General features: G+C 45.5%; 82 protein-coding genes (2 of these 82 cut by a window edge). 38 read left to right on the forward strand and 44 right to left on the reverse strand.

The features are described 5' to 3' along the window. The 3 genes from FHS57_RS18585 to FHS57_RS18595 form a co-directional block, all read left to right on the forward strand. A protein-coding gene (locus FHS57_RS18585) for a tetratricopeptide repeat protein (RefSeq protein WP_183976317.1) crosses the window boundary here: on the forward strand, positions 1–2,043 show its 3' portion. 507 nt of this gene lie to the left of the window's left edge; 2,043 of the gene's 2,550 nt are visible here — the last part of the coding sequence; its start codon lies beyond the left edge, outside the window; the stop codon is at positions 2,041–2,043. Between the two features lie 68 nt (positions 2,044–2,111). Next, positions 2,112–3,203, forward strand: coding sequence for a serine hydrolase (locus FHS57_RS18590; RefSeq protein ID WP_183976318.1), 1,092 nt, complete (start codon positions 2,112–2,114; stop codon positions 3,201–3,203). After that, positions 3,200–3,922, forward strand: coding sequence for an ABC transporter ATP-binding protein (locus tag FHS57_RS18595; RefSeq protein WP_183976319.1), 723 nt, complete (start codon positions 3,200–3,202; stop codon positions 3,920–3,922). The genes FHS57_RS18590 and FHS57_RS18595 overlap by 4 nt, the downstream gene beginning before the upstream one ends. Before the next feature lie 199 nt (positions 3,923–4,121). On the opposite strand, the gene FHS57_RS18600 is transcribed toward FHS57_RS18595, so the two are convergent. Next, a complete protein-coding gene (locus FHS57_RS18600) occupies positions 4,122–5,522 on the reverse strand; it encodes a S41 family peptidase (protein WP_183976320.1) in 1,401 nt (466 codons plus the stop codon). Between the two features lie 81 nt (positions 5,523–5,603). Between FHS57_RS18600 and FHS57_RS18605 the strand changes: the two genes are divergently transcribed. Further along, positions 5,604–6,632: a WD40/YVTN/BNR-like repeat-containing protein gene (locus FHS57_RS18605; RefSeq protein ID WP_183976321.1), complete on the forward strand. Its 1,029-nt coding sequence runs from the start codon at positions 5,604–5,606 to the stop codon at positions 6,630–6,632. A gap of 7 nt (positions 6,633–6,639) precedes the next feature. Here the strand turns inward: FHS57_RS18605 and FHS57_RS18610 are convergent, their stop codons facing one another. The 3 genes from FHS57_RS18610 to FHS57_RS18620 all read right to left on the reverse strand — a co-directional run bounded on the left by FHS57_RS18610 (position 6,640) and on the right by FHS57_RS18620 (position 8,335). Beyond that, positions 6,640–7,605 (reverse strand): ComEA family DNA-binding protein, encoded by a 966-nt coding sequence (locus tag FHS57_RS18610; RefSeq protein WP_183976322.1) that lies wholly within the window; start codon positions 7,603–7,605, stop codon positions 6,640–6,642. A 135-nt stretch (positions 7,606–7,740) separates the two neighbouring features. Beyond that, positions 7,741–8,148: a type II toxin-antitoxin system VapC family toxin gene (gene vapC / locus FHS57_RS18615; RefSeq protein WP_183976324.1), complete on the reverse strand. Its 408-nt coding sequence runs from the start codon at positions 8,146–8,148 to the stop codon at positions 7,741–7,743. Then, positions 8,129–8,335, reverse strand: coding sequence for a type II toxin-antitoxin system VapB family antitoxin (locus FHS57_RS18620; protein WP_183976326.1), 207 nt, complete (start codon positions 8,333–8,335; stop codon positions 8,129–8,131). Before FHS57_RS18620 ends, vapC begins: the two co-directional genes overlap by 20 nt. A gap of 155 nt (positions 8,336–8,490) precedes the next feature. On the opposite strand from FHS57_RS18620, the gene FHS57_RS18625 reads away from it, so the two are divergent. Further along, complete coding sequence (locus FHS57_RS18625; RefSeq protein WP_183976328.1) at positions 8,491–9,975, forward strand: glycine--tRNA ligase; 1,485 nt, start codon at positions 8,491–8,493, stop codon at positions 9,973–9,975. Between the two features lie 302 nt (positions 9,976–10,277). Here the strand turns inward: FHS57_RS18625 and FHS57_RS18630 are convergent, their stop codons facing one another. Next, positions 10,278–11,084 (reverse strand): RpnC/YadD family protein, encoded by an 807-nt coding sequence (locus FHS57_RS18630; RefSeq protein ID WP_183976330.1) that lies wholly within the window; start codon positions 11,082–11,084, stop codon positions 10,278–10,280. A gap of 465 nt (positions 11,085–11,549) precedes the next feature. Here FHS57_RS18630 and FHS57_RS18635 point away from each other — a divergent pair, with 465 nt between their 5' ends. Then, complete coding sequence (locus FHS57_RS18635) at positions 11,550–12,362, forward strand: Rpn family recombination-promoting nuclease/putative transposase (protein ID WP_183976332.1); 813 nt, start codon at positions 11,550–11,552, stop codon at positions 12,360–12,362. 430 nt (positions 12,363–12,792) lie between these two features. Here the strand turns inward: FHS57_RS18635 and FHS57_RS18640 are convergent, their stop codons facing one another. From FHS57_RS18640 to FHS57_RS18650, 3 genes are all read right to left on the reverse strand, one after another. Next, positions 12,793–14,835 (reverse strand): hypothetical protein, encoded by a 2,043-nt coding sequence (locus FHS57_RS18640; RefSeq protein WP_183976334.1) that lies wholly within the window; start codon positions 14,833–14,835, stop codon positions 12,793–12,795. Between the two features lie 592 nt (positions 14,836–15,427). Beyond that, complete coding sequence (locus FHS57_RS18645; protein WP_183976336.1) at positions 15,428–16,162, reverse strand: hypothetical protein; 735 nt, start codon at positions 16,160–16,162, stop codon at positions 15,428–15,430. Next, the gene (locus FHS57_RS18650; protein ID WP_229601396.1) at positions 16,159–16,497 is read right to left on the reverse strand and encodes a PadR family transcriptional regulator; all 339 of its coding nucleotides are present in this window, start codon (positions 16,495–16,497) and stop codon (positions 16,159–16,161) included. The genes FHS57_RS18645 and FHS57_RS18650 overlap by 4 nt, the downstream gene beginning before the upstream one ends. Before the next feature lie 105 nt (positions 16,498–16,602). Between FHS57_RS18650 and FHS57_RS18655 the strand changes: the two genes are divergently transcribed. The 12 genes from FHS57_RS18655 to FHS57_RS18715 all read left to right on the forward strand — a co-directional run bounded on the left by FHS57_RS18655 (position 16,603) and on the right by FHS57_RS18715 (position 29,656). Beyond that, a complete protein-coding gene (locus FHS57_RS18655; RefSeq protein ID WP_183976340.1) occupies positions 16,603–17,235 on the forward strand; it encodes a Uma2 family endonuclease in 633 nt (210 codons plus the stop codon). A 142-nt stretch (positions 17,236–17,377) separates the two neighbouring features. Further along, the gene (locus tag FHS57_RS18660) at positions 17,378–18,535 is read left to right on the forward strand and encodes an MFS transporter (RefSeq protein ID WP_183976342.1); all 1,158 of its coding nucleotides are present in this window, start codon (positions 17,378–17,380) and stop codon (positions 18,533–18,535) included. Between the two features lie 62 nt (positions 18,536–18,597). Continuing rightward, on the forward strand, positions 18,598–19,260 hold the full coding sequence (locus tag FHS57_RS18665) for a heme exporter protein CcmB (RefSeq protein WP_028522624.1): 663 nt from the start codon (positions 18,598–18,600) through the stop codon (positions 19,258–19,260). Between the two features lie 19 nt (positions 19,261–19,279). Continuing rightward, positions 19,280–19,936: a cytochrome c biogenesis protein CcsA gene (gene ccsA / locus FHS57_RS18670; protein WP_122931171.1), complete on the forward strand. Its 657-nt coding sequence runs from the start codon at positions 19,280–19,282 to the stop codon at positions 19,934–19,936. A 9-nt stretch (positions 19,937–19,945) separates the two neighbouring features. Further along, positions 19,946–20,623: a hypothetical protein gene (locus tag FHS57_RS18675; protein ID WP_183976344.1), complete on the forward strand. Its 678-nt coding sequence runs from the start codon at positions 19,946–19,948 to the stop codon at positions 20,621–20,623. A gap of 19 nt (positions 20,624–20,642) precedes the next feature. Continuing rightward, entirely contained in the window at positions 20,643–20,879 is a 237-nt protein-coding gene (locus FHS57_RS18680; protein ID WP_183976346.1) for a CcmD family protein, read from the forward strand. Between the two features lie 289 nt (positions 20,880–21,168). Next, on the forward strand, positions 21,169–21,603 hold the full coding sequence (locus tag FHS57_RS18690) for a cytochrome c maturation protein CcmE domain-containing protein (protein WP_028522620.1): 435 nt from the start codon (positions 21,169–21,171) through the stop codon (positions 21,601–21,603). Positions 21,604–21,616: 13 nt separating this feature from the next. Beyond that, positions 21,617–24,181: a cytochrome c biogenesis protein CcsA gene (ccsA, locus tag FHS57_RS18695; RefSeq protein WP_183976351.1), complete on the forward strand. Its 2,565-nt coding sequence runs from the start codon at positions 21,617–21,619 to the stop codon at positions 24,179–24,181. 542 nt (positions 24,182–24,723) lie between these two features. Further along, a complete protein-coding gene (locus FHS57_RS18700; RefSeq protein ID WP_183976353.1) occupies positions 24,724–27,159 on the forward strand; it encodes a TonB-dependent receptor in 2,436 nt (811 codons plus the stop codon). A gap of 6 nt (positions 27,160–27,165) precedes the next feature. Continuing rightward, complete coding sequence (locus FHS57_RS18705) at positions 27,166–28,251, forward strand: DUF4249 domain-containing protein (protein WP_183976355.1); 1,086 nt, start codon at positions 27,166–27,168, stop codon at positions 28,249–28,251. 203 nt (positions 28,252–28,454) lie between these two features. Further along, on the forward strand, positions 28,455–28,976 hold the full coding sequence (locus FHS57_RS18710; RefSeq protein ID WP_221225672.1) for a hypothetical protein: 522 nt from the start codon (positions 28,455–28,457) through the stop codon (positions 28,974–28,976). 107 nt (positions 28,977–29,083) lie between these two features. Next, on the forward strand, positions 29,084–29,656 hold the full coding sequence (locus FHS57_RS18715) for a dihydrofolate reductase family protein (RefSeq protein WP_183976358.1): 573 nt from the start codon (positions 29,084–29,086) through the stop codon (positions 29,654–29,656). Positions 29,657–29,709: 53 nt separating this feature from the next. Here the strand turns inward: FHS57_RS18715 and FHS57_RS18720 are convergent, their stop codons facing one another. From FHS57_RS18720 to FHS57_RS18740, 5 genes are all read right to left on the reverse strand, one after another. Beyond that, on the reverse strand, positions 29,710–30,567 hold the full coding sequence (locus tag FHS57_RS18720; protein WP_183976360.1) for an FAD binding domain-containing protein: 858 nt from the start codon (positions 30,565–30,567) through the stop codon (positions 29,710–29,712). Positions 30,568–30,660: 93 nt separating this feature from the next. Further along, positions 30,661–33,027, reverse strand: coding sequence for a xanthine dehydrogenase family protein molybdopterin-binding subunit (locus tag FHS57_RS18725; RefSeq protein WP_183976362.1), 2,367 nt, complete (start codon positions 33,025–33,027; stop codon positions 30,661–30,663). 94 nt (positions 33,028–33,121) lie between these two features. Further along, complete coding sequence (locus FHS57_RS18730) at positions 33,122–33,595, reverse strand: (2Fe-2S)-binding protein (protein WP_183976364.1); 474 nt, start codon at positions 33,593–33,595, stop codon at positions 33,122–33,124. Between the two features lie 318 nt (positions 33,596–33,913). Further along, positions 33,914–34,360: an SRPBCC family protein gene (locus FHS57_RS18735; protein WP_183976366.1), complete on the reverse strand. Its 447-nt coding sequence runs from the start codon at positions 34,358–34,360 to the stop codon at positions 33,914–33,916. 125 nt (positions 34,361–34,485) lie between these two features. After that, complete coding sequence (locus FHS57_RS18740) at positions 34,486–35,403, reverse strand: AraC family transcriptional regulator (RefSeq protein WP_183976368.1); 918 nt, start codon at positions 35,401–35,403, stop codon at positions 34,486–34,488. 66 nt (positions 35,404–35,469) lie between these two features. On the opposite strand from FHS57_RS18740, the gene FHS57_RS18745 reads away from it, so the two are divergent. Together FHS57_RS18745 and FHS57_RS18750 are read left to right on the forward strand one after the other, a co-directional pair. Beyond that, on the forward strand, positions 35,470–37,557 hold the full coding sequence (locus FHS57_RS18745) for a TonB-dependent receptor family protein (protein WP_183976370.1): 2,088 nt from the start codon (positions 35,470–35,472) through the stop codon (positions 37,555–37,557). Between the two features lie 327 nt (positions 37,558–37,884). Continuing rightward, the gene (locus FHS57_RS18750; RefSeq protein ID WP_164489995.1) at positions 37,885–38,130 is read left to right on the forward strand and encodes a hypothetical protein; all 246 of its coding nucleotides are present in this window, start codon (positions 37,885–37,887) and stop codon (positions 38,128–38,130) included. A gap of 141 nt (positions 38,131–38,271) precedes the next feature. On the opposite strand, the gene FHS57_RS18755 is transcribed toward FHS57_RS18750, so the two are convergent. Beyond that, a complete protein-coding gene (locus tag FHS57_RS18755; protein ID WP_183976372.1) occupies positions 38,272–38,676 on the reverse strand; it encodes a hypothetical protein in 405 nt (134 codons plus the stop codon). Positions 38,677–38,729: 53 nt separating this feature from the next. Between FHS57_RS18755 and FHS57_RS18760 the strand changes: the two genes are divergently transcribed. Next, positions 38,730–39,377, forward strand: a complete 648-nt coding sequence (locus FHS57_RS18760) for an alpha/beta hydrolase (RefSeq protein WP_183976374.1) — start codon at positions 38,730–38,732, stop codon at positions 39,375–39,377. A 4-nt stretch (positions 39,378–39,381) separates the two neighbouring features. Here FHS57_RS18760 and FHS57_RS18765 read toward each other — a convergent pair whose 3' ends face one another. From FHS57_RS18765 to FHS57_RS18775, 3 genes are all read right to left on the reverse strand, one after another. Beyond that, positions 39,382–40,200, reverse strand: coding sequence for a DUF6973 domain-containing protein (locus FHS57_RS18765; RefSeq protein ID WP_183976376.1), 819 nt, complete (start codon positions 40,198–40,200; stop codon positions 39,382–39,384). Between the two features lie 220 nt (positions 40,201–40,420). Then, positions 40,421–41,260, reverse strand: coding sequence for an endonuclease/exonuclease/phosphatase family protein (locus FHS57_RS18770; protein ID WP_183976378.1), 840 nt, complete (start codon positions 41,258–41,260; stop codon positions 40,421–40,423). Next, complete coding sequence (locus FHS57_RS18775) at positions 41,261–44,338, reverse strand: PVC-type heme-binding CxxCH protein (protein WP_183976380.1); 3,078 nt, start codon at positions 44,336–44,338, stop codon at positions 41,261–41,263. It abuts the gene before it with no gap. A gap of 128 nt (positions 44,339–44,466) precedes the next feature. Between FHS57_RS18775 and FHS57_RS18780 the strand changes: the two genes are divergently transcribed. Together FHS57_RS18780 and FHS57_RS18785 are read left to right on the forward strand one after the other, a co-directional pair. Continuing rightward, positions 44,467–44,976, forward strand: coding sequence for a peptidylprolyl isomerase (locus tag FHS57_RS18780; RefSeq protein WP_183976382.1), 510 nt, complete (start codon positions 44,467–44,469; stop codon positions 44,974–44,976). A gap of 94 nt (positions 44,977–45,070) precedes the next feature. Then, positions 45,071–46,354 carry a TlpA family protein disulfide reductase gene (locus FHS57_RS18785; RefSeq protein ID WP_183976384.1) on the forward strand — a complete coding sequence of 428 codons (1,284 nt, stop codon included), beginning with the start codon at positions 45,071–45,073 and terminating at the stop codon, positions 46,352–46,354. 316 nt (positions 46,355–46,670) lie between these two features. Here FHS57_RS18785 and FHS57_RS18790 read toward each other — a convergent pair whose 3' ends face one another. Next, positions 46,671–47,123 carry a carboxymuconolactone decarboxylase family protein gene (locus FHS57_RS18790; protein ID WP_183976386.1) on the reverse strand — a complete coding sequence of 151 codons (453 nt, stop codon included), beginning with the start codon at positions 47,121–47,123 and terminating at the stop codon, positions 46,671–46,673. Positions 47,124–47,399: 276 nt separating this feature from the next. On the opposite strand from FHS57_RS18790, the gene FHS57_RS18795 reads away from it, so the two are divergent. Further along, positions 47,400–49,223: an ABC transporter ATP-binding protein gene (locus FHS57_RS18795; RefSeq protein WP_183976388.1), complete on the forward strand. Its 1,824-nt coding sequence runs from the start codon at positions 47,400–47,402 to the stop codon at positions 49,221–49,223. An 89-nt stretch (positions 49,224–49,312) separates the two neighbouring features. Here FHS57_RS18795 and FHS57_RS18800 read toward each other — a convergent pair whose 3' ends face one another. Both FHS57_RS18800 and FHS57_RS18805 read right to left on the reverse strand, forming a co-directional pair. After that, entirely contained in the window at positions 49,313–49,876 is a 564-nt protein-coding gene (locus tag FHS57_RS18800) for a helix-turn-helix domain-containing protein (RefSeq protein ID WP_183976390.1), read from the reverse strand. Between the two features lie 53 nt (positions 49,877–49,929). After that, positions 49,930–51,630, reverse strand: a complete 1,701-nt coding sequence (locus FHS57_RS18805) for a tetratricopeptide repeat protein (protein WP_183976392.1) — start codon at positions 51,628–51,630, stop codon at positions 49,930–49,932. A gap of 533 nt (positions 51,631–52,163) precedes the next feature. Between FHS57_RS18805 and FHS57_RS18810 the strand changes: the two genes are divergently transcribed. The 6 genes from FHS57_RS18810 (at position 52,164) to FHS57_RS18835 (ending at position 60,098) form a co-directional block, all read left to right on the forward strand. Beyond that, a complete protein-coding gene (locus FHS57_RS18810; RefSeq protein WP_183976394.1) occupies positions 52,164–53,723 on the forward strand; it encodes a 7TM diverse intracellular signaling domain-containing protein in 1,560 nt (519 codons plus the stop codon). 38 nt (positions 53,724–53,761) lie between these two features. Further along, on the forward strand, positions 53,762–55,339 hold the full coding sequence (locus FHS57_RS18815) for an NAD(P)/FAD-dependent oxidoreductase (protein WP_183976395.1): 1,578 nt from the start codon (positions 53,762–53,764) through the stop codon (positions 55,337–55,339). 68 nt (positions 55,340–55,407) lie between these two features. Continuing rightward, on the forward strand, positions 55,408–55,638 hold the full coding sequence (locus FHS57_RS18820) for a hypothetical protein (RefSeq protein WP_183976397.1): 231 nt from the start codon (positions 55,408–55,410) through the stop codon (positions 55,636–55,638). A gap of 127 nt (positions 55,639–55,765) precedes the next feature. Then, positions 55,766–55,975: a hypothetical protein gene (locus tag FHS57_RS18825; protein ID WP_183976399.1), complete on the forward strand. Its 210-nt coding sequence runs from the start codon at positions 55,766–55,768 to the stop codon at positions 55,973–55,975. Positions 55,976–56,364: 389 nt separating this feature from the next. Next, a complete protein-coding gene (locus FHS57_RS18830) occupies positions 56,365–56,982 on the forward strand; it encodes an NUDIX hydrolase (protein WP_183976662.1) in 618 nt (205 codons plus the stop codon). 164 nt (positions 56,983–57,146) lie between these two features. Beyond that, positions 57,147–60,098: a glycosyltransferase family 117 protein gene (locus FHS57_RS18835; protein WP_183976401.1), complete on the forward strand. Its 2,952-nt coding sequence runs from the start codon at positions 57,147–57,149 to the stop codon at positions 60,096–60,098. A 62-nt stretch (positions 60,099–60,160) separates the two neighbouring features. Here the strand turns inward: FHS57_RS18835 and FHS57_RS18840 are convergent, their stop codons facing one another. Further along, the gene (locus FHS57_RS18840; protein ID WP_183976403.1) at positions 60,161–60,544 is read right to left on the reverse strand and encodes a DUF423 domain-containing protein; all 384 of its coding nucleotides are present in this window, start codon (positions 60,542–60,544) and stop codon (positions 60,161–60,163) included. Between the two features lie 112 nt (positions 60,545–60,656). Between FHS57_RS18840 and FHS57_RS18845 the strand changes: the two genes are divergently transcribed. After that, complete coding sequence (locus FHS57_RS18845) at positions 60,657–61,712, forward strand: glycosyltransferase family 9 protein (RefSeq protein ID WP_183976405.1); 1,056 nt, start codon at positions 60,657–60,659, stop codon at positions 61,710–61,712. A gap of 326 nt (positions 61,713–62,038) precedes the next feature. Next, positions 62,039–63,655, forward strand: coding sequence for a replicative DNA helicase (gene dnaB, locus FHS57_RS18850; protein ID WP_183976407.1), 1,617 nt, complete (start codon positions 62,039–62,041; stop codon positions 63,653–63,655). On the opposite strand, the gene FHS57_RS18855 is transcribed toward dnaB, so the two are convergent. From FHS57_RS18855 to FHS57_RS18880, 6 genes are all read right to left on the reverse strand, one after another. Beyond that, on the reverse strand, positions 63,652–63,948 hold the full coding sequence (locus FHS57_RS18855; RefSeq protein ID WP_183976409.1) for a DUF6916 family protein: 297 nt from the start codon (positions 63,946–63,948) through the stop codon (positions 63,652–63,654). The genes dnaB and FHS57_RS18855 overlap by 4 nt on opposite strands. A 12-nt stretch (positions 63,949–63,960) precedes the next feature. Continuing rightward, entirely contained in the window at positions 63,961–64,461 is a 501-nt protein-coding gene (locus FHS57_RS18860; protein ID WP_221225673.1) for a GNAT family N-acetyltransferase, read from the reverse strand. 4 nt (positions 64,462–64,465) lie between these two features. After that, positions 64,466–64,978 carry a phage tail protein gene (locus FHS57_RS18865; protein WP_183976411.1) on the reverse strand — a complete coding sequence of 171 codons (513 nt, stop codon included), beginning with the start codon at positions 64,976–64,978 and terminating at the stop codon, positions 64,466–64,468. A 44-nt stretch (positions 64,979–65,022) separates the two neighbouring features. Continuing rightward, positions 65,023–65,532, reverse strand: coding sequence for a phage tail protein (locus FHS57_RS18870; protein ID WP_183976413.1), 510 nt, complete (start codon positions 65,530–65,532; stop codon positions 65,023–65,025). Positions 65,533–65,594: 62 nt separating this feature from the next. Further along, complete coding sequence (locus FHS57_RS18875) at positions 65,595–66,098, reverse strand: phage tail protein (RefSeq protein ID WP_183976415.1); 504 nt, start codon at positions 66,096–66,098, stop codon at positions 65,595–65,597. 33 nt (positions 66,099–66,131) lie between these two features. Next, positions 66,132–66,716 (reverse strand): hypothetical protein, encoded by a 585-nt coding sequence (locus tag FHS57_RS18880; protein ID WP_183976417.1) that lies wholly within the window; start codon positions 66,714–66,716, stop codon positions 66,132–66,134. 206 nt (positions 66,717–66,922) lie between these two features. On the opposite strand from FHS57_RS18880, the gene FHS57_RS18885 reads away from it, so the two are divergent. From FHS57_RS18885 to FHS57_RS18895, 3 genes are all read left to right on the forward strand, one after another. Beyond that, complete coding sequence (locus tag FHS57_RS18885; protein ID WP_183976419.1) at positions 66,923–78,022, forward strand: Calx-beta domain-containing protein; 11,100 nt, start codon at positions 66,923–66,925, stop codon at positions 78,020–78,022. A gap of 102 nt (positions 78,023–78,124) precedes the next feature. Continuing rightward, entirely contained in the window at positions 78,125–81,145 is a 3,021-nt protein-coding gene (locus FHS57_RS18890) for a two-component regulator propeller domain-containing protein (protein WP_183976421.1), read from the forward strand. A gap of 167 nt (positions 81,146–81,312) precedes the next feature. Next, positions 81,313–86,049, forward strand: a complete 4,737-nt coding sequence (locus tag FHS57_RS18895; protein ID WP_183976423.1) for a family 16 glycosylhydrolase — start codon at positions 81,313–81,315, stop codon at positions 86,047–86,049. A gap of 100 nt (positions 86,050–86,149) precedes the next feature. Here FHS57_RS18895 and glgP read toward each other — a convergent pair whose 3' ends face one another. Continuing rightward, positions 86,150–87,796 carry an alpha-glucan family phosphorylase gene (gene glgP, locus FHS57_RS18900; protein ID WP_183976425.1) on the reverse strand — a complete coding sequence of 549 codons (1,647 nt, stop codon included), beginning with the start codon at positions 87,794–87,796 and terminating at the stop codon, positions 86,150–86,152. A 222-nt stretch (positions 87,797–88,018) separates the two neighbouring features. Here glgP and FHS57_RS18905 point away from each other — a divergent pair, with 222 nt between their 5' ends. Next, a complete protein-coding gene (locus FHS57_RS18905; protein WP_183976427.1) occupies positions 88,019–90,280 on the forward strand; it encodes an alpha-L-rhamnosidase-related protein in 2,262 nt (753 codons plus the stop codon). A gap of 507 nt (positions 90,281–90,787) precedes the next feature. Here FHS57_RS18905 and FHS57_RS18910 read toward each other — a convergent pair. The 7 genes from FHS57_RS18910 to FHS57_RS18940 all read right to left on the reverse strand — a co-directional run bounded on the left by FHS57_RS18910 (position 90,788) and on the right by FHS57_RS18940 (position 100,403). Next, positions 90,788–94,123, reverse strand: coding sequence for a DEAD/DEAH box helicase family protein (locus FHS57_RS18910; RefSeq protein ID WP_183976428.1), 3,336 nt, complete (start codon positions 94,121–94,123; stop codon positions 90,788–90,790). Continuing rightward, on the reverse strand, positions 94,116–95,126 hold the full coding sequence (locus FHS57_RS18915) for a PDDEXK nuclease domain-containing protein (protein WP_183976429.1): 1,011 nt from the start codon (positions 95,124–95,126) through the stop codon (positions 94,116–94,118). The genes FHS57_RS18910 and FHS57_RS18915 overlap by 8 nt, the downstream gene beginning before the upstream one ends. 57 nt (positions 95,127–95,183) lie before the next feature. After that, positions 95,184–96,419, reverse strand: coding sequence for a restriction endonuclease subunit S (locus tag FHS57_RS18920; protein ID WP_183976430.1), 1,236 nt, complete (start codon positions 96,417–96,419; stop codon positions 95,184–95,186). Then, the gene (locus FHS57_RS18925) at positions 96,410–96,550 is read right to left on the reverse strand and encodes a hypothetical protein (protein WP_183976431.1); all 141 of its coding nucleotides are present in this window, start codon (positions 96,548–96,550) and stop codon (positions 96,410–96,412) included. The genes FHS57_RS18920 and FHS57_RS18925 overlap by 10 nt, the downstream gene beginning before the upstream one ends. Positions 96,551–96,842: 292 nt before the next feature. Beyond that, positions 96,843–98,306: a type I restriction-modification system subunit M gene (locus FHS57_RS18930; RefSeq protein WP_183976432.1), complete on the reverse strand. Its 1,464-nt coding sequence runs from the start codon at positions 98,304–98,306 to the stop codon at positions 96,843–96,845. Positions 98,307–98,352: 46 nt separating this feature from the next. Beyond that, positions 98,353–99,495, reverse strand: a complete 1,143-nt coding sequence (locus FHS57_RS18935; protein WP_183976434.1) for a DUF4249 domain-containing protein — start codon at positions 99,493–99,495, stop codon at positions 98,353–98,355. 41 nt (positions 99,496–99,536) lie between these two features. Then, a complete protein-coding gene (locus tag FHS57_RS18940; protein ID WP_183976436.1) occupies positions 99,537–100,403 on the reverse strand; it encodes a helix-turn-helix domain-containing protein in 867 nt (288 codons plus the stop codon). 143 nt (positions 100,404–100,546) lie between these two features. Here FHS57_RS18940 and FHS57_RS18945 point away from each other — a divergent pair, with 143 nt between their 5' ends. Beyond that, positions 100,547–101,365, forward strand: a complete 819-nt coding sequence (locus tag FHS57_RS18945) for a phytanoyl-CoA dioxygenase family protein (protein WP_183976438.1) — start codon at positions 100,547–100,549, stop codon at positions 101,363–101,365. 101 nt (positions 101,366–101,466) lie between these two features. After that, positions 101,467–102,165 carry a ComF family protein gene (locus FHS57_RS18950; RefSeq protein WP_183976440.1) on the forward strand — a complete coding sequence of 233 codons (699 nt, stop codon included), beginning with the start codon at positions 101,467–101,469 and terminating at the stop codon, positions 102,163–102,165. On the opposite strand, the gene FHS57_RS18955 is transcribed toward FHS57_RS18950, so the two are convergent. The 9 genes from FHS57_RS18955 to FHS57_RS18995 form a co-directional block, all read right to left on the reverse strand. Then, positions 102,162–102,785 (reverse strand): dihydrofolate reductase family protein, encoded by a 624-nt coding sequence (locus FHS57_RS18955; protein ID WP_183976442.1) that lies wholly within the window; start codon positions 102,783–102,785, stop codon positions 102,162–102,164. The two genes, FHS57_RS18950 and FHS57_RS18955, sit on opposite strands and share 4 nt — an antisense overlap. 211 nt (positions 102,786–102,996) lie before the next feature. Continuing rightward, positions 102,997–104,598: an SGNH/GDSL hydrolase family protein gene (locus tag FHS57_RS18960; RefSeq protein ID WP_183976444.1), complete on the reverse strand. Its 1,602-nt coding sequence runs from the start codon at positions 104,596–104,598 to the stop codon at positions 102,997–102,999. Positions 104,599–104,630: 32 nt separating this feature from the next. Continuing rightward, positions 104,631–105,551: a cyanophycinase gene (locus FHS57_RS18965; RefSeq protein WP_183976446.1), complete on the reverse strand. Its 921-nt coding sequence runs from the start codon at positions 105,549–105,551 to the stop codon at positions 104,631–104,633. After that, positions 105,548–106,987 carry a phytoene desaturase family protein gene (locus FHS57_RS18970; RefSeq protein ID WP_183976448.1) on the reverse strand — a complete coding sequence of 480 codons (1,440 nt, stop codon included), beginning with the start codon at positions 106,985–106,987 and terminating at the stop codon, positions 105,548–105,550. Before FHS57_RS18970 ends, FHS57_RS18965 begins: the two co-directional genes overlap by 4 nt. Before the next feature lie 13 nt (positions 106,988–107,000). Beyond that, positions 107,001–108,407: an APC family permease gene (locus FHS57_RS18975; protein ID WP_183976450.1), complete on the reverse strand. Its 1,407-nt coding sequence runs from the start codon at positions 108,405–108,407 to the stop codon at positions 107,001–107,003. Between the two features lie 4 nt (positions 108,408–108,411). Next, entirely contained in the window at positions 108,412–109,575 is a 1,164-nt protein-coding gene (locus FHS57_RS18980; RefSeq protein ID WP_183976452.1) for an LLM class flavin-dependent oxidoreductase, read from the reverse strand. Beyond that, the gene (locus tag FHS57_RS18985) at positions 109,575–111,281 is read right to left on the reverse strand and encodes an amidohydrolase (RefSeq protein WP_183976454.1); all 1,707 of its coding nucleotides are present in this window, start codon (positions 111,279–111,281) and stop codon (positions 109,575–109,577) included. The genes FHS57_RS18980 and FHS57_RS18985 overlap by 1 nt, the downstream gene beginning before the upstream one ends. Positions 111,282–111,312: 31 nt before the next feature. Next, complete coding sequence (locus tag FHS57_RS18990) at positions 111,313–112,782, reverse strand: RagB/SusD family nutrient uptake outer membrane protein (RefSeq protein WP_183976456.1); 1,470 nt, start codon at positions 112,780–112,782, stop codon at positions 111,313–111,315. Between the two features lie 77 nt (positions 112,783–112,859). Then, positions 112,860–115,343: the 3' portion of a SusC/RagA family TonB-linked outer membrane protein gene (locus FHS57_RS18995; protein ID WP_183976458.1), read on the reverse strand. Its footprint extends 702 nt past the window's final position; only the last 2,484 of its 3,186 coding nucleotides appear in the window; the start codon falls outside the window, past its right edge — the gene reads right to left on this strand; the stop codon is at positions 112,860–112,862.

A 115,343-nucleotide genomic window follows, 5' to 3' on the forward strand; every position in this document is an offset into this window, starting at 1 on the left:
GTGGTAGCGGCAGTGTTGGGTATTGTAAGTTACTATGTCCACGCTTTTCGAGAAGATATGCCGATGGTGCAGCGGATTTTTCTATTTGCGGGAGTGGTAGGCGTTTTAGTAGGCGTTTTTTATTTTGGAAGCAATGCTCCTCTGCAAGCACTGACGGCGACTACCTATAGTTTGCTTCCCATGTTGATGTTGAGCGTTGGGTTTATCGGGTGGCTGTCGATAGAAATTGTGGCGGGTTTTGTGTATGTCGTCACCAACCCACGAACAGGTTTTGGCAAGACGAGTTTGTTCAACTTTTTGTTTTTGTCGGTACTGTACATTTTTAGTACGTATCTGTTGTATCTCAAAGTAACCCGTCAGAGTGATGCGGCGTTTTGGTATATAAGCCCTGTCGTGATATATACTATAAGTCTTGCTTTAGGGATATGGAGTTTTGCCCGACGAACCGAAGCATTTTTACCTTTTCGTGAGATTGGGGCATGGTTATACGTCGGACTAGGATTGGTGACGACTTCTGTGATGTCCTTTGCGCTTTTTACCCATAACAATTCGTTTATTGAAGTTTTTGAAGATGCGGTGGTGTATAGCCAATTGTGCATCGGAACGCTGTTTGTGGTCTATGTTGGTCTTAATTTCTGGCCGTTGTTCAAACAGGGAAAAGCCGTTTATAAAGTGGTGTACAAACCCATGCGATTTTTACAGTCGCAGGCTTGGCTGATTGGTGGCATGGCTTGGATTGCCATTTTAGCTTTTAATCGTTTTTATACCATCGACCAAGCGCAGGCGGGTTATTACAATGGATTGGGCGATTTACATACCGTTACGCGGGAGTGGACAGTGGCGAGTGGTTATTACCAACAAGCATTGGATATTGATTATCAGAACCATAAGTCGGCTTTTGCCCTAGCATCCTTGGCTTTGCGGCAGGGAGATCAGGCTACGGCAGGGTCTTTTTTTCAACAAGCCTTGCAAAAAGACCCGACGCCACAAGCGTATGTGGGTTTGGGGCAGGCGCTGCTGAACGAAAACCTATTTTTTGATGCGGTTTTTAACCTACGAAAAGGATTAAAAACGTTTCCTGATAATGGTGAAATTCAAAACAATCTAGGGTATTTGTATTCTCGAACGGCCATTGCAGACTCTACGTATTATTATTTTGAGCTGGCACGTCAGAATGCTAAAAACCGCGACGTGGCGGAGAGTAATTTGCTGGCTTTCTGGGCAAAAGCACTTACTATCTCGTCGGGGAAAGGGTCGTTGGCGTCGTTGGGGCTTACCAAAAAGGACGTAGAAGAAACGCAATTGCTCGAAAACAAAGCCGCCAATCTTTCGCACGAAGCCAACCGATTGGCCGTTGTGCAGCTAACAAATACCCGCACCGAAGCCGTGAAGGTAGCCCCTGATTTTGCCAAAGATTCGGCATTGAGTGTCAATAACTTTGCGTATTTGTACAACTTGGGGCAATTTACGAAAGATACAAACCAAGCCATTTTGTTTAAAAAACTGATAAATACGGGCAACAACGGTAATTTTTACCATGAGCTGCAAGTAGCCCAAGCGTACGCGGAATATCCCCGAAACAAATTGACGGCCCTCGATATTTTGGCGTCGGAAACAGTAGCGGATACTTCCCAAAAGGTAGCGATGGCCCGTCAGATGCTGGATTTTTGGCTTATCAAAGAAGCCCGTCCAAGCTATGTAAACCTTGCTAAATTGAAAACAAAAGCCGACTATTGGACGGCGGTGAGACAGCATCCGTTTGACATGGGTGTATTGACGGCGGCGACCCACTATTTCAATGCTCAAAAAAATCCAAAAGCGGCCTACGATATTCTACTCAATGCCTTACGCTTTCGTCGGACAGCGCCTGAGTTGCAAAAATTGTATGTTCTTCAGTGTTTAAAATTATACCTAACTGACTTCGCAGAAGAAGGGCTACAGGACTTAGCTCAAATGACCACTGCTACCGATTATCAAGCATTTTTGAAAACCTATCAAGCCCAACGCGCACTCATCGAAAAAGAACGCGAAAGTTTCAGGTAAAAATGTACCTTTACACATTGTTTTTTCCCTGCTTTTGAACTTTCGTTAATTTTTAAAAACCACGTATTATGTGGAAAGTTGTTGCCACGGGTCTTGGCATACTTGCCTTGTTGTTTAGCTGTGTGTTTGGGTATTTTTATTTTAAGTATTTACGCTACGAAACCGATTTTGTAGCCGAATATCTTCAGAAAAATCCTCAAAAATGTGCTATCTATTATGCTAAAAACGGGAAGGTGGAGGTCGCCCACAGGGTGGACACCTTGATGCCGCTGGCAAGTACCGTAAAGGTTATCATTGCTGTGGAGTTTGCGCAGCAGGTAGCTTCTGGAAAAATAAAACCAGAGGAACCGATTGCGATAGGAGAACTAGCGCGGTTTTACATTCCAGAAACCGATGGAGGCGCTCATCCGCAATGGTTGGCCGAACAAAGAAAAACCAAAAAATTGCAAAATAACGCAGTGCCGTTGTTAGAAGTAGCCAAAGGAATGCTTCAATACAGTAGCAATGCCAACACGGAGTATTTGATGTGGAAATTGGGTTTGAACAACATCAATGCCAATTTACCCAAATTGGGGCTAACCAAACACCAGCCGTTGTACCCTTTTGTGTCGGCTTTGTATGTTTGTTCGGACGAGCATTCAGAGGCTGCGATGAAAAACTTGCCAATGTCAGTTTATTTGGAACGTGCCAATAAATATTTTGAATTACTGAAAATAGACACAACAACGAAGGCCAATTTTAAGCTAGCCAATATTCCGTTGCCAGTACAAAAGGTTTGGTCGAATCGTTTACCAGCTTCAACGGCGGCAGAATACGGTTCTTTGATGCAAAAAATAGATAGTCGTACCTATTTTGATACAGCCACCCAAACCGTACTCGATGACCTAATGGAGTGGCCAATGCGATTAAACCCTGAAAATAAACGGTATTTTACGCATTTCGGGGCAAAGGGTGGCTCTACCGCATTTGTGTTGAATTATGCCTTGTATGCCACTGATAAAAAAGGAAATAAAATTGAATTTGTCCTGTTTACCAACGAATTAAAGGTGTTTGACCAAACCCTTTTGCAGGCGGAGTTTCAGGAGTTTCTAAAGCGAATCATGAAAAATGACGCTGATAGCAAGGAAGTGTTAGACATTTTGAAAAAAATACAGTCATGAAAATTATCGAAACTTCGCACATCGCCAAACGCTACATCATGGGTACCGAAATCATCGACGCCCTCAAAGATGTGACCATCTCGGTTAGTAAAGGAGAATATGTGGCTTTTATGGGTCCTTCTGGATCAGGAAAGTCAACATTAATGAACATCATTGGATGTTTGGATTCGCCTACTTCGGGAAAGTATATCTTAAATAGCAAGGACGTAAGCGATATGACCGAAAATGAATTGGCTGAGGTGCGAAACAAAGAGATTGGGTTTGTGTTTCAAACTTTTAACCTGTTGCCTCGGATGACTTCGCTCGAAAATGTGGCACTTCCCTTGATTTATGCAGGATACACAAAAGCACAACGCACCGAACGTGCCATGGCTGCACTGAAAAGTGTGGGTTTGGAACAACGGGCTGGACACCGCCCCAATGAACTTTCGGGAGGGCAGCGTCAGCGGGTGGCTGTTGCCCGCGCATTGGTCAATGACCCAAGTATTTTGTTGGCCGACGAACCGACAGGTAACTTGGACACCCGCACTTCTTACGAAATCATGGATTTGTTTGACCAACTTCATTCTAAAGGAAACACGATTGTCGTCGTTACGCACGAAGATGACATTGCCAAATATGCCCACCGCATCATCCGTCTGCGCGACGGGCTAGTGGAAACTGACGTAGTAAACGCAAATCCAACGAAAGTAAAACTGACGCAGTTGAAAGCCGAATAAGCTAAATGGGCATTTTGTGTGGTGGGTTATTCATAATGTGTGGTGGGTTACTATAACCCACCTGAGAGGTTTCTCAAAACCGAACGAATCCGAGGTTTTGAGAAACCTCTTTTTGTTGGATGTGCGCATCCAACAGCACTTTTGACGAGGTTTTGAGAAACCTTTTTTGTTGGATGTGAGCATCCAACAGCACAATACATTACTGTTGGGGGCTATCTATAAACATTTCGGTTTCAGGGCCTTGTGGCTGTATTTGATACCTCTCGATAGGCTCAGCTTCGCTTATGCCTCTACGGGCGTTGCGCGTGCCCGTAATTTGGTAAAAAGCTTCAGAAAGTAGGGGGTCTCTCAAGTCGCCAAAAGCGTAAAATGGTTGCGTAATGCTTTCTTTTACAGTGACATTGGGTGTAAATCCAGCGGTGTAGTCAGACTGCCCTGCGGAGTTGTATGTTTTGAGAATAATCGGCATAATACCTTGCACAAAGCGCTTTTTAGTGTCTTTTATGACCGTCGAACCCACATTTTTACCTACCGTTACATCTCCAATCAAAAACACGTCCATAAAAGGTTTGAGGGAATTGATAACCATTTCGCTGGCCGATGCCGTGCGTGTACTGGTCAGAACATAGACCCGACTCAGGTTGCTGCCAATGTTTTCGGGGCGGTTTTCAAAAAAACGTTGTCCGTAATTGGCACCGTATTGCTTCTGTAAGTCAGGCGTTACGTTTTTGTTGTATTCGTCGCGGGTCATTAGTACTTTGTCATTTGCTCCTTTGGCAATAAAACTGCCCAGCGTCACCGCCGTAGAAATGTAGCCGCCACCGTTGTAGCGCAGGTCAAGTACAAAATCAGTGACACCAGCGGCTTTGAACTTCCCAAAAATCTGCGCCATTTTTTGGTCGTAAAGGGCTTGGTCGCTGTTGTTGGGTTTAGAATAAAAACGGTTATAGACCAAGTAGCCAATTTTCTTGTTGCCTTTGGTGTAAACGGTATCAAACGGCATGGGGTCTTCTTGGAGCGATTGTGCCACTACCGTTTTGGTTTGGCCCGTGCTTACAAAAGCCGCGTTTTCGTATCGACCTAGCGTAAAGACATAATTGGTGCCAACTGCGAGTAAATTGGCGTAGTTATCGACCGTAACTGCTTGTCCATCAACGGTCATTTTAGCAATAATATCACCTCGTTTGACACCACCTTGGGCAGCGGGTGAGCCAGGAATGACGTACAAAACGAGGGCCGAAATGGTATTATTGATGTTATACAAGCTAAGTCGTGCGCCTGTTGTTTTACTTTCTCCTGCGAGCGATGCCTCGGTGGTTTCGGCATTGTCCAAAAAACGAGAAAAACGGTCTCCGTCGGGGCGTGCTTGCTTGTCATACGTATAAAGCATGGCATTAAAATAGTCGGAAGAGGCAAGTTTGTTGTCAGCGCCGCTTGGAATTTTGTCGTTCCAATAATACCAATACTCCATGTTTACTTTAATAAATTCATTCACCAAGGCATCGCCAGAGGCTACCTCTTTGAACAAACTACACGACGAAAGTGTCACAAGCAGTACCAGGGCTGCGTAAGAGAGGGATTTAAAGGCCGTTTTGTGCATGGCATTAAGAAGGTTGATGAAGCAAAAACGTAAAATGTCAAGGATTGTTTTGACTATATTTACGACAAATATAAGACTACGATGAAATTTATTGCGTCCTTTTTTTTACTACAACTCTCGCTTTATGTAAGTTATGCTCAGTGGACCCCACAAAATAGCGGCACTGATGCTCATTTTCGTTCAATTTCGGCCGTGAATGAGAAAATTGTATGGGCAGGGGGGGCCAAAGGAACGGTGCTACATACCGTAAATGGAGGAACTACTTGGGAGGTTTTGCACGTACAAGATGCTGAAAAATTAGACTTTCGTGGGATTCATGGCCTAGATGCCCAAACGGCCGTGGCAGTAAGTGCGGGTTTGGCGGAAGAAGGACAAGCACGTATTTTTAGAACCAACGATGGCGGGAAAACGTGGAAAGAAGTATGGCAAACAACCGAAAAAGGAGTCTTTTTGGATGGTATATCGTTTTGGGATGCTAAAAACGGACTGATTTTTGGGGATCCCATTGGCACTAAAATTTATTTGCTTAAAACCGCTGATGGCGGCCAAACTTGGCAACGTATTTCACCGTCGCAATTGCCCGAAAATAAGGCGGGCGAAGCAGCTTTTGCGGCTAGTAATTCTACCATGGTGCTCCAAGGTAAGAAAAATGTGTGGATTGGTACGGGTGGGAGCGATCACGCCCGCGTGTTTTATTCGACCGACCGTGGCACAACTTGGCAAGTGACAGATACCCCGATGGCGGCCAATGCTTCTTCTGGGATTTTTGGCTTGAATTTTTGGGATGCAAAAAATGGGATAGCCGTTGGAGGAAATTACAAAGCTGACAAAGACGCATCGGATAACGTCATCGTGACCCACGACGGCGGACAAACGTGGCAAAAAGCAACGCCAACTCAGCCAGCGGGTTTAAAAGAAGCCGTTCGTAAATTGAAAAACGGTTATCTTGTAGCAGTTGGTCCAGCGGGCACAAGCCTATCCAAGGATAATGGTCAAACGTGGCAAGCCTTGACCAACGCACCCGTGGGTTTACATGCCATGACCTGTGTCGGGAATGCTTGCTGGGCGATTGGGGCTAAGGGCACGCTGGTTTACCTGCGTTTTCCTTAGAACGCTCTTAAAAAGCCAAATAAGGTGCTATTTTTGAAACCAGTTTTTCGTCTAAAATTTTGATATTCAGTAGCTCTTGGGCTGATTTGTAAGCGCCGTGCTGTTCTCTGTATCGTACGATGATTTCCGCTTGGCGCTTGGAAATGTACGGATGTCGGTCGATGTCTTCTGCCGAAGCCGTGTTGATGTTGATTTTTTGAACAGGCGTACGAACCGCTGCCCAATGATTCAACTCGCTCAGTGCTAAGGAGTCAAGACCGAAAATTTCATTGTATTGGGTCACTGAAATAAATCCACCCAAACCGTCCCTAAATTTCACAATTCTTGCGGCAAGTTTGCTGCCAATTCCTTTTAAACGAATGAGTTGGGTGGTGTCTGCCGTGTTGATGTCGAAGGGCGCGGGAGCAGCTTTTTTAGCAAAAGCAGGAGGGGCAGGGAGCGACGAAGTAGGGGCGGAGGCAGCCGTGGTTGCGTTCCTTTCGCTGGGTGCGGGCAGGCTAATGTACCGTTCGAGGCGTTGATAGAGCGTAGGTTGTAGTCCATAAATTCGTTGCAAATCTTCTTTTTTACGAAATTTCCCTCCTTTGGAACGGTACTTTTCGATGCGTTCGGCAATGAACGTCGGCATTCCTAAGGCTTGCAATTGCTGTATGGTGGCGGTATTGGGGTCAAAGGGAAATGGTTCGGGGAGAGGTCGGGGGCTTTCGGGCGTTTTAGAGGGGTAATTAGCGTAATTTTTTGGAGAATACGTTGGTTGCTCGGGCTGAATAGATTCCAGAACAGCCACCAAACTATCGGCGGTTTGGCGGTCGGCTTGACTTATTTCGGAGGAGGGAAGTGGAAGAAGCCGTCCCACTAAAAAAGGTCCAAACCAACACAAAACCATCAGGGCGGCAAGCACCATAAAACCCCGCGCTTGGCTGCGGGAAACCCCAAATTCGTCACGAATTGCAACTAAAAGGCGCTGAAACATAGGTTGTTTTTTAGCCTTTGACGCAATGAGCGCTTTGGAGTTACTAAATTCGGCCTAGATTTATTCTTTTAGCTATGGTTACTATGTGAAAATTCTACGGTGCTCTATGTGTTTAGGAATGAATGCCACATTAATTTACAAAGCTGGTTTCCAAATTTTTAAGTCAGTATGGGCGGCAATTTGATCAAAATCTACGTCGTTGTGGCAAAGTTCTAAGTTAAAATGAAGGGCATAAGCCGCAATTAAGCAGTCGTTGGGCTTGCGAATGGTAACACCTTTTTTGCGGAGTTGGCGGTAAAGTTGGGCGGCTGCAACAGCTACTTCGGTAGCCTCTAATTGTAGTATTTTTAAGGCTTTGAAATCTTCTTTTAACGCTTCAAAATCAGCATCCTCTCGGACTCCCTGCAATACTTCCTGAATAATGATGGGACAGATGCACACTAAATTATCTTGTAAGTCTTCATCTAACTGATTGGTTAGAGCAGAGGTCACATTCTTTCGGAAATCTATCCAAGCGGAGGTGTCATATAAGCGGTACTTCATAGGTCCTCATTTCATCTAAATCCCCATCCCAACCTTTGCCGCGCATTTGGCGTAAACGTTGTCGCCTCATGGTATTGATAAGTTCTTCCAAGGCAGTATCAATAATTTCTTTTTTTGTCTTCAGATTTGAATTCAGTTGTCGTATAGCAGCAATTTTGCTTTCGTCGATTTCTATATTCGTTCTCATCGTGCATGTTATTTACACACAAAAATAGAAAAATTATACACATCGACAAGTTTAGCCACAAATTGCGTAATTTTGCGCCCCAATACTAAAGATAACCGCATGTGCGGCTCCGCGAAGCGGCAAACCGCAATTAACCAATAACGCATAACGTCCTCATGAGCCAAGCTCCAGCAACTTCCTTACAAGACATCGTTTCTCACGCCAAAGAATACGGTTTTGTATTTCCTTCTTCTGAAATCTATGACGGTTTACAAGCAGTTTATGACTACGGTCAAAACGGGGTAGAGCTGAAAAACAACCTCAAAAACATGTGGTGGAAAGCCATGACGCAGCTCAACGACAACATCGTCGGGATTGACGCGGCTATTTTTATGCACCCGCTCACGTGGAAGGCGTCGGGTCACGTGGATGGTTTTAATGACCCCATGATTGATAACAAAGATTCAAAGAAGCGTTATCGTGCCGACCAACTTCTCGAAGGAAAAGCCGAGCAGTATGCGGCTGAGGGTCAAGCCGAAAAAGCACAGGAGTTGTTGAACGAAATGGGACGTTTGTTGGGTGACAATAACCTAGAGGCGGTGCGTGAATTAATCATTGCCGAAGGGATTAAATGTCCTATCTCGGGCACGTCCAACTGGACAGAAGTGCGTCAGTTTAACTTGATGTTCAGCACGCAAGTGGGTTCGGTGGCCGAAGATTCCAACTTGATTTATTTGCGCCCCGAAACGGCACAAGGAATTTTTGTGAACTTTTTGAACGTACAAAAATCGGGTCGGATGAAGATTCCGTTTGGAATTGCCCAAATCGGGAAAGCGTTCCGTAACGAGATTGTGGCGCGTCAGTTTACGTTCCGTATGCGGGAGTTTGAACAAATGGAAATGCAATTTTTTGTGCGTCCTGGCACCGAAATGGCGTGGTACGAACAATGGCGCGATACTCGTTTGAAGTTTCACCAAGCGGTGGGTCTTCCTACGGAAAAATTGAAATTCCACATTCACGAAAAATTGGCGCACTATGCCAATGCCGCCGTGGACATTGAGTATCAGTTCCCGTTTGGTTTCCGCGAAATTGAGGGGATTCACTCTCGTACGGATTTCGACTTGAAAAACCACCAAGAGCTTTCGAAGAAAAAGCAACAATATTTCGATAATGACCTCGACGAAAACGGTAAGCCGTTTGGAAACTACATTCCGTACGTGGTAGAAACGTCTGTGGGAGCAGACCGTTTGTTTTTGGCGGTATTCTGCAATGCCTTTACCAAAGAAATGGTAGGCGAAGGCGAAAACCAAAAAGAGCGTACGGTGTTGAAATTGCACCCTGCGTTGGCGCCTTTCAAAGCCGCGATTTTCCCATTGGTGAAAAAAGACGGTTTGCCAGAAAAAGCCCGCGAAATCGAAAAAGCCTTGAAAACCGAATTCCGCGTGTTTTACGAAGAGCGCGATGCAATCGGTAAGCGTTATACGCGCCAAGACCTTATCGGAACGCCGTTCTGTATTGCGGTTGATTACCAAACGTTGGAAGACAACACCGTGACGATTCGCCACCGCGATAGCATGGAGCAAGAGCGCGTACATATCAGCGAACTCAAAGCAAAGATTGGCTACGCCGTATCGGAACAGCGGATTTTGGAAGCGATTTAATGGCGTCAGAGACGCTAGACCATAACGTTTCCGAATTTCGGGAACAACTACGAGCCTTTGTCAAAGTTTAACCACTCTGGCAAAGGCTTTTTTATTAGGCTAAACGCCTAAAAACAAAAAAGCCTCAGAGAGGCGAAATCTTAGTAGAAAAAAGGAAAACAAAGACCCTATAGCGCGAGCATTCTGCTCGTGCTTACCATTCCAAGGCTTCGAGCCTAGTTAGGGTGCAAGAAAGGCTTGAAGACGGCTCATAAAGGGAAGGAGCGGGGATGCTCGTGCACACTAAGCAAAAGCCAATGAAATTATTTGTCGGCTGAAAGTTTTTGCTTTACTTTTTTTACAAAATCAACTGTTGCATTTGAAAGAGTTGCAATCTTTTCAAGTCCAAAGTCCGTTTGTGAAAGTAAATTAGCAATAAACGTTTCCTTACTTTTATCAAGTGCAACCAAATATGCTACATCTTTTTCTTCGTCAATATATTTTGCAATGCTATCCATAACTATGTCTTTCAATTTTTGTTCTAATTTACGCAGTTGAGCTAAGATTCGCAACTGTTTGAAATACCTTCTTAACGCTAAATCGCCATCAGTAGTTTCTTCAAGTCTTGCAACAATTTGTTTCAAAGCGTTTTCGGGACTTTCTTTCTCAAAATTAGCTAAAATAGCCAAAACAATTTCTTCGGGTTGGTTTGAATTTAGAAAAATTTTATAATCTACTGAGTTGATAGCAAGTAAGTTATATTTGAATTTCAAATCAATATTTTGTAGTTCAGCAACCATTTTAGCTTTGCCTTTACCCAAGAAAATGACGTATTGATAAGTAGGTAATTGATATTTTCTGATAAGCATTCCTTTGTAATCCAGCATACGATGAACCATATCACCGTCATTGGCTACTTGAAATTCGATTTGAAGAATAAAAATATTTCCTTGATTATCAATTACTTTTTTGAGTACATCGGGTTTGCGTTCTTTGGTGTGCTGCACATCATCGGGGAGTTCTTCCAGAGAAACAGCCGTTATATCAAGTAGGTTCTGCATGATACTTGGTATAACGGCTTCGATGTTTTCTTTAAAAATCTTGTCGTACTGGCTTGACTGTTTTTTCATTTTACAAAGTTAGCAAAATGCCGAGAGATAGATAATTCTGACAGCATTGAAACAGCTACGAGCCTTTGTCAAAGTTTAACCACTTTGGCAAAGGCTTTTTTATTGGGTTAAACGCCTAAAAACAAAAAAGCCTCAGAGAGGCGAAATCTTAGTAGAAAAAAGGAAAACAAAGACCCGATAGCGAGAGCATTCTGCTCGTGCTTACTATTCCAAGGCTTCGAGCCTAGTTAGGGTGCAAGAAAGGCTTGAAGACGGCTCATAAAGGGAAGGAGCGGAAAGTTGAGTTGTTAAGGTGTAGGAGACGCTAGACTATAACGTTCCCAAATTGTAGTTAGGGAGCAGCTATGAACGCTTTGGGGGGGCTTTCAATTGTCGTCATTCGACTTGAACCGAACGACTGCGGGGGAAGAACACACTGTGCTTGAGTGAATAAAAATCCGTAAATTGCACTAAAATTTCACACTTATGTCGAAATATATCAACCCATATACTGATTTTGGATTCAAGAAATTGTTTGGCGAAGAAGCTAACAAAGACTTGTTGGTTGATTTCCTGAATCAATTATTACCAGCCAAGCATCAAATAACAGAATTGAACTTTCGTAATGTAGAAGGAATCGCCGAGTTGTCACATGAACGAAAGGCTATTTTTGACATTCATTGCCAAACCCAAAGTGGCGAACGAATCATCGTAGAAATGCAGAAAGCGAAAGTGAATTTTTTCAAAGACCGTTCGTTATTTTATTCTACTTTTCCTATTCGAGAGCAGGCCAAGCGAGGCGAATGGGATTTTCGCTTGGCTCCGATTTACATGATTGCGATTTTGGATTTTCAATATGATGAACAAGAAGAAAAACAGAAGTTTTTGCGAAGTGTAAAATTAAAAGACCAAGATGGGGATGTGTTTTATGATAAGCTAACCTTTAAATTTATTCAGATGCCGTTGTTTACAAAAGGTGGGGATGAGCTTGAAACGCAATTTGAAAAATGGATATACTTTTTGAAGAAATTAGAGAGTTTTGATGAAATACCAATAATATTACAAGAACCGATATTTGAGAAGGCGTTTGGGGTGGCAGAGGTTGCCAATATGACAGCAGAACAATATGAGCAATATCAAGAAAGTTTATTGACTTACATTGAAGTAAAAGAAGTTGTGAAAACTGCTGAGTTAGACGGTGTAAAAAAAGTTGCAAAAAAAATGCGGGAAATGGGTTTATCTAAATCTCAAATTAAGGAAGCAACGGGGCTTACGGATGATGAGGTTAATGAATTGTAGTTTTGCTTTTTTCGTGCTAACCAAAAGAATTAAGATGGTTGGATTTAAAATTAATTTATTGATTTTCAGTTTCTTGCCTTTTCTTAATTCGGATGTTGGAACACCAAGAAAAGTAAAATTACAGTTCATTTTTGCCGTCCCCAAGACGGCACGCAAGCAGTGATATAAAGCTAAGATATTTATTGCTGAAAACCAAATTTGCGTACCAATTTTCGCTCAAAGTGAATGTCGCAGGAGAGTTTGAAGACCCCTTGAAACCGCTCAAATATCCTTTCGGCAACATAAACTGCAAATTAATTTATTCTTCAGAAATTAATTTGTAATTTTTTTTTCAGATTGAGATTAGAGACTATCCCCCACACACTTTGAGTTTAAGAGAGAAATTAGTACTTTTTGAAAAACTTATCTAAATTTTTGATTTTTAAAGTAATTATTCTAACTCTTTTGGATAAATAATGTTAGCCTTTTTAGCATTAATATTTGACTCATTATAATATTGTAAAATTAGTATTGTAATTGAAGTTGTTAAACTAACTCCTAAAATTCCCAGTAATATTTTAAAAAGTAGAGTTTTACTTAAACAATCAAAGGTTTCAGTAACTAAATTAAAATTCCAAAATGATTTATATAATATGACGAATCCTAAAATGATAAAGGCGAATAAATTGACACCAAACCATATCCAAATTGGTCTTCGCCACTTTTTTAGTACCATTTTCTGAAAGTTATTTCTTTTATCTTTTTTTTCTTGCACTTTTCTTTCATTATCTTGGTTTATTAAAAGTGCAATCTGGCGTCTTAACTCATCATTCTCAAGTTTTGATGCTTCATTTTCTTTATTTATATTTTTAATTTCAATCTGTTTATTTTCTATCGTTTCATTAAGTGTTTCAACACTTTTTTGCAGAATTGATTCGGCAAACTGTTTAGCACCACTATAAATTTCATCTTCATTTAAATCATCAATTAGTAATTCATTAAACTTTTTTTCCACTAATACTTTTACAATATACCTTTGGTGGACAGGATTGTCTGTAATTTCACTGATACCTGAAATTATAATATTTAGTTTATCAAGGTTATAATTTGATTCATTATTTCTAAGATTCAAGAAACTTACAAAACTTCTAAAGTCGTCTTCTGTTCTGTTTAAATACCTTAGAAGTATACTAAACCATTGACTTGGAAGTATCACGATTGGAGTTGAAGAGCTTCTGTTATAATCCCATCTCCTTAATGTCTGGTCTGTTGAAATAAAAAAAAATTTTGCTTCAAAAATGTTTTTTACATTATTTTCTCTTTTTGACTCAATCCATAGAATATTTTCAGCATCATTGTAAGCACTATCGTAGTAACTATTTGCATTCTCTGATGCTTTAAAAGTGGCTATTGAATTTGCGAATTCTGAAATTTGTTTTTTTGTTTTTTCTTCACTTACATCAATTGGAGATTTGTAGTCTTCCTTTATGGAAAATTCGCTTTTAAAGGCTTCATATAGAGATAGTATGTATGCTTCAAAAAGTTCGTATGAGTGATTTATTTTCTGAATTCGCCACCTGTAATAAAAATCATATATACTTGATAAACTTTTTAAATCTTCAAAAATTTGTGGATTAACGGCTCTTGAAGGATATTTTTTTAACTTATCAATGTAGAACTTTATACTATCTTTAAATTCATTTTCGGTAATTTTAGTAATTTTAAGTTCTTCTCCTGCTTGATTAAATTTCTTCAAAAAGGTATTAGTTCTTTTTTTTCTATTTTCACCGTTAATGCCTAAAGCTCTATAGATTATGTTGGTATCAAGGTAGAAAATTTTATTTTTTAAGTCACTTAGGTGAATACTTGAATTAGCATTATTTGTTAGTAGACAATATTCAATAGCATAACTTGCTATATCAAAAATAGCTTTGTCTTTTGCACTATTTTCCCAAGATAAAAAGCTATTAATTATTAACTGGTCTTCTTTTATAAAAGTACCATAATCTACATTAATTTTACCTAAGTTATTTACTTTCGTATTAATTAGATTTTTAAATCCTTCAATATTTGTGGTAAATTGCTGATGCAAAAACCTGTAAATTATTTCTTTTGACTTATCAAATTGAAATTGACTGTTCTGAGTTAAAAATAAATCAATGAAACTATTTATATTTTTATCGTTGATTTTAGGCTCTATATTCTGCCTTCTTTTGGGACTCAAACTTATCAAAAGTTCATTGTCAGAATTTTTTCCAATTATAAACTTTTCATCTTGTTGCTTAAATATTATTTTTGAAATTTCAGAATAATCAAATGTAAGAAAGTACGTTTCTTGAATGAAATCAATAATTTCATGTATTGTAACGCTTTGCCTATTTATTTCAAGTAATGCCGACTCAACTATTTTTCTTTGTGTAGTTTTTGGGTTTACTTCATAATTGTTATCTGCATAAAGTACAGCAGATAGTCTAAATATATTGTTATTTTGCACAAAATTTATTGATTTAAGAGTGTGAGCAATTTTTCCAACTATATAAGTACGAAACAAGTGGTAGGGCAACGCCCTTCTAACTGTTTGGTTATATGGTTGTAATGGTTTAAATTTGTTTAATGAACAAATCTACAAACGATATTAAAAATATCAAATCTTCATCAAAAATTTCCCTAATTATTTTTTTGATGGAGATTTGAACTTGTACTACTCAAAAGACAAGATCAATTTCAGGTCTAAAAAAGCCTATATCAGCAAAAGAAGTCTTGGTTTCAAGCTCCATAAAGAGTTTTATAGCCGCCGTTTCCTAATCTCACAAAAGTATCATTTCAATAAGCCCCATTATAAACATACATTTTGATCAGAGCAAGTCTCTAGTCTCTGGCTTTGTTGGCGGCTTCTTGTCCGCTTACTTGCAGATAAGCCATTGTGGTTTCTAAACTGCTGTGCCCCTCATACCGCTGCTCGCATCCTGCGACGGGGCGGTTCGAACCGTGACGACTATCAAAAGACTTTCGAGCCTACTTTTGCACAAGAAAGGCTTGAAGCCTGTTAATATAAGGCACGAGCGGGGACGCTCGCGCCATCGAGGTTATGTTGTTTTGACCTTAAACCGTTCTTTGTAAAGCTGGTAAAAGCTGAGGGAATAGGCGAGGTAAAAGCAGATGAGAGTGGCTACCGTTGCAACTTGAATTTGAGGAGAAAACGCTTTTAGTTCAATGCCAACTACCCTTGGTATAAACACGAAACAATTGAAAAGTGAAAGTGCAAAGGTGGCTTGCGCACCGATGGCCGTCCATTTGAGTGAATTGATAAACTTGCGCTCTTTCTTGAAATAACCCATCGTGTGTCGGTAAGTCGCGGGCAATAAAAAGAGTAATGGCGCAAAAGATAAGAATCCGAAGAAGCCAATCCCAATTTTTAAGGGTACCAGATACGCAAACTGAAAAGTAAGCGCCCCCACTAAAAGCGACGTAACAATGGTTGGCCAGCGAAAATAATTGCCCATAATTTGCCAGTGCCGTTTTTTGATTTCTCCTGTCAAACTTTCTTCGTATTCGGCTTGAAGTTTACCCAAGCCATACTCTACGGAGGTGTAATCTTTCCAAACACTGTAATGATCCCAAACCCGCGCGGGGCGTTTGTAATCAACAAAACCCGTGTGAACTTCCCCAAAAGCATCGCCAAATGCCATCCCGCTGGCCATTCTATCCTCAATGGCCGTGATGTAGTGGTCGAGGAGTTCTTCGTACAGGTCTTGGTATTTGATGCCTCCTTGAATGATTTCCTTGCTAATGAGGTCGAGTTGTTCTGTTGTCAATTTCATCCGAGCGAAGGTTTAAGATTCAAAATTTTTTGAAGGTTAGACACAAAATCGGTCAATTCGGAGACCGCCGTTTGGGCTTGTTGGTGGCCATTTTCGGTCAGTTTATAATACTTTCGGTTGCGCCCATCCACAAGGGCGTTTTCGGTAGAGAGTACCCCTTCAGCTTCGAGTTTATGAAGCGTAGGGTACAGCGCTCCCTCCGTGAGTTGGAGTTCTCCCAGGGTGATTTCGCGAACCCGCTGGGTAATTTCATATCCATACATGCGCCTATTTTCTTGCAAAAGTTGAAGAACAATGGCGCTCAGACAGCCTTTGAGGTACGTTTGTTGTTGCATACTGCAAATATACATTATATTTCTACATACCAAATTTTCTTAGGTATAAAATTCCTTTCTTTTGTTAACTTTGTCAAAGTTTTAGATTTTGACAAAGTTGGTGGTATGACAGCACTTCCTAAAAAATACTACACACCCGAAGAATACCTAGCGTTGGAAGAAAAAGCGGTCTATAAAAGTGAATACTTTGATGGGCAGATTTATCCGATGGGGGATTTTGAAGGGGACACGCCTGAGGCTATGGCAGGAGCCAAGCCAGCGCATAATGCCATACGGGAAAACCTTTCCATTGAAATTGGTTCATTTTTGAAAAAGAAAGGATGCCGTTCCTACTCAAGCGACCAGCGCGTATTTGTCCCAGCTACGGGGCTTTATGCGTACCCCGATTTAGTGATTGTGTGCGGAAAACCTGAGTTTTCGGACAGTCAAACCAGTAGCCTTACCAACCCCGTTGTGCTGATAGAGGTGCTTTCGCAAAGTACAGCCAATTACGACAGAGGCGAAAAATTTGAACTTTATCGAGAGATTCCGACGTTGAGAGAATATCTACTGGTCGATTCTCGTCGTGTTTGGGTGGAACTTTGGCGAAAAAGCGAGCAGGGGATTTGGTCGTTGATGTTTGAAAGTAAGTCGTTGGACGCCACGGTACATTTAGAAGCAATTCAGGCCGATTTACTGCTGGCTGATTTATACGCAAATACGGAAGATTTGCCCGAAACGGTTTTTAGAATTAGATAAACGTAAATAAAATTGAGCAACAGCTATGAGGTTTTACAAGTTATCATGTTTAGAAACCTCATAGCTGTGTCAAAAGGACTGAAAGTAAACCACGTGGGCACTTTCAGTCCTTTTGTTTTTTTGTTCCACAGTTAGTTTTGTTATGTACAATTTACAATTTTGGCTTCTATGCCTCAGTAACTTCCTATTTTCTGCGAGTTTTCAAATGATGATTCCCGAACTGCCCGATTACCTGACGGCGATGGGCGGACAACCTTACATCGGACTTATCATTGCACTTTTTACGTTTACGGCGGGGTTGTCGCGGCCATTTAGCGGCAAACTGACCGATACCATTGGCCGAGTACCCGTCATGGCTTTTGGGTCGTTGGTGTGTTGTGTGGCGAGTTTGTTTTACCCTTTTGTCCACGTGGTGTGGGGCTTTTTGTTGCTTCGCTTTTTACACGGATTCTCAACGGGAACAAAACCAACTGCCACGGCCGCTTACGTCGCCGACATCATTCCCGAAAATCGTCGCGGAGAGGCGGCGGGGATGTTGGGTATTTTTACCGCCACGGGCATGTCGTTAGGACCCGCCATTGGAAGCTACCTCACGATGTCGATGGGCATCAACCCCATGTTTTTTGTGTCGTCGGCGTTCGCGCTGTTGTCGATTTTGATTTTGCTCAACATGAAAGAAACGTTGGTTCAAACAGAACGTTTCCGATTTAGTATGCTCAAAATCAGTCGTTCCGATTTGTTTGAGCCGCGCGTCCTCAACGTGTTTGTGGTGATGTTTGCCGTTTCATTTTCATCAGGAGTTATTCTGACGCTTATTCCAGACGTGAGCAAAACCCTCGGGATTCATAACAAAGGGCTGTTTTTTACGGTCTATACCATTGCTTCTTTGGTGGTACGGGTGTTTGCTAGTAAATCGTCAGATGTCTATGGGCGCGTTCCTGTGATGATTGTTTCCTCTATACTTTTGGCGCTTGGGATGGGTATTTTGGGCGTTAGCCAATCGGTGTGGAGTTTCTGGACGGCGGCGATTTTGTTTGGTTTCTCTTGGGGACTCAACACACCTACCTTGACCGCATGGACAATTGACCTCAGCCACCCCGACTATCGCGGAAGGGCATTGGCAACCATGTACATTGCGCTTGAAGCAGGCATTGGGGTAGGGGCGTGGTGGTCGGGCTGGTGGTACGGCGGAAAACTCGCCAATATCCCCGTGGCCTTTTATGTTTCGTCGGTTTTGGCGTTAGCTTCGTTGGGTTACTTAGTGTGGTGGAAACGCACGCATCGCACCGTAGTTGGATAAAAATTAAAAACTAATGACCTTCCTCAGTACAACGCGTTGGTTTGTGTCGTAATTTTGCCCCGATGCAAGAACTTCGTACCCTCATCGGAAAAGAAATAACCCTCGAATGGCGCCAACGCTACGCCCTCAATGGGATGCTGTTGTACATTGTAAGTACGGTGTTTGTCTGTTATTTGAGTTTTAAACTCAAAGCCAACCAGCTGACGCCCATTACGTGGAACACGCTATTTTGGATTATTATCTTGTTTACGGCGGTTAATGCCATTTCCAAAAGTTTTACCCAAGAACGCGCTGGGCGCCTTTTGTACTATTATACTATCGCAAGTCCACAAGGCATTATTCTTTCCAAAATCATTTACAATTCGGGATTGATGCTGGTATTGTCGTTGACGGGGTTTGGGTTTTACGCTTTTGTGATGGGCAACCCTGTCGGAGATTTGTGGATGTACTTGGTGACGATTTTTTTGTCAAGCATCGGGTTTGCGTCGTCGTTGACGATGGTGGCGGGGATTGCCTCCAAAGCCGAAAACAACGGCGCCTTGATGGCGATTCTGAGTTTTCCCGTGATTATTCCTATGTTGTTGATGGTGATGAAGTTAGCAAAAAATGCCCTCGATGGCTTAGACCGTGGGTCTAGTTCGGAAGAAGTCATGATTTTGTTGGCGTTGGATGCCATCGTGGTTAGTTTGTCCTTAATTTTGTTTCCTTATTTGTGGCGTAGTTAGAGAATTAAAGTAATACCTTATGAAGAATAACTGGTGGAAAATAATAGCGGTGCTACTGCTGACTTATACACTTTACTTTGGATTGATGGGGACGGTTCCTCGTCGTGCCATTTTGAACGAAAGTATCCGTAACGTGTATTTCCATGTACCGATGTGGTTTGCCATGATTGCTATGCTCACTACCTCGTTGGTATATGCCATTAAGTATTTACGTACCAATGATTTACAATACGATCTCAAGTCGGTAGAGTTTACCAATGTCGCTATTTTGTTGGGAATTTTGGGTTGTGCTACGGGCTCGCTGTGGGCTTCCGTTACGTGGGGCGACCCTTGGCCAAGCGATCCCAAACTCAATAGCGTCGCCATCAGCATGTTGATGTACTTTGCTTACTTAATTTTGCGCGGGTCGTTTGATGATGAACAGCGTCGGGCGCGTATCTCGGCCGTGTATAATATTTTGGCGTACGCCGTGTTTATTCCCCTTATTTTTATTCTCCCTCGTTTGACTGATTCATTGCACCCAGGCAACGGTGGAAACCCCGCATTCAGTGAATTGGACATGGACAACCAAATGCGACGGATTTTTTACCCCGCTGTGATTGGTTGGGGATTACTCGGAACGTGGATGGCTACGGTACGAGTGCGAGTACGAATGTTGGAGGAGCAAGCAGATTAAAGTAGATGAATGAAAGGATTGTGGATAGTTCTTGTGGTTGGACCCTTGTTGGTGATGGGACAAACCTCTAGTCGAGCGTATGATAAAGTAACTTTTAAGTTTACGCCGAGTACGTTGATGTCGTTGACAAGTCCAGCGTGGCAAGCTGGTTTTGAATACCGTCCCAAAAGAAATTTTGGAATAAACACGGAATTTGGGTCAAACCTAAGCGGATTGGGTTACGGAGTTGATTGTTTTTCTTGTTCGGGGCAGCAGTATTATCATGCAAACTTCAAAATGAAAGAGGAGTTTCGGTGGTACATGACGCCTGGCCCTAACCCAGAATGGTATTTTGCCCAAGAAGTGTTTGTGATGAGGGACAACTACAAGCTAAGAAATGGGTATTCGAACCAAGACTCGCTGTACTATACCTTTGGGCGAGCCGAATATGACCGACTTGTGTTTGGAACAGCCTCAAAAATAGGCGTGTTGTACAATTTGAATAAATATTGGCGACTAGAAATGTTTATTGGCTTAGGAGTTCGGGTTCATCGTTCAAACTTTGAGTTGTGGGGTGAAAAAAGAATGGAAGGGAAACCATCGAGCGATTCCCCTTTTAATCGAGCCCGTCCAGTCAATGTGGAAATGCTACCTCACCCGTCGATTGGCTTTAAATTGGGGTATGTACTTTGGAAAGGAACTGAATAATTTAAAATAACGAATCAGAATGAAAAAAAATAGCAAAAATACCTTTATTACAACCCTTCTTTTTGTGTTGGTTTCTTTAAACCTATTTGCTCAACAAGCCGTTGAACAGGAAATTTCAATGGCCGACCAAATGCGTGCCGATGGTAAAATTTGGGTGGTATTTGCGGTTATATCGGTCATTTTTGTGGGGATTATTGCCTTTTTGGTGAATATAGATAGGAAAGTTTCAAAGCTAGAAAAACAAGCAAAAAAATGAGCCTTTTAGACTTGATAGCCAAAATCGAAAAACTACCACTGGAAAAACAAACAGAGGTAGAAGACTTTGTTGGCTTTAAGGAGTTAATTTCATTATTTCCCCGCAGAAATCCGCTGAATAATACAAGCGCAGATTTTCACTGAAATAAGACTTAATGAAGCTATTGATCTGCGTGCATCTGCGGCTCTACATCAGCGCTAATCAGCGGGTAAAACGTTAATCAAGATAACAAAAAAATAAAGAGTACGGAGTAACACGAATTTGGTAAGCATCAAAAATCAGTAAACAAATGAAAAAGATACACATTTTTGGACTTATAGTCATCGCGATTGCGATTGGAATCATTGTTTCGACCTACGGAAACGCCAGTACGTATTCCAATTTTACGGAAGCCGAAGAATTGGCCAAAGAAGGCGAAAAATCGGAAATTCACGTAGTGGGTAAACTCACCAAAGACGCAAACGGACAGATTGTGGGAATGAAATACGACCCCGTTATGGATCCCAACCACTTTGAGTTTATGTTGGCCGATACCAATAGAGTCGTTAAAAAAGTAGTATATGGCAGCCCTAAACCACAAGATTTTGATAAGTCAGAACAAGTAGTGGTCATTGGGCGCATGGAAGGCGACCACTTCGCTTGTAATAAAATCTTGATGAAGTGCCCTTCAAAATATACCAACGAAAAGCCTGATTTTAAAGAAGCGACGGCTGCTAAACTGTAGATTATATCCAACCATGACCCTCGGAAACTTAGGACACCTTCTCGTCATTTTATCGTTCGTAACGGCATTAGTGGCTACTTACGCTTACTTGCGTGTCACGCTGTTACGAACCGATTCGTTAGAACTCAGTTCTTGGAAGCGCTTCGCAAGAGGAGCTTTTTACGTACACGTTGCGGCCATTTTGGGTGTATGTGCAACGTTATACACGATCATTTACGGACACCATTTTGAGTACCACTATGCGTGGAGCCACTCCTCAAAAGCACTACCGTGGTATTACATGATTTCGTGTTTTTGGGAAGGCCAAGAAGGGAGCTTTATGCTTTGGATGTTTTGGCAAGCCATTTTAGGGGTTGTGCTGATTCAGACCAATAAATTGTGGGAAGCCCCCATGATGACTGTTTATACCTTGGTACAGGCATTTTTGACCTCAATGATTTTAGGGGTTATTATCCCAGGTATTGATTTTAAAATTGGCAGTACGCCTTTCTTGACCATGCGGGAAGCTATGCCTGATTTACAAGTTTGGGCAATGAATCCCAATTTTGTTCCTAAAGACGGAAATGGCCTCAATCCTTTGCTTCAAAACTACTGGATGGTGATTCACCCGCCGACGCTGTTTTTGGGATTCGCGCTCACGTTAGTTCCGTTTGCGTATTTGATGGCGGGGCTTTGGAGAAAACAAGTAATCGAATGGCTTCGTCCAGCCTTGCCTTGGATGCTTTTGACGGGCGTAATTTTGGGCGTGGGTATTTTGATGGGCGGCTATTGGGCTTACGAAACCCTGAGTTTCAACAGTTACTGGAGTTGGGACCCCGTCGAAAATGCCGTATATGTGCCTTGGCTGGTAGGAATTGCTGCTTTGCACACCATGATTATTGCCAAAAAAAATGCGTCAGCACTCAAAGCCTCGGTGATTTTGGTCATTGCCCAGTTTATCCTGATTTTATATTCAACCTTCCTTACCCGAAGCGGAATTTTAGGAAATTCATCCGTACACTCATTTACTGATTTAGGGCTTTCGGGGCAGCTATTGCTCTATTTACTGGCATTCATTGCGGTTTCGGTGATTATTTCGGCCCGCGCTTGGAAATTACTCCCTACCGACGCAGAAGAAGTATCGACCTACTCGCGGGAGTTTTGGCTCTTTATTGGCGCTACCGTGATTTGTTTGGCAAGTTTTCAGGTCATTATTCCAACTTCTATTCCTGTTTGGAATAAAATTGTGGAAAGCTTTGGCGGGGTGTCTAAATTGGCTCCACCTACCGATGCCATTACCTATTACACAAAATTCCAACTTTGGTTTTTTGCGGTCATTGCCATCTTAACAGGGATTGGCCAGTATTTCTGGTGGAAACGGGTGCAGAAGGGTAAAATGCAGGACTTACTTACCCCAGTCTGGATTACCTTATTCATCACTGCGATTCTCATTACTTTTGGGGGCATCAACAAACTCCCTTACATCGCTTTGTTGACGGCTTCGGTATTTGCATTGGTGGCAAATATGACCATTATTTTGGGCGTTCTCAAAGGCAGCTATCGACTTTCTGGCGGGGCAATTACCCACATCGGCGTTGCTTTGATGTTGATTGGTATTTTGTGGTCATCGGGTTATCAAAAGGTTGTGTCGCTCAATGGCTCAGGACTTTTAATTTCAAAAGAAGACTTTTTTACCAAAGACGATAACCGTGAAAACAAAGAAAACGTGTTGTTATGGTTGGGTCAATCAACGCGTATGGGTGACTACTTGCTGACCTACCGCGGGCCACGCACCGAAATTCGGGATGTGCCGCAGTACGTGCCAAGCAGTTGGTTAGATATCATCGAGGGCGATTTTCACGCGGTGTGTTTGCGGGATATTACTATTGGTGAAAAAACATACCACAAGAAAGGTGATACCGTAGCGGTGTATCCAGAAAACGTATTCTATGAAGTGGAGTACCGTGAACCAACGGGGCGAATTACGACACTCTTCCCACGGGTACAGTTCAATGAGCGAATGGGTATGGTAACGTCGCCAGATATTAAGCGGGAACTCAACAAGGATTTGTATTCATACGCAATGATAGGTAGCAATCCAGGTGACGCAGAAGAATGGTCGCCTACTGAAAATTTCAGAGTGGCGCTGCAAGATACATTTTTTGTAAACGACTACGTGGCGGTGCTCGAAAGCGTTACCCGTACGAATGCCGTTGAAGGGGTTGCGTTAAATCCGAATGACATTGCCGTAAAAGCACAAATCAAGATTTTGGACAAAGAACGTGAGTACTATGTTGCTCCGACCTTTGCCATTAATCAAGACCGCATGGTGATGCGCAAACCCGAAGTGAGCGAAGAATTGGGTCTTCGGATTCAATTTATGGAGATTGATCCTAAAACGGGAACGTTCAGTTTTGATGCCAATTCAAAGCAGCGCGATTATATTGTCATGAAAGCCGTAGAAAAACCCCTCATCAACGTCCTTTGGATTGGGACGCTGATATTGGTTGTTGGTTTTACCATGTCAACCTTGCGCCGTTTCAGGGAGTTTCGTTTGATTCGTGATAAAGGTGTTGAATTGGAAAAAGTGCTGGACTAAATCGTGAATGAATGACGAAAAAGTCGGGCGATAAATAACCAAACAAAAAAGCAAGGTCGTAAGTCCTTGCTTTTTTGTTTCTACCTCAGAAAACAAACTTGTAAAAACTGCGAGAACAATCATCACAATGGTACCGTCGAATTGGTAAAAAAAACAACGGATATTTGAATAAAAAAGGACGGGGAACCCGCTCAATGGCACTTGAGCCGCAGTAAGTACACTTTCGTGAGGCAGACACGGTGGTTGAAAGATTTTTCATAACAAAGTAATGATTGAGGAAGCTAGCTAATAAATATACAGTAAAAAGCATAAAAATACCCTGTAACAACTTGATTAAATGTTGTTTATTGAAAAGTTCTTTGCTAAATACAGTTTTGGCTTGCTATTGTTATGTTCCCTTGCCCCGAGATTTTTTTACGTAGAATCATAAATATAAAAGTGATACGTATAGTCTTCAATTCTTGTAGAAATGATGTGAAAAAGCTTTGAATTTTGGGCTAAAATGATGATTATTGTTACAAACCCGACTTCATCAACCCGTTATGGCTTTTCGCGCTACTTCTTACCTTGTTTTCGTGCTTTTATCTTTGGGTAGCTATGTGTTTGCCCAAAACTCCAACGTGTTAGGAGCTCGGTACATTGTTACTGGGCGGGTGCTGCATTACCCCGAAAAAACACCATTTGCAGGGGTGACCATTGTGGCACGAGGCCCCGAACGGCTCGTTACTACCTCCAAAGCGGATGGCACTTTTCGTTTTGAACTTCTACGAGGCAAATACACGATGGTGGCACGGATGCTGGGTTATTTTACGGAAGAAACTCCTATCATCGTTCCCGAAGACAACGAACTGGAGTTTTTGTTGCGAGAAAATGCGCTCTTATTAGAAGAAGTACAAGTAAGTGAAACAAAGGCTGAACAAAATGTCTCGAAAGTCGAAATTGGGGTCGCAAAACTGACCATCAAAAGCATCAAGAAAATACCTGCGGTGTTGGGCGAAGTGGACGTAATGCGGAGTTTGCAGCTACTTCCTGGCGTATCGAGCGTGGGCGAAGGGGCTACGGGCATCAATGTCCGAGGAGGCAGCATTGACCAAAACCTTATTCTCATCGACGATGCGCCCGTTTATAATTCGTCGCATTTGATGGGTTTGTTTTCGGTTTTTAACCCCGATGCCCTCAAAGACGTAACGTTTTATCGCGGAGGAATTCCCGCGCAGTATGGAGGAAGGACGTCGTCGGTGATTGAGGTAAAAGTAAAAGAACCCGATGCTGAAAAATGGAAAGTTCAGGGTGGGGTAGGACTGGTCGCCAGCCGATTGATGGTCGATGGGCCTCTGGTTAAAAATAAAATGGCCTTGCTCGTAGCAACCCGAGCTTCGTTTTCAGATTATTTATTTCGATTTGCTAAAACGGCTTCGTTAAAGGGGACAAAAGCCAATTTTTATGACATTACAAGTAAATTAGCCATTAAATCTTCGACCAAAAACCAAGTCTATATCACCTTTTACCAAGGGAAAGACGTCTTTAAAATCGCGGGCGATTCCTTGGCACGAACCGAAGTAAACGCTACTTCGTCGGTGTTTGATTGGCAAACGCGTAACCTGACGGCGCGTTGGAATCATGCCTTTTCCGAAAAACTGTTTGCCAACTTGACCACCGTTTATAGCCGTTACGCACCCACCATTACCAATCCAGATTCGGCCAATGCCTTTGAATTAAAATCGGGAGTGACGTACAAAAACCTAAAGTTGGATGTGGGCTATGTAGCAGGGAAACATAAAATAGACGTTGGGTTAAGCGGAATTCGGTATGACATTCAACCAGGCGATTTGCAACCTACTTTGGCGTCGTCAAACATCAATCCGCTGACACTCCAAAAAGAACAAGGCTTAGAAGCTGCGGCCTATTGGAACCACGAAATCGAAGTCAGCAAACAACTGAGCGTGATGTATGGCTTGCGGTATTCGTGGTTTGCCGCGCTGGGCCCGTACCGAGTCAATGCGTATGAACTCAACGTACCTCGCGACCCTACGACCACGACGGGCGGGGTAGATTATGCTTCGGGTAAAGTCATAAAAACCTACGGAGGCTTAGAGCCGCGCTTGGTCGCTCGACTCAATTTGTCGCCTACGACTTCGTTGAAATTTAGTTTTAACCGAATGTATCAGTATTTACAGCTCATTTCAAATACGACGGCGGCTTTGCCCACCGACCGTTGGAAGTTGAGCGATGCCTTTTTGAAGCCCCAAATCGGCGACCAGCTCTCGTTGGGAATATTTAAAAACTGGCAAAAAGATACCTACGAAACATCGTTGGAGTTGTATTATAAGCGTTTGACTAACGTAGCCGATTACCGAAATGGGACTAACTTGACCCTGCTCGAAGCCCCCGAAACGGCGATTTTGCAAGGAACGGGTCGTTCGTACGGCGCTGAAGTGTTGGTGCGTAAGAATACGGGTTTTTTGACAGGTTGGGTAAGTTATACTTTTGCCCAAACCGAGTACCTAATCAATAGCCCTTACGCGGAAGATAAGTACCGAAACGGGGTGTATTATCCTGCCAATTTTAACAAACCACACACCGTGAATGTCGTGCTTAATTATCGGATTAGTCGCCGTACAAGTTGGTCGTTTAACTGGGTGTATAGTACAGGGCGGCCCATTACGTATCCGATTGATAAGTATTTTGTGGACAATGTGTATGTGCCAAACTACACCTTGCGAAATCAGGCAAAAATCCCTGATTATCACCGCTTAGATATTGGCTTTAACGTTGATGCGCTCCCTACCACCAAGCGCAAATGGCAAAGCGGTTGGGCTTTTTCGGTGTATAATTTATACGCCCGTCAAAATGCGTATTCTATTTTCTTCCGCACCAAAAATGACAACGTTTTGCAGTTTTACAACAAAGTAAATGCCTATAAGCTCTCCATCTTTGGAACCCTCATTCCTTCAATTACGTACAATTTTACCTATTAAAAAGCCATGTCAGTGAGACGTTATTTTGCCATTGTCATACATCATTTGCTGGGAAAAAGATGGATAGGAGCAGTAGGAGTTGCTTTGATATTAAGTCAATGCGTCACAAGTTATGACCCAAAAATCACAGAAAACGCTCAAAAACTGGTGGTCGATGGCACGATTACTAACCAGCCTGGCCCGTATAAAATTCGCCTACAATACAGCTACCCTTATACCAATCAAACTTCCGTGAATACCATTGGAGGAGCGACCGTTGTGATGAGCGACGACCAAGGAATGACCGAAAAGCTGACCGACCGTGGGCAGGGGTTGTACGAAACCTCAGTAACGGGGATACGAGGAATCGTTGGAAGAAAATACCACATTACCATCAAAACGCCCGATGGGAAAACGTATGCATCCAACCCTGAGTTACTCAAACCTGTAGCCGAGTTTGGAACGTTTTATACCGAATACCAAGAAACGAATTCGGCGAAGTTGAGGGGGCAGTTTGCCATGTATGTCGATGTAAAAGACCCGAGTACTCCCAACGATTTTTATCGCTGGAAATGGGCGCATTATGAGGAAATTAATTACTGTTTACAGACCGTCACAACGACCCCAGGTGGCGTCATTGCCACCCGAAACAAGTGCTGTGAACCGTGTTGGAAAATAGAGGCGTGTAATGGCTGTATCATTTTGGCCAACGATCGCCTTACCAATGGACAGACGATTACGAGAGTTCCAATCGGCAAAATTCCATTTGATGGGGTTTCAAATTATTTTATTCTTTTTGAGCAATATTCGCTGACTCAGGAAGCGTACCAGTTTTGGAAAGGGGTTGATAGCCAAATCAATAACTCAGGAGGTATTTTTGACCTTCCTGCGGCGACGGTCGTTGGAAACGTAAATTGTACCAGCCACCCCGAAGAGCAAGTGTTGGGTTATTTCGGAGCGTCTTCGGTGGTTTATAAATCCATGTACATACCTCGTAATACTACCGCCTCACTTCCGTATAACTCGGATTATTTTAATTGGATTGATTTGACTTCTTGTTACCGATGCCAAGAAAGCCCGTACCGAACCCAAAAAGCCCCGTTGGGGTGGTGATGTTGATGGTTAATTCGTGGGTACAAGCATTATTAAATCTGAATGAAGGCAATTTTGGCCGTCTTTTTGCTTGTGTTTTAACAGAAAGACGCTTAATATCGTTACATGAAAACACATAATGGCCTAGTTTGAAGCTAGGTACTTCTGAAAATTTGATTCAATTTGGGAAAATACTGCTGTTGAGTGGCCTTGTTATGCTAACAATGGTGGCTTCACTGCGCCCGCCTACCACGGAAGAAATCACGGCCGAACGGTTTGAAAAAACGCTTATTTTTAAGAAACACCAATTTGAAATCAGTACAACTGAGGCAGGGGCTGTGCGTGAAATGGTGATGAAAGTAAGCCGTAATAACCAATTATTAATCACGATACGCCAGAAAACGGACGGTTGGGTCATCAACGCCGAAACCGCCGATTTGGACCAAAACAACGCGCCCGAGATTTACATCTATTCGTGTACGTACGGCAGCGGAGCGTTTGGAAAAGTGTATGGCTACCAATTTTTCCCCGACTCATTTGACAAAATCCACATGGCTCCCCTGACGCCCGAATTATCGAAAGGGTACATGGGGCATGACATGTTTAAAATGGAGGATGACCACTTGGTTCGGCAGTTTCCTATTTATCTTGCAGGTGACATCAATGCCAAAGCAACGGGTGGCGTTCGGAAGGTAAAATATAAATTACAGGACATTGAGAAACGACTGGTGTTGATTCCAGAGTAACCTATGATTGTCGTAATCGCCCCTTAGAATGGCGTAATTCCACCCCTCACGATAGCTGAAAGCCTCCTACCTTTGTCCTATCAATTAAACGACAAAAAATACATAGCGTGAAAAAGCTAAAATTACAAATGCAAATGACCCTGGATGGGTTTGTGGCAGGGCCAAACGGAGAAATGGATTGGATGACTTTTGCATGGACAGAAGACCTCATCAATTATGTCACCGAATTGACCAATTCGTTTGATACGATTGTGCTGGGAAGAAATCTTGCTGAAGGGTTTATTCCACATTGGAAGAGTGTGGCTGAAAACGTTGACAGTCCAGAAGTAGAAGTGGGTAAAATCTTCACCACGACGCCAAAAGTCGTTTTCTCAAAAACATTAACGTCATCTTCTTGGGAAAATACGGTGGTGACAAACGGTGAGCTAGCGGAAGAATTGAATCAGCTGAAACAACAAGAAGGGAAAGACATAATCGCCTACGGTGGAGGAAAATTTGTGTCTTCGCTGTTGAAAGAAAACTTAATTGACGAGCTTCATTTGTTTGTCAACCCAGTGGCTATTGGCAACGGAATGCCCATTTTTGGGGATTTAACGAGCAAATTGCCCTTTGAACTCGTGACCGCAAAGCCCTTTGAGTGCGGAATTGTAGTGATGAATTACCGTAAAAAAACGCAGTAAGGTTTGGGTGGGGCGGGTTTCTCAAAACCCGCCCGTCCGCCCGTCCATACTACTTATAAGCCACAAGCACCTGCCAATGCGCGTTTGGCATATACCTTGGCCAGATGTTTACGGTAGGTTTTCGAAGCATAATGGTCCTCGTTCAACTCAGCACCTTCGGCCGCAGCATTGGCGGCGGCTTCAATGGTTTCGAGAGAGGCAGCTTTACCGACAAGCGCCGCCCCTACGGCTTCGTCCAAAAAGGCACCGTCAGCGCTTACGCCCGTAAAAGCAACAGTGGCGTCGGTGATCGTGCCGCCATCAATGGTGACGGAAGCCGCACAGCCTACAATGGCAAAACGAGAGGCAGGCTGCATAAACTTACGATAAACACTCCGCGAACCTGCCGCAGGGGCTGGAAGTACGACTTCAGTGACAATTTCGCCTTCTTCAAGCGCCGTGTAGAAAAATCCTAAGAAAAACTCCGTCGCTGGAATCTCACGGGCACCGTTGGGTCCCTCTACTTTGATGCTGGCATTGAGGGCAATTAAGGCCGCAGGCCAGTCGGCCGAAGGGTCAGCGTGGGCAATGCTTCCGCCCAAAGTACCTACGTTGCGTACTTGGGTATCGCCAATGAGTTCTCCTGCTTCAATCATTGCCCCGTAGCGACTCTGAATATCGGCATTAGAAATAATGTCATGGTGTGTACTGGCAGCACCAATAGCGACGCCACCATCACGGACTTCGATATAACGTAACTCAGGAATACGAGCAATGTCAATCAACAACGAAGGGCTGTTGAGGCGAAGCTTCATGGCGGGAATAAGGCTGTGGCCGCCTGCCAAAATTTTTGCGTCTGGGTTTTCTGCCAAAAGGCTAATCGCCTCGCTCACCGACCCTGCGCGTTTATAATCAACTGCTTGTGGTATCATGTTTTGATTAGTGAAATAGTGAATGAATGTCGATTTTTGAGTGCAGAGTGTCGAATTTTGGATATACGACACTCTGCATTCTACACTCGAAACTTACGATTGCATTGCCGACCACACGCGCTCAGAAGTAAGCGGCATACGGATGTCTTTGACTTGATGTCCTGCTGACCAAAGCGCATCAATCACGGCATTGACCACGGCAGGTGTTGAACCAATACAGCCCGCTTCTCCCGCTCCTTTGACCCCAAGGGGGTTGTGCGGACAAGGCGTTACTTGGCGGTCGAGTTCAAACATGGGCAAATCATCGGCGCGAGGCATGGCATAATCCATGTACGAGCCATTAATGATTTGACCATTTCCGTCAAATTCAACCCCTTCGAGCAGTGCTTGTCCGATGCCCTGTGCCAAACCACCGTGGATTTGTCCATCGACAATCATTGGGTTAATCACATTTCCTACGTCGTCAACGGCGATGAAACGTTTTACTTTGGTTGCGCCCGTTTCTTTGTCAACTTCTACCACCGCAATATGACAACCAAACGGATACGTAAAGTTGGTAGGGTCGTAGAAACTGCTAAAGTCAAGCCCTGGCTCAAGGTTGGCAGGATACACGTGTGGTACGTAAGCCGTCAGGGCAATGTCGCCAAAGCCCAGTGATTTATCTGTCCCTTTAACGGTGAATTTTCCGTCCGTAAATTCAATGTCATCGGGCGAACATTCAAGTTTGTGAGCGGCGATTTTAGCGCCTTTTTCGATGATTTTATCCAAACTTTTCATAATGGCACTCCCCCCTACGGCCAACGAACGGGAGCCGTACGTGCCCATCCCGAACGCAACCGTATCAGAGTCGCCGTGAATGATGTCAACGTCTTCCATCGGAATGCCGAGGCGGTCGGCAACTACTTGTGCAAACGTCGTTTCGTGCCCTTGTCCGTGGGAGTGGGCTCCTGTAAATACGCTCACTTTTCCCGTGGGCTGAACGCGCACTTGTCCTACTTCGTACAAACCTGCCCGCGCTCCCAAAGAACCCACAACGGCCGACGGAGCAATACCGCAAGCCTCAATGTACGTAGAGAAACCAACGCCCAGGAGTTTGCCCGAAGCGGCGGCTTCTTTTTGGGCTTTGCGGAAATCTTCGTAGCCAAGCATTTCGAGGCCACGATGAAGCACGCCATGGTAGTTACCACTGTCGTACTGCAAGGCCACGTTGGTTTGGTAGCCAGGTTGCGTTACCCCGTCGAAGGCAGGAATAAAGTTTTTGAGGCGCAATTCGGTAGGGTCAACGCCCATTTCTAAGGCCGAAAGGTCGAGAAGGCGTTCCAATAAATAAGTAGCTTCGGGGCGGCCTGCACCACGATAAGCATCAACGGCAGTTGTATTGGTAAACACACACGTCATGTCCAAGTGAATCTTAGGCGTGGTGTAAAGTCCTTGTAAAAGCGTACCGTGCAGATAAGTCGGAACAGCTGTTGAGAACGTAGAAAGGTAAGCGCCCAGATTGGCAAATGTCTTGATACGAAGGCCAACGATTTTTCCGTCACCATCAAAACCCATTTCAGCTTTGGTGACGTGGTCGCGGCCGTGAGCATCCGTCAAAAACGCCTCCGAACGGGTTTCTGTCCACTTCACAGGGCGGCCTGTTTTCTTGGCCGCAAGCGTGACCAATGCCTCTTCGGTGTAGTGATAAATTTTGGAACCAAAACCACCACCTACGTCGGGGCCTACAACGCGCACCTTGTGTTCGGGCAAACCCAATACAAACGCACACATCAACAAACGGATGAGGTGCGGGTTTTGGGTGGAGGTATAAAGGGTATATTTGTCGTAAACGCCATCATAATGGCCAATGTAGCTGCGAGGCTCCATGGCATTGGGAGAAACCCGCTGATTGACAAACTCTAAGGTAGTAATATGAGCTGCTGATGCCATGGCTTCGTCCACCTCAGCTTTCGGATTCCCAATTTCCCAGTCAAAACAGACATTGTTGGGAACATCGTCGTGAACCAAAGGTGCACCTGCTTCTACGGCCTTGGAGGCGTCGGTAATGGCAGGAAGTACTTCATAATCAATAATAATAGCCTCGGCAGCGTCTTGTGCTATTTCGCGACTTTCAGCGACGACCATCACCACCGCATCCCCTACGTGGCGTACTTTGTCTTTGACCAACAGCGGGTGAGGAGGTTCTTTCATAATGTCGCCATTTTTGAAGTTGACCTGCCAGCCACAAGGAACGCCATAATGGCCTACTTCATCGCCTGTCATAATGGTTACGACCCCTTCCATGGCAGCGGCAGCCGACGTGTCAATGCTTTTGATACGTGCGTGGGCGTACGGACTTCTAAGTATATAGGCGTGGGTCATACCTGGGAGGTTGATGTCGTCGGTATAGCGACCTTTGCCAGTAATAAAACGCTTATCTTCAATGCGTTTTACTGATTTTCCAATGAATTTATTGCTCATGATTTTAAGTTGAAAATGTTGAAATTTGAAGTTTTGAAAATGGTAGAATAAAGACGGTGCTAAGACTTAGTTAACGGCGTCCTCTATTTTCAAATTAAACTTCTTCTGTCAGTTGCCCCGCGGCGTGTTGCACCGCCCGAACGATGTTGTGATAACCCGTGCAGCGGCAAATGTTTCCTTCCAACCCTTCGCGAATTTCTTGTTCGGTAGGATTTGGGTTACGGTTGAGCAAATCGGCGGCGCACATGATCATGCCTGGGGTGCAGAAACCGCACTGAAGGCCGTGCTCTTCTTTAAAGCCTACTTGGAGTGGATGCAATTCGTCGCCCGAGGCCAACCCTTCAATCGTAGTGATGGTGGCACCGTCGGCTTGGGCAGCAAGCATGGAGCAGGATTTAACGGCATGGCCGTCGAGGTGAATCGTACAAGCACCGCAGCTACTGGTATCACAGCCTACGTGCGTGCCAGTGAGGCCAAGAACATCGCGTAGGTAATGTACCAAAAGCAATCGGCCTTCTACGTCGTGAGTGCGTTGAGTACCGTTGACAGTTACTGTTATTTTTGGCATACTTCTTAAAAGGTTATGTGCTTTCGCACGGTTTAAAGGAAAGATGTTTTGTGTTTCAGCCCTTCCAAGTTTCCAAAACTTAGAAGGGCTCTTCGGTCGGGTTTTGAGAAACCCTCGGCACGTTGGAAGGGCTCTTCGGTCGGGTTTTGAAAAACCCTCGGCACGTTGGAAGGGCTCTTCGGTCGGGTTTTGAGAAACCCTCAGCACGTTGGAAGGGCTCTTCGGTCGGGTTTTGAGAAATCCTCTGCACGTTGGAAGGGCTCTCTTCGGTCGGGTTTTGAGAAACCCTCTGCACGTTTTGAGAAACTCTCAGCACTTTTAACCTGCTGTGGAGAGCTCGTCCTCGAAATTTTTGAAAAATTGTTTGGTCAAGGTGCTGGCAACGCCGCTCATCACGCGGTTTCCAGTACGAGCCAATAGCCCCGACATATCAGCCTTGCCGTCAAATGATAATTCGGTTTGGGAATCGGAGAGCGGCTTCAGCGTCATGTTGATGTCGGCATTGACGTTGCCTATTTTGCTGTTTTGTACCACACGCAACGTAAAACTCTCGGGAGCTACGGCATTGGCTACTTCGGCTTTTCCTTCAAATTTGCCCGCAACGGGGCCAATTTTTACCTCAGCAATGGCTTTATAAACGCCTTCACTTTCGAGCTCAAGGCGCGAGATACCTGGTGTTACTTTGGCCAGCGTTTCGGGATTCATCAACATCGCCCAAATGGTTTCTGCGGGTGCGTTGAGGGTATGAGTTCCTGTAAGTTCCATGTAGCAAAGACGTGATTAAGTAATAGAAATTATCAAAATAATAATATTCAAAGCTACGATAATCTTTCAGTCCAAGAATGGCACTATTGTATTAAAAAACAGAACAATTCTATCAAAAGGCGTAATTAGAACTTAACAATTTTTTTGCGGTAATTGGCGGGGGTATCGCCAGCAGCTTTTTTGAAGACTTTCTGGAAATAATTGAGGTTGTTGTAGCCGCAAGCAAAGCAAATGTCTGAAACACTGTACGATGTGTTGTACAAAAGCTTCATGGCCAGTTGAATCCGTTGTTGGTTAATGTACTCTACGGGGGTAATGCCGTACTGTTGTTTGAAGCACCGAAAAAAGTTAGGCTCACTCATGCAGGCTTTGTCGGCGAGGTCTTTGATGGTTAGATTTCGGTGAATATTCTCTTGTACATACTTAATCGCGTACGCAAGCCGATTGGTATTGGCAAGCTGTTGAAGGTTGGTACTTAGCACCATGCGGGCTTTGGTTTGCATGAGTCGAACAATGAGTTCTTGCAGTACCAAATTGGCGAAGTAGTCTTTGGCAGCGTTGTTTTCGGTAAACAAATAAATAAGTCGCCCGATGAGCTGGTGAATGGCGGCTTCGTTGGTAAAATAAAAATTATCGTTGGCAAACTGCCATCCTTCGTTATTATCCACCAGCGGCGAATGTTCGTTGAGGGTTTCGACGATGGTGCGGATTTTGGTCGGCGAAATCGCCAACGCCAAACATTGGGTAGGATTTTTGCTATTGGCTTCGGGAAAGTCGATGCGCATGGTTTGATGGGCAGGAACAATCACCGATTCACCTGGAAAAAAATCAAAAGAAGGTGAGTTGGTCAGGTGCATTACTTTTTTTCCCCGAATCATGCTGGCCAGCACGGGATTAGAAAAAGTCAGCTCTACGTTTTGAGCGGCTTGGTGGGTCTCGTAAATATTGAGTTCGGCATTATCGAGGGTATAAGCAGTACGGTTTTCGACAACGAGTTCTAACTTTCTGCTTTGAAGATGGGTTGTAATGTCGAACGAATTCATAAAGATGAAATGTTAGATTGAATAGCGACCTTGCACACTCATTATTGGATAAATACCAACAATTTTATGATTATTTCTATAAAAAAACAACGGGGTTTGGGGATTAAAATTGCATTAAGCTTTTCATCGTTGCTTCTCCTTCGAATTGATTCGGCCAATGCCCAAAAAAAGGACACGGTATTGCTGCGCCAACTCGCTCCCGTGACCGTGACAGCTACACGACTTGAAATCAATGAAAAACGTTTGCCAGCGGCATTGACAGTGCTCAACGGCGGGCGCATCCAAATAGGGCAGCCGCAACTTTCGATGTTCGAATCGCTGGGAGGTGTGGCAGGGCTTTTTGCCCAAAATCCAGATAATTATACCCAAGATTTACGCATTTCGATTCGGGGATTTGGGGCACGTGCGGCGTTTGGGATTCGCGGGATTCGCCTCTACGTGGATGGCATTCCTGAATCTACTCCCGATGGCCAAGCCGACGTGGATAACCTTGACATGGGGGCGATGCAGCGGATGGAGGTGATGCGTGGGCCGTCTTCGGGACTGTTTGGCAACGCTGCGGGAGGGGTAATAAGTTTACAAACCGAAAATGCGGGTCAAATGCCGTTGGCCGAAGTGCAGGGAACGGTGGGTTCGTACGGTATGCGAAGCTGGCGTTTTAAAACGGGCGTTCAACACAAAAAACTCCAAATGGTGTTTGTCGCAACCCGTAATCAATCAGAGGGTTATCGCGCCAATAGTCGCATGGAAAGTACGATTCTGAATTTGAAGCTACGCTATGATTTTGATTCATTGACGCGCCTTTCGGTGTTGGCCAACTACGGCACAAGCCCCGTAGCCGACGACCCAGGAGGACTTACATTGGCGCAAGTAGCCGAAAATCGTCGCCAAGCCCACCCAAACAACCTGCGATTTTTGGCAGGAGAGTCGGTGACCCAAGGCCGTGTTGGAATTACGTTTGAAAAAACGATGGGCAATCACCTGATTTTTGTGCGTGCTTTTGGGACAAAACGTGATTTTGCCAACTATTTGGCGTTTCAGGCCGCAGGGGCAGGAACCATCAATCGAACGTTTGCAGGCGGGAGTTTTCAATACCAGTTTTCTCAGAAATTTGATTTCCTTAGTTACCGTTTTCGGATGGGGCTTGACTTGGAGTCGCAGGGAGACACGCGCCGCCGATTTGATAACATGACGGGGGTGAGAGGAAAATTAACTTTCGACCAATTGGAATCGTTTAAGAACATTGCCTCGTATATTACGCAGGAGCTATCGTACAAAAAAATAACGATGTTGGTAGGGCTGCGTTCGGATGTGATTCGCTTAAAAGCAACCGATTATTTTATGTCGGACGGCGACCAATCGGGTGGCCGTAATTATAGTCGTATCAATCCTACGTTGGGACTTTCGTGGGAAGTTTCTCCTTCTGTTAATGTGTATTCTAACTTAGGGAGCAGCTTTGAAACGCCAACCATGAGTGAGTTGTCGAATAACCCTTCAGGAACGGGTGGGTTTAACCCCGAGCTAAATCCACAGCAAGCCTTGAATTACGAGATAGGGGCAAAGACCTATTTTGGACAACGTGTACGGGCTGATTTGGCGTTGTTTACCATTGAAGTGAAAGATGAATTGGTGCCGTACCAAATTACGGGACAAGCGGGGCGGGTGTTTTACCGAAACGCGGGTCGTTCAAAACGACAAGGGATTGAAGCAAGTTTGAATGCGATGTTGGCCAAAGGGTTAACCTTGTTCTCAAACTATACGTATTCGGATTTCACTTACCGTGAGTATCAAACCTCAGCGGGGAAATTTGATGGAAATGTGTTGCCAGGCATTCCTAAACACGCGGCGCAGGTCGAACTTCGTTATTTTATGCCTTCGGGGTTATTTGCGATTGCTCAGGTACGCCATGCGAGCCAATTGTATGCCGATGATGCCAACGCTGTGACCGCCAATGGATATAGCCTTTTGAATCTGCGTTTGGGTGGACAAAAAACGTGGCGGAAGTTTCACATTGAGCCGTTTGTGGGGGTAAATAATTTGCTGGACGAAACCTATTTTCAGAATGTTCAAATAAATGCGAGTGCCAACCGTTATTTTGAGCCAGCGCAAGGTCGCTTTTGGTTTGGTGGGTTGAAAGTGGGAGTGAATCGGTAAAACCTTCCAAGTTTCTTGGTCGCGGTTATCAAACTTGGAAGGTTTTGGCAGCGTTTCATAAATACCTTCCAAGTTTCTTGGTCGCGGTTATCAAACTTGGAAGGTTTGGGTAGCGTAGAAAAAAATGTTGATAAATCATTAAACCTTTTTCAGAATGCTGCGTCTAATCAATGAAAACAAAAACTACCTAGACAATCAGCTACCATGAAAACAAAACTCATTTTTGCCGCGTTACTACTTGGATTTATCTCAATCTCGGCTCAGGCAACGGAAAAACCCCGTAAATTTGAGCACAGAAAACATCACCGCCAGGATCGCCGCGAGGATGTGAGAGATAGAAGAGAAGATAAACGCGATCATCGCGAAGACCGACGAGACCGCAAAGAAGACATTCGTGACCGCAAAGAAGATCGTCGCGATGCGAGACACCACGGAGGGCGCCGTGACCGTTTGGAAGATCGCCGTGACCGCCGCGAGGACGTCAGAGATCGAAAAGAAGACAAACGCGACCGCCGCGAAGATGTTCGCGATCGCAAAGAAGATAGAAGAGACCGACGTAAGGGAACTAATTAAAAGGGATTGAATGTTATATAGTTGTTAGAACAACAGAAGTTGTTACACAATTTATCCAAGCGATCTTACGTTAAGACAAAATATTTTTAAAATGGCTGTATGGGTTGGACACGCCTCGACTTTTAGTTGGGGCGTGTTTTTTTATTTTCTTGACGAGGTTTCGTACAGCCCATTCCCAAAAATAAGCATCAAAATCAGCGGTGTGAGGTGCGCACCCGTTTTAAAACCTGCCCCTGTCATGGCGTAAGTGCCTGACGAAAATTTGAAATAGGTATTGATTAATATGCCAATAGATAGCAGAAGAAAAGCACCTAACACGGCGAAAGCCGTCTTTTTTTGGGCTTTTGCGTGAAGACCTAGTACAATTCCTTGGCATACCAATGCCGTAAGACCTACGGTGGCAAGGGCGCGGGGAAAAGTTCTAATCATGTCATATTTGAACATCATTACCCCAATTTTGCCTAGAAGATTGGGATGAGCGAGCAGCCACGCATCTACCACGATTAATACAGCCAAAATAAGGTAGAAAAAAAGGTTTGATTTCATGTTGTCGGTTCGGGTTTTAAGTACGAATATTGCCAACAAATATACTTCATTTTATGCAAGAACATCACTTAGAGGTAAAGCGAACGGCGCGATATTTTACGCTGGGCGAACTCAACGAGTCCACCCAAAACGTTTGGTTTGTGCTGCACGGATATGGGCAATTGGCGCAGTTTTTTATCCGAAAATTTGACGTGTTGAACGACGGTCAAACGTTTGTCGTTGCCCCCGAAGCTTTATCTCGGTTTTACCTCGAAGGCGTTTCGGGTAGGGTAGGAGCGTCGTGGATGACGAAAGAAGAACGTGCCCACGAAATCTCAGATTATATTTTTTACCTCAACCACCTCTACGACACGCTGTTGGAAGGCAGAGATGTATCTAAGTTGACCATTAATCTTCTAGCGTTTTCGCAGGGGAATGCGACCTTGCTTCGGTGGCTCAACAACGACCACGTTCGCTGCGACCGTTTGCTTATCTGGGCGGGCTTTTTCGGAAATGGTGTAGCAGACGTGATTGAACCCAGCAAATTGGCTACTGTTCCTACGACGCTTGTGTATGGGTTGCAAGATGAGTATTTGGTACAAATTGATACCAAAAAGTACGAAGAAGATATACGAATGGCCATTCCGCACCTAGAAGTAGTGACTTTTGATGGCCGCCATACCGTTGACAGTGCGATCTTACACCAACTGGTGAAAGGATAAATGCCTATTTATTGCCACAGCCGTCAACGTAGGCCGTAAAAATACTGCCTGCTTCGGCCTTAAAACCTGGATTTAGCTGTACGTATTTTTGGGCGTCGTAGGTCACTTTTGCCGTGGCCACGACTACGTTTTTGGCTTGAATGTTATTGCTCACTTCAAATTTTACAGCTTCCGTAATGGGGTGATTTAACAACAAAACGGTAGTGCAAGGGTCGATGCGGTACAATAGTTTATTCACCTCCAGCGTCGAACTTGCGGTGTTTTCGAGCAATGTCCAAGCAGTGTTAGCATCGGCGTTGTGGCTGGCTAAATTTTGCTCAAGACTAACCGTAACCACTTTAGGCTCAATGGATTTTAAATACAGACTGTCTAAGAGCTGATTGACGGTTGTGTAATTTTTGAAAGAACGCCCCACCAAATTATTGTGCAAATCCATGGCAGAGGCTGCATTTTTCACCAGCGCCGTACCTGCGTCGTTGTATTCATAGGCTGAGGTAAACAGCCTGACAATTTCGGTGGCCGTAGCTTCGGAGGCTCCGATGTCTTTGAGTTTTTTGACGGAAAGAGCATTCCAAACCGAGTGCCGAAAAGCATTGGAACTATTGTCGTTTTGCGCCTGTGCACCCGCCCCAAAGCGCTGGTCGGTATAGGTGTTGGCTTCGTTTCCCGCGTCAAAAATTAATTGGGCTTGAACAGGATACTGATAGGCCAGTGCTTGAACGCGTGGATTAAACCCCAAAAATAAACTAGGGAAATGTCCTTTGGAATGAACCGAAAGTACGACAAAACTAAGCAGTAGCGACGTAATAAAACGACGTAGCATGTTGGTTGGTTAGGGAAGAGTTAGGTTAGTAAAGGTACGTGAAAATAGGGATATTTTACAACAAAATACCCGACCCACTCTAAATTGGCGGATCGGGTATCAATGTCCTTGATAACACCACAAAAAACAGAAGGCTTTTGCTTGTACCAAACGCCCTTGTTTGATGTTCAAAGCTGCAAAAATATTCTTAAAACAAGATTAAATTGGGCTTAAACTTTACTTAAAATATAATTTTAGCAACAACGGGCTGATGGTCAGACGGATAGCGCTGGTCTTTGGCATCGGTCAAAACGCCGTATTTCAACACTTTGATGGGCGAACTGACAAAGATATAGTCGATGCGTTGCTTCATAGGGGCATCAAATTTAAACGCGTTGAAAGTTCCTTCGGGGCCATAGGCGGGGGTTGCTGATACATCGTGGGTATCGTTAAGCGCGCCTTTCATGAGTTGAATTTGTTCCGTTTCGGGGGTTGAGTTAAAATCTCCCGTACAAATGACCAACGCATTTCCCGCAATTTCCTTCATTTTTTTAACCATCAAATGCCCCGACTGACGGCGAGCTTCTACGCCTTGGTGGTCGAAGTGGACGTTGAAAAAGTAGAACTCTTTTTTGGTGTTGAGGTCTTTGAATTTGGCCCAACTACAAATCCGATTACAGCAGGTTGCATCCCAGCCTTTGCCTGGGGTTTCGGGGGTTTCGCGAAGCCAAAAATCACCCGATTGAAGCAATTTAAAACGGTCTTTTCGGTAAAAAATCGCTGAGTGCTCGCCTGCTTCTTTGCCGTCGTCACGGCCTTTGCCCACAAACGCAAATTCAGTCAATTCAGCAACGCCGTTGAGCTGATGACGCAAGGCTTCTTGGGTGCCAAAAATATCCCATTCGTGAAAACGCACGAGGGCTTTGACGTTTTCTTTGCGATTGGGCCAAGCATTGGGGCCGTCATTGGGCGTATCGTAGCGCAAATTGTAAGTGGCTACGTTGATGGCCTTTGACGGCTGGGCATGACTGGCAAAAAATGCACAAAGCGCGAGAATTGGAACTAGAAATAGTGGTTTCATTTATTTACGTTTAAGACTGGATAAATACTCAATTAAATCAACCAACTCTTGCTGACTCATGGATTCATGAAGGCCAGCAGTCATCAGTGATTCGTCAAGTTTTTTCATCGAAACAACCTGACTCATTTTATAACTTTGGGTCGTACCTCCTGGGAATTTGAGGAGCAAATCAGTTTCGGTTTTACTGGCCACAATTCCGACCGTCGTGCTGCCGTCTTTGAACTTCACTTCGTAGCCTTCGTAGCCAAAACTTACCCCCGCACTTGGGTAGAAAATAGCCATGTATTGACCGTCTTTGCCAAGTTTACTGCCAATTTCGGATAATTTAGGCCCAAAATCTGACCCTTCACCGTTGACTTGGTGGCAAATAGCGCAGTAGTTAGCAAACACCGTTTTACCGTTGGCGACGTTGCCTGTGAGGGTCATTAGCTCGCTGACGGGCGGGAGTTTTTTGCCCGTTTTGGTTGGAGCTGCGTCAAGGTACTTGGCGGCCTGAATCTTGACATTTTTACGCCAAGCACCGCTTACACCCTGCACGGCCACCGCTTTGTAATCGTTGGCGATTTTACCTTGTTGGAGCAAGTCGAGCACGAGGTCTTCACCGTCCATACTTCCACCCAACGCCCGCGTAGCTTCTGTCCGAATGGCTTTGGGACGTTTGGGGTCTAGCGCGACGCTTTTTAGGATGTCTAGCGATTGTTTGCTTCCAATGCCACGAAGTGCAATCAACGTGTTTTGAGCTTTGGCGACGTCTTTTCCATTAATAGTAGCCCAAAGAAGCGGCGTTTGCTCTTGTTTCAACAACTGACGTGCGGCGTCGCGGCCTTCGCGTTGCATGGGTTTGTCGAGGGCAAGTTGCAACAAGCGTTTTGCTTCACTGGCAGGTTCAAATCGTTGCACCAAATCCATGTATTCGCCCGTGCCGTAGCTGGCGTCGAGCAATTTTTGAAGGTTTTGCTGCGCCAAAGGCGAAGTTTTAACAAAACCTGGGTCGAGGTGACGAAGGCATAATTTAGTGATTTCGGTGTCGGTATTGGTTTTCATCAACTCCAGCAATGCCGTCGATTTTTCGGTAGCGCCTGGGTTAAAATCAAACGCCCTGAAATAGCGAAGGCGGTCTTTCAACGCCACGTTTTTGTCGCCCGCCAACGAGGCCAACAACGGTACCGAAGCCGCCGTCCGTGCCCGCCAAACGAGGTCTTTCCCTTTGGCAGAGGCAGTTGGGTTTGGCCCTGCAAGTTTGAGCCAAGTGCCAAAAAACTTATCCCACTGACCATCGGCCGATACACCGAGGGCTTCGAGGTACCAGCGGTCTTGTCCGTCGTAGCGGTTGGCTAATTGTGCCCAAATATCCGCTGCGAGGTCGTCGGAATTATGACGAATCGCTAATGCTACTTCCCGACGAACCTGCGGTTCTGAGTCAGAAGCTAAGAGATTCAATTGTTCAACAGTCAATGGTAACACCCCTTTGGCCGTAATTTGGCGCGCGGCCCGAATGGCCGTGATGCGTAAATCAGCGTTGGCGTCTTTCAACGCCGCACTGACGTAGTTATGCCCGTTGGGAAGTTTGCTCAACAACCACAACGCCCGCGCTTTCATGCGGGGATTGGGCGACGTTTGGTACATTTTCGATAGCTCACTTTCTGCGCTTTGGCCGAGGCTACGAATTTTGTTCCACGCCAAATAACGCACCGAAACGTTGGGGCTTTGAATGGCTTTCAACGCACCCTCCAACGTGGTGAAATCGTGGGCAGGAGTTTTGTAAGAGGTATTGGGCGGCGTGATGCGATAGATGCGTCCACGGTTCAAATCCCCCGCTTGGTGACCACCCACGCCTGGGTCGTACCAGTCGGCGGCGAAAAGCGAACCATCGGGCGCCACGCACACATCCGACGGGCGAAACCATTGGTTGCGTTTGCCGTACAGTACGTTCACCATGTTGGCTTTGTAGCCCGCGCCATTTTTTTCAACGGGATACGAACGCACCACGTTTGGCCCCGCATCGCAGTGAATCATTTGGTTTTGGAAGACAGTTGGCAGCATATCACCTTCGTAAATCACCATGCCCGTAGGCGAGCCTGCGCCCGTTTGGAGTAAGTTTGGAACTACGCCAGGGTCGTTGAGGTGCCAGTGACGGAAAGGGATTTCGGCTTCGATATTGGTCCGATTGGCACTCCAGCCTGCCCCCGTCATTTCGTCGGTGTAGCCGTAGTTGCCGTATTCCATCACGTAATTGATACGGACTCCTTTGTTGCCATCGTCGTCGTTGTCCGACTGCCACATGGTGCCGTAGCTGTCCACGGCCACTTCGTAGTTGTTGCGGAAATTGTGCCCGAGTACTTCTACGTTTTTAAAATCAGGGTCGCAACGGAACACCATTCCCTGCTTGTATTTTTTGCGGTCGATGGGCTGTCCGTCTTGGTCGAGTACGGGCTGACCTTTGCCATCGAGTAGCTGATTTCCTTCGTTTCCAAAGTTAAAATACAGTTTTCCGTCGGGGCCAAAGGTAAAGGCGTGCATTCCGTGGTCGTGCTGTTCGCCCTTAATTCCCTGAAAAATAATCTCTTTTTTGTCGGCTTTGTCGTCACCGTTTTCGTCGGTAAACAACCAAACGTAAGGGCTTTGCGATACCAAAACGCGGTTGCCCATGACCAAAACGCCTAGCGGGGCAGCCACTTCAGGACCTTGGTAAAATACTTTGCTTAGGTCAGCTTTGCCGTCGCCGTTGGTATCTTCCAAAATCAGGATGCGATCCCCTTCGGAGTGGGTAGGGTTTCCCGTGATGGCAGGGCGGTAGTTGTAGGCTTCGAGCACCCATACCCGCCCCCGATGGTCGATGTCGATGTTGGTGGGGTTGGTAATCATGGGTTCAGAAGCAAACAGATTGGCTTCCAAGCCATCGGCTACTTCCAGCGCTCCAACGGCATATTTGAGGTCGTGTTTTTGCTCTTGCGTAAGCTTGGCATACACGCTATCGAGGCTACTTTGTGAGGCACGACTTGGGTTGTCGTTCTGATAACTAGCGACTAATCCACTGGTCATGGCCAGCGCGCCTAGTCCCCAAAGGTATTTTTTCATGGAGGTCGTTCATTTATGTGATGGTACAACAACTTCAGTAAAAGGAAAGAACTCACTTTTTTTAATCTACCAGAGGGGCTTAACTAATAAATTCCTACCTTTAAATTTCATTCAAACAAGATAAACAAATGCCTACCAATCCAAGAGTTTTCTTTGACATTACGGCCGATGGTGCCCCTTTAGGAAGAGTTATTTTTGAATTACGCGCGGATATTGTCCCCAAAACCGCCGAAAATTTCCGAGCATTAGCGACGGGCGAAAAGGGTTTTGGCTTTAAAGGAAGCGTTTTTCACCGCATTATTCCTCGTTTTATGCTCCAAGGAGGCGATATTACCAAAGGCAATGGTACGGGTGGAAAGTCTATTTACGGAGAGAAGTTTGCCGATGAAAATTTTCAGTTGAAGCACATAAGCCCAGGAATACTGAGCATGGCCAATGCGGGTCGTAATACCAACGGTTCTCAATTTTTTATCACGACGGTTACGACCGCATGGCTCGACGGTAACCACGTGGTGTTTGGGGAAGTGGTAGAAGGAATGGACGTGGTGCTACAAGCCGAAAGCTACGGCAGCCCCAACGGACGGACTTCTAAGAAGATTGTGATAAGTGACTGTGGCGAATTGCCTGGAATTAGCTAATTGCGTCGGAGACTCGCCCCAAATTGTAGTTTGGGGCGAGTGCCATTAGAATTCGTTGTTTTACAGATTGGGGTTGTTACAATGTAGAATTTATATGCGTACTTATTGCTTGTTTTCTATTGTTATCTTTTTGGGTGGATGCCAATTAAGTTCAGAAGAGAAGAGTCGCAAAATATCTATTCCTTTTACAATTGTGGAAGGATATGGGCCATTTATTCCCTCGTTTGGCTTGCTAGCAGCTGAAAACAAACAATCTGGATGGGCAAAAACGTATGAAAACCCTAAAGGCATACCTAAAAATTGGCATCATGTGATTCAAAGCAATATTTGGTTAGATCCTTATCAGTTTGTCTATCAGCATTTTAAAAAAGGTAACATTGATAAGGGAATGTATGAATATTTACAACAGTCATGGAAGTGGGTTCCCGATACGACACAGCTAACCTCAACTTTTATTAGATGTTTTGTATATGCAGTAAGTGGGCTGGATAAAAGTGGTAATCAATGGGTGATTGTTGATACAAATAACAATTTAGATTTTAGCGATGAAAAAGCATTTGAGCCTGAACAGCTTGTCTTTGGTAAGAATGAGTTCTCTACTAAAAATTTGCAAAGAGTACATTATGACCATTTTATAAATGGAAAAGTTATGAATACGGATTTCCCATTAGTTATGAAGGTTTTTAAGGATGGTAATTTAGGATATAATATCCCTCAATATGGAAGATGCAAATTAGGAGATTATACCATTGTTTTTCCTCGGAATAGTTTTGTTTTTCAAAAGTGTGGGATTGTAGAAGAGACTGCAAACAAAACGTTTGAAAATAATCAACTTATAGAAATTGATAAATATTTGACATTAGGCGGGCTTTTGGGTAATAAATATAAGAACAAAGGAGTTGATTTTTATACTCAAACCCTTCAATTAGAATCTGGTCATAACGAAAATGTCTATTCGTTTCAGAATGGGTACTTATTAGAACCGTTTAAGGGTCAAGAGTTTGTTACGGGAAAGGAAATACATACTGATAATTACAAAGGCAAGTATTTATATGTTGATTTTTGGGGAACTTGGTGCCGTGGATGCGTTCAAGATATTCCTAAACTAGTCGATTTGTACCAAATATTAGATAAAACTAAAGTTGAATTTGTGGGTATAGCAGCAGGAGAGAGTTCGCCTGAAAAATTGAGGAGTTTTTTAGAAAAGCATAAAGTTAAATGGCCACAAATACTCAATACTCCTCAAAATGACTTGGTGAAACGATATCATATCGATGCTTTTCCAACAACGGCTTTAATTGACCCAACTGGTAAAATTGTTCAAACGAATATATCCGCAAAAGATTTGAAAGAAATTTTAGATAAAGAACTAAAATGAAATCTGACTTCAGAAAATGAAATGGTCATTGCGTCGGAGATGCTAGCCTGTATTCGCCCTAAATCAGAGCTCTTCTGGATTTTGAATTCTGCGTGCAAATGCCATTGCTTTTTATGGTTATTTGGCTGATATTCTACTTTGGTAGGCAGTCACAGACCCAGGCCGCTGGTGCGGGCTATTTATTTGGGGGGCGCAGTGTTCTACCAGACACTTCGCACAACTGGGCTCGAGAAGTAATATTTGCTCTGACCAAATGGGGCGAAATACACCGTCAAAAAATCACAGGTTAATCACCTGTGATTTTTTGACAATCGTCTTATGCAAGACTTTGTCCAATCGGTAAGTGTGTGCTTAGCACAACCCTGTTCCAAAGATTGATGGTAATGATGGCAGTGATAATATCTGCAATTTGGGCTTCGCTAAAAAACTGTAAGGCGTTTGAATAGGTTTCGTCTGATAATCCCTTTTGATGGATTAATGTTATTTCTTCCGTTATTGCCAATACTATTTTTTCTTCATCTGTAAAAATACCCTCAGCTTCTCTCCAGGCATTCAATAGAAAAATACGCTGATTTGTTTCCCCATTTTTAATTGCATCTTGCGTGTGAACGTTGATACAATAGGCACAACCGTTGATTTGTGAAGCACGTATTTTTATGAGTTCTTTGGTTGTCTTAGACATGGAAGCCTTTGAAAGATACGTTTCTAAACCAATCATCGCTTTTAGAGCATTGGGGGCAACTTCCTTAATGTTAAATCGTTTTTGCATTGTAGTATTCTTTTAAAATTGTTCAATGCAAAGTTGAAAAATGGGAAACCGAAAAAACTTAAACTGGTTTAAGAAATACTTTTCTTTCGTATTTCGCCTAAATATTCGGGAGTGCGCGCCCCCGTTGTGCTCGCTACACACAACAGTGGGGAGTTTGTGGCGAAAGTAGGTTTCAGTTTGAGACAGGGCAACTTCGGCACTAAATAAAAGAAATTGCTGTTGGTGAGAAGGATAGGGACAAAATCCCTCTTACATTCAACTCCTTTTTGCTACTAAATGGCCCCCAAAAACAAACTTCCCCAACCCACCCTCAAAGACCGTTTTGCGGCACTCAAGTATTTACCTCCGTTTTTTAAGGAAATTTGGAATACCCATCCGTGGATGACCGCGGGCAATGGATTGCTGCGTTTGGTACGTTCGGCTATCCCTTTTGGTACGTTGTATTTGGGGAAATTGATCATTGATGAGGTAGTGAGGTTAATCAATGCTCACTCGACGGACACGTCTTGGCTGTTGTGGTTGATTGGCCTTGAACTGGGGTTGGCGGTGTTGTCGGATGGCCTCAACCGTGCCACGTCCTTGCTCGATGCGCTCTTGGGCGATTTGCACGCCAATCGTTCTTCCATTCAAATCATGGAACACGCCGCTACCCTCGATTTGGCGCAATTTGAAGACCCCGTTTTTTACGATAAACTCGAACGCGCCCGTCAGCAAACCGTCGGGCGGACGGCTTTGTTGGCCCAAACGTTGGCGCAGTTTCAAGACATTATTACCATTGGTTTTTTGGGAGCGGGGCTGGTGGTGTTTAGTCCGTGGTTGATTTTGATACTGGTGTTGAGCATCTTACCCGCGTTTTTGGGCGAGTTTTACTTCAATGCCGAAAGCTACGCCCTGTCGTACCAATGGACGCCGCAGCGCCGCGAGCTCGACTATCTGCGTTACGTAGGAGCGAGCAACGTGAACGCCAAAGAAGTGAAATTATTCAACTTGTCGAAGTTTCTGACCGACCGCTTTCGGGAAGTGTCGAGCGGGTATTACCAGCAAAACAAAAAATTGGCGATGCGACGGGCGTTTTGGGGCGCGCTGTTGACGGCCGTGGGGACGGCGGGCTACTACGGTGCTTATGGGTACATTGGGCTGGAAACCGTCAAAGGGAGCATTACGTTGGGGAGTTTAACGTTTTTGGCAGGGTCATTTCGGCAGCTAAAATCGTCGCTTGAAGGGATTTTGAACCGTTTTACGAGCATTTCGCAGGGGGCATTGTACCTCAAAGATTTTTTCAATTTCTTTCACCTCCAACCCGAGGTGGCTTCGCCGCTGCATCCGCGTCCATTCCCGACTGTTATTCAGGAAGGTTTTGTGTTTGAAAACGTCAGTTTTCGCTACCCGAATGCCTCCAAAGGGGTGTTTCAGGACCTCAATTTTACCCTAAAAAAAGGCGAAAAACTGGCGATTGTGGGTGAAAATGGGGCTGGAAAAACGACCCTTGTAAAATTGTTGACCCGTCTGTACGACCCCACCGAAGGTCGTATTTTGCTAGATGGTGTGGATTTGCGCGAGTACGATTTGGGTGAATTGCAACGCCACATTGGGGTGATTTTTCAGGATTATATTCGCTTGATGATGACCGCGCAGGCCAACATTGCCGTGGGCGACATCGAGCATATCCACGAACTCCCGCGGGTGCAAACCGCCGCCGAACGGAGTTTAGCCGCGAGTTTGATTCAAAAATTTCCAAACGGCTTGCAGCAGGTGTTGGGACGGCATTTTAGCGGAGGGACGGAGTTGTCGGGCGGAGAATGGCAAAAAATTGCCTTGGCCCGCGCCTACATGCGGGACTCTGAATTGTTGATTTTGGACGAACCCACCGCTGCCTTAGACGCCCGCGCCGAATACGAGGTGTTTCAGCGTTTCGCGGAGTTGACCCGAGGAAAAATGGCTTTGCTGATTTCGCACCGTTTCTCCACTGTCCGTATGGCCGACCGTATCATTGTGATTGAAAACGGTGAGTTGTTGGAATCGGGGAGCCACGAAACGTTGATGGCGCAAAAAGGCCGCTATGCCGAGTTGTTTCAACTGCAAGCGAGAGGATATAATTAGAATGTCGAGTGACCCTCCCGAAAGTTTCAAACTTTCGGGAGGGTTCATTACAGCAACTTTCGGAAGGTTTTTATGGGAGTTGGGCTTACCTACCTACGGACTCGGGCGTTGACTTTAATTCGGCCTGGCGTTACCTTTTGGTATTTTTTGAACACAATCACAAACTTAATCGGAGTGGTGTAGCCCAAAAGGTCAGAAACTTGCTTTACCGAATACCGACCGCTCTCAAGAAGCTCGCGTGCTTGTTGCATTTTGTGCTCCATAAAGTACTGATGGTAAGGTGTTTGGTACAAGCTTTTAAACACACTTTTAAATTTGCTTGGACTTACTTTAAACGAGCTTGAAACTTCATCAATGGATGGTATTTTAAAAGAAAAATCAGAAACAATTTGTTCGTGTAATTGCTGAATTTTTTCTACAAACTCATCCTTAAATACATATATCTCCTTGGAAGTATTGGTAGGTGCGTTCGTTGAGGATGTGTTGATTAAAGTAGGGTAAATTCCTGTAGAAGAATGAATACAACTAAACGGAATTCGATGCTCAATAAGGAGCCGCAGAACTTGGCTTGAATCACTTTCGGAAATAACGATGTTAACGTGGTCATAAGTGGGAGACGGCATAGGAATATTTGTAATGGTTCCTGAGTTCATAAGTATAATTGTTTAAAGAAAAGAGGATTAGCAATAGAATAGGGCACTAGATACTAAATACTTTGCAAATAAGTGTTGAGTTGTTCGTGTTCTTCGAGTTGTAATTTTTTCTTAATACGTACCCGAGACAATGTAACACTTTTGGGACTTACTCCCAGAATTTGAGCTACTTGCTTGGGCGATAGATTAATTTTTAAATAGGCGCAATGCTTTAAGTCTAGTTCGGTAATTGAGCTTGAACGTTGACGAAGTACTTCAAAAAAATGAGGTGAAACTGCTTCAAAATGAAGCTTAAACTTATCCCACTCATTTTCATCATTGGTATTGCTATCAATGGTTTTTAAAAGGTGTTTTATCTTAGCTCGTAAGCTAGGTTCGGCGTTTTCGTTGAGTTGCTCAATTTCTTTTTTGATGTTTTGTAACAAATCACTTTGTTGGCTCAAATGCAGCGTGGTTGTGGCGAGTTTTCGCTGTTCAAAATCAATTTTTTGCTGTAATTTATCTTGTTCTAATTGGGTAAGTTGTTTGGAAAGTTGCTGATTCCGATAAATCAAAAAGCCCAAAGTTAGGGCAGTCAACAATATACAAACACCAATCATGATGGCGTATTTTAGCCGAATGTTGGCTGTCTGAACCTCTTCGTCTTTTTGCGCAAGTTCAAAGTTTGTTCGTTTGGCAACGGAGGTGTAAGTGCGCTCACTTGAATAAACGGAGTCACGCATTTTGATAGATTTCTGACTATTTATGTACGCATTTTTAAAGTCACCAATTGTAAAATAGTAACTTGTCAACAGATTATGCGCCCAAATCTTGGTCGAAGCAAATCGCGCTTTTTTATAAAATGTCAAAAAACTCTTTTCTGCCTTCTCGTAATTTTTTTGTTTCAGGTAAATCGTGCCAAGAATACCATCAATTTCGCCCGCATTGAACGGATGTGGGTGCGCCTTGTACAATTTTTCGGCGGTGAGAATGGCCTTCAAGGCATCGTCATAGCGCTTTAATTCGAGGAGTGCAATAGCGTATTCGTAGTAATGATTTCCGCATTCGTTAGGGGTATTTTGTTGGCATGTAGCAATGGCTTGTTGGTGAAATGTAATTGCTTTGTTAAAATTTTCTTGACGAGAAAATGCCGAGCCTAAGGCGCTTTTTGCAATACTTTCTTCGAGAAATAATTGGTTCTTTTTTGCTAGTTCATTTGCCTGTAAAAAATAATACTTTGCTGTTTCAGTGTCACTTATTTCATAATGATAATACCCCATGTCATGATAAAAACGAAAAATGGTTTTAACCGTGAATGCTGAGGGATTTGATTGGATGATTTTTTCAACAGTAAGTAAATAATCTAAACACGTATCACATTCTTTGGTTGTTTCGACAATGAGCAAGTCTGCTTGGACTTGTCCCTCTAAATAGCCTATTTTTCGGGCAGCCGAGGCCGCTTTTTTTGCATATTCATTGGCAACTGTGTTGTTGTACCAAAAGTGATAGGTTTCGGCGTATCCCAGCAGACAAATGACCTGTGCCAATGCTGAATTGGGATGTTGTTCCTGAAACTTTTTTACCAATGAAAACGCCTTGCTTGAGTCTATGGCACTATAGGTTTCAATTTCTGCCTTGGCTGCCAGCCATTCTTTGGGCATTTGGTCGAAGCCTGCGTTATCATCTTTTGTACAGTTATTTACCCCCAAACAAAGTATTGCAAATAACAGCCATATTTTGCACTTTTGATATACCTTTTGGGCGATGATAGCCATTTGTAACCTATCATTATGGTTAAAAGGTTGTTCTATTAGGCCATTTTTGGCCTTCTTGTTTTGGAATACACTACTTGTCTCAGTTGACACCATCTATGTTTTGAATGAATCTGAATATACCATTGAACAAATCGTTTGCAAAGTAGTTTGAGCAGTGCCCATAAATTTCGCTAAAACATTTTTGTAGCATGAAACTCAAGCAGGGCTTCAACGCAGAAAAGCATATAGCTGATGCCTAATAAAATGCGTAAGTCAACGTGAAAGTATTGAAAATGATACTTATGCAAAACAAATAAGGAATAAAAAATATACGAATAGATAGTTTGGTAAAATAACATAGATATGAAAAGTGTAATATTGCAATGATTTTAAAATAAAAATATACTTGCGTGTATATACTTTGAAAAATTCTAGCTTTTGTAATAAATAAGTCATATTAAAAGACATACTTTCTTGATCTTGTGAGGTGTTATATTTTGTTTTTGTTAGGATGCTTATTAAGTGCTTTTTCGGGAAAGAGTCAGACGTCTCCCGTGCTTCATTACAGGGAATCGAAGACAATTTCACTGGGAAGCTATCTTCAGTTTTATGAAGATAAAAGCCGACTGTTTGGTATAGAACAACTTCAAAAATTGCCATCAAAAGCGTTTCAAAAAAACACTAAAACGGCTCCTAATTTTGGCGTCCGTAACTCAAAAGTATGGTTGAAGGCATCGGTCGAAAACCATTCGACAGGAAGCCTTTATTTGCTTTGTGACGAAGAGAATATTTTCAGAATAGAAGTGTATGTTATCGACCAAAAAGGCGCAATTCGCTACTATAAAACAGGTTTTTTGGAAAAATACAACAGCCGATTTTTTCAAAATAATCAGCTGACAGTACCGCTGGGTACACATCCTCAAACAGTTTATATTGGCATAAGTGGCGATGCTACTTTGTTGGCATCGATGTACGTGACGTCGGAGAAAGCACTGGCGAGCTGGCAGCACTGGAACGATACTTTTGAAGGTGCCTTTTTGGGATGGATGTTGCTGGTGTTTTTGTATAATTTATTCATTTTCGTCCAATTACGCGAGCGCCTTTATCTAACCTATTGCGTTTATGTGATTACGTGTACGTTTGTAGTGATTCGTCTCGAAGGCATTGGCTTCGACTTACTTTGGCCCGAGTACCCTTCATTTAATCGTTGGATAGACACCCCGTCGGTAGTTAATACGTGGTTGGTCATTTTGTTTGCGATGCAGTTTCTTCAAACCAAGGCCATTGTGCGGCGCTTGCATCGTATTCTGCAAGTATATTTGGGGATGGTATCTTGCTTGCCGCTGCTTGAATTTTTTAATGTTCGTCCGTTGTCCAACAACCTTACAATGCTCTCATTTTTGATAAGTTGTGCTTTGCTGATGACAACGGCCACCACCGTTTTTTGGAAGGGGCTACGACAAGCTCGGTTTTATTTGTTGGGGTGGACGGTATTTCTTGGCTCGGTGGTCGTCATTACGTTGTGGAAAATGGGAATTATTACGAGTACTCATTTTTTGGTCTATAATGCTTTTCCCATTGGAACAATGTTAGAAGCAGCACTTTTCTCTTTTGCACTGGCCGACCGTATTCGTATTTTTCGCCAAGAAGCCGACGATGCACGTTCGTTGTCGCTGAAACGTTTGGAAGAAAACGAAAAGCTACTGACTGAATACCAACGAGTTCAGGAGCAAAACCGTCAATTGCAAGAGAAAGATTCCCAGGGTATTTCCCAAGATGCCCCCCAACCGCTCAAGCGCCTATCGGTGCCATCGATGAACGGGGTGCTGTTGTTGCCGTTATCGGATATTATTCACGTGCAAGCGATGGGAAGTTATTGCACTATTTTTTTGACGAATCAGAAAAAAGTGATGGCTTCCAAGCCATTGGCGGATTTTGAACCATTTTTGGTGGAAAATGAATTTATGCGGGTACACAAATCGCACCTTATAAACTTACGTCAGGTCGTACGGTATGTGAAAGGCGACGGCGGAACCCTCGTCATGACAGATGAAAGTGAGGTAAGTGTGTCGCGTACGAAAAAGGCAGATCTACTCGCAATTTTAGGGATTTGACGTACCTTTGCACTTATTAAAGGCTAAATCCCTTTCAAATGCATCAATCATTACAACTCACATTGCCACCCGACGTGGCACTCGACGACGCTGCTTTTCAACAACATGTGGTTCGTCATTTGGGGCTACAACAAGCCGAAACCCTCACAATTCGCAAACTAAAGCAGTCGATTGACGCCCGCTCGCGGCAGGTAAAAGTCAACGTGTCGGTGGAGGTGTATGCCGATGAAGCTGCTCCGCCAGCGATTGCCTACCAAAAAAGCTACCCCGACGTATCCCAAAAGCCTACTGTGGTGATTGTGGGGTGTGGGCCTGCGGGGATGTTTGCGGCGTTGCGCCTGATTGAATTGGGCTACAAACCCATCGTGCTAGAGCGCGGAAAGGACGTGCGAGCGCGTCGGCGCGATTTGGCAGCGATTAACAAAGAGCACATCGTGGACCCCGATTCCAATTATTGTTTTGGCGAAGGGGGAGCGGGGACGTATTCCGACGGGAAATTATATACTCGTTCCAACAAAAGGGGCGATGTACGACGAATTTTGGAAATCTTGGTGGCGCACGGGGCTACCGACCAAATTTTATACGATGCCCATCCGCACATTGGCACCAACAAACTTCCACCGCTGATTGCCGACATGCGCGAAAGCATTTTACAAGCAGGCGGAGAAGTGCATTTTAACACCCGAGTGGCGGATTTTATACTTGATAACCAGTCTGAAGCGATGCGCGGTGTCATCACGTCCGACGGTAAAGAATACGTGGGATTGGGGGTGATTTTGGCGACGGGACACTCAGCTCGCGATATTTTTGAACTGTGTCATCAACGAGGTGTGTACATTGAAAGTAAACCTTTTGCCGTAGGGGTGAGGATTGAACACGCCCAAAGCCTGATTGATTCGGTACAGTACCATTGTGACGATCGGGGGGAGTATTTGCCCGCGGCGTCGTACAGTTTGGTGACCCAAACCCGCGTCAATGGGGTGCAGCGGGGGGTGTTTTCGTTTTGTATGTGTCCAGGTGGGTTCATTGTCCCAGCGGCCACGGCGCCAGGCGAGTTGGTGGTGAATGGCATGTCGCCTTCGCGGCGCGATTCCCGTTTTGCCAATTCGGGCATGGTGGTGAGCATCGAAGAAGCCGATTTAAAGCCGTTTGCCAAGTTTGGGCCATTGGCGGGACTCGAACTTCAAAAGAAAATAGAACAAAAAGCCTGTGCTATCACGGGGGGGGGGCAAGTAGCGCCTGCGCAACGGGTGCAGGATTTTATCAAACAGCGCACGTCCAGCAGTTTGTTGGAAACTTCCTACCAGCCTGGGTTACAGTCGCTGGATTTACGCGAGTATTTGCCGCCGCACATTGCCGAGCCGCTGCGGTTGGGGTTACAAGATTTTGGAAAAAAAATAAAAGGATACGTTTCAAACGAGGCACAGTTGATTGGAGCCGAAAGTCGGACGTCGTCGCCCGTGCGCATCCCCCGCGACCGTGAAACGGCTGAACACATTCAAACCAAGCGCCTCTTTCCGTGTGGCGAAGGTGCGGGCTACGCGGGCGGCATCATGTCAGCGGCCTTAGACGGTACGTTTGTGGCGGAGTGCTTGGTGAAGCTTTATGGGAAGTAGTTTTTTTGTCATGTCAGGTGTGCGTTGGGATTCTCCAATCCCAACGAAGGGGCTGCTCACAACCCCGATTGTCTTCGCTTGTTGCCTCGCGGGGATTTGAGAATCCCCACCCACAGCTAGAAAGTATTCTTCCCGATGGCACGTGCGGACACTCGTTTTGTAAAAGAATGTTTAATCGTGCGTTGGGATTCTCAGGGTGTGCGTTGGGATTCTCCAATCCCAACGCAGGGGTTGCTCACAACCCCGATTGTCTTCGCTTGTTGCCTCGCGGGGATTTGAGAATCCCCGCCCACAGCTAGAAAGTATTCTTCCCGATGGCACGTGCGAACGCTCGTTTTGTAAAAGAATGTTGAATCGTGTGTTAGGATTCTCAAGGTGTGCGTTGGGATTCTCAAATCCCAACGAAGGGGTTGCTTACAACCCCGATTGTCTTCGCTTGTTGCCTCGCGGGGATTTGAGAATCCCCGCCCACAGCTAGAAAGTATTCTTCCCGATGGCACGTGCGGACGCTCGTTTTGTAAAAGAATGTTGAATCGTGCGTTGGGATTCTCCAATCCCAACGCAGGGGTTGCTCACAACCCCGATTGCCTTCGCTTGTTGCCTCGCGGGGATTTGAGAATCCCCGCCCACGGCTAGGCTATAAGCCTATGAATAGGAACACGAGCGGTAGGTTTGTGCAATCAAACAATAAAATTGGGATTTAATCGTGCGTTGGGATTCTCAAATCCCAACGAAGGGGTTGCTCACAACCCCGATTATATTCGGTTGTTGCCTCGCGGGGATTTGAGAATCCCCGCTCACGAGTCATTCCTCTTTCTCCATTACCCACAGAAGTCAATAGAAATTAGGGACATAGCGTCTGGTGCTTCTAAACAAAACGGTGAGACGGGCAGTTACACGGGTGCTGCGCTAAGCAATTATTTTGAAAATTGTGCAAAAAAATCATTAGTTTTTTGTAAAAAAAAGATTAATAAAAGCATAATACCGCTAAATTGCGCTTTCGTAAAAGTACTAGCAAAGTAACGATGCCGTTTCACGATTTTATACATCACCTCGAACAACAACTGCAGTTGCCACTGCCGGGGCAAGACGCGCATCTTAAAATGGCCTCTGCCAATAGGCTGCGGTTGAAAGCCCAACCCAACGAGAAAACGCGCCGCTCGGCCGTCTTGATTTTGTTTTATCCTTACCGCGATAAAATTTTTGCCCCCCTCATTCTTCGCCCTAAATACGACGGAGTACACGCAGGCCAAATGGCTTTTCCTGGAGGACGTTATGAAAAAACGGACGAAAACTTGATACGTACCGCATTGCGCGAAGCCCAAGAAGAAATTGGCATCAAAGCCGCCGACGTGAAGGTGTTGGGCAAACTGACGGAATTGTTTATTCCTCCCAGCAACTTCTATGTGCTGCCCGTGGTGGGCAAACTCCCCTACAAACCCGACTTTTACCCCGATCCGCGCGAAGTGGAGGCCGTTCTCGAAGTGAGCCTCGACGAACTGCTCGATGAAGGGGTGATAGGCCGCACGCAACTCGAAGTGCGTGGGGTTACCATCGAAACCCCTTTTTACGATATTCAGGGGCATAAAGTGTGGGGTGCTACCGCCATGATGATAAGCGAGTTGACGACGCTTCTTGGATAATATCCTTCTTTTAACAACTTTTAAGACCGACGTTTCGTCGGCTTTCTACCGAATTTGCTAATTTTGGCACGGCTTTCGTAGTAGAAAGCCAAAGTAGCAACCTAATTGGTGTCCCAATGTATTGATTGTAAACTCAAGACTTTTCACATTTCTACTAATTATTCATGTCTAAATTTAACCGAATAAACACCCTCTCTGGCTGGCTCGTATTTGCCATAGCGCTAGTCACTTATGTACTTACCGTAGAGCGTACAGCAAGCTTTTGGGATTGCGGCGAGTTTATCGCCTGTTCGTACAAACTCCAAGTACCACACCCTCCAGGAGCACCACTATTTTTGCTGATTGGCCGTCTGTTTTCGATGCTGGCCATGGGCGATGTCACCCAAGTAGCGTACTGGATCAACATGGTGTCGGTGGTATCAAGTGCTTTCACCATCCTATTTTTATTTTGGAGTATCACGTTGTTGGCCCGCAAAATTTTGGGTAAACAAGACGACGAGCTTTCAATGGGCGAAATTATCGCCGTGGTAGGTTCTGGACTTGTGGGCTCATTGGCCTATACGTATTCTGATTCCTTTTGGTTTTCGGCTGTCGAAGCGGAGGTGTATGGTCTTTCGTCGTTCTTTACGGCCATCGTTATTTGGGCGGTGTTGAAATGGGAACGCATCGAAGACGAAGCCGCTGCCAACCGTTGGTTGATTTTTACTTTCTACTTAGTAGGGTTGTCAATCGGCGTCCACTTGCTCAACTTGGTGACCTTGCCTGCGTTGGCGTTGGTGTATTATTTCAAAAAATACAAACCTACCTTGTGGGGTGGAATCGCTGCGTTTGTAGGAGGTTTGGTGGTGCTTGTGATCATCAACTCGGGGGTGATTGTGTGGTTGCCGTCGATTGCGGGTAAATTTGAAATTTTCTTTGTCAATACCTTAGGTACGCCTTATTCGGTGGGTATCGTGGTGTTTTTGTTATTATTTGTGGGTTCTTTGATTTGGGGAATTCGCTACACTGCTAAAAAAGAAAACGAAATTTGGAACGTGGCGTTGTTGTCATTTACGTTTGTTTTGATTGGCTACGCTTCTTACTTCTTGGTGTTGGTTCGTTCAAACTTCAACCCGCCAATCAACGAAAACGATCCAAGCGACGTCATTAGCTACGTTTCGTACCTAAAACGCGAGCAGTACGGTAGTCGTCCGTTGTTGTTTGGGCCTGTGTTTACGGCGCGTCCAATCAATTCGGAGCGCGGCGAGCCGATTTACCGTAAATCAAACGGTCGTTATGTCATTGCCGATTACCGTCCAGAATATGTATATGAGAAAAACCAACAAATGTTGTTTCCTCGCGTACACAGCAACCAAGGAAATCACCCGCAGTTGTACCGCGACAAGCTTAATTTGGCCGAAGGTCAAAAACCAAGCATGGGCGACAACCTGTCGTTTTTCTTCTCGCACCAGTTGGGGCACATGTACTGGCGTTATTTCTTGTGGAACTTTGTAGGCCGTGAAAGCGACGAAGAAGGCGCGGGTGGACTTCGTCCGTGGGATACCAACGAAGGGTTGCCTGATGTAATGGCTACCAACCGCGCGCGTGATAATTTCTACATGATTCCATTTATTTTGGGCCTTTTAGGAATTGTCATTCAAGCCTTCCGCCGTCGTACCGATTTCTTGGTAACGGGCTTGTTATTCTTGATGATGGGGATTGCCCTCGTCGTTTACCTCAACTCTCCACCAGTAGAACCGCGCGAACGTGATTATATTTACGTGGGGTCGTTCTACATTTTTGCGTTCTGGATTGGGCTCGGGGTGTTGTTCATTTACGATTTCTTGACCAAGTTTTTGCCATCGGCTACTACCCGCGCAGGGATTGCTACTGCGTTAGGATTGTCGGCGCCGTTGTTGATGGGGGCTAAAGGTTGGGATAACCACGACCGTAGCCACCGTTATCACTCGGTTGATTTTGCCAAAAACTTGTTAAATTCTTGCGCGCCAAACGCCATCTTATTTACAGGAGGTGATAACGATACCTTCCCACTTTGGTACGTACAAGAAGTAGAAGGCTTCCGTACCGACGTGCGCGTTTGTAACTTGAGTTTGTTGGGTACTGACTGGTACATTGGCCAAATGAAGCGCAAAACGTACGAGTCGCAGCCGCTACCTATTTCGTTGAATTACGAAAACTTTGCGGCGGGTAAAAACGACATTGTGCCTTTCTACGAAATGCCAGCTGTGAAAAACGGTATCAATTTGAAAGAATACATGTCGTTGGTAAAACAAAACAACGCGGCGATTCAGGTGCCATTGACGAGCGGCGAAATGACGAGCATCTTGCCATCGTCGGTGTTGGTGTTGGGAATTAATCCAGAACAAGTGCAAAAGATGAATATCCTTAAATCGGAGTTGGCGTCGTTTGTAAAAGATACCATGCAGTGGAACATCGGTAAGCGCGATTTGTACAAGTCTGACCTTATTATGCTCGACATCATCGCGACCAACGATTGGAAGCGCCCGATTTATTTCTCAGGAACGTTGACCAACGAAAACTACCTCAACTTGAAAGAGTATATGCAGTTGGAAGGGTATGCGTATCGCTTGTTGCCAGTGCGTGTACCTGGTGCATCAGACGGTTACGTAAACACCGACATCATGAGCGAGAACTTGATGAAGAAGACCTTCTGGCGTGAGCTTGACAATGCCAATACGTACTACGATGGTACGTTCAAGGGCTCGCCAGCATTCTCGGCACGTATTGCGTTCATGCGTCTGGTTGATCAGTTGATTCGTGAAGGAAAGATGGACAAAGCCAAAGCGGCGATGAACTTCATTTTGGCCAAAATGCCAGACAAGACCATTCCGTACGACCAGATTTCGGCCAACTACGTAGGGTTCTTGTTGAACTTGGGCGAAACCAAAAAAGGACTTGACATTGCCAACACGATGGCTACGCGGGCAGAGTCGGTGTTGAAATACAACATTCAGCATCATTCAAATCAAGACAGCAATATCCAATTGTACATCCTTCAAACGCTTGCCAATGCGTGTCGTGAAGGAAAACAGGATGCCGCTGCCAAGAAATACGAGGCGTTGTTGCAACAATACATGACAGCACTCGGTGGCTAGTCGGTGACTACAATAAAAAAAAGGCTGCCCAACAAGGCAGCCTTTTTTATGGAAATGAGCGCTTATTTTTTGCCAGCGGCGAGGAGCAGAAGCACCCAGCCGATGATCATCAGTGTACCTCCAATGGGTGCAATGGCGCCAAAAGCACGAATGCCCGTAAAACAAATGGTGTACAACGAGCCCGAAAAAATAACAACACCCACTAAAAAGGCATAGCCCGACCAGTGGTAATAGCGCTCGGCATTGACGGCGCAGTTTTGGAGCAAAATACCAATCAAAACGAGGCCAATGGCGTGGTAAAACTGGTATTTAACGGCCGTTTCGAAGGTGTCGGCTCGGCCGCTGGTTTCGAGCATGGCTTTGAGCGCATGGGCTCCGAAAGCCCCTAGAGCCACGGCAACTGCTCCTAATAAAGCACCTGCTTGGATGAAAAATTTATCATTCATATGAATTGAAAAAAACGTTTTTGAACCAAAAATAGATTACTTTCTTTATAAATCCGTTTTTAGGCTAACTTTGTAGATAGAAACTTACCATAGGATTTTGACCTCCAACGGCATGAGCTTATCAGATTTTGTTACACTTTGGAAACATCGCTACCGAAAATATACCTACATAGCCCAAGAATACGTACTTGCATTTGCTACAATCGTACGTTTTTTGGGGTTAAAATTGTCTTTTTTGGGACGTAAAAAACTGGTGGCTATCATTCGTACGGAACATTTTGGCGACATTGTGGCGGCCGAACCCCTTGCGCGTCAGGTACGGGAAGCACACCCAAACGATTATATAGTGTGGGTTGTAAAGCCTGCTTTTAAAGAGTTGGTCGCAACCCATCCTGTCATCAATGAAGCTTGGGCGCAGCCTACGGTGTTACGCCGTTTGTTGGTTTTTAATTCAGGGGTTTTTGATAAAGTATATAACCTTGAATTTTGGCAAAGTAATTTGGACACCATCAGCGGAAGGGTTCACAAAAACGAAGTGGCAGCTGCAAAAGATATAACCGTATTTAATTACTTTGAAAAAGGTAATTTGCTGACTATCTTTCAGTTGTGTGCAGAGTTGCCCGTCAAAGATGACGTGCCTCAATTGTACATTCCAGTGGCAGACGCGCAAAAAATTGCGAATTTAAACCTGCCCCAGAAACTAATTGTGATTCATTGCAGTTCCAATTATCCAGCCAAAGATTGGTCAGTTCCCAATTGGGAAAAGCTAATTTATTGGTTGATTGAAGACTTGGGCTATACGGTGGTAGAAATTGGGCTAAAAAGCAAAAATTCGGTGAGGAGCGCCAAGTATATGGATGCTTGCGGAAAGTATTCGTTGTTACAAACGGCGGAAATTATTCGTAGAGCTGAATATTTTATTGGAATAGACAGCGGGCCTGCTCATTTGGCAAATGCTGTAGGCACGTATGGTATATTACTTTTTGGTAAATTAAATAACTTCGATACGTACATGCCATACTCAGGCGACTATCAAAATGGCCGCAATGCTCGTTTGCTTTGGCAAACGGGTAAAACGTGTTCAGCGCTTGAATACCAATGGGTTCGGGGACAAATAGAGGCAATTTTGGCAAAAAGTTATAATGCACAGTTAACCGTTATCAGTTAATTGTGTGGGTTAAGTATCTAAGTAAAATTAAGTTAGTGTAAAGTTAGTTATATTTTAACCCCACGTCGCATCGGCGCTCCGACTTTAGGCTGGGGATACAAGATGAGAACTTTACGTGGGCTTTAGCCCTGATTTTTTGATGGCAAGGCAGTAAAAATCAGGGCTAAAGCCCTAAACAGAGCCATTTTTGGAACCCCAGCCTAAAGGCGTGGGGTTTAAGGAGTCTTACAAAATTAAACTGAATATAAAATTTTAGTAAGTAGTTAGTAATCAGTACAAATAACGATTAACTGTACGAAGCAATTAAGTAGTTTATTTTGACACAAATGGAAAACGATAAGTCCCATAATTTTCTTCGAAAAGGCACGTCAGGATATGGCTCGCGAGCGGCAAATAATAACCGCTGGTTGGAGTCGGGAGCGGGTGCAGGAAAACTTCCACCTCAAGCACTTGAGCTGGAAGAAGCAGTGCTGGGGGCTTTGATGATTGAGAAAGACGCGCTCAATGCGGTTATTGATATTTTAAAGTCAGACAGTTTTTATAAAGAAGCGCACCAACGCATCTATAATGCGATTATTACGCTCTTTACAAACTCTGAACCTATTGATTTGTTGACGGTTACGACTCAGTTGCGTCAATTGGGCGAGCTAGAAGTGGTGGGTGGAGCACAGTACATCACAGCCCTGACCACCAAAGTAAACTCAGCGGCCAACATCGAATACCACGCTCGGGTCATTGCGCAAGCGTCGATGAAGCGAGAAATGATTTCGGTGGCATCAAAGATTTTGCAAGATGCGTTTGAGGATACGACCGACGTTTTTACGCTGCTTGATACCGTAGAACAATCGCTTTTTAAAATTTCTGAATCCAATATCCGTAAAAATTACGCTGACATGAGCGCGCTCATGACCGAGGCATTACGCGAGTTGGAGCGCCGTCGCGAACAAAAAGACGGTCTGACGGGCGTTCCGTCAGGTTTTACGCAACTCGACCGCCTCACGTCGGGTTGGCAGCCTACCGAATTGGTGATTCTTGCCGCCCGGCCAGCGATGGGAAAAACTGCGTTTGTAGTTTCAAGCCTAAGAAATGCTGCCGTGGATTTTGGAATGCCCGTGGCGATTTTCTCTTTGGAGATGTCGGCGGTGCAGTTGGTCAATCGTATGATTTCGGCCGAAGCCGAGATTGACAGTGAAAAGCTAAAGAAAGGAAACTTAGCCCCGCACGAGTGGACACAACTCCACCAACGCATCGACCGCCTGATGCGCGCGCCTATCTATATTGATGACACACCCGCCTTGTCGATTCTGGAGTTGCGGGCCAAATGCCGTCGTTTGAAACAACAACACGACATTCAAATGGTCGTGATTGACTACTTGCAGCTCATGCAAGGCGATAGCAGCAAGGGGGCAGGAAACCGCGAACAAGAAATTGCGTCGATTTCGCGGGCGTTGAAAAACTTAGCCAAAGAACTGAATGTCCCCGTGATTGCCTTGTCGCAGTTGAGTCGTGCCGTCGAAACCCGTGGTGGTGACAAGCGTCCGCAGTTGTCTGACTTACGTGAATCGGGCTCAATCGAGCAGGATGCGGACATGGTTGCGTTCTTGTATCGTCCTGAGTATTATGGGTTTACGCAAGATGAGGCGGGTAATTCAGTACAAGGAGTAGGAGAAGTAATTGTCGCCAAAAACCGTAGTGGTTCGTTGGATACCATTCAGCTGCGGTTTATTGGTAAATACACCAAATTTGCCGATTTGGATAGTTTTTATGGCGCAGCTTCCTCGCCTACGCCATCGTTTAATCCAGAAGCCAGGGCACAAGCGGCGAGTTCGTTTGATACCCCACCTGCTTCGGCAGGCGGAACTTTCAAAAGTAAAGCCAACGATTTGGGCGATATGGGGATGAACTTTCCACCCCCAAATCCGCTAGATGAGCCTCCGTTTTAGCTAAATACAACCTCATAACGCATCCCTTTTGCGCCAGGACCGATGGGCACCATAAAAAGTTGCACATCGCCCGCAGTGGGGTGCGTTAGGGTAAAAGTACCCTGTAAGTAATACTGACGCGTCATGTCTGTTTCAAACTCCAGCGTGAAAGGTTGACGGTAATTGCCGACACCAGTACTCCAGGCAGAAACGCGAGTGAGTTGAGCAGGGTGACTTGCTTCCGACGCAAAATGAATGGTAAAGTCCTGATTTAGATAAGGTTGAAAATCAGTGATTTGTAAGGTATCAATCATTTTCTACAAAAGTTAAGAGGTAGAATCGGGTTTCCATTGGTACAAATGGTACACCGTATTAAATTCTCCGATTTTTTTAAAGCCCAAACGCTCGTATAAATGCAGAGCGGGGTTGTTGTATTCCACATGAATTGTCACCGATTTGCCAAGAACGGCCCCTTGGCGAAGCACTGCTTCTAGGAGCTTGCTGCCCAACCCTTGGCCACGGTAGGGGGGGAGGATGGCAATGTCCATGATTCGCACTTCGGTGGGACTATACTGCCAATGCACATACAGCCGTCCAATGGCCTGCTGCTGTTCTGTTTCGATGATTTGTAGGTCAGCTCCTTTGTACAATTCTTGGTAATACTGGTGCTGGGCCATAAACTGCTGGGTCACAAAAGTACGCTTTTGTGCTTCGGTCCAGTCAGGTACTAGGGCCAATTCCTCGGCCCTAGTACTGGCATAAATTTCTAATAAAGCAGGCAAATCTGCCTCATTGATAGCTCTTGCTCTAAATAACATTTCACTCATTCGATTACGTGCGAGGAGGAAAGACTCCTTGTAATGCAATACAAAAATAGAGCGTCAAATAGGGCATCATGTTATTATGAGGCTGATCGCCACCTGCGGGGGCAAGACTACTAGCCATCATAGCCACAGAGGGGCCTGTAGGGTTTGTATTGTAAAAGTTAGCTCTAGCAGGGTAAGCAGTGGAAGGGCTAGACTGCAAACCACCGTCATTAATAGCACGAACGGTGTGACTATGGTAAGGGATCTCGGATTCTAACAGAGAAACCGTTTCGGAGCCTCCTGTTTCGCCTAAATCATGAAGAGATAACCCTGGGCCTTGGCCAGGGTGCATTGGGGCTCTGCCTTGCAAATCAGGAAGAGCAAAATTTGACTTGCCATTTCCTCCGTAAGTAGTACCTAACAGGGAAAATAAAGCCGTATTTTGGGAGAGGGGAAGTAATTGTCCATCACACCACGCCCATCCTTTGGGGGCGAAATTAAAAGGGAAAATGCGTATTTCGGCAACAAATGGATCCATAGAAGTTCAAGAGTTTAGTGTAAAAGGGTTGAGTAATGAAAGGTCTAAGTTGGCGAAGGAAAAATACCAAAAAGCGAAATAATAAAATCTACGCATAGGTAAGGTTGGAAATTGGTATGCGGCTGAGAGCCTCCAATTGAACTAACTGTATTCGATGCCAGATTTACAAGACCTACGGAGGTATCAGTGGTATAAAAATTTGCCGAGGCATTTCTGGCAAAGGTCGTACCAGAAGGACTACCAGTACTACCCGAATTGTCTGTGCCTAAAAAAGGATGGCTATGGGCTGGAATTTGGGTGACTGTCAGGGTAATTTCTTCGGCACCACCCGTTTCGGCCAAAACAAATCCATTTCCTTGGTGAATAGGAAGGCGCCCACGCAAATCGGGCAGGGCAAAGGTTGACTGTCCATCCCCACCGTAGGTAGTACCAATGAGGTTAAAAAGGGTTTCGTATTCCGAAATAGGGAGAAGTTGCCCTTCGCAAAACATCCACCCTGCGGGGGCAAAATTTCCCGCAAACATTCGTATTTCTCCAACATAAGGTTGAGCCATTTTTGTAAAGTCTAAAGGGTTTCAAATTAATAATTAAACATCTCGATAAGGGAAAAAATATCCTAGGTTTGACTAGGGAAGATTCCTTGAAGAGCGATACAAAAACTAAGAACCAAAAATGGCTGCATATTTAAGTGGGCTTGTGACCCTCCTGTATTAGTAACCATTTGTGAACCCATAGCTACCAAGCCACCTCCGCCAGAATACAGTTCAGAAGGACTGGTATCGGCAATTTTCCCATTGGTTGGGACAATGGTATTTTGAGTAATATTTGTGGCGTTGACGGAGTGGGTATGCGTGGGTAATTCCGCGATACTTAGCGTATGAGCCTGCTCTCCTCCGCGCTCACCCAACGTATAATTGCTGCCTACGTGAATAGGGGTGCGGCCACGCAAATCGGGTAAATTAAAAGTGGTTTGGCCATTGCCTCCAAACGTAGTGCCTAAAAGAGAAAACAATGCTTGGTTTTGGTTGATGGGAAGTGATTGCCCATTACAAAGCGCCCAACCTCTGGGTGCAAACACAAAACTCATGATCCGAATTTCGGACAAAAACGGTTCTGCCATAACATTTGAGGGTTTAGTAAAACAATGAAAAAATTAAGATAAAGGTCTTGATTCCCAGAGAATATGTGTGTTCTTTTTGAGGAGAATAGTTGTTGTCATGTGGTTGTTCGAGCAAAGATGCGATTGAAGATGTACGTCACCTTTGGCACTTAGGTAGCGCCCCGTCTTACTGGCTTTTAACGGGATAAGGGTGGCAAAGGTAGTAGTCCCTAATTGCATAGAAACTTCGGCGAGGGCTTGTAACTCAAACAAAGACCAACACGCGATTTTTTCCCAAGTCCCCGTTGCTTGGCGTTGCCAAAACGGAACCATCAAGTCTAGGGTGTCTAGCGTTGGGTGCTTTTTTTCAAACACCTGAAAACAGTATTGCTGTTGTTCATAAAAGTAAACTTGATTTTCTGCTTGCGAAAATTCTCCTGAAAGAACGGCAGGAAGAGGCGCTGGTAAAGTGCCAGCTGAAGCAATCGAAACGGATTCAATGGGACAAATACTAACAAGTTGCGATAACCATTGAGACCATGTTTGGGGGGAAGAAATAGGCAATTGAGCATAACCCGATAAAAACGGAAGGCTGCCCAAGGAAGTACCTAATAGCTTTATAAACGGCCGTCTTTGCATAACTGAGTAAAGAATAGAGTTTTCTAACGTTGAAGGAGAAACGTAAAAACTATTTACCAAGTGTGTATTATTAGTATAGTATTTTGCAGCTCCAAGAACAAAGATATAGAAAAAAGTATATTGAAATTATTTTTATTGATTTTTTTTTGGTTACTTTTGAATAATTTATTGTACTATTTTACTCAGTTCTGAAAAACTACTACGTTATGAAAATCTCTACTCCCATCGCGGTGAGCTTAGTGCTCAGTGTACTGATTCAACTTTTCTCCCTTCCAGAAGACAATTATCAGCTAAAACCTGTTGTGTCTCCCAATGAAAAATTGGACAAAGGAAACCCAGTTGCGAATGCCAATGCAAAGCGAAAGGTGTTGCCACTCAGTCCTTTGGCGCCACCGCCGAATGAGACCAACCTAGCTACCCAAGTGAAAACGTGGTGGTTGGCACCTTCTGTTTCTGCTTTAAAAACGGTAGCCCAAGTAGGAACCGACAACGGCACTTCGGGGCCAACGCCAGGCGATGTGCTAGAATATACCATTACTATTACCAATTCATCTACAGTAGATGATGCCACGGGCGTAAAATTTACCGATACCATTGACCCCAATACAACATTGGTTCCTGGTTCGCTTAAAACAGCGCCTATTGCCGTGAATGATGCCTATTCTACCGTAGGGAACGTATCTATCGACGTGCCCGTAGGAAGCGGTCTCTTAGCGAATGACGTAAACCTTGACGGTGATGCCATTACAGTCAGCGGAGTTGATGTAACAGGCACCGAAGGAACCGTAACTTTTAATCCTAACGGCAGTTTTACCTTTAATCCCAACCCAGGATATGAGGGCACTACTACCTTCAAATATACAGTAACGGATGGCACATTTAGTTCAACGGGTACGGTACGAATAACCGTAACGGGAATGATTTGGTTTATAAATTCAAGTGCAGGTAGCGGAGGCGATGGACGTCTTGGTACGCCTTTTAATAATATGAACTCCTTCAATGGCACGTCATTGGATGGAGTGGGCGATAATATCTTTGTTTACTCGGGTTCTTATAATAACACTACCAGTACTCTACTGTTGGGACAACAAAAGTTGATTGGGCAAGGGGCAACAACTGGTACGCTGGCCACCTTAGCTGGGGTCACTTTTTCGGTTCATCCGCCAGTTGGCAATCCTATCCCTTCAACTGGAGGTGCGCGTCCAACAATCGTACAGAATGCTAACACCGTGAATATGCAGTCGCAGAACCAAGTGCGAGGAGTAAACATCATTAATACAGGTAGCACGTCATTGCAAGGTAATGCTTTTGGCACTGCTTTGGTACGCGATGTGAGCATCACCAATTCGGGAGGCCCTGGGGTTAGTTTTAACAATGGGTCGCTTGATGTTATCCTTGAGAGTGTGTCGGCCTCTAATGCGTCCAACGGTATTTTCTTACAAAGTACAACGGGGAGTTTTCAGATTACAGGTACGAGCACAACAGATGCCTCAGGGGGGACTTTAACCAATATTTCTGGGCGTGGGATTGAAATACGTAACGCAACAAACATCACGTTAAAAAACATGAGTCTTCCTTCTGCTAACACTACAAGTGATGGAGGATTTAGCGGACAATGCGATGAAGACAATGTAAATGCCTGTTTTGCTGCTCTTTATATGAATGTGGCATCGACGGTAAGCCTTGAAAATATTGATATTGGGGGAACTGAAGAACATGGTATCGTGGGTATTTCAGTGTCCAATCTTACCATTAATAATTGTACTGCGATAAATAATGGTAATTCGGATGAAGAAAATGCCTTGAAATTCCGAAACTTATCGGGGACTTGTTCCATCACAAATTCGACATTTCAGAATTCAGCGTGCCGTATTTGTCACATCAAAAACACAACAGGTAATTTGAATTTAACTGTTAATAACTGTACACTCAATAACACGGCGTCATCTCCAGTAGGAGCAGACTGCTTTGAAATGCGTACTCAAAGCTCGGCCACAGCGACAGTTGCGTTGACCAATAGTAGCTTCCAAAGGGCCAGAAGTAAAGGCGTGCAAGTATTTGCCGAAGGCAACTCTACCATGAACTTTAATATAACAGGGTGTAGTGTGCAGCGTTTTGGCGGGGCTATGGCGGGTATTGAAGTAGGTTCAAATGGAGCGGCGGCAATAATGAACTACAATATCAACAACAATTCGGTTATTGAATCTAGTGGTGAAGTATCGGTGTTATCATCTACATTTCTAGGTTCAGATTTGAATGGACGTACTAACAATAACACAAGCATTACTAATAATAGCTCCACTGCTAACATATTTTCCACACTTCGGGTTTTACATGAAAATAATGGCCAAGCCATTGTCGAGTTTAAAAATAATCCTAATGTTGTTTCATCTAATACGGATATTCCTGTTGATTTGATAGCTGCGAGTGGAACGAATGCAAATGCTCGTTTGGATGTAACCTTGGACAATAATGCAATCACTAATTCAATTAATACAGTTGCAGGGTTAGAGGGAATTGTACTGAGAGCTGGAGATACTCCTTCAGGACCAGATATAAATACACTTTGTGCCCATGTCTTGAATAATACGTTGAATTTACCAGCTGGTTATGAACGTGCATTTCGCGTGCGGCATTTAGATGCGACTTTTATGAATCTTCAAGGGTCAGGGCCTACTACAACGGCTACTTGGTCCAGTAAAGGAAATACCACTAACAATGGTACTACGAATAGTTATGGACCTAATACAGGCATCACATTTACAAGTGTTTGCCTTACCCCATCTCACTCACCTGCCCGCATCGCCGCGGAAATACTTGCAAAAGAGGAACCCAAACAGGAGGTTGTCGAAGTAGCCCAAGTGGTAGAAGCACCAAAACAAGAAATTGATAACCAAGCTACGGCTGCCACGGCCGAAAATATCCAAGCAGCCCTCGACGAAGCAGCACGCAAGGGGGTGGTTTTGGCGGGTGAAACCGTGACCGTTGGTGATCCAAGTGGTTTTTTACTTCCTGCGGATCGGGTGTTTACCATTAAGTTTCAGGTCTCCATCAATGCGTCACTTCCTGCAGGCGTTTGCCAAATATCAAACCAAGGAACGGTGACGGGAAGTAATATCAGCAATGTACTCACCGATGATGTGGCTGGAGGAGCGATTAATCCTACCGTAATCCAGTTGATGAAACATTCGTTGGGAAATTTGGTGTTTAGAGATAACAACAAAAATGGTGTTTTTAATGGAGGCACCGATGCAGGAATTGATGGTGTATTGGTAAACCTGTACCGCGATAATGGTAATGGCACTTTAGATGCGGGGGATACCTTTGTCATTAACACAACCACCGCAGGAGGAGGTTTATACTTATTCAGTAATTTGTGTTCGGGAGATTACATCGTTCAAATTCCCTCTACTGAATTTGGCACGGGTAAACCACTCAATGGTCTAATTTCTAGCCCAGGTGGGACTGCCCCTAATCCTAACTTAGATGCAGACAATGACGACAATGGCCAAGATGCCATCAATGGTTCAATCGCCAGTCAAGCCATTACCTTGGCGTATGATGTTAGTGACGTAGAAAACAATACCACGCTTGATTTTGGCTTTAGAACCCCGACGCTTGTTTCAATCAATGATATAATGCCCAATGAAGGCAACGGCGGTGGCACCACTACGTTCACTTTTACCGTAACGAGGGACAATACTGATGAAGCCTTTAGCTTGGCCGTAAATACTAACAATGTGACGGCCAACAATAGTGACCTTACTCCCATTTCGGGCGGAACAGTGAACTTTACCACGGGTGGAAGCTTCACTGCTACGGTTTCGGTTACTGTGAATGCGGATGATATTGTAGAATTGAATGAAACCTTTGAGGTTGTGCTTTCGGGCGCACCTTATGGAATAATACTTACTAAAGCCACTGGGCTAGGAACAATTACCAACGACGACCAAGCGGTACTGAGTATTAATAGTGTCTCAAATTCTGAAGGAAATTCGGGTACGCAAATCTATTCTTTCACCATTACTTCCGATAAGGCCGTAGATGTACCCTTCACGGTCAATGCTGCAACGGCAAATGTTACAGCCTTAGCGGGTTCGGACTATGTTTCAAATAGTGGGGTTATCAGCTTCACTGGTATCGCTGGAGAAACTCATACTTTCAATGTCACAGTTAATGGCGATGTGTTGGTGGAGACTACCGAAGCCTTTAATGTATCTTTAAGCGGAGTAAATGTAAATTCCCGTAATGTCATCGTTTCGGGTTCATCGGGTACAGGAACTGGTACCATCACCAACGATGATAACTCCCAGATGATCATCAACGATGTATCAGTCAATGAAGGAAATGTTGGGAATACCAATTTAGTGTTTACGGTTACATTGGACAATCCCGTGAGTACTACCGTTTCTGCCAATTATGCTACCGCCCCACAAACAGCCACTGCTGGAACAGACTATACCACTACCAGCGGTACTGTTACGTTTAATGCAGGTGAAACTTCTAAAACGATTACTGTTCCTGTCATTGGGGATGTCATTGGCGAAGCGAACGAAACCTTCTTTGTGAACCTTACAAACTTGGTCGTAAGTGGCGGGTTATCAAGTTCAGTAAGCATTACGGATGCCCAAGGACTTGGTACTATTCTGGACGACGACCTTCAGTTTTCTATTAATGACGTGACTGTAAATGAGGGCAATACGGGTTTAACAAACTTTACCTTTACGGTTTCTCGAACCAGTACAGCCACGGCCGAAACGATTAACTACGCAACGGCGGACAATACTGCAACTACTGCCGATAATGACTACACAAGTACAAGTGGTACATTGAGTTTTGCCATTGGAGAATCCGAAAAGACAATTACGGTGACGGTCAACGGAGATACTAAAGTGGAAGGTAATGAAACATTCTTTGTCAATCTTACAGCGCCAAGCAATGGGGCTATTTCTGATGGGCAAGGACTGGGAACGATTACAAACGATGATTTTGCTTCTTTGACGTTAAGTAGCCCTGCTGCCCAAAACGAAGGAACTGCGGGTACGGTGTCTTATCTTTTCAATGTGACGTTAGATAAAAACATGGCTTCAGGTTTTACCGTTAACTACTCGACCAACAATGTTACGGCCACTACTGCTGATAATGACTATGATGATAATGATGGTACATTAACATTTACTGGAACTGCGGGAGAAACGCGTACAATTACTGTGCTCGCCAGAGGAGACACGAAAGTAGAATTGGATGAGACATTTACGGTAACTATCAATTCGGTTACGGGGCCATTGTCTTCTTCTATCAATGTACCTAGTCCATCTCAAACGGCTACCATTCTCAACGACGATCAGGCCACGGTATCACTGGCAGGAAACGTAAGCCAAAGCGAGGCAACTACGCCGCAAACATTTACTGTGAACTTGAGTAATCCTGTGGATGTGGCTGTTACGTTAAATTTTGCGACAACGGATGGGACAGCAACAACAGGTGACTATACGTCAGTCAATCAAACGGTAACATTCCCAGCGGGTACGACAACGGCCCAAACGGTAGATGTGGCCATTTCAAACGATAACATAGTAGAAATCGATGAGAATTACAACGTTGCCCTGAGTGCATTATCGGCGTCGGGCCGAGATGTAACGTTTGGTCCTAAAACAACGGGTACGGGAACAATTACTAATAATGACAACACCACGATTACCCTAAGCGGTGGCATTGCTCAGAATGAAGGAAATACAGGAACAACCTCCTATGTATTTACGGTATCATCAACCAATGCTGTACAAGGAGGTTTTAGCGTCAACTACACTACCAATGATGGTACAGCCACCCTTGCCGATAATGATTATACAGACAATGATGGGGTATTGATTTTTACGGGAACTGCGGGGGAAAGCCATCAATTTACGGTACTGGTGAATGGAGATCTAAAAGTCGAAAACAATGAAGAATTCACTGCTACTATTAACTTCGTTATAGCCACTCCAATTTCTTCTAGTGCGTTTGTGTTGACAGGCAGTCCTCAAACGGGTACGATCAACAACGATGAATTGGATTGGGGTGATGCACCTACCGCCGCTCAAAGTGGCTTCGCAAGTTCGTACCCAACTACCCTTGCTAACAGCGGCGCACGCCACAAGTTGGCACCGGGAGGCGTATTTTTAGGTGCAACCGTAAGTGCAGATTTGGACGGGCAACCCACATTGACGGCCAATGGCGATGCTACTGGAGACGATGGCGTCATTTTACCAAGTGCCTTTATTATCAATACCACAGGAAGTGTGACCGTGACGGCATCGGCAGTTTCTAAATTAGACGCGTGGATTGACTTCAACCGTGATGGTGATTGGGATGATGCGAATGAGAAAGTGGCTAATGGGTTTGACTTGGTAGTGGGCAATAACACTGTCCCTGTCATTGTACCAGCCGCTAGTTTAGGGACATCCTACGCTCGTTTCCGTGTGAGTACCTCAGGTGGTTTGTCGCCCACGGGAGAGGCTACCGACGGAGAAGTAGAAGATTACCAAGTAACTATCTTGAACAACCAGTTTGCCATCACGAGCCCTTCCGTGACGGAAGGAAATACTGGTACGACCAACTTAACGTACACCATTAGCCGAACCACCAACTCAACAGCATCTTCAGTAGCTTATGAGATTACTGGCGGAACGGCCACGTCAGGCAGTGACTATGTAGCCCTTGCTTTAGGAACGGTTAATTTTCTAGCTGGAGGGGCACTTACGCAAGACATCACTGTGGTGGTGAACGGGGATGTGATAGTGGAAAACAATGAGACTGTCATTGTTACGCTTTCAAACCCTACCAATGGAGCCATCAGCACGGGCACTGGAACGGGCACCATCAATAACGACGACGCCGCGACGCTTACGTTGTCAGGGGGAGTGGCTAAAAACGAAGGAAACAGCGGCAACACGGCATATACCTTTACAGCTACCTTGTCGGCAGCCGTTCAAGGAGGTTTCCAAGTAGCCTATGCCACAGGAAATGGTACCGCAACAGTGGGAACAGATTATACTGACAATGATGGTAGCTTGACGTTTACTGGAACCGCTGGCGAAACTCAGACATGGACGGTAAATGTGCTAGGAGATAATTTGGTAGAAGCCAACGAAACGTTTGAAGCCTCTTTAGGGGCAATTACGTTGACCAGTGCTATCCAATTAGCCGCTATTATGCCAGGTGGTAGCCCTCAAACGGCCACCATCACCAACGACGATCAGGCTATAGTATCGTTGGCAGGAAACGTAAGCCAAAGCGAAGCAACCACGCCACAAACATTTACGGTAACTATGAGTAATCCTGTGGATATAGATGTAACCGTAAATTTTGCAACCTCGAATGGCGCTGCAACCACTGCCGACAATGACTACACCGCGGTGAACCAAACGGTGACCTTCCTCGCGGGTACTACCACGGCACAAACCGTGGACGTAGCCATTACGAATGATAATAAAGTAGAAGCCAACGAGGTTTACAACGTGACATTGAGCAGTTTGTCGGCGCCAAGTCGAAATGTGATTTTGGGTACTGCAACGGGGACAGGTACCATTAGCAATGATGATGCTTCAACGGTAACGTTGACAGGAACAATCGCAAAAGCAGAAGGAAATACAGGAACGGTAGATTATACCTTTACGGCTACATTAACAAACCCAGTTCAAGGAGGTTTTACGGTGGCTTATACGACCAGCGATGGCACAGCGACGATTGCTGATAATGACTATACTGACAACGATGGTAGTTTAACATTTACGGGCACGGCAAACGAGACTAAAACTATCACGGTTCAAGCCAAAGGTGATTTGAAAATTGAAGATAATGAACTCTTCACGGTCGCATTGGGAACGATTTCAGGCGCACCAGCGGGTGTTACCGTAGGAGGTACTGCGCAAACGGGTACTATAGAAAACGATGAATTGGATTGGGGCGATGCACCTGATACGTACAAAACGTTGTCGGCCAGCAATGGCCCGCGCCACGCCAACGCCCCAGGAGGAATTCATTTGGGATTGACGGTAGATGCGGATTTAGATGGACAACCCAACGCAACCGCAACAGGCGATGGCACTGACGATGATGGCGTTACGTTGCCTTCCGTATTGGTATTGAATACCACTGCGAGCGTGACGGTCAAAGCTTCAGCCGCAGGAAAGCTGGATGCTTGGGTTGATTTTGATAACAATGGCACGTTTGATAGTGGCGAAAAAGTGTTTGACAATATTGCCGTGAATTCGGGAGATAACCTCTTGACCTTCCCCGTACCTTCAGGAGCTACGCCAAGCAATAGCTTTGCCCGTTTCCGTATCAGCTCCACGGGTGGCCTAAGTCCCGAAGGTTTGGCCACCGACGGAGAAGTAGAAGATTATGCCATTCAAATTGTAAATACCCAATTCTCAATCAATGACGTAACCATCACAGAAGGAAACAGTGGTACGACAAACCTGACGTTTACCATAACTCGTACGGTCAATGCCAATGCGTGTTCCGTGAAATATGGTATTACGGGAGGTACTGCTGCATCAGGTACAGACTATCAAATGTTTGCGGATGGTACGGCTTCCTTTACGGCAGGTGGTGCATTTTCGCAAACCATCACGGTGGTCTTGAACGGAGACAACACGGTTGAGCTAGATGAAACAATCTTAATGACGTTAAGTGACCCCATAAATGCAGCGATTTTGGATGGCTCGGGCACGGGTACCATTACCAATGATGATGCCAGTGTATTGACTGTTTCAAGTCCATCGGTATTTGAAGGAAGTACAGGAACAACGACTATGACGTTTAACTTGAACCTTTCTAATCCTTCCGATGCGGCAGCCGTTGTAAATTATGCAACAGTGGACGGCACGGCCACCATAGCCGACAATGATTACGTAAGTACGTCAGGCACGCTAACATTTGCGGCTGGTGAAACCTCGAAAACAGTAACGGTAACGATAAACGGAGATTGTAAAGACGAAGTTAACGAAACCCTTTTGCTACGTTTGAGCAGTCTCGCTGCCAACGGCCGCAACGTAAGTTTGAGCGGCGGCGGAGCTACTTTAGACGGTACAGGCACCATCGTAAATACACCTTTGCCAACGGCGACGATCGCGGGGACAACGACGGTATGTCTCACGGGAACAGCGCCAATGGTGACTTTTACGGGGGCAAATGGTACATCGCCTTATACCTTCAATTACCAAATCAACGGCACACCTCAAACGGCATTGGTTTCAACGGGGAATACTTCAACGACGACAGCTCCAACGAGCGTTCCTGGCATTTACACCTACACATTGGTGAGTGTGAGTGACGCCAACGGATGTAGTTCGACTATTGGAAGTTCGGTGACGGTAACGGTACAGGGGAAACCAGAAATTGCCCTCAATGCCCAACAACAAACACTCAATGAAGGAAATACGCGTACGCTTTGCGACATTGACAGTAACCCAGTGAATGCTTTACAGTTCAATGTTACGGGCCTGTGTGTCGTTGGGAATCCCGTTTGGCGGGTGCAAGTGGGGAATGGCACATGGGGCGCGTGGTCGAGCAGTGCACCCACTTCTCAGCCGTCTGATAACCAATTCTACCGCTATCAAGCGGCTTGCGATGCGAGTTGCCCAACAACCTATACAGGAATTATTACATTGACAATCAATTACCGAGCATCGATTCCACAAAATGTGTCTTTGGTATCCGATGGCGTTACAGTGGCGGCGGGTGAATCGAAAGTACTCTGTGACTTGCCTGGAACAACTATTACCTTCAATGCCACTTGTGCTGCTGGAGAAATCATTTTGTATTCGGTTGATGGAGGCGATTATTCAACAATTGCACCGAGTCAGTTGGTCGATGGTCTTGTTCATAATTACCGCGTTCGTTGTCGTAAAGCCGACGGAACGCCGTCGTGTATTGAAACGGAATCGGCTCCGATGAGTTTGAGAACTGTAACAACCTTAGCAACGCCTGTTGTGAGCCTAAATCCAACCAGTAGCTGCGGTGGTTCTGTACCGATGACGAGCATATCAAGCTGTGTTGGAACCACAACAATATGGTTCAATGCAACGACCAACGCGGCTTTGGGAAGTTTGCCTGCGATGAGCCCTACAACAACGACATCTTATTATGCGCGTTGTCAGACAGATGCAGGTTGTTTGAGTGAGAAGAGCAATGTCGTGACATTCACAGTAGCGCCAGTGAACACAGCCCCAGCGGTGTCGGTTTCAAACACCATCGTTTGTACGGGTACGTCTGTGACGGTTTCGGCCAATTGTCCAGCAGGTAGTAAAGCATTCTGGAATACTGGAGTGAACGAAAATAGTTTCCAAGTGGCGTTTAGTAATGCAACACAGCAAAGCTACTGGGCAAAGTGTATTTTTACCGACGGTTGCCAAAGTGCCGAAAGTGTTCGTATGACGGTGATTTGGAAAGCTTTTGAGTTAACCCTCATTAATATTGGCCAAACTAAATCGGGCATAAAAGCCGCCAACGACAAGTCACTTTGGACGAGTCAATTTATCACCCGTGATGGTGGCCCAGAGTTGGAATTTAGCACCCAAACCAACCCAACGCTGTACCACGTAGAAAATGTAAACAAGACTGCACCACGTTTCTGGACCATCCACGCAGACGTATGTGATTTGGGAACTGAAGGCTCGTTGACGTTCGACATGTTGGCTACTCCTGAGGTAGGCGTGCCACGTTCGTTCAATACCCACGAAAACAATGCGCCTTATTTCATGTACGCCAACCGTGAAGGTTGGACGGAGTTGTACGCCCAAAACCACCCTGCCTACGGTTTCTACGAAGACAATGGCGCTGGAGGCAATACGTACGATACAGGCTTACCAAAAGGGTTGTATAAGTTGGGGGTTCGCTATTGGGACCAAAAAGGCTGGGGTAGTATTTATCCTTCAACCCGCAAACCTCAAGGTAATGTACTTACTTACCAAGAGTACTGGTTCAGAATCCAATCGAGAGATGGAGTAGGTGTAGGAGGAGTGAGGACGGCTGGTTCGGACAACGGACCACAGATAACCGATAACGCCTCTTTTGCAACGGTTATGCCAAACCCAGTTTCAAAAATCCTCCGTCTCAAAGTAGCCAATAGCAAAGGCAAAGAGGTGAAAGCGACGTTGATGGATGGCACTGGCCGTACGGTACAAAACCGATTGTTTGTGGCAGAAACCAATGCACATCAAGAGGAGTTTGACGTAAATGACTTGCCAAGCGGAATGTACCTTTTGAAAGTAGCAACTTCGGAAAAACAAGCTACCTTGAAAGTGGTAAAAGTAGAATAATCGCATTGAAACAATTTTTTCAAAAGGCTGTTTCCATTTCGGAGGCAGCCTTTTGTCGTTTACGGATGTTCGTAGTACCTTTCGCTTTTGATTCTTGACCCAATGCTCCGAAGTTCAATCTTTCTTTTATTGGTAGGTTTTCTGCAAACGGCGTTAGCGCAATCAAACTTTGAACAGTTCGATTACCTGACCATCACTGAGGGATTGCCACACAATACCGTATTTTGTCTAACCCAAGACCAGCAGGGTTTTATTTGGGCGGGGACCAAAGATGGGTTGGTGCGGTTCGATGGGTATGAGTGTCGGGTTTTTCGGCAGTCGGGGAGTGGTATGTCTTCGTTTCAAGGAAAAAGTGTTCATGCGATTCTGGAAGACTCCAAGGGAAATCTCTGGGTAGGGACGCAAACGGAAGGGCTTAATTTACGGGAAGTCAACACGGGTGAGTTCAGAAATTTGAGCAATGAGTTGCCATTTAAACCTTTGGCAAAAAAGTGGATTAAGCACCTGTTTGAAGACCGACAAGGCCGCATTTGGATTGGCACAATTGGGGCGGGCGTATGGTGCTATGAGCCTAAAATAAAGAAAATGAGGCATTTTGATGCGTCAAATTCGCCGCTTGCCTTCAATGAAGTAGCAAACATTAGCCAAGATAGCCAAGGCCGCATTTGGATAGCTACTAGCGGAAAAGGTATCTACTATTTTGACGAAAAACGGATTCACCCACTCCATGCTAATGGAAAAAATGATACCGATTTTGAGAGTTTTGGAAAAGTGTTTTTCAACGATAAACAGGGTAATTTGTGGGTAGGAACGCAGGGGTCTGGTTTGTATAAAATTGCCAAAGCGACCTTAGAGATTCGTCGATACGCTATGCCCGAGGGGCTTTCTTCTAACAATGTCATGGGTATTGCTCAGGCTACCAACGGCGAACTGCTTTTGGCGACGGATGGTGGGGGATTAAATATTTTTGACCCTAAAACCGAGACGTTTTCGTCGGTTCAGTACGGAAAAACGCAAGGAAAATTAAACTCAAACGCTTTGCTGAATATCCTCGTTGACCGCGATGCAAACGTATGGATTGGGACGTTTAATGGGGGAATCAACGTCTATAAAGCGCACAAAACGCGTTTTGAAACGCTTACGCAAACGGGTAGTAGAAAGGGAGAACTGAGCCATCGCTCGGTTTTGAGTATTTGCGAGGCTAAAAATGGCCAGATATACATCGGTACCGACGGAGGTGGGCTCAATAGGTTTGATAATCGTTTGAAGACTTTTTCTCCCATTCCTAACCAGCCCGTTGGCTACGGAAGCGTGGTAAAAACTATTTTTGAAGACTCCCGTCAACGTTTATGGTTGGGGTATTTTGAGAATGGTTTGAGCTACTTTGAACCCAAAACGCAACGTTTTAAACATTTTCGGTTTAACCCAGCTGACCGCACTACCATCGGAGGAAATAACGTATGGACAATGACGGAAGACCGTTCGGGGAAGTTGTGGGTGGGGGTTTTGGGAGGAGGTTTGGCTAGATTGGATGATATTGAACAGGGGAAGTTTACCCGTTTCAACCATCACCCTAAAGACACTCATAGCCTTTCGAGTGATGATATCATGGTGATTTTTGCGGATAAAAATGACCAAATTTGGGTAGGGACTGATACCAAAGGGCTAAATATTTTTGACACAAAAACGGCGAAATGCCAACGGTTTCAGTACGAAAGAGAGAACCCTAAAAGCGTATCTGCCAACGATATTCGGTGTATTTTTCAGGATTCTAAAGGACGGCTTTGGATTGGTACCGAAAGCGGTGGATTAAATCTTTGGCTTGGCAATGGGCAATTTCGACATTTTACGGAGCAACAAGGCTTGATTTCTAATGCCGTCATGGGCATTGTGGAAGACAAAGAGGGGTATTTATGGGTAAGTACGTTTCGGGGTGTCAGTCGTTTTGAGGTTGACTCGAACCAATGGCTTAACTTTGACTTTACCAAAAACTCTTACCTGACTTCTAATCAATTTAACCAAGCAACGGGTTTACGAAGCGACAATGGAGTACTTTATTTTGGAGGTATCAACGGACTGACATTGATTCGCCCCGAAGAAGTGCGGTATTTGAAAAAAACGCCTGAATTGGTCTTGACGGACTTTAAACTTTTTAACCAATCCGTTCCAACAGGAAAGCTACCAGATGGTCGCATCGTTTTGAATAAATCGTTAGAGCACGCCTCCAATGTAGAGTTGTCGTATGCCGATAACGTATTTTCGATTGGGTTCGCCGCCCTAGATTTTACCGACCCACTCAAAAATCAGTATGCTTTTCAAATGGTGGGTTTTGACCGTGAGTGGCGAATGACGAACAGCGACCAACGACTCGTTACCTATACAAACTTAGAGCCTGATACCTACGTGTTTAGGGTGAAAGGAGCCAATAATAATGGCGTTTGGAGCAAGGAAAAAACGCTGACCATTGTCATTACTCCTCCTTTTTGGCAAACGTGGTGGTTTAAGCTAGTCATGGGGTTGCTGACGTTGGCCTTGGCTAGGTTGATTTTACAAATTTATACCTCGCGCCGCGAAATGGCATTAAAACAAAAAGTGCTGGAATCGGATCGTGCCATTTTAACCCTGACCAACGAAAATTTAGCGGCCGAACAGGCCATTTTGTACTTGCAAAACGAAAAATTAGAAACCGAAATACAGTCAAAAAATACGGAGCTAATGGCAACGGCGGTGCAAATGGCGCATAAAAATGAAATCCTTATCAGCATCGTTGAGCAACTGGAAGATATTCGGAACATCGAAGAAACAGAAAAAATCAAACGCCTCAAGAGTCTTAAAAAGACGATTGAAACCGAAATTGAAGGAGAGCGAAGTTGGGAGCAGTTTACCTTGTATTTCGATGAAGTCAATCAAAATTTTACCACCGAACTTCTAAAAAAACACCCATCGCTTACCCAGAATGACCTCCGAATGTGCGCACTTACGCGCCTAAATATGACCAATAAGGAATTGGCCGCTATCCTAAATATATCGGTAACTGGGGTGGAAAAAAGTCGTTACCGACTTAAAAAACGGTTAGACTTAACTCCGAAAGACGACCTAGCAGCTTATTTGAGAGGGTTCTAACAACCCAAAAACTGGTTTTTAAACCCAATTTTTGCCCTGTCCAGTTAATGTCCAAGTGATTTTTGGTAATAAAATGAGAAAAAATTGAATGTTTGCGAGCAATTAGCGACGCGTCTCGCATTTAACCTATGATTTCTGATTTTCTTACCTTAACTGTTACTTGTAAAATGAAAAACAATGTACGCCATGTTTTTTGTCTCAGTGCAATGCTCATTGGGATGCTAGTGTGTTTTTCGACGGGCAGGGCTTGGGGGCAAGCGCCTCCTGGCTACCGATTGATTTGGAGCGACGAATTTAACGGAGCTACCATCGACCCTGCCAACTGGGGTTTCGATATTGGTGGTTCGGGTTGGGGAAACAACGAATTGCAGTACTACACCAATCGGCCCGAAAACGCTTTTTTGAACAACGGAAATCTTGTCATCGAAGCCAGAAAAGAAAGTTACGAGGGCCGCGATTATACCTCCGCTCGATTGTTGACCAAAGGCAAACGCGATTTTCTGTTTGGCCGCATTGACATTCGGGCAAAACTACCCAAAGGGCAGGGGATTTGGCCTGCACTTTGGTCGCTTGGAAAAAACATCGACCAAGTGAGCTGGCCTGCTTGTGGTGAAATGGACATTATGGAGCTATTGGGACATGAACCAAACAAAATGTACAGCACCGTTCACTGGGCACCTCCAGGGGGTGGGTCAACCAACCTCCCCGCAAATTATGTACTGCCATCGGGTGATTTTTCGCAAGATTTTCACGTCTTTTCAATGGTTTGGGAAAGAGACATCATCAAATTTTACGTAGATGAACACCTGATTACCACGGTGACAAAGGCAAACATCACGGGAAATTATCCCTTCAATGATCCATTTTTTCTCATTTTTAACGTTGCAGTAGGGGGGAATTGGCCTGGTAACCCAGATGGAACTACCACTTTTCCCCAACGGATGTACGTGGACTATGTGAGGGTATTCCAACAAGAAACCAGTTTGGCTGGGCCAACGGTGGCGGCTCCTACGCCAATTGAACCTGCTTCTCGCGTGATTTCGTTGTTCAGTAATGCTTACACCAACGTTGCGGTGGATACGTGGTCGGCATCTTGGGATGTGGCCGATGTAGAAGATGTAGCAGTGGCGGGTAATGCAACAAAAAAATACACCAATCTTACCTACGCTGGTGTGGAGTTTCATACCCCTGGGCCAGTGATTGATGCCAGTTCGATGGAGCGCTTTCATGCCGATATTTGGACGCCAGACGCCAGTACTTTTAAGCTTAAATTGGTCGATTTTGGAGCCAATGGCGCTTATGGTGGGGGTGATGATACCGAACATGAATTGACCTTTACGCCCACATTAGGCAACTGGTATTCGATTGATGTGCCTCTTAGCAATTTTACAGGCTTGACTTCGCGAGCTCACTTGTCACAGTTAATCATTGTGGGTGATGGCGGAAATAAATCGGTATGGGTTGACAACGTTTACCTTTATAAATTACCTCCGACCCAGCCAATGGTGGCAGCCCCAACGCCTACCCAGCCGTCGGCCAATGTAAAATCGTTATTTAGTAATGCTTATACCAATTCGCCCGTAGATACCTGGTCGGCTTCGTGGGATCAGGCAGATGTGGAAGATGTGATGATTGAGGGCAATACCACCAAAAAATATTCAAACTTAAATTACGCAGGCGTCGAATTTCATACCCCAGGCCCCGTGGTAGATGCCAGTATCATGGAGCGTTTTCACTTGGATGTTTGGACAGCCAATGCCAGTACTTTTAAGGTGAAATTGGTGGATTTCGGCGCGGATGGTGCCTTTGGTGGTGGCGATGACACCGAACACGAGTTATCGTTTTCGCCTACGTTGGGAGAATGGTTTGCCATCGACGTACCATTAACTGCTTTTGCCAATATGACTTCTCGTTCACACCTTGCTCAGTTAATTTTTGTGGGTGGGGGAGACAAGACCGTCTGGCTAGATAATATATATTTTTACCGAACAAGTGAAGCTCCAACCGAACCAATGGTCGCCGCTCCAACACCGACGCAGCCGTCGTCGAACGTAATTTCATTGTTCAGCAATGCTTATACCAACGTCGCCGTGGATACATGGTCGGCACCGTGGGACATGGCGGATGTAACAGAGGTGATGGTGGCAGGAAATGCCACGAAAAAATACAGCAACTTGACCTTTGCAGGCGTGGAGTTCCACACCCCAGGCCCCGTAGTGAATGCCACCACAATGGAGCGGTTTCACGCGGATGTGTGGACGGCCAATGCGAGTACAGTCAAGGTAAAATTGGTGGATTTTGGTGCCAATGGTACGTTTGGAGGTGGCGATGATACCGAGCACGAGTTATCCTTCACGCCAACCCTTAATTCATGGTTTGCCATCGACGTGCCGTTGAGTAGTTTTACAGGCATGACTTCAAAAGCCCACGTAGCTCAGTTGATTTTGGTGGGTGAAGGTGGTGGTAAAACCGTATGGGTGGACAACATCTATTTTTACAAAACAACGCCCATCGCTACTGAGCCCACTGAAGCTGCTCCTACGCCCACGCAGCCATCGTCGAACGTAATCTCGCTCTTTAGTAATGCTTACACCAATACCCCCGTGGATACTTGGTCAGCCTCGTGGGACATGGCAGATGTGTCGGATGTGATGGTGGCAGGAAATGCGACCAAGAAATACAACAATTTGACCTTTGCAGGGGTGGAGTTTCATACGCCAGGCCCCGTGGTGAATGCTACAACGATGGAACGTTTCCATGTTGATGTGTGGACGGCTACAGCAAGAACATTTAAAGTAAAACTGGTGGATTTTGGAGCCAATGGTGCTTTTGGCGGTGGCGATGATACCGAGCACGAGTTGTCGTTTACGCCGACGCTTGGCACTTGGTTTTCGATTGATGTACCGTTGAGTAATTTCACGGGAATGACATCTCGTTCGCACGTAGCCCAATTACTTTTTGTTGCGGATGGTAAAACAGCGTGGATTGACAACGTCTATTTTTACAAATTACCTCCAGTAGAACCAATGGTGGCTGCCCCAATGCCTACCCAACCGTCGTCAAACGTGATTTCGTTGTTCAGCAACGCTTATACCAATGTCGCCGTGGATACGTGGTCAGCCCCGTGGGACATGGCGGATGTGTCGGACGTGATGATTGCGGGAGATGCGACGAAGAAGTACAGCAACCTGACATTTGCAGGAGTGGAGTTTCACAGCCCAGGCCCAGTCGTGAATGCCACTTCGATGGAACGCTTCCACGCGGATGTGTGGACGGCCAATGCGAGCACGTTCAAGGTGAAATTGGTAGATTTTGGCGCCAATGGTACGTTTGGCGGTGGTGATGATACCGAGCACGAGTTGACATTTAGCCCGACCTTGAACTCATGGTTCTCCATTGATGTGCCTTTAAGCAACTTCACAGGGATGACTTCAAAAGCCCACATAGCACAGTTGATAGTTGTAGGTGAAGGTGGAGGTAAAACCGTGTGGATTGACAACGTTTATTTTTACCGAAACACCGCCCCTGCCCCAATTGTGAGCCTTTCGCCGATGGGCAATTGCGGAACTCCTGTTGATTTTTCAGGTACGGCCAATTGCGGAAGTTCTTCGGTGGTGTGGTACAATGCCACGACCAACGAAGCATTGCCTAACTTACCCGCAAAAACTCCTACAGCCACTACTTCTTACTACGCTCGTTGTAAGTCGGCCGACGATAAGTTAAGCGATAAGAGTGAGGTGGTTACCTTTACCGTTGTATCACAAGTTATGACGCCAACAATTACAGTTTCACAAGCAACTGTTTGTACAGGAACAACCGTGACGGTTTCGGCCAATTGCCCTGCGGGTAGTAAAGCCTTCTGGAATACGGGTGTTAATGAAAACAGTTTCCAAGTAGCTTTCAACAACGTAACCCAACAGACCTTTAAAGCAAAATGTGTATTTGCAGGAGGCTGCGAAAGTGGGGAAAGTGCTGCTAAAATGGTGAGATGGAAAGCGTTTGATTTGACATTTATCAATATTGGTCAAAGTAAATCGGCAGTTAAAACGTCCAATAGCCGTAGTGAGTGGGAAAGTCAATTTATCACGTCAGATGGTGGGCCGTCTTTGGAGGAAAGTACCCAGCAAAACCCAACCTTGTATTTTGCTGAAAATGTGAACAAAATGGCACCACGGTACTGGACTATTCATGCTGATGCCTGTGCCCTCGGTACAAATGGTTCATTAACGTTTGATATGAGAGCTACCCCAGAGACAGGCGTGGTGCGTTCGTACAATACCCACGAAAACAATGCTCCTTACTTTATGTACGGTAATCGCGATGGTTTTACGGAATTGTACGCCCAAAACCACCCCGCGTATGGTTTTTACGAAGACAATGGTGCAGGAGCGAATGTGTATGACGCGGGCTTACCCAAAGGATTGTACAAACTGAGCGTTCGCTATTGGGATCAAAAAGGCTGGGGAAGTGTCTATCCTGCCACCCGTAAGCCTCAAGGAAACGTGTTGGTGTACCAAGAATATTGGTTCCGTATCCAGTCAAAAGACGGGGTTGGAGTAGGCGCAGCGCGGGAAATGGCAATGGGCGAAGGGCAAGAGGCAAATGGCAAAGGGCAAGGGTCGGATGACGGAAAACAGATAACCGATAACGGGTCTTTCGCTACAATTCTCCCTAACCCCGTCACCAACCTCCTCCGCTTGAAAGTGCAAGATAGCAAGGGGCAAATGGTACAAACTTCCTTAACGGACGCATCGGGTCGGAAAATTTTGCACCGACAATTTACGCCCGAAACCAACACCCACCACGAAGAGTTTGAAGTTGGAAATCTTGCCAGCGGAATGTACTTTTTGCAGGTGACAACCCCTGAAAAACAAGCAACCCTGAAAGTAGTAAAAGTAGATTAATAACCGTTTGCATCAATGACAATGGGCTGTTTCGGAAGAAACAGCCCATTTGTTGTTTAGAGAGTCAGAAAATTCGTCATTCTAAACTCGTAATTCCCAATTATTTATAAACCTTCTCATAATACTCCGCCACCATGCGGTCAGAGTTAAAGAAGTCGCCTACTTCATTCATGCTTGTCAGGACGGTCTTGTACCAGTCTTTGGGGCGTTGGTAATAAAGCGGCAAAATCTCGTTTTCGAGCATGTCAAGCATGTTGGAAATATCTTCTCCGTCGCGGTTGTGGTCAGATGCTACGGGAACGATAAATGAGTTTTCGCCGTGGCGAGAAAATTCACACACCCAGCCGTCGTAGGTTGAAAAGTTGAGACTGGCGTTCATCGCCGCCGTCATTCCACTGGTACCCGAAGCTTCGCGCGTCACCACGGGCGTATTGAGCCATACATCCGAGCCTTCTTTGAGCTGCTTCGACAAGGCCAATTCGTAGCCCGTCAGCACCGCCATGTTGGGGTAGAGGTGACTGAGGTAATACAAATGATTAAATGTCTGAATGGCGCCCTCGTCTTTGGGATAAGGCTTCCCTGCCCAGATAAACTGAATCGGGAGGTCTTTATTACGCATAATTCGGTCAAAGCGTTCTTGGTCGCGGGTAAGTAAGTCAGGGCGTTTGTAACCTGCAAAACGTCTCGCCCAAACGATGGTAAGCACATTCGGGTCAAAAAGTTTCCCCGCTTGGTCGGCTACGGTTTTAAACAATTGCCCTTTTAGCGCTTTTTTACGCTTTTCGAGGGCTTTTAAATCGCCTTTTTCGCGGGCTTTTTCTAAGTCGGCATCCGCCCAAGAGGCTTTGTGTTGGGAGTTGGTTACGTGGGTAATGTCACAAATATCCTTGGCCCATCCCCACATCTGCCGCGACACTTCCCCGTGAAGTTTTGACACGGCATTGGCTTGGTGGCTCAGCCGAAGTGCGGCCAACGAGTGATTAAATACATTATCGGAAATGCCCGTAATCTTGCGAGTCTCGTCCAATTTAAGACCCGCAAAAAAGCTCAGGTCGTTCAAAAAGTGAATGTCATGTTTTTCATTACCTGCTTCTTCGGGCGTGTGCGTAGTGAACACAAACTTCTTCTGAACGGCTTCTTTTTTACCCAACTTTTGGTACATATAGAAAACCGACGACACCGCATGGGCTTCGTTGAGGTGGTAAATGTCGGGGTCGTAGCCAAGTTCATCCAAAAATTTTGCTCCTCCAATGCCTAAGACCATGCACTGCATCACTTTGATGGCAGGGTCGGAGTCGTACAACCGATACGAAATTTGACGCGCCCAGGTGTCGTTGCCGTCGGTATCAGTGGTCAAGAAAAACATCGGAACCGTCCCAAAAGTCGTTGGGTCGAGAAAATAGGCCGCTACCCACACGGGCTTATTGGCAATCGTAATTTGGAAGCGGATGCCCGTATCTTTCAGAAAACTGTACATTTTTTCCCGAAACTGAGGCATCATGCTATTGTCAGCATTGCGCATTTGGTCGTAGTACCCAAATTTCCACAACATCCCGACTCCAATAAGATTTTGTTTTAAATCGTGCGCACTTTTCATGTGAGAACCCGCCAAAAATCCCAAGCCACCCGAATAGGTTTTTAGGGCTTGGTCAATGGCAAATTCCATTGAAAAATAGACCGCAGATTTTTTAAAGCGAGTATCGAACGCATACGGATGTGCGTAGGCCGCAGGAAGTTTTTTTGCCATAAAAGTAAATCATCATAGGTTTAAGGCTGCTAAGCTAAGAAAAAATACCTAATCGTGCAGCAGGTTTCTCATTGGTGTGCAGCAGGTTTCTCAAAACCTGCTGAATTCGTCGAAAAATGTGTGGTGGTTTTGAGAAAACACTTGCACGGGTAGGGTGGTTTTGAGAAACCACCTCACACGGGCACGGGGCACACGGGTATAAAACCCATTTTTTACCTTTTTATGTTAGCAATAACTTGCCCATTGATGCGTGATTTTATGAAAAAACTACCCCTTTTATTGTGTTTATTGGTGGAAACAACGGCCATTTTAGCCCAAAACAACGCCCCCAACCATACCCGTGTTCAGCAAGGAAGTGTGTCACCAACGGGCTTGACCGTAGAGTACATCCGAGAACCAACACAAGTAGCCATTAAAGATGGACAACCCGAATTTGGCTGGTTGGTACCCACTTCAGCCGTTACACAAACAGGTTTTCAAGTACTTGTGGCTTCTTCCAAAGCACTTATTGACAAAAACGAAGGGGATGTATGGAACAGCGGCCCAGTCTATAAAAATGGTTCAACCAACGTAACCTACCAAGGAACAACCCTGCAAACGGGAAAAACCTACCATTGGAAAGTACGCATTTGGGGTGCAGCGGGGCGTCCGAGTCAGTATTCAAAAGCGCAGGTGTTTACCGTGGGAAAAAGCGATGGAGAACTAACAACGGGCAATCGTTTCCAAACTGACCGCATAAAGCCACGCGTTTTTACCAAAAAGGCCAATAATTCGTACTTTGTTGATTTTGGTAAAGATGCTTTTGCCAATTTGGAAATCAACTACGCAACCAATACACCCGATACGTTGATTTTTCATTTGGGGGAACAGTTGGAAAATGGACAAATCAACCGCAAACCCACGGGGACGATTCGCTACCAAGAGGTGCGATTAGGTGTGTCGCCCAACCAAACAAAATATACCCTTCGATTAAAACCTGACCAACGAAACACGGGGCCGAAGGCGGTGGTTTTGCCCGATTCTTTTCCCGTATTGTTGCCTTTTCGTTACTGCGAAATCGAAAAAGCCAGCAGTCCGCTGCAAGCCAAAGACTTGACGCAAGTGGTTTATTACAATTATTGGGAAAATAACCAAAGCTACTTCAACAGTTCGGATTCGGTGTTGAACGCCATTTGGGACATGTGCAAATATTCTATCAAAGCCACCACGTTTGCGGGCTTGTACGTGGACGGGGATCGTGAGCGGATTCCGTACGAAGCGGATGCGTATTTGAACCAATTGAGCCACTACACCACCGACCGCGAATACGCCATTGCGCGCCGTACGATTGAGTATTTTATGCAACATCCTACATGGCCGACGGAATGGCAACTGCACGTGGCGATGATGTTTTATGCCGATTACATGTACACGGGGAACACGGAATTGATTGAAAAATACTACGAACCGTTGAAGCACAAAACGCTCATGGAACTCGACCGTGAGGATGGACTTATTAGTTCGCAGTCGCCCAAAAATACCCCTGAGTTTATGAAGAAACTGGGCTTCACCGACCCGAAAGAAAAATTGAGCGACATCACCGACTGGCCCCCCGCGCAAAAAGACACGGGCTGGAAATTGGCGACGGCCGAAGGGGAACGCGACGGGTTTGTGTTTCGCCCAATTAATACCATGATCAACAGTTTTTACTACAAAAACATGGTAATTATGGCCGAATTTGCCAAGATTTTAGGAAAAACAAGCGACGAACTTGATTTTCAACTCAGGGCAGCGAAAGTCAAAACGGCGCTTAACGAGAAGTTGTTTGATAAAATCAAAGGCCATTACGTGGACGGCGAAGGCACTGACCATGCGTCGGTTCATGCCAATATGACGGCCTTGGCGTTTGGGGTTGTACCAGAGGTTTACAAAAAATCAGTGGCTCAGTTTATTCAATCGCGCGGGATGGCGTGCAGCGTCTATGGGGCGCAGTACCTGATGGAAGCGCTTTACGAAGCGGGCGCGCAAGACTACGCGTTGCAATTGTTGACCGACCAAAGCGACCGTAGCTGGTACAACATGATTCGGATTGGCGCAACGATTACCCTCGAAGCGTGGGACATGAAATACAAACCCAATTCTGACTGGAACCACGCTTGGGGAGCGGTGCCTGCCAACATCATTCCGCGTCAGTTGTGGGGGATTCAGCCCAAAACGGCGGGCGGAAGTGTGGTATCTATCAAACCACAATTAGGGAAATTAGCGTCGAGTGAAATCAAGGTGCCTTTTATGATGGGCAACGTAAGCGCAAGTTACCAGCGAACGAGCGACGGCATCAAGCGTTTTACTTTTGACGTTCCCGCCAACATGGCCGCTGAGGTAGAAATAAAATCTAAGGCGGAGGACAAAGTAGTGGTGAACGGAAAGCAGGTAGCTTCGGCGTTTAAAACCCTACAACTAGGCCCAGGCAAACACGAAATAACGTTGAAAGAAGCCGTTCGCTAAAACGCAGGCAGGAAAAAGGCCAGTTGCTTGCGAATGTAAAGTTCATTTTCTACTTTTGCACCCACAAAATATCGAAGAGGTATTTTTAGGGCCCATAGCTCAGTCGGTTAGAGCATCTGACTCATCAACAACTGTTAAAAGCAGTTAACGGTGCCGCTAGCAAGAGATTGTTAGATGGAATAGGGGTTAATTCAGGGAAGCCTTAACGGGTAGCGCCGATGGTAATCCTGAGCCAAGCCAAGTGAACGGTTTAAAAGTAACTTGGAAGGTGCAGAGACTAAGAAGTGAGGAAACCAACCAATAAGCTTCTACTAACGCCCCTCACCCGACTCCTAAATTAATTTGGGAAGGGTGGTGAGATAGTCCTACTACTTTGGGAAACCAGAGGAAAGTGAATCAGGTGGTCGCAGGTTCGAGCCCTGCTGGGCCCACAAAAAAGCACTTACGAGCAAAACTTGTGAGTGCTTTTTTTATACCCCAAACGCCCAGAATTACGTTCTCTCTTTGTTAGGCGGCTTCGGCATTGTGGTTGATGGTTTCTAGTAAATTGATAATTTTGGTAGCTACAGCATTATCAAACAAACCACCAATCCCGTTTGAATTAATATCCGTAAAAGGTGACTCGAAAAGCATAGCGGGTTCAACCATTCCCTTCACGGTCAGGAAGTTGATAATGGTGTCTATGAACTTGATTTGCTGGGCATTGAAGGTTTGATGGCTCAGTATTTCGGCAAAAGCCAACTTGGCCGCTTGTATGTCTAACCCAACGATGCTGCGGATAAATTTCCCCAACGGTTGCTTACCATAGGCTTTCGTAAACTCCTCTTTGGTGCCTAAGTTGCCTTGTTCAAACAATAGTTGGTCGAGACTTTCTAATTCCGCTTGGGTGATAGGGAGGTTGTTGCGGAGTTTGTGGATAACAAAATGGGTGCTTTGTTCTTTCAGGTACTGCTCTACCTTGCGTTTGTAGGCATCCAAGTCGTTAAAATGATACACCAATTGATGTTCGTGCGCTTTACCCGTAAACTCATCTTCAAACATCGTAAAATAGATGAGGGTATTTTCCGAATCCAAAAATTGAATGATGTCACGCAGCTCAATACGGACTTTTTCAATTCCCAAAATCGTGCTTCCTTCCCAAAATACTTTCTGCTGCACTTGGTGGAGGGTGTCCATTTTTTTGGCTACGGCTGGTAGGCTGGCTTTCTTGCTGAGCTTACCTGCGGTGGCCACTACTTTTTGAATCAGCGTAGCTTGCTTTTTTTCTCCATTCAACACACTCAACTGGAGGTCGAGCATGAGGGCATCAAAGCGTTTGGCCAGTTCGTCTTGCTCGGCTTCCAACATCAAGGGTGCGATGTGGTCGCGGAGTTCTTTGTGGTCCAAATCGCTGAGGGCGTTCCAAGCATTGGGGTCGCGGTACTTCTCGACAAATGCCCAGTGCTGACGCACCACGAAACTGTCGCCGTTTAAGGCTTGGGTCTGCTTGATTAATTGGCCGAGGAGGGTTTGGCCGTATTCCTTCAGTTCGGGTTCTTCCTGACCCAACAGTACCAATGCCAAGCGCAAGCGCAGTTCAAACAATCGCTGGCTCAACGATTTACTATTTGTCCCTTCTTTGCCTTTGGGATGGGCGTTGAAAAACTCGAAGTTTTCGCAAAAATCGAAAATTACAAACTCTTTTTTGTCTTGGCCTGTCCCAAACAAGTCTTTGCACAAGCGGGTGCCTCGGCCTATCATTTGCCAAAACTTGGCGCTGCTGCGTACGGGTTTGAAAAATACCAAATTGCAGACTTCGGGCACATCAATGCCCGTGTCGAGCATATCTACCGACGCGGCTATTTGGGGCATTTTGGCTTTGTCCTTAAACTTGTTGAGCAAGTCGTCACGTTTTTCTTCCTGATAGTCAATCACTTTTAAAAACTCACCTTTGTAGGCGGGGTATTGTTTGTTGAAGCGTTCTTCAATAAACTTGGCATGGGTGTGCGAACGGGCAAACACGATGGTTTTGGCCAGCTTATCGCCTCCTTCTACTTTGAGGCCGTGTTTCATCAAATGCCCGATTACTTTGTCCACCGTGTCGGTATTAAACAGCCATTTGTTTAAAGCGGCGGCGTCTATTTCGTCGGGAAAGGCACCCGTAACAGGGTCGGAGAATTGTTCTTCGTAGGCGCGTTTTTCTTCTTCGTTGAGGTCGGCATATTTGATGCCGCTTCGCTGAAATTTAATAGGGACTGAAATGGCTTTGGGTGGCACCAGAAAGCCATCGTTGACGGCCTGCTCCAACTCGTAGGCAAAAGTGGGGTTGTTGGGTTCCATGTCAAACAACCCATAGGTGTCGCGGTCAGTTTCTGATTTGGGCGTGGCGGTGAGGCCAATGCGAATGCCGTCGAAATACTTGAAAATATGCTTGTAGCGGTTATAGACGCTGCGGTGGATTTCATCGAAAATAATGACGTCGAAGTGCCCTACGCCGTAAAAACGATTGTTGCCGTCGGCCTCGCCATCTATCATGTGGATGATGGTTTGGTAGGTCGAAAACACAAGTCGGCTGCTTTCGTCTTCTTTCTCTTTGGTCAAATCTACGGCGGGCAGGTGGGGCAAATACTGGTTCAGGTTGATTTTGGCCTGATGAATCAAGGCGTTTCTGTCGGCCAAAAACAAGACGCGTTTTGCCCAGTTGGCTTTGCTCAGTAAGTCCACGATGGAGGCCGCAACCCTGGTTTTGCCCGTGCCAGTGGCCATGATGAGCAGGGCTTCGCGGTGTTTGCCATCCAAGGCTTCGGCTACCCGCCGAATGGCTTCGTGCTGGTAGGGGCGGTCGGTGATGGCGTTGTTGATGGGTTGGGTGGCCAGTGTTTTTTGGGAGCTGCGCCTTTGCACCATTAGCTGCAATTCGTCTTTGGTATAAAACCCAAACACCTCGCGGGGGGGATAGTTGACATCGTCCCACAGGAAAGTACGGAAACCATTGGAATAAAAAATAACGGGACGTTGATTATATTCCTTTTCCAAGCAGTCGGCATACAGTTTGGCTTGGTGCTGCCCTACGCGGGGGTCGCGTTGGGTGCGTTTGGCTTCTACGACGGCCAGAGGTTTGCCATCGTCGCCCCACAGTACGTAGTCGGCAAAGCCGTTGCCGTTGGCATCGCCGTGGCCTTGGGGCATTCCTTTGACGGGGTATTCGGGGACATTGAACCCATGCGGGTCCCAGCCTGCTTCGCGCAGCAGGGTATCAATGTAGAGTTTGCGGGTAAGGGCCTCGTCGGGGTCGGTGGGAGGTACCACAAAGGCTTGGTTCTGCGCTTTGATGGCCTTGATGCTTGCCAGCTCGGCTTCCAATTTGGCGAGTTTGCTCTGCGACTCGTGGTAGTTGCGTTCTAATACTTGAAGGTCGTGCTTGTATAAATCCTTTTCTTTGTTTTTGGGGAGGAGGCTTTCGTCAAATCGGGGAACGGAAACGCGCTCTTCGTGGTAGAGCTGCACCGCCCAACCAATAAATCCGTGCAACAATTTCAGCGCGTACAGGGCTTCTTGGGGGTTGATTTTGGCTGTGGTATGCACGGCGGTATTGCCGAGCTTACGGATGAGGTTGATTTGGTTGAACTGTATGGGTGCTACCAAGTTTTTGAAACCTTGGGCGTGCATGAGCGAACTCAGTGATGTGTCGTGCGGCAATTCCAAATCGGCGTCGCGCTCGTACATCCAGCGTACCCACTCTTCCAAGCTTTTGCGGCAGAGAAAAGCCGCCACCAAAGGCGCATTCAATACTTGCCGTTCGGCTTCTTGTGGCGATTGGGCCAAATCAGCCCATGGAGTGGGTATGAAGGAGAAGTTACTCATTGCCTTTTAGTTCGTTTTCAATTTCTTCGATGGTGGGGAGGCTGCTTTTAAATTCTTCGGGAAACAGCTTGGTGAGCTGATATTCTGAAATGCCTATGGGCTGGTTGATATTTTTTAGCGCATAGTCGGCAATGACGTTGTTTTTGTTTTTACAAATCAGTAGCCCGATGGTGGGATTATCTGTTGGATGCCGAAGTAAATCATTGGCTGCCGAAAGATAAAAACTCAATTTACCCGCGTATTCGGGGATAAAATCGGTGGCTTTTAGTTCGATAACCACGTACGCCCGTAGTTTTAGATGATAAAACAAAAGGTCAATAAAAAACTCACCCCCACCTACTTGCATTGGCACTTGTTTGCCCACATACGCAAAACCACTGCCCAGTTCCAGTAAAAACTTCGTAATATTTTCTACCAACGCGTTTTCCAGTTCGCGCTCGCGGTAATTCTCGGTAAGCGTCAGAAAATCAAATTGATAAGGGTCTTTGAGTAATTGGTTTGCCAAATCGGAAGTAACATCGGGCAAGGTATGGTTGAAATTGGTAATGGCTTTGCCTTGGCGTTGGTAAAGTTTGGATTCTATTTGCAGCTCCAAAATAGCTCTGCTCCACCCATTTTCGATGGTTTTTTGGATGTAAAATAAAGCTTCTTGCTGGTCTTTTGATTGGGTGAAAATTTCTACGTGATGCCTCCAAGGAATTTTTCCACCAAGCTGGTGGAAAAAGTTTGCCCCTTGATAAAATTGGTAAAACCGCCTGATATTGTACAAGTTGGTTTTTGAAAACCCCTCCATATCGGGAAAGTCTTTCCGCAAATCAACCGATAATTGACCGAGCCAGTTTTTCCCCCACTGACTATCTTTGGACTTATCGGAAAGCATTTTTCCAAGTTCAAAATAAAAAAACACCAACTCACTATTGGCTGCCAACGCTACCTTTATGCGGGCTTCACGGATGTGTTGTTTCACTTCTTGAAGCCAATTTTTATATTCAGAATTGACCATGTGTATGATGCTATTTTAGGGTTTACTTTTTGCTACTGAACTTGAATAACTGTCCTTCTACTCCGCCACCAACTCCCCCTTGAAGGCTTTTTGAAGCAGGGTTTGGAAGAGGGAGTATGAATAGTCAAGCCCTAATATTGCATTTAATTTAGCCTTTTCAACCTCTAAACAAAGGTTCTCGTATTTCATTTGCTTGTTGATTGGAGGAATAAAAACAGGAAAAGATTTTAATTGACTGGAATTTATTGTTGCTATACCTGTTGTTTGTTTGGCTGCTTTTAAAAAGTATTTTTTGCCATGTTTACTGCCAATTAGTTTCGCGAGAAAAAAGGGCTTGACAGAATCATTTTTAACTCTAATTCTAAAAAGATGATTTTGAAATATACAGCCAGGAATTTCTTCATTCCAAGTTGTACCTCTGCCTAATTTATCAGGGTCTCCTCCCTCTGTGAGTAATATGTCAGATTTTAGTAATTGATACTTCTGGTAATCAGAGGATTTAACTTTAATAGATTTGATTTCAGATAAATCTAAATAGCCATCTTGGACATTTGCCACCCTCAAATAAGGTGCATCAACCATCTCCGAATATTCAAGTTTCTCATTTTTTGTTACACCGTTTGTAATTTCAGAAACCTCTGAAAGTAAGCATTTAGAGGTTTCTTTGCCTGAGAAATCGCCAAACATATCAATAAAAATAGCTTGGGCGAGTTCGTCGTATTTTTTGAGGAGTTCTTGGTCTTTGCGGCGCAGGGCATCGGCAGCATCCAGTATCTCCGCAATCCGCTTTTGAACGGAGAGAGGTGGGAGAGGGATTTGGATTTGTTTTAAATGAGATGGCCCAAAATTAGGCTGGGCAGAGCCAGTTATTATCCTTTTAATTTGACTTGTAAAATCTATTGACTTTATAAAAAACCATAAATACCTTTTATAAAGTAGATTATTTTTGGGCTTTATTTTGATTATACTGGTATTTAAACACAAAGGAAGATGTTCGTTGCTAACTTCTGCTATTTTTCCCCAAGTTACTCCAGATGATGCCATAACATAATCACCTTCTTCCAACAAAAAATGTTTATATTTTAATTCAACCTCATTATATGAAAGATGATTAATAGTGTTCGTTAAATCAATTTTGTCATCAACAAGATTTCTGATATTTATAAGTTTTATACCATTATCTTGAAACTGCCAATTTCGAACACCTGGTCCCTCAAGAAATTCAACAATATCTACGAAATTATAAATTTCCCACTTCACACCACTATTATTTTTTATTGTTTCTATTTCCATGCTTTGAGTTCATTTAAGATAAATGCTTCGAGTTGTTCTTTTTTGGGTAGTTCGAGCACTCTTGTTATTATTGAATTGATTTTGTCAGTAAATTCGTCGGATGGCGTCCGACGAATTCCATTTTTTTTCACAATCAGGTGTTTGAGATTCGTCAGTTAACGACTGACGAATTAAGGCTCTTTGATGATTTTACAGACAAAGTTCAACCTCACCCCACCCTCTCCTTTCTGGAGAGGGCTTAAACCCCCTTCTCCAGAAAAGACGGAACCGCCCGAGCGGAAGGGTTAGGGGAGGTGCGCCGCTGCGCTGAGGTTTAGTTTCCAAATTGCAAGTAACTTCATAAAATACCCAAATTGAATATGGCAATGCTCTTCTTTGTTATAGCTGCTCACTTCAAAGCGACGCGAGCGACTGCCGTGCAGATTAGGCTAACATCGCTTTTAATTGGTTCAACAACTCGGCACGTTCGGCATCCAAGGCTTCGATTTGCCCAATAATCACGCTGGGTTTTTCGTAGGTTTTTTCTTCATAGACCACTTCCTTGTAGCGGTTGATGCTCAGGTCGTACTTGTTGTCCTGTATTTCTTTGAGCGGCACCATAAAACTCTTGTCGGTGCGGCGGCGGGTGCTTTCGGCTGGGAGGTGGTGGTAGCGGTTTACAATATCGGCAATGTCGTTGGCCTCTACGGGCTGGCGTTTGTCGTCGAGGCTAAAACCATCGGCCTGCATGTCATAAAACCACACTTGGTCGGTGCCGCCGCTGTTGGTTTTGGTAAACACCAACACGGCCGTACTTACTCCCGCGTAAGGCTTAAACACCCCACTGGGCATCGAAATAACGGCTTGGAGTTTCTGGCGGTCAATGAGTTCTTGGCGGATTTGGAGGTGGGCTTTGCTACTGCCAAACAGCACGCCGTCGGGTACAATCACGGCACAGCGGCCACCGAGTTTGAGCCCCTTCAAAATCAAGGCCAAAAACAACAATTCGGTTTTTTTGCTGTCCACCACCGCAAGTATTTTCCCATCTACGGCCTCGCGGTCGAGGCTACCTTTGAAGGGAGGATTGGCCAGTACGAGGGTGGCTTTGTCGGCAAAACCCGTATTGGCTTCGCTGAGGGCGTCCACGTCCATCAGTTGCGGGTTTTCGATGCCGTGCAGCATGAGGTTCATGCCACCGATGCGAATCATGGTCGGGTCAAACTCCATGCCCATAAACATCTTCTGCTGAAAATGCGCTTTGACGCTGTCGGTGTATAAGTCTTTTTCAAAATGCTCGCGGATGTACTCGCCCGCCACGGTGAGGAAGCCCGCCGTGCCACAACTGGGGTCGCAAATGACGTCTTCGAGGGTAGGCTGCACCATGTCCACCATCATACGGATGATGTGCCGGGGCGTGCGAAACTGCCCGTTTTGGCCTGCGGAGGCAATTTTGCTCAGGAGGTACTCATAGACATCGCCCTTGGTGTCGCGGTCGCTCATGTTGATGTTGGAAATCATTTCCACCACCTGCGCCAGCAACCTCGGCGTAGGGATCATAAACGTAGCGCCCTTCATAAATTTGCTAAAAGCTGCGCTTTTGTTGCCCACGTTGCGCAGGAAGTCAAAGACGCCTTGGTCTTTGGTAAAAAGGCGGTACATCACCTCGGGGTCCATATTTTTGAAATGACTCCAACGCAGTTCGGCCTCATCGGCGGTATAAATGGGGTCTTCAATGGGCTTTTTGAGCAAATTGGCTTTCGACTCTTTTTGGGTTTGCAGCTCGTCGAGGCGGCGGATAAAAAGCAAATAGGTCATCTGCTCAATAACGGTGATGGGGTTAGAGAGGCCACCCGTCCAAAATGCTTCCCATACTTTGTCTATTTGCGATTTTAGGTCTCCAGTAATCATAGTTTTTTTAATAGTAAACTTACAAAGTTATCAAATCCCCCCCCTTCTACCAATACGCAGGTCGCTTGTTCGTGCCGCCTTGGGTGCGGCAGTCGCTGCACGGGATGCTGCCGATGGTGTAAAAAGCAATGGGGGAACCTGGCACGGGGTGCTCGATAAGGACCAAAAACGACGCATTGGTCGATTTACGGATGATTTCGGGCTCGGGAAGGGTGTCGAGGGGCTCGCAGAGTTGGTCTTGCACCGTAAATCTGCCTAAGTATTCGGTGATGAATAACCGCTTGAATTGGGGCGTTGAAGCACTGAAAAACCCAAATACAGGTTCTTCGGGTGAGGTGACGGAGCTGATATTGCCCGTTATTTGCGAGGGTTGTCCATCAAAGAGGCTGCCCGTGATTTCGTTGGTTTTGGAAAGTGCCGCCCAATAATCAAACTCTTCCCGCGATAGCCCGTATTGACGTACCAAAATGCTGTACCTTCTGGCTAATTTCCCGCTGATGGACAACACCGTCGTGAGGGGTACATCTTGAACAACATCTTGGCTTAGGCGTAAGGTGTTTGCCAACGTAATTTGGGCCGATTTTTGGTTGCCCCAGCAGGTGTTGATGTCTTCGGTACGTGGTCTAACTTTCCCCGCCACGACCTCATAACCCGAATACAAGGGTGCTTGATACTCCCACGTTTCTTCAAAGTTCCAACGGTAAAAACGAGTTTTGTTCAGCGGGTCATGGGTATTGACGAATATTTGCACGTTGGTACGCGCTTGATTGACACGGTAAGTGACGCTATCAATGGCAGGCGTTTGGATGAGTGGGACGTAGGTCGAAAGGTATTCTTTGCCGCCAATGGTTTGAATGTGTAGCCGAAACTTTTCACTTTCGGTAGCCGAAAACGCTTTTAAAGTATAAACGCCAGGCTGGGTTTCAACGAGGTTATAGGTATTGCCTCGGTCGCTTTCGACTTTCACTTGGGCGCGTTGTTCAAGCAACGTAGCCCCCGTTTGTTTGACTTTTTGGGTACGACTCAAGCGTATTTCACTGGTAATAGAGGGGTTGAGTGTCCCTTCCACCACTAGGTAATTTTGTGCCTGATTCACCTCAGGTGGCGAATAAGATTCGATACAGCCATCGCTCAGATAGCAAATAACTACGAAAAGTAATAGAGATGAAAGTCGAGATAGATAGGTCATGGCGCGTGGAATTAGTTAAAAAAGAACCACACACCCAAAAACTACCTAAGGGGGTTCGTTTTTCGAAAGGCCAAGGGGGACTGACCCATTTGCCGCCTGAAAGTTTGGTGAAAATTAGACAAGTTATGAAACCCACATTCGAGCCCAATCTGGGCTACACTCAGCTCGGAGGTAGTCAGAAGTTTGCAAGCATGGTTGATTTTGAGGTGATTAAGGTATTCGATGTACGTTTTTTTTGTCCGTTTTTTGAAGTAACGACAAAAGGCAGGCACCGTCAAATGGGCGACATCGGCGATGGTTTCGAGCGAAATTTCCTCTTGAAAATGGGCCAACGTAAATTCTAAAATACGTTTCATCCGTTCGGTTTCTGAGTCGTCGATGGTAAGGCGATACGTAGGGCTTGCCAGCGACCGAAAGGGGGTTTGAGTGGCAAGCTGCAATAAAATGTCGAGCAAAGCCACCAACCGAAAGCCTTCCGTAAGGGTAGGAAGTTGGAGGAGTTTTTGGTGAAGGGTGGGGGAGATGGCGCTAAAAACAAGGCCACTTTCTGATTTTAGAAGCAAAGAACGAATGGATTTAAAATCAGGGACTTTGTTGATAAAGTCGTTGACCCACTGCGGCGGAAATTGAACAACGACGGCTTGGGCGGTCAGCTTAGAATTCTGTTGGTAAAATTCGACGGAGTTGCGCCAAAAATGCGGAACGTGGGCGCCTAACAGTACTAAATCGCCTGCGTCGAAAGCCTCGATGCTATCGGCTACGAAACGCTGTCCAGCGCCCTGAATGATGTAAGTAAGTTCAAATTCGGGGTGATAATGCCAGGGCGCGTCGAAATAGGGACGCTCAAACGCCCTAACGAGAAAAGAGGAGGTATGTTCAAACGTCAGTTGTTCAAGCAGCGGTCGCATATAAAATGTAGAATATTGCTTTTTTATTTTAAAATAAGCAACAATAAGAGTTAAAATACTACATTAATTGGCTAAAAAACAGAATTTTTGAAATTCAACGAATACGGTACTTTGCATCATCAAACAACGCAATCGAAACGTATATGCAAAAGTCAGCCTTACTCGAAGAATTATCAACTCCCTATGCTGTACCTGCCGAAGCAGTGGCATTTTACCGCGAAAATGGTTACGTAAAGCTTAAAAATGTGCTCAGCGCCGAGGCGATTGCGTATTACGGGGAAATCATTACGGATTTGGTTTTTAAGCTCAACAAACTCACCAAACCCATGGAAGAGCGAACTACCTACGAAAAAGCTTTTCTACAGATTATGAACCTTTGGCGGGAAGATGAAACCGCGAAAGAATTTGTGTTTTCAAAGCGTTTGGCGCAAATCGCCGCCGATTTGATGGAAGTAGAGGGGGTGCGTTTGTACCACGACCAAGCCCTTTATAAAGAGCCAAGTGGCGGCATCACTCCTTGGCACGCTGATCAGTTTTACTGGCCTTTGGCTTCGCCCAAAACTGTCACGGTTTGGATACCGCTGCAAGCGACGCCCTTGGAAATGGGGCCGTTGGCATTTGCCGAAAAAAGTCAGTTGGTCGAAATCGGGCGGGACGTGGAAATCAGCGATGAAAGCGAAGCCCTGATGCAACAATCGCTTACGCAGTTTTCGCTCCATGAAACGCCGTTTGATTTGGGCGAAGTAAGCTACCACGCGGGTTGGTTGTTTCACCGTGCGGGTGCCAACGTCTCTGGCAAAGCCCGTAAAGTGATGACGATGATTTATATGGATAAAGACCAGCAAATAATGGCGCCAAAGAACAGTTATCAAAAAGCAGATTGGGAAACGTGGTTGGCGTCGGCACCCGTTGGTAGTAAACCTGAAAGCTACTTAAATCCAATTTTGTTTAGTCATTCATAAAGTAACGTCAGAGACGTTAGGCCGTGTGCGTCCCGACTTCAAGTCGGGACGAGCCGTAACTTTCAGGCTGGTTTGAAGTCAAAAAGAAAAGACATGAAACCATGAACGTACTTCTTCGCCTCTGGAACGATTTACTTGATTTATTTTACCCCAATACCTGCTGCGCTTGCACCACGCCGTTGGTCGGAAACGAAGCATGTCTTTGTACTTCATGCCGCCTGACATTGCCTCGCTCACAGTCACACACCCTCTTCACGCCTGAACTGGCCAACAAATTTGCGGGAAAAGTGGCGGTTTCTTTCGTTTATACTTTCTTGAAATTTGAAAAAGGAGGCAAAGTTCAGCGTTTGCTGCACCAGTTGAAGTACAAAAATCGTCCTGAAGTGGGGCAGGTGATAGGACGGCTTTACGGCGAGGAACTTCGGGCGGGAGACGTCCAAAAGCAAATTGATTTGTTGTTGCCCGTTCCCCTTCACCCCCGTAAAAAAGCACAACGAGGCTACAACCAAAGTGATATGTTTGCCGAAGGACTGTCGGAAACCTTGGGTGTTCCGTGGTCGGCGGAGGTGCTGGCGAGGGCGCAATTTACCTCCACCCAAACCCGAAAAACCCGCTTAGAACGCTTTGAAAACGTATCGGGGATTTTTGAGGTAGTTCGTCCTGCGGAAGTACTAGGAAAACGAATTGCGATTGTGGACGATGTCGTTACCACGGGTTCTACACTCGAATCGGCCGTGGCGACTTTGCTTGAGAACGGTGCTAATGAGGTTTCGGTGATTACGATAGCGGCGGCGTATTAAGGTTTTTTTGCCAGTTTGTATTTTATATGGGTTGTTAGATGGGAGGGTATTACTTCTTGGATGTGAAGGTCATATTTGTCTTTATCAATACCATCAAAAAGGCGAATCCCACTGCCTAGAAAAACGGGTGCAATATGAATAAAGAATTCATCCACAAGTCCAGCATTTAGAAATTGTTGAATCGTGTTTGCACCGCCTTGTATTCTTATGTCTTTTCCTTTTGCTGATTGTTTTGCTTTTTCCAGCGCACTTTCTATGCCATCATTTATAAAGTAAAAAGAGGTTGTCCCTTCTTGAATCCAAGGGGGGCGTTTTTCGTTTGTTAACACATAAACGTCCGCTTTATACAGGTCATTGGGCCAACTAGCTTCTCCTTCCTCAAACATACGTTTACCCATTATAAATGCACCCGTTCGTTCAATAGTTTCTCTTATAAACTTTCCGTCAAGGCCATCTTCTTTCCCTCCCTCAAACCCTAGGTACTCCCAAAAAGCTTTTTGATTAAACATCCACGAATGAATTTGTCCCGAAACCCCACCCATAGGATTTTTAGGGCTTCTGTTATCTCCTGCGAAAAATCCATCAAGAGATATTCCGCTATCGAAAATTATTTTGCTCATGTTTTTTCTTGGTTTAGATGGTTGTTCGCAGTTAAAATACGAAACCAATTAATTGCAAATGTATGTGCAGCTAATTGGTTTCGCAAATTTGTTGGTGTTTTTTTAGGGGGAATTGCTAATAAATGGTTGTATTGACGGAGTAGCCTGCATCGCAGTTTATTGGGTCAATACTTGTTAGACTGAGTGAAATACGCGCAATGAATTACCCTATTTATTCTTTCCCACCACGCTTTCTATCTGCTTCAACAAAACGTATCAACTCCTCCGCAATGGAGCGCTGTGCATCGGTGGAGAGATGCACGCCATCGGTTGTTTTGGCCTCAAACCCTACCGAAAGCGAAGAAAAAGTATCCAAAATAAGCAAGTGGCGTTCGGTGGCCAATTGCCGTAAAAACTGATTCAAGCGTCGCACACACTCATTGCCACCTTCGTACTTAGCAATCGCCTTGGTATGATCAATGGGCGGCGGAGTCATTAAAATAAGACGTGTTTTGTGAGGGGCGTACAATTTACTGCTCTGAAGTTTGTCCAATAAGGCTTGGTAGTTCTTCTTTACTACTTCAAAATCAGCGGCAAAAATGGCTTTACAGTCGTTGGTGCCCAGCGCAATCGTAATATAGTCGAAAGGCTCTTGGTAGTTTTTAGCCGAAGCCATCTGTACCAATGAATCCAAGTTGCGCAAAGTGTTGAGCTTGGGGTTATCAAGGTTATTAAATCCAACCGTATTGCCCGAAATCGAGTAGTTGACGATGTTACTAAACGGAAGTGTCCCCACCAACTGATTTACCCAGCTATTGGGCGGTTGTTCATTGGAAGCTCCAATCGCTAGCAACCGCATCGAGGTTGGGTTTGCTTTTTGTCCTTGCACGGGGATAAGCCCCAACGCTACTTGGGTCAATTGCTCGTGGGTACCATCAAAAATTCTGAGGCCGACATTGCCCGATTTTTTCTGTACATACAGCTTTCGACCTTCCAAAAATGGCCCCGATACGTGGGATAACTGTCGCTGACTTAGGAGGGTAATGATCTCTTTGTCAGTGACTTTGTCTTTGTTGCGTTTGGCAAGTTTATTGTAAAACTGAATGGATTGAGTAATGGGAACTGAGCCCGTGTACCCGTCGTTGACACCCGTGTAAATAAACAACTCGCTAGGGCGGTTTTTGATGGTATCAAACAGCGGAGAGCGGCTGCGCATTTCGGTAACAGTAGGCGTTCCGTTGTCGGATGTACTTTTCAAGATTTGTCCCGCATAGGCTAGGTTACGGCGAGACGTTTCGTGGTACCAACTCTCAAGGTCGGAAATAGGTACCCAAGCCGAAAATGATTTAACAGGCAACTTTAAACGACTGTAACACAGTAAAGTAGCGTATCCACCCCCCGACACCCCAACGATATGCACTTCGCTGGGGTCGATGCGTTCGGTCTTGAGTAAATGTTGGATGATGTCCTCAATATCGCTGATAACCAGCTTACTGCCAGTGGCTTCTTTGCGGTTGTTTGGCCCTCTAAAATCGGGATGGACATAATAATAACCCTTTTCAACTACCTTAAAAACCAAAGGGTCAAGCTGGGTATAGTCGCCGCTCCACGTATGTAGGCTGACGATTAAAGGCCGCTTTTCGGACGGGTTGGTGGGCGCAAAAAAGAGAGCTTTTTGTTCGGCTCCGTCAACGCTACTTTTTACCGAAATCTCTTTGACTCCTTCGGGCCATTTTTTCTTTTGCGTGTCATCCCAAGCTGTTTGAGCCATTCCGTTCAAGCAAAACGCCAATAAAAGAAGAGGAGAAAAAAGCGAATTTAATAAAAGCTTCATTGCGGTGGGTGAGTGTCGTGTAAAGTTAGTGCTTAACGATTGGGAGCGGTAGTGTTTCTTCTATTTTCTTGAATAACTTTTCGTTGTTGTAAATCATACTTTTGGCCGCTGCTCAACAAAATAAAAGGCCCATTGGAAGCGGTGTGGTCTTCGTTATTGTTGACCACGTGAGAAGCACCTTTACCGATTATCGTTTGGTAATCATAGACGGCCACGTACGTTTTTCCAACGACTTCGAAGGTATCTTTTTGTACCAAAACGGCAGTGGATTCGTCCAAGCCAAGACCAATCAAATCGGGCGATTGACGAATAAAATCCACCAAATCAAACTGGCGGTTTCGACGAAGTAAGTGCTGGTCGATGGCCGAATTTTTGAGAAAACCCAGTCCTTGGGTATGGTCTCCAACCAAGATATGAGGGCCTTTGGTGTCGCCGCGCCACAAAAACGACCCTTGAATACTCGCCCCCGCTGACGTACCCGCAATGACCCCGCCGCGCTCCAATACCTCGTTGAAAGCTTGGTGCGTAAGCGTATTGAGGTAGGAATCTGCAATGCGCCACTGACGTCCACCCACAAAAAAAACGCCCGTCGCCTGACGGAGCGACGCGACAAACGCCTCACTGTTGGCCTCTTTGAGGTTTTTGGTGTGGAGTAATGTCACTTGCGAAGCGCCCGTTTGTCTTTTTACCAGTTCTACGTGCGACGGACTCAAGGCCGCCGAATCTCCCGCTGCCGCAGTTACTACCACTAACTTTGCTTTCTCTTTTCCACCTGCCAATTCAATGAATTTTGCCCAAATTTCGGGGGGAATCGTGCCGCCGCCAATGATGAGCAACGCGCCTTTTTCGGGGCCGTGGCGCGTGATAGTTTTTTCGTTGATGGTAATGGGCGTTTGGGCAATGAGGGTAAACGGCAGAAAAAATACCAAAAGGATGCGTAATAGGTGTTTCATTGGGGAGTGGTTAGGTTAAAAATGTCTTTAAGGACTTGTTTGGCGGCGTGGTATCCGCTCATTCCGTGAACGCCTCCGCCTGGTGGGGTAGAGGCAGAACAAAGATACAAACCTTTGGTGGAGGTACGATAAGGTGACCAACGTAAAGCGGGGCGCGTAAAAAGTTGGTCAAACGTGACGGCCCCCCCGTTGATGTCTCCCCCGATGTAATTGGCGTTATATTCTTCCAATTGGGCGGTATGGAAGGTGTTTTTTGCCAAAATTCGCTCTCGAAACCCTGGCGCAAACCGTTCAATTTGGTTCTCAATTGCCTCGGTCATGTCTTTGGTCGAACCGTTCGGGACGTGGCAATACCCCCAAAGCGTATGTTTCCCCTCGGGTGCGCGTGTTGTGTCGAACAAACTTTGTTGGGCTAGTAACACAAAAGGTTTTTCGGGGTGTTCTCCTTTCCAAGTGGCTCGTTCAGAAGCGGTTATTTCTTGGATGGTATTTCCCAAATGAAGTGTTCCTGCCAATCGCGCATCCCTCGACGTAAACGGCACAGGCCCATCCAATGCCCAATCTACTTTGAAAACCCCCATACCGTAGCGGTATTTTTCGAGCTGCCAACGGTAGATGGAAGAAAAGGTATGCCCAGCGATTTGGAGGAGCTGACGCGGAGTAATATCAAATAAAACCGCTTTTGACGAGGGTAATTGCGACAAAGAGGTCACCTGAAAGTTTCTCTCTACTTTTCCGCCCAACGCTTCAAAATAATCCCCCAACGAATTGGCAATTTGTTGGCTCCCTCCCTTGGGAATGGGCCACCCGCCGAGGTGCGCGGCGGTCATCAGCACCAAACCAATGGCCGAAGTAGTAGGTTGTTCAAGCGGCAAAATTGAATGAGCGGCCATACCTGACCAGAGGGCTTGAGCCGAGGGTGTCTTAAATTTTTTGGCCAGCCAAGTAGCGGGTTGCAGGGCCGAAAGCCCAAATTGAGCCAATTCGATGGGTTTTTCGGGAAACCGTAAAGGCCCCAAAATAGCGGGTATCAACGTGTCCCACTGCTGTTTGAGGGGTTTGATTAACGTTTTGTACGTCGTTTCATCACTCCCCAGCAGCGCGGCTGTTTCTTCCAAATGCCGAGTAAGCACGGCCGACGTACCATTGTCGAACGGATGAGCGGCGGCAATGGGAGCGTGCACAAATTCAAGCCCGTGGTTTTGCAGTGGCAACGACTTAAAAAAAGGCGAAGCCAATGCCATCGGATGAATGGCCGAGCAGATGTCGTGGTGAAAGCCTGGTAAGGTAAGTTCGGCGGTGCGCATTCCTCCTCCAAGGGTACTTTTGGCCTCGACCAACAGTACCGAAAGCCCTGCTCGTTGGAGGGTAATGGCGGCCGCAAGCCCGTTGGGCCCCGAACCTACTACGATGGCGTCAAAGTCTGTATGAGGCATGGTTCTGAACTTTTTACTTTTTAACCCAATAATAAACAGGAACGCCCAACCCCGCAATGATAAGCCCGGGCCACGTGTAGGTGGGTTTGTAAATGATTAACAAGGTACAAAACGCCAGTCCCATTAAAATGTAAATAGCAGGCAAAATAGGGTAACCCCAAGCTTTGTAGGGGCGGTCGAGGGTGGGTTCTTTTTTGCGTAGAACGTAGATAGCGGCTATCGTCAATACGTAAAAAATGACAACCACAAACGAAATCATGTCGAGCAAATCGCCGTAGCGACCGCTCAGGCTCAGCGCTACCGCCACCAAAAACTGCAACCAAAGAGCATATTCGGGTACGGCATTTTTGTTGAGTTCGCCCGTTTTGTTGAAAAAGAGGCCATCTTGCGCCATGCTGTAATACACCCTTGCCCCCGCTAAAATCATTCCGTTGGCACAACCAAAGGAAGAAATCAGGATTAAAATCGCAATAACGGCCGTGCCACTTGCCCCAAAAATAGCCTGTGCGGCCACGATTCCAACGCGGTCTTTTTCGGGCGTACCTAGGGCCTCGATGGGCAACACTGCCGTGAACATGAGGTTGATGGAAACGTAAATGAACGTAACCACGGCGGTTCCTATCAGTAAACTCAACCCAATGTTTCGTTTGGGGTTTTTGATTTCGCCCGCCACAAAGGTTACGTTGTTCCAAGCGTCGTAACTAATCACCGTTCCGACCAACGCCGCCGCAATGGCTCCCCACAGCGCGGGCGTATCGGCATATTGCTCAAAGTTTCCTGCTTTGGTAAGTTGCTGTAAGTGAAAAGGTTCACTCCAGTTTGACTGCCAGATGTCGGGTTTGAGATAAATAAAACCGAACAGCGTAAGCCCCAATAAACTCAAGAGTTTGGTGCTGGTAAAAATACTTTGAACGATTTTTCCCAGTTTTACTCCTTTGGTATTGAGGTACGTCAACAAAAAAAGTAAAACGATGGAAGAGAGCTGAGCAGGTGACACTTTAAAGGAATCACCTAGCTGAAAAGCCACTAAATCTTCGCTGAAAATAGGAAAAAAATAGGCCAAAAACTTGAAAAATGACACGCAAACGGCTGCAATTGTGCCCGTTTGGATGACGGTAAAAAGACTCCAACCGTAGAGGAACGCCACCAAACGGCCGTACGCTTCTTTCAAATACACGTATTGCCCCCCTGCTTTGGGGTACATTCCGCTGAGTTCGCCGTAACTTACGGCTGCCGTTAGGGTCATAAAACCGCCAATGAGCCAGACGATAATGAGCCAACCCGCCGAGCCGACGTTTCGGGTTACGTCGGCGCTGACGATGAATATCCCCGAGCCAATCATGCCGCTCGCAGCGAGCAAAGCCGCATCGACGAGTCCTAGTTCGCGTTTAAATTCAACTTTTTCTTCTTGTTGAGACATAGGCTTACACCAGTTCGGCGGTGGTTAGGGGAGTGGCAGGTATTTCGGTCGGGATTTTATCGTAAAGCCTCGGCAACGAAACATTAGGCAAATGAGGTAAAACCAGTTCTGCAAAGTGATTGGCTTCTTCAATCAGCGGAAAACCCGAAAAGATGAAAGCTCGGAAACCCATGTCCATGTAACGATTGAGTTTCGTCACAATCTGTTCGGCACTTCCTACCAGCCCACTACCGCAGCCCGAAAAGACTTTTCCAATGTGGGTCCAGAGAATTTCTTCCGTGTAGCCCTCGTCGTCGGCCGTTTTACGGAACTCGTCTTGTCGAATAACGCCTAACGAACGAGAGTCTTCGCCCCGCGCTCGGATTTCGGCGGCGCGTTTTTCATCAAATTTGGAAATCAGCTTTTTGGCATAAGTCCGTGCTTCTTCTTGCGTTTCGCGGGCTACTACGTGAATTCGGAGGCCAAAATCTATTTTTCGACCGTATTTTGCCGCTCTTGCAGTCATGTCTTGCATGGTTGCGTACATGGCTTCTTCTGACTCTGGCCACATCAAAAACACGTCGCAGTATTTGGCGCATACTTCTCTCGAACCCTCAGACGTTCCGCCAAAATAGAGCAGCGGGCCGCCGTTTTGGTAAGGTTTCACGGGGTCGGCGGGCATATCGAAGTTATAAATTTCACCTTTAAATTGGATGCGTTCCTGCGTCCAGGCTTGTTTCAGAATTTCGATGACTTCGGTACAGCGTTGGTACCTAAAATCGGCATTTTCGCGCGTGCCTGGAAGGTCAGAGTTAATAATGTTTAAGATAAGGCGTCCCTTCAGTTGGTGGTCGAGCGAAGCCAACGCTCTTGCCAACATCGGTGGGTGGATTTCGCCCGTCCGAATGGCCGCCAAAAAAGTGATTTGGCTTGTTTCTTGGGCCAATGCCGACGTAACCGTCAACACGTCTTGGCCTACGGTATAAGCCGTTGGGTACAAAATACTGCTATACCCTAAGCGTTCGGCCTCCAACGTGATGTCTCGGCAATGGTCAAAACTGCTCCTTCGGGTGCTGTCTAGTATGCCTAAGTACTCGGTATCACCGCCGATGATGTCATTAAACCATGATATTTCGGCGACTCTTTGGGTGGTTCGGATGTCGGCCGTTGTTATTTTTGAAAGTGTCATTACTTTTTCTTGAATACTGTTTTTCCCTCTTTGATGGTTTCGAGAACGACTACGTCTTTGATTTTTGACGGTTCAATCGTCAAAATGTCGTCCGAAAGCACGACTAAGTCGGCCAATTTTCCTTTTTCAATCGAACCTTTGGTATTTTCTTCAAAGTACTCGTAGGCTCCATTGATGGTAATGGCGCGCAGCCCTTCAAGCGGCGTAAGGCGTTCTTCGGGGCCAATGACCTTTCCCGAACGAGATTTTCGTTCGACGGACGTCCACAACAAAAACAATTGATTGATGGGTGTCACGCCAAAGTCGGTGTGATTGGTCGCAATGATTCCTTTGGTTTGGGCGGTTTTCAACGGACTCAAGAATTTCGCTCGGTCGTAGCCTAAGTTGGTCTCGTGCACATCGCCCCAGAAGAAGGCGTGGTTGCTAAAAAGCGAAGGTAAAAAACCGAGTTGTTTGTATTTGTCGAGCTGGTCGAGGCGCACAAACTGCGAGTGAATCACGACGGGGCGGCGGCCGAGGCTGGTTAAGCCCAGCACCTTATTGGCATTTTCTACGGCTGTGATGTACATGTCAATTGCCGCATCGCCATTGCAGTGCACGTAAGGCTGAATGTTGTTGGCAAAAGCTTTGATAATCGCATCGTTGAACTGTTCCTGCGTTACTACTGGAAATCCCCGACACTCGGCATGGTCGCAGCCAGGTACTTTGGTCAAATAAGCTTTGCCAAAAAAAGCGGTTTTCCCTTGGGGTGAACCGTCTGAGAAGAACTTAAATCCGTTGATTTTGAAGTGGTTTTTCAGCACGCCGTATTGGTAATTGGGATTATTGATGACTTTGTCAACAATGGGATACGATGGCAAAGCCTCAATATCAATCACTAATTCGCCCCGTTTTGAAGCTTCGCGGAGCAGCTCCAACGACTCAAAACTACTGCTGCCGTCTTGGGCGGTAGTGACGCCAAAGCTGGCGTAGTATTCCTGTTGCTCTTTGAGTTGGGCCAACCGCTCTTCTATAGTGCCCTTGCTCGAACCGCTCAGATTGACCCGCACCAATCCTTGGGCTTTTTCTTGAAGCAGCCCCGTTGGTTCTTTGGAGTTTTCTTTGCGTTCAATGACGCCCCCCGCAGGGTCAGGTGTTTCTGAGGTGACGCTTCCCGCTTTCAGTGCAGCCGAGTTGGCGACCGACATGTGCCCAGATACGTGCGTAATCACGACAGGGTTGTTGGGAAAAGCGGCGTCAAAATCTTCTTTGCGCGGGTGTCGTTTTTCTTCCAGTTGGTCAACGTCGTAGCCAAACCCACTAATCCAATCGCCTTCTTTGAGTCCCTTTTGGGCTTTAAACTTCTGTAATTCAGCGACGATGTCGGCAATTTTACGGATGTTTCCAACGGGTGGTGGGTTGAGGTTGGCCAAGTTAGCCCTGCCAAAACTCATGAAGTGGCTGTGGCCATCAATAAGGCCTGGCGTGACCGTTTTTCCACCCAAATCCACTACTTGGGTGTTTTTTCCTTTCAGTTTTTCAATGTCTTTGGTGGTGCCAACCGCTAAAATTTTGCCATCTTGGACGGCCACGGCTTGGGCAATGGAATTTTGGTTGTCCACCGTTATGATTTTACCGTTAATAAAAATCTTATCGGCGGAAGTTTTCTGAGCAAACACCGCCGTGCTTGCCCAGAAAAGTGAGATACTAAGAATGACTTTTTTCATCGAATGGTCAATTGAAATTTGGGAGTAGGTTTTATCTTGGGGCTAATTTGTTGTAAGCCAGTTCATTGCTCGGGACAGCCCATACGTAGTTGGCTGCCGTCGGCAATACTTCGGGCGCAACGCCTGCATTACCGACTTTGGCGGGAAGTTTTTGGACTCTTCTCAACAAATCAGGCGTTCGGAAACCTTCTCCCAACAATTCAATCCGACGTTCGTTAAGAATCGTTTCGATTAATTCTTCCTTGGTTGAGATGCCTTTGGTAAAGGTGTAACTCGCATCCGAACGGTTCCGAACCGCTTTTAGCAAGGCCGTGGCCGTGGGCAAGTCACCTGCTTGAGCAGCGGCTTCGGCATAGTTAAGCAATACTTCAGCATAGCGAATGAGCGGAACGTAGTCGGAAAAAGGAGCCGAGTTTTTAGGAAATTTTCTCAACAGCTTTTGTCCCGTCGCATTGGTGGAAATCAATCCTTTACGGGCATCCGTAGAAGTGGCAGAGGCAAACACAGGATCTGCTACAATCCCTGCCGTATTTAGGTAAATGACGGGCGTTAAGTAATTGGCCGACAACGCACTTTGTAAGCCTGGCGCTTCAGTTGGGTTAATGTACGGAATGGTCAAAAGTACTTCATTGCCAACGTACGAACCCCCGAAAACAGTGGCGATGTTGGCTTCTAATTTATGCGTCAACGTGCCCGAAACGTACTGGTAAGGTGCGGCATCCGAAACGAGTTTTTTAGCGTCGGTAACCACGGCAGCATAGTCGCCTTTGACCAAATTAACGCGTGTTTTCAGGGCAATCGCCGTTGCTTTGTGGGCTCTCGAAGCGACCAACAACGACGTAGAGTACGTCACGGGCAAATCAGCTTCCGCCTCGTTGAGGTCTTTCAAAATTTGGGTATATACTTCGGCGACGGTACTAAACGCAAAGTCGTTGTTTCCGCCCGAGGTTTCAGCTTTTAAGCGAAGGGGCAGGGCCGCCGCTGTACTGCTTTGGAGGTAAGGTTTGGCGTAGGTTTGTACCAAACTGAAATAGGCAAACGCTCGTAAAAACTTAGCTTCTGCAATGTAATTTTTTCGTAAATCATCGGTCAATACCGTGGACGTACTCAGGTTTTCAATCAAAATGTTGGCCGAGTTGATAGTCGTGTAGGCCGAACTCCAAACGGCATTCACGAAATCTCCTGAAGACGTAATCGACTGGTTCCAGACGTTGGCGCCCGTGGAGTTGTTGCCGTCGTTTTGGCTAAATTCGTCCCCTCGTTGTTCATTAAAGACCACATGACGACCTCCAAAGTAGGATTGACTCCCAAAGAGTGAATACAAGCCGTTGACTTGGGCCAAAATTTTGGCAGGCGTGCTGTAAGCGGCGTCCGTCGAAATGCTCGTGACGGGGACGGGATTTAAGAGGTTTTCGCGGCAGCCTGAGAGCGAGCCGATTAGGGCCGCAGCAACTAGAAATGAGCGACCAACATTGATTGTATAGAAAGATTGTCTTTTCATTTTTCAAAAAATTTGGAGCAGTGATAAGAAAACACTCAAAAGGTTCTTAGCACTAACTGATTTTAAACGACTAACAATTAGAAACCAACGTTTAAGCCCAACGTGATGACCGACGCATTGACAGGTACATTTTGGTCTTTTCCAGAGTTAACGGAGTTTCCATTGATTGAAATTTCAGGGTCGGAGCCAGTGTATTTCGTGAAAGTGAGGATGTTGGAAGCCTGAACGTACGTTTTGATGGACGATACGTACTTCGAAAACGAGCCATTTTGGAGCGGTATATTGTAGCTGAGGGCGATGTTTTTCAGTTTCAGAAACGAGCCGTCTTCAACAAAAGCAGAGTTGGTCGAAGAGAAACCGCCGCTGAAGCTGTCGCCCCACACGAGCTTAGGCACATCGGTGACTTGGCCTGGGGTAGTCCAACGGTCTTTGATCCACGTACCGTTGTTGAAATAGCGTTGGTCAGAAAGTGTTCCTTTGGTTCCGTTGTAGAGTTTATTTCCTCCCGAGAAAATCAGACCGATGGCCAAATCGAAGTTGCCGTATGTCAAGGTATTGTTGAATCCGCCGTAGTAAGTTGGTAACGACGGCCCCTGAATACGCCCGTCTTTGTAGTTGTCAATGGCCGCAACAGTCGTTCCTTCAAGCGTAGTAAAGGTACGTTTGAGGGCATCGTACTGAACTTGTTGATCGTTGGCATTGAGGTAGATACGGTTACCATTGGCAGGGTTGATGCCCAGCGAAGGAACGGCAAAAATTGAACCTGCCGAATAACCCACGCGGGTGATGTTTTGAATCCCAAACGTGCTAATGACAGTCGGGTAAATGTCGCCTCCCGTGCCTAAGGCCGTCACGCGGTTTTTGAGGGTAGCAATGTTAAAATTGGCATTCCACTGAAATTTCTTTCCGTTGATGATGCTACCGTTGATGGCAAATTCAAACCCTTCGTTGTACAACGAGCCTACGTTGGCCGCGATGGAGTTGCCAGGGATTCCTTGCGAAAGCGACTGCGGCGCACTCAAAATTAGGTCGTCGATGGTGTTTTTGTAATAGTCGGCTTCCAACGTAAATCGGTTGTTCAAAATACCGAGACTCAGACCAATGTCGGTTTTCTTGCTCGATTCCCACCGTAAATTGGCGTTTCCTGCTTGCCCAAAAAACAACGTTGGTACGCCTGCGTAGGTACTCGAACTATACTGGGAAAGGGAAGCATAGTCGCTCAAGCTGCTGTTGCCGACAACGCCATAACTTGCCCTGATTTTGAAGGAGTTGATGTAGTTTTTGAGCGGCGAGTTTTGGTAAAAGCTTTCTTCCGATACGTTCCACCCAACCGAGCCCCCTCCGAAATTACCCCATTTGTTTCCCGCTGCCAAGGCCGATAGCCCATCCCGACGGAAGTTGAGGCTTACTAAGTATTTGCGGTTGTAATCGTAGTTGACGCTGCTGAAGAATGACAACAAACCGTTTTCTGACTGAATGGTAGAAGAAGGAGTGATGTTGGTAAAACCGCCTTGGTACGAGGTAAAGAAAGGGTCGGAAAGCCCCGTGCGCGTTGCTCCCCAACCATCGACTCTGCGGTAGATTTCTTCGTGTCCGAGCAATACTTTTAGATTATGAACATTCGCGAAAGTGGTATTGTAGGTAAGGGTGTTGGTCCAGTTGGAACGGAAAAAAGTCGTGTTGGAGTTTGATGCGGTGCCTCGCGTGGCAAAACCATCGCCACTTTGTAAGTTACGAAACTCTTTGTTTTCAATCACCAAATTATTGATCCCGTACACGGTCTTGAATTTGAGGTCTTTGAGAAGTTCCACCTCTGCAAAAATGCTCCCCAACAACGTGTTATTTTCCGAAGAGTTTTTATCAAGGTCGAGAATGGCCTGCAAGTTGTAAGCATTAAATACGCCCAAAGCGGTGCTGTTGGGGCCGTAACCGATGTTGCCGTTGGCCGTGTTGATATTGTAGGTTCCGTCGGCGTTATAAACGGGTACGTTTGGTGGCAAAATGTACGTCATACGAGCCAACGGCTGTAAGCCAATGTACTGGGTATTCACGCTGTTACCCGACGAACTTGCCACGGAGTTGGGGCCAATTCCTCCTGAGTTAGGACCTGCGTTGACAGAATTAGTGAAAGAGAAATTGGTACCAATCGTAATGTTTTTGTTCAGTTTGTGGTCTAAGTTTACCCGTGCCGTTTTGCGGTCAAACGTATTGGTTTTTAGAATCCCGTTTTGTTTGGTGTAATTGACCGACACAAAATAGCTGGTTGCGTCGTTGGCACCCGATACATTCAAGGTGTGGTTTTGCGAAACGCCTGTTTGGTAGGCAACATCGTACCAGTTGGTTTCGGTGGTAGAGCCGTCGGCGTTTTTGCCCAACACAAACCCAGGCGTCAGACCTGCATTGGTACGGGCTTCGTTTTTGATGGTTACGTAGTCTTCGGCGTTGAGTAATTGGGGCAAATTAAAAGGCTTGCTCCAGCTTACCCATGTATCGTAGTTGACTTTTGTTTTGCCTTTTTTTCCTTTTTTGGTGGTAATGACCACGACACCATTGGCCGCACG

The sequence above is a fragment of the Runella defluvii genome, assembly GCF_014195535.1.
GTDB classification, from domain to species: Bacteria; Bacteroidota; Bacteroidia; order Cytophagales; family Spirosomataceae; genus Runella; species Runella defluvii.

What these genes read in the sequence shown, in the direction of transcription:
- FHS57_RS18655 (WP_183976340.1), top strand. Translation starts at nt 16,603, where the DNA reads ATGACAGCACTTCCTAAAAAATACTACACACCCGAAGAATACCTAGCG.
- FHS57_RS18720 (WP_183976360.1), bottom strand. Translation starts at nt 30,567, where the DNA reads ATGATACCACAAGCAGTTGATTATAAACGCGCAGGGTCGGTGAGCGAG.
- FHS57_RS18790 (WP_183976386.1), bottom strand. Translation starts at nt 47,123, where the DNA reads ATGCAAAAACGATTTAACATTAAGGAAGTTGCCCCCAATGCTCTAAAA.
- FHS57_RS18765 (WP_183976376.1), bottom strand. Translation starts at nt 40,200, where the DNA reads ATGCTACGTCGTTTTATTACGTCGCTACTGCTTAGTTTTGTCGTACTT.
- FHS57_RS18760 (WP_183976374.1), top strand. Translation starts at nt 38,730, where the DNA reads ATGCAAGAACATCACTTAGAGGTAAAGCGAACGGCGCGATATTTTACG.
- FHS57_RS18705 (WP_183976355.1), top strand. Translation starts at nt 27,166, where the DNA reads ATGTCAGTGAGACGTTATTTTGCCATTGTCATACATCATTTGCTGGGA.
- FHS57_RS18975 (WP_183976450.1), bottom strand. Translation starts at nt 108,407, where the DNA reads ATGTCTCAACAAGAAGAAAAAGTTGAATTTAAACGCGAACTAGGACTC.
- FHS57_RS18650 (WP_229601396.1), bottom strand. Translation starts at nt 16,497, where the DNA reads ATGCAACAACAAACGTACCTCAAAGGCTGTCTGAGCGCCATTGTTCTT.
- FHS57_RS18660 (WP_183976342.1), top strand. Translation starts at nt 17,378, where the DNA reads ATGTACAATTTACAATTTTGGCTTCTATGCCTCAGTAACTTCCTATTT.
- FHS57_RS18740 (WP_183976368.1), bottom strand. Translation starts at nt 35,403, where the DNA reads ATGAATTCGTTCGACATTACAACCCATCTTCAAAGCAGAAAGTTAGAA.
- FHS57_RS18940 (WP_183976436.1), bottom strand. Translation starts at nt 100,403, where the DNA reads ATGCGACCGCTGCTTGAACAACTGACGTTTGAACATACCTCCTCTTTT.
- FHS57_RS18730 (WP_183976364.1), bottom strand. Translation starts at nt 33,595, where the DNA reads ATGCCAAAAATAACAGTAACTGTCAACGGTACTCAACGCACTCACGAC.
- FHS57_RS18780 (WP_183976382.1), top strand. Translation starts at nt 44,467, where the DNA reads ATGCCTACCAATCCAAGAGTTTTCTTTGACATTACGGCCGATGGTGCC.
- FHS57_RS18980 (WP_183976452.1), bottom strand. Translation starts at nt 109,575, where the DNA reads ATGACACTTTCAAAAATAACAACGGCCGACATCCGAACCACCCAAAGA.
- FHS57_RS18610 (WP_183976322.1), bottom strand. Translation starts at nt 7,605, where the DNA reads ATGTTTCAGCGCCTTTTAGTTGCAATTCGTGACGAATTTGGGGTTTCC.
- vapC (WP_183976324.1), bottom strand. Translation starts at nt 8,148, where the DNA reads ATGAAGTACCGCTTATATGACACCTCCGCTTGGATAGATTTCCGAAAG.
- FHS57_RS18870 (WP_183976413.1), bottom strand. Translation starts at nt 65,532, where the DNA reads ATGGCTCAACCTTATGTTGGAGAAATACGAATGTTTGCGGGAAATTTT.
- FHS57_RS18590 (WP_183976318.1), top strand. Translation starts at nt 2,112, where the DNA reads ATGTGGAAAGTTGTTGCCACGGGTCTTGGCATACTTGCCTTGTTGTTT.
- FHS57_RS18880 (WP_183976417.1), bottom strand. Translation starts at nt 66,716, where the DNA reads ATGCAAAGACGGCCGTTTATAAAGCTATTAGGTACTTCCTTGGGCAGC.
- FHS57_RS18775 (WP_183976380.1), bottom strand. Translation starts at nt 44,338, where the DNA reads ATGAAAAAATACCTTTGGGGACTAGGCGCGCTGGCCATGACCAGTGGA.
- FHS57_RS18915 (WP_183976429.1), bottom strand. Translation starts at nt 95,126, where the DNA reads ATGGTCAATTCTGAATATAAAAATTGGCTTCAAGAAGTGAAACAACAC.
- glgP (WP_183976425.1), bottom strand. Translation starts at nt 87,796, where the DNA reads ATGGCAAAAAAACTTCCTGCGGCCTACGCACATCCGTATGCGTTCGAT.
- FHS57_RS18935 (WP_183976434.1), bottom strand. Translation starts at nt 99,495, where the DNA reads ATGACCTATCTATCTCGACTTTCATCTCTATTACTTTTCGTAGTTATT.
- FHS57_RS18950 (WP_183976440.1), top strand. Translation starts at nt 101,467, where the DNA reads ATGAACGTACTTCTTCGCCTCTGGAACGATTTACTTGATTTATTTTAC.
- FHS57_RS18945 (WP_183976438.1), top strand. Translation starts at nt 100,547, where the DNA reads ATGCAAAAGTCAGCCTTACTCGAAGAATTATCAACTCCCTATGCTGTA.
- FHS57_RS18985 (WP_183976454.1), bottom strand. Translation starts at nt 111,281, where the DNA reads ATGAAAAAAGTCATTCTTAGTATCTCACTTTTCTGGGCAAGCACGGCG.
- FHS57_RS18745 (WP_183976370.1), top strand. Translation starts at nt 35,470, where the DNA reads ATGATTATTTCTATAAAAAAACAACGGGGTTTGGGGATTAAAATTGCA.
- FHS57_RS18890 (WP_183976421.1), top strand. Translation starts at nt 78,125, where the DNA reads ATGCTCCGAAGTTCAATCTTTCTTTTATTGGTAGGTTTTCTGCAAACG.
- FHS57_RS18875 (WP_183976415.1), bottom strand. Translation starts at nt 66,098, where the DNA reads ATGGCAGAACCGTTTTTGTCCGAAATTCGGATCATGAGTTTTGTGTTT.
- FHS57_RS18680 (WP_183976346.1), top strand. Translation starts at nt 20,643, where the DNA reads ATGAAAAAAAATAGCAAAAATACCTTTATTACAACCCTTCTTTTTGTG.
- FHS57_RS18855 (WP_183976409.1), bottom strand. Translation starts at nt 63,948, where the DNA reads ATGATTGATACCTTACAAATCACTGATTTTCAACCTTATCTAAATCAG.
- FHS57_RS18905 (WP_183976427.1), top strand. Translation starts at nt 88,019, where the DNA reads ATGTTAGCAATAACTTGCCCATTGATGCGTGATTTTATGAAAAAACTA.
- FHS57_RS18630 (WP_183976330.1), bottom strand. Translation starts at nt 11,084, where the DNA reads ATGAAAAAACAGTCAAGCCAGTACGACAAGATTTTTAAAGAAAACATC.
- FHS57_RS18675 (WP_183976344.1), top strand. Translation starts at nt 19,946, where the DNA reads ATGAAAGGATTGTGGATAGTTCTTGTGGTTGGACCCTTGTTGGTGATG.
- FHS57_RS18910 (WP_183976428.1), bottom strand. Translation starts at nt 94,123, where the DNA reads ATGAGTAACTTCTCCTTCATACCCACTCCATGGGCTGATTTGGCCCAA.
- ccsA (WP_183976351.1), top strand. Translation starts at nt 21,617, where the DNA reads ATGACCCTCGGAAACTTAGGACACCTTCTCGTCATTTTATCGTTCGTA.
- FHS57_RS18700 (WP_183976353.1), top strand. Translation starts at nt 24,724, where the DNA reads ATGGCTTTTCGCGCTACTTCTTACCTTGTTTTCGTGCTTTTATCTTTG.
- FHS57_RS18835 (WP_183976401.1), top strand. Translation starts at nt 57,147, where the DNA reads ATGTCTAAATTTAACCGAATAAACACCCTCTCTGGCTGGCTCGTATTT.
- FHS57_RS18600 (WP_183976320.1), bottom strand. Translation starts at nt 5,522, where the DNA reads ATGCACAAAACGGCCTTTAAATCCCTCTCTTACGCAGCCCTGGTACTG.
- FHS57_RS18990 (WP_183976456.1), bottom strand. Translation starts at nt 112,782, where the DNA reads ATGAAAAGACAATCTTTCTATACAATCAATGTTGGTCGCTCATTTCTA.
- FHS57_RS18645 (WP_183976336.1), bottom strand. Translation starts at nt 16,162, where the DNA reads ATGAAATTGACAACAGAACAACTCGACCTCATTAGCAAGGAAATCATT.
- FHS57_RS18885 (WP_183976419.1), top strand. Translation starts at nt 66,923, where the DNA reads ATGAAAATCTCTACTCCCATCGCGGTGAGCTTAGTGCTCAGTGTACTG.
- FHS57_RS18840 (WP_183976403.1), bottom strand. Translation starts at nt 60,544, where the DNA reads ATGAATGATAAATTTTTCATCCAAGCAGGTGCTTTATTAGGAGCAGTT.
- FHS57_RS18920 (WP_183976430.1), bottom strand. Translation starts at nt 96,419, where the DNA reads ATGGAAATAGAAACAATAAAAAATAATAGTGGTGTGAAGTGGGAAATT.
- FHS57_RS18795 (WP_183976388.1), top strand. Translation starts at nt 47,400, where the DNA reads ATGGCCCCCAAAAACAAACTTCCCCAACCCACCCTCAAAGACCGTTTT.
- FHS57_RS18595 (WP_183976319.1), top strand. Translation starts at nt 3,200, where the DNA reads ATGAAAATTATCGAAACTTCGCACATCGCCAAACGCTACATCATGGGT.
- FHS57_RS18960 (WP_183976444.1), bottom strand. Translation starts at nt 104,598, where the DNA reads ATGAAGCTTTTATTAAATTCGCTTTTTTCTCCTCTTCTTTTATTGGCG.
- FHS57_RS18625 (WP_183976328.1), top strand. Translation starts at nt 8,491, where the DNA reads ATGAGCCAAGCTCCAGCAACTTCCTTACAAGACATCGTTTCTCACGCC.
- FHS57_RS18895 (WP_183976423.1), top strand. Translation starts at nt 81,313, where the DNA reads ATGAAAAACAATGTACGCCATGTTTTTTGTCTCAGTGCAATGCTCATT.
- FHS57_RS18860 (WP_221225673.1), bottom strand. Translation starts at nt 64,461, where the DNA reads ATGAGTGAAATGTTATTTAGAGCAAGAGCTATCAATGAGGCAGATTTG.
- FHS57_RS18785 (WP_183976384.1), top strand. Translation starts at nt 45,071, where the DNA reads ATGCGTACTTATTGCTTGTTTTCTATTGTTATCTTTTTGGGTGGATGC.
- FHS57_RS18955 (WP_183976442.1), bottom strand. Translation starts at nt 102,785, where the DNA reads ATGAGCAAAATAATTTTCGATAGCGGAATATCTCTTGATGGATTTTTC.
- FHS57_RS18815 (WP_183976395.1), top strand. Translation starts at nt 53,762, where the DNA reads ATGCATCAATCATTACAACTCACATTGCCACCCGACGTGGCACTCGAC.
- FHS57_RS18710 (WP_221225672.1), top strand. Translation starts at nt 28,455, where the DNA reads ATGGTGGCTTCACTGCGCCCGCCTACCACGGAAGAAATCACGGCCGAA.
- FHS57_RS18605 (WP_183976321.1), top strand. Translation starts at nt 5,604, where the DNA reads ATGAAATTTATTGCGTCCTTTTTTTTACTACAACTCTCGCTTTATGTA.
- FHS57_RS18620 (WP_183976326.1), bottom strand. Translation starts at nt 8,335, where the DNA reads ATGAGAACGAATATAGAAATCGACGAAAGCAAAATTGCTGCTATACGA.
- ccsA (WP_122931171.1), top strand. Translation starts at nt 19,280, where the DNA reads ATGAAGAATAACTGGTGGAAAATAATAGCGGTGCTACTGCTGACTTAT.
- FHS57_RS18665 (WP_028522624.1), top strand. Translation starts at nt 18,598, where the DNA reads ATGCAAGAACTTCGTACCCTCATCGGAAAAGAAATAACCCTCGAATGG.
- FHS57_RS18865 (WP_183976411.1), bottom strand. Translation starts at nt 64,978, where the DNA reads ATGGATCCATTTGTTGCCGAAATACGCATTTTCCCTTTTAATTTCGCC.
- FHS57_RS18800 (WP_183976390.1), bottom strand. Translation starts at nt 49,876, where the DNA reads ATGAACTCAGGAACCATTACAAATATTCCTATGCCGTCTCCCACTTAT.
- FHS57_RS18930 (WP_183976432.1), bottom strand. Translation starts at nt 98,306, where the DNA reads ATGATTACTGGAGACCTAAAATCGCAAATAGACAAAGTATGGGAAGCA.
- FHS57_RS18735 (WP_183976366.1), bottom strand. Translation starts at nt 34,360, where the DNA reads ATGGAACTTACAGGAACTCATACCCTCAACGCACCCGCAGAAACCATT.
- FHS57_RS18755 (WP_183976372.1), bottom strand. Translation starts at nt 38,676, where the DNA reads ATGAAATCAAACCTTTTTTTCTACCTTATTTTGGCTGTATTAATCGTG.
- FHS57_RS18845 (WP_183976405.1), top strand. Translation starts at nt 60,657, where the DNA reads ATGAGCTTATCAGATTTTGTTACACTTTGGAAACATCGCTACCGAAAA.
- FHS57_RS18965 (WP_183976446.1), bottom strand. Translation starts at nt 105,551, where the DNA reads ATGAAACACCTATTACGCATCCTTTTGGTATTTTTTCTGCCGTTTACC.
- FHS57_RS18635 (WP_183976332.1), top strand. Translation starts at nt 11,550, where the DNA reads ATGTCGAAATATATCAACCCATATACTGATTTTGGATTCAAGAAATTG.
- FHS57_RS18725 (WP_183976362.1), bottom strand. Translation starts at nt 33,027, where the DNA reads ATGAGCAATAAATTCATTGGAAAATCAGTAAAACGCATTGAAGATAAG.
- FHS57_RS18770 (WP_183976378.1), bottom strand. Translation starts at nt 41,260, where the DNA reads ATGAAACCACTATTTCTAGTTCCAATTCTCGCGCTTTGTGCATTTTTT.
- FHS57_RS18830 (WP_183976662.1), top strand. Translation starts at nt 56,365, where the DNA reads ATGCCGTTTCACGATTTTATACATCACCTCGAACAACAACTGCAGTTG.
- FHS57_RS18690 (WP_028522620.1), top strand. Translation starts at nt 21,169, where the DNA reads ATGAAAAAGATACACATTTTTGGACTTATAGTCATCGCGATTGCGATT.
- FHS57_RS18970 (WP_183976448.1), bottom strand. Translation starts at nt 106,987, where the DNA reads ATGCCTCATACAGACTTTGACGCCATCGTAGTAGGTTCGGGGCCCAAC.
- dnaB (WP_183976407.1), top strand. Translation starts at nt 62,039, where the DNA reads ATGGAAAACGATAAGTCCCATAATTTTCTTCGAAAAGGCACGTCAGGA.
- FHS57_RS18805 (WP_183976392.1), bottom strand. Translation starts at nt 51,630, where the DNA reads ATGGCTATCATCGCCCAAAAGGTATATCAAAAGTGCAAAATATGGCTG.